The 88,228-nt window shown below is 65.7% G+C and carries 83 protein-coding genes, 1 tRNA gene, 1 other RNA gene, 2 pseudogenes and 2 riboswitches (1 of these 89 cut by a window edge); of the genes and pseudogenes, 46 read left to right on the top strand and 41 right to left on the bottom strand.

Features of this window, described 5'->3' with window-relative positions; all coding sequences use genetic code 11:
• Positions 1-15: 15 nt before the first annotated feature.
• From PY310_RS09540 to PY310_RS09530, 3 genes are all read right to left on the bottom strand, one after another.
• The gene (locus tag PY310_RS09540; RefSeq protein WP_275214136.1) at positions 16-1,089 is read right to left on the bottom strand and encodes a DDE-type integrase/transposase/recombinase; all 1,074 of its coding nucleotides are present in this window, start codon (positions 1,087-1,089) and stop codon (positions 16-18) included.
• 20 nt (positions 1,090-1,109) lie between these two features.
• The gene (locus PY310_RS09535; protein WP_275214135.1) at positions 1,110-1,514 is read right to left on the bottom strand and encodes a hypothetical protein; all 405 of its coding nucleotides are present in this window, start codon (positions 1,512-1,514) and stop codon (positions 1,110-1,112) included.
• A 251-nt stretch (positions 1,515-1,765) separates the two neighbouring features.
• Complete coding sequence (locus tag PY310_RS09530) at positions 1,766-3,160, bottom strand: MFS transporter (RefSeq protein WP_275214134.1); 1,395 nt, start codon at positions 3,158-3,160, stop codon at positions 1,766-1,768.
• A gap of 260 nt (positions 3,161-3,420) precedes the next feature.
• Between PY310_RS09530 and PY310_RS09525 the strand changes: the two genes are divergently transcribed.
• The 3 genes from PY310_RS09525 to PY310_RS09515 are packed head-to-tail and all read left to right on the top strand — an operon-like array spanning position 3,421 to position 6,540.
• Positions 3,421-4,089 (top strand): response regulator transcription factor, encoded by a 669-nt coding sequence (locus tag PY310_RS09525; RefSeq protein WP_275214133.1) that lies wholly within the window; start codon positions 3,421-3,423, stop codon positions 4,087-4,089.
• Entirely contained in the window at positions 4,086-5,534 is a 1,449-nt protein-coding gene (locus PY310_RS09520; RefSeq protein WP_275214132.1) for a sensor histidine kinase, read from the top strand. The genes PY310_RS09525 and PY310_RS09520 overlap by 4 nt, the downstream gene beginning before the upstream one ends.
• On the top strand, positions 5,527-6,540 hold the full coding sequence (locus PY310_RS09515) for a TAXI family TRAP transporter solute-binding subunit (protein WP_275214131.1): 1,014 nt from the start codon (positions 5,527-5,529) through the stop codon (positions 6,538-6,540). The genes PY310_RS09520 and PY310_RS09515 overlap by 8 nt, the downstream gene beginning before the upstream one ends.
• A gap of 127 nt (positions 6,541-6,667) precedes the next feature.
• Here PY310_RS09515 and PY310_RS09510 read toward each other — a convergent pair whose 3' ends face one another.
• Positions 6,668-8,182: an XRE family transcriptional regulator gene (locus tag PY310_RS09510; protein WP_275214130.1), complete on the bottom strand. Its 1,515-nt coding sequence runs from the start codon at positions 8,180-8,182 to the stop codon at positions 6,668-6,670.
• Between the two features lie 149 nt (positions 8,183-8,331).
• Here PY310_RS09510 and aceA point away from each other — a divergent pair, with 149 nt between their 5' ends.
• Both aceA and aceB read left to right on the top strand, forming a co-directional pair.
• Positions 8,332-9,675, top strand: coding sequence for an isocitrate lyase (aceA, locus tag PY310_RS09505; RefSeq protein ID WP_275214129.1), 1,344 nt, complete (start codon positions 8,332-8,334; stop codon positions 9,673-9,675).
• A gap of 94 nt (positions 9,676-9,769) precedes the next feature.
• Entirely contained in the window at positions 9,770-11,422 is a 1,653-nt protein-coding gene (gene aceB / locus PY310_RS09500) for a malate synthase A (RefSeq protein WP_275214128.1), read from the top strand.
• 320 nt (positions 11,423-11,742) lie between these two features.
• Here aceB and PY310_RS09495 read toward each other — a convergent pair whose 3' ends face one another.
• A complete protein-coding gene (locus tag PY310_RS09495) occupies positions 11,743-12,939 on the bottom strand; it encodes an MFS transporter (RefSeq protein WP_275214127.1) in 1,197 nt (398 codons plus the stop codon).
• A 160-nt stretch (positions 12,940-13,099) separates the two neighbouring features.
• On the opposite strand from PY310_RS09495, the gene PY310_RS09490 reads away from it, so the two are divergent.
• The gene (locus tag PY310_RS09490) at positions 13,100-14,059 is read left to right on the top strand and encodes a D-2-hydroxyacid dehydrogenase family protein (RefSeq protein WP_275214126.1); all 960 of its coding nucleotides are present in this window, start codon (positions 13,100-13,102) and stop codon (positions 14,057-14,059) included.
• A 1-nt stretch (position 14,060) separates the two neighbouring features.
• Here PY310_RS09490 and PY310_RS09485 read toward each other — a convergent pair whose 3' ends face one another.
• A complete protein-coding gene (locus PY310_RS09485; protein ID WP_275214125.1) occupies positions 14,061-15,290 on the bottom strand; it encodes an ROK family transcriptional regulator in 1,230 nt (409 codons plus the stop codon).
• Between the two features lie 171 nt (positions 15,291-15,461).
• Between PY310_RS09485 and PY310_RS09480 the strand changes: the two genes are divergently transcribed.
• The 12 genes and pseudogenes from PY310_RS09480 to PY310_RS09425 all read left to right on the top strand — a co-directional run bounded on the left by PY310_RS09480 (position 15,462) and on the right by PY310_RS09425 (position 26,452).
• Positions 15,462-16,253: a Gfo/Idh/MocA family protein gene (locus PY310_RS09480; RefSeq protein ID WP_275214124.1), complete on the top strand. Its 792-nt coding sequence runs from the start codon at positions 15,462-15,464 to the stop codon at positions 16,251-16,253.
• Positions 16,219-16,578 carry a hypothetical protein gene (locus PY310_RS09475; RefSeq protein WP_275214123.1) on the top strand — a complete coding sequence of 120 codons (360 nt, stop codon included), beginning with the start codon at positions 16,219-16,221 and terminating at the stop codon, positions 16,576-16,578. The genes PY310_RS09480 and PY310_RS09475 overlap by 35 nt, the downstream gene beginning before the upstream one ends.
• Positions 16,575-17,384: a hypothetical protein gene (locus PY310_RS09470; RefSeq protein ID WP_275214122.1), complete on the top strand. Its 810-nt coding sequence runs from the start codon at positions 16,575-16,577 to the stop codon at positions 17,382-17,384. The genes PY310_RS09475 and PY310_RS09470 overlap by 4 nt, the downstream gene beginning before the upstream one ends.
• Positions 17,385-17,484: 100 nt before the next feature.
• Positions 17,485-18,810 carry an ABC transporter substrate-binding protein gene (locus PY310_RS09465; RefSeq protein ID WP_275214121.1) on the top strand — a complete coding sequence of 442 codons (1,326 nt, stop codon included), beginning with the start codon at positions 17,485-17,487 and terminating at the stop codon, positions 18,808-18,810.
• A gap of 11 nt (positions 18,811-18,821) precedes the next feature.
• Entirely contained in the window at positions 18,822-19,778 is a 957-nt protein-coding gene (locus PY310_RS09460) for a carbohydrate ABC transporter permease (protein ID WP_275214120.1), read from the top strand.
• Positions 19,778-20,671: a carbohydrate ABC transporter permease gene (locus PY310_RS09455; protein ID WP_275214119.1), complete on the top strand. Its 894-nt coding sequence runs from the start codon at positions 19,778-19,780 to the stop codon at positions 20,669-20,671. Before PY310_RS09460 ends, PY310_RS09455 begins: the two co-directional genes overlap by 1 nt.
• A 43-nt stretch (positions 20,672-20,714) precedes the next feature.
• Positions 20,715-21,464: a sugar phosphate isomerase/epimerase family protein gene (locus tag PY310_RS09450; RefSeq protein WP_275214118.1), complete on the top strand. Its 750-nt coding sequence runs from the start codon at positions 20,715-20,717 to the stop codon at positions 21,462-21,464.
• Positions 21,461-22,582 (top strand): Gfo/Idh/MocA family protein, encoded by a 1,122-nt coding sequence (locus PY310_RS09445; protein WP_275214117.1) that lies wholly within the window; start codon positions 21,461-21,463, stop codon positions 22,580-22,582. The genes PY310_RS09450 and PY310_RS09445 overlap by 4 nt, the downstream gene beginning before the upstream one ends.
• A 10-nt stretch (positions 22,583-22,592) precedes the next feature.
• The gene (locus tag PY310_RS09440; RefSeq protein WP_275214116.1) at positions 22,593-23,789 is read left to right on the top strand and encodes a Gfo/Idh/MocA family protein; all 1,197 of its coding nucleotides are present in this window, start codon (positions 22,593-22,595) and stop codon (positions 23,787-23,789) included.
• 1 nt (position 23,790) lies between these two features.
• The gene (locus PY310_RS09435) at positions 23,791-24,807 is read left to right on the top strand and encodes a sugar phosphate isomerase/epimerase family protein (protein ID WP_275214115.1); all 1,017 of its coding nucleotides are present in this window, start codon (positions 23,791-23,793) and stop codon (positions 24,805-24,807) included.
• A 60-nt stretch (positions 24,808-24,867) separates the two neighbouring features.
• Positions 24,868-25,888 (top strand): annotated as a pseudogene (locus tag PY310_RS09430) (Gfo/Idh/MocA family protein).
• A gap of 30 nt (positions 25,889-25,918) precedes the next feature.
• A complete protein-coding gene (locus PY310_RS09425) occupies positions 25,919-26,452 on the top strand; it encodes a GNAT family N-acetyltransferase (RefSeq protein WP_275214114.1) in 534 nt (177 codons plus the stop codon).
• A 13-nt stretch (positions 26,453-26,465) separates the two neighbouring features.
• Here PY310_RS09425 and PY310_RS09420 read toward each other — a convergent pair whose 3' ends face one another.
• Both PY310_RS09420 and PY310_RS09415 read right to left on the bottom strand, forming a co-directional pair.
• Complete coding sequence (locus tag PY310_RS09420) at positions 26,466-28,613, bottom strand: amylo-alpha-1,6-glucosidase (protein ID WP_275214113.1); 2,148 nt, start codon at positions 28,611-28,613, stop codon at positions 26,466-26,468.
• A 24-nt stretch (positions 28,614-28,637) separates the two neighbouring features.
• The gene (locus tag PY310_RS09415; protein ID WP_275214112.1) at positions 28,638-29,759 is read right to left on the bottom strand and encodes a glycosyltransferase family 4 protein; all 1,122 of its coding nucleotides are present in this window, start codon (positions 29,757-29,759) and stop codon (positions 28,638-28,640) included.
• Between the two features lie 186 nt (positions 29,760-29,945).
• On the opposite strand from PY310_RS09415, the gene PY310_RS09410 reads away from it, so the two are divergent.
• Together PY310_RS09410 and PY310_RS09405 are read left to right on the top strand one after the other, a co-directional pair.
• Entirely contained in the window at positions 29,946-30,644 is a 699-nt protein-coding gene (locus PY310_RS09410; protein ID WP_275214111.1) for a DsbA family oxidoreductase, read from the top strand.
• 92 nt (positions 30,645-30,736) lie between these two features.
• On the top strand, positions 30,737-31,366 hold the full coding sequence (locus tag PY310_RS09405) for a TetR/AcrR family transcriptional regulator (protein WP_275214110.1): 630 nt from the start codon (positions 30,737-30,739) through the stop codon (positions 31,364-31,366).
• Here PY310_RS09405 and PY310_RS09400 read toward each other — a convergent pair.
• Together PY310_RS09400 and PY310_RS09395 are read right to left on the bottom strand one after the other, a co-directional pair.
• Complete coding sequence (locus PY310_RS09400) at positions 31,363-32,034, bottom strand: LytR C-terminal domain-containing protein (protein ID WP_275214109.1); 672 nt, start codon at positions 32,032-32,034, stop codon at positions 31,363-31,365. The genes PY310_RS09405 and PY310_RS09400 overlap by 4 nt on opposite strands.
• Positions 32,027-32,326: a type II toxin-antitoxin system VapB family antitoxin gene (locus PY310_RS09395; RefSeq protein ID WP_275214150.1), complete on the bottom strand. Its 300-nt coding sequence runs from the start codon at positions 32,324-32,326 to the stop codon at positions 32,027-32,029. The genes PY310_RS09400 and PY310_RS09395 overlap by 8 nt, the downstream gene beginning before the upstream one ends.
• A 162-nt stretch (positions 32,327-32,488) precedes the next feature.
• Here PY310_RS09395 and PY310_RS09390 point away from each other — a divergent pair, with 162 nt between their 5' ends.
• Together PY310_RS09390 and PY310_RS09385 are read left to right on the top strand one after the other, a co-directional pair.
• Positions 32,489-33,418, top strand: coding sequence for a Cof-type HAD-IIB family hydrolase (locus tag PY310_RS09390; RefSeq protein WP_275214108.1), 930 nt, complete (start codon positions 32,489-32,491; stop codon positions 33,416-33,418).
• A gap of 229 nt (positions 33,419-33,647) precedes the next feature.
• Positions 33,648-35,123 (top strand): stealth family protein, encoded by a 1,476-nt coding sequence (locus PY310_RS09385; RefSeq protein ID WP_320537402.1) that lies wholly within the window; start codon positions 33,648-33,650, stop codon positions 35,121-35,123.
• Positions 35,124-35,138: 15 nt separating this feature from the next.
• Here PY310_RS09385 and PY310_RS09380 read toward each other — a convergent pair whose 3' ends face one another.
• Together PY310_RS09380 and PY310_RS09375 are read right to left on the bottom strand one after the other, a co-directional pair.
• Positions 35,139-36,068, bottom strand: coding sequence for a phosphodiesterase (locus PY310_RS09380; protein ID WP_275214107.1), 930 nt, complete (start codon positions 36,066-36,068; stop codon positions 35,139-35,141).
• Between the two features lie 123 nt (positions 36,069-36,191).
• A complete protein-coding gene (locus tag PY310_RS09375; RefSeq protein ID WP_275214106.1) occupies positions 36,192-36,746 on the bottom strand; it encodes a glutathione peroxidase in 555 nt (184 codons plus the stop codon).
• Between the two features lie 86 nt (positions 36,747-36,832).
• Between PY310_RS09375 and PY310_RS09370 the strand changes: the two genes are divergently transcribed.
• The gene (locus tag PY310_RS09370) at positions 36,833-37,411 is read left to right on the top strand and encodes a hypothetical protein (RefSeq protein WP_275214151.1); all 579 of its coding nucleotides are present in this window, start codon (positions 36,833-36,835) and stop codon (positions 37,409-37,411) included.
• A gap of 257 nt (positions 37,412-37,668) precedes the next feature.
• On the opposite strand, the pseudogene PY310_RS09365 reads toward PY310_RS09370, so the two are convergent.
• A pseudogene (locus tag PY310_RS09365) lies at positions 37,669-37,965 on the bottom strand (M23 family metallopeptidase); the annotation flags it as partial.
• Positions 37,966-38,453: 488 nt separating this feature from the next.
• Here PY310_RS09365 and PY310_RS09360 point away from each other — a divergent pair.
• Positions 38,454-39,371, top strand: a complete 918-nt coding sequence (locus PY310_RS09360; protein ID WP_275214105.1) for an oxygenase MpaB family protein — start codon at positions 38,454-38,456, stop codon at positions 39,369-39,371.
• Between the two features lie 54 nt (positions 39,372-39,425).
• Here PY310_RS09360 and PY310_RS09355 read toward each other — a convergent pair.
• Positions 39,426-39,513: transfer RNA gene (locus tag PY310_RS09355), tRNA-Ser, on the bottom strand.
• Positions 39,514-39,803: 290 nt separating this feature from the next.
• On the opposite strand from PY310_RS09355, the gene PY310_RS09350 reads away from it, so the two are divergent.
• From PY310_RS09350 to recR, 4 genes are all read left to right on the top strand, one after another.
• Positions 39,804-40,130, top strand: a complete 327-nt coding sequence (locus PY310_RS09350) for a YqfO family protein (RefSeq protein WP_275214104.1) — start codon at positions 39,804-39,806, stop codon at positions 40,128-40,130.
• A 76-nt stretch (positions 40,131-40,206) separates the two neighbouring features.
• An RNA gene (gene ffs, locus PY310_RS09345) (signal recognition particle sRNA small type) lies at positions 40,207-40,303 on the top strand.
• Between the two features lie 65 nt (positions 40,304-40,368).
• Entirely contained in the window at positions 40,369-43,785 is a 3,417-nt protein-coding gene (locus PY310_RS09340) for a DNA polymerase III subunit gamma and tau (protein WP_419095463.1), read from the top strand.
• 93 nt (positions 43,786-43,878) lie between these two features.
• Positions 43,879-44,478 (top strand): recombination mediator RecR, encoded by a 600-nt coding sequence (recR, locus tag PY310_RS09335; RefSeq protein ID WP_164202505.1) that lies wholly within the window; start codon positions 43,879-43,881, stop codon positions 44,476-44,478.
• Positions 44,479-44,484: 6 nt separating this feature from the next.
• On the opposite strand, the gene PY310_RS09330 is transcribed toward recR, so the two are convergent.
• Both PY310_RS09330 and PY310_RS09325 read right to left on the bottom strand, forming a co-directional pair.
• Positions 44,485-45,636: an ABC transporter permease gene (locus PY310_RS09330; protein ID WP_275214103.1), complete on the bottom strand. Its 1,152-nt coding sequence runs from the start codon at positions 45,634-45,636 to the stop codon at positions 44,485-44,487.
• Positions 45,633-46,604, bottom strand: a complete 972-nt coding sequence (locus PY310_RS09325; protein WP_275214102.1) for an ABC transporter ATP-binding protein — start codon at positions 46,602-46,604, stop codon at positions 45,633-45,635. The genes PY310_RS09330 and PY310_RS09325 overlap by 4 nt, the downstream gene beginning before the upstream one ends.
• Before the next feature lie 216 nt (positions 46,605-46,820).
• Here PY310_RS09325 and PY310_RS09320 point away from each other — a divergent pair, with 216 nt between their 5' ends.
• Complete coding sequence (locus PY310_RS09320) at positions 46,821-48,179, top strand: aspartate kinase (protein WP_275214101.1); 1,359 nt, start codon at positions 46,821-46,823, stop codon at positions 48,177-48,179.
• Positions 48,180-48,307: 128 nt separating this feature from the next.
• On the opposite strand, the gene PY310_RS09315 is transcribed toward PY310_RS09320, so the two are convergent.
• Both PY310_RS09315 and PY310_RS09310 read right to left on the bottom strand, forming a co-directional pair.
• Positions 48,308-48,523: a hypothetical protein gene (locus tag PY310_RS09315; RefSeq protein WP_275214100.1), complete on the bottom strand. Its 216-nt coding sequence runs from the start codon at positions 48,521-48,523 to the stop codon at positions 48,308-48,310.
• Positions 48,524-48,652: 129 nt separating this feature from the next.
• Positions 48,653-48,895 (bottom strand): hypothetical protein, encoded by a 243-nt coding sequence (locus tag PY310_RS09310; protein WP_275214099.1) that lies wholly within the window; start codon positions 48,893-48,895, stop codon positions 48,653-48,655.
• Between the two features lie 79 nt (positions 48,896-48,974).
• On the opposite strand from PY310_RS09310, the gene PY310_RS09305 reads away from it, so the two are divergent.
• The 4 genes from PY310_RS09305 to PY310_RS09290 are packed head-to-tail and all read left to right on the top strand — an operon-like array spanning position 48,975 to position 51,344.
• Complete coding sequence (locus tag PY310_RS09305; RefSeq protein WP_275214098.1) at positions 48,975-49,472, top strand: MarR family winged helix-turn-helix transcriptional regulator; 498 nt, start codon at positions 48,975-48,977, stop codon at positions 49,470-49,472.
• 24 nt (positions 49,473-49,496) lie between these two features.
• Positions 49,497-50,057, top strand: coding sequence for an SSI family serine proteinase inhibitor (locus PY310_RS09300; RefSeq protein WP_275214097.1), 561 nt, complete (start codon positions 49,497-49,499; stop codon positions 50,055-50,057).
• On the top strand, positions 50,035-50,967 hold the full coding sequence (locus PY310_RS09295) for a 3-methyladenine DNA glycosylase (RefSeq protein WP_275214096.1): 933 nt from the start codon (positions 50,035-50,037) through the stop codon (positions 50,965-50,967). The genes PY310_RS09300 and PY310_RS09295 overlap by 23 nt, the downstream gene beginning before the upstream one ends.
• On the top strand, positions 50,964-51,344 hold the full coding sequence (locus PY310_RS09290; RefSeq protein ID WP_275214095.1) for a serine protease inhibitor: 381 nt from the start codon (positions 50,964-50,966) through the stop codon (positions 51,342-51,344). The genes PY310_RS09295 and PY310_RS09290 overlap by 4 nt, the downstream gene beginning before the upstream one ends.
• A 126-nt stretch (positions 51,345-51,470) precedes the next feature.
• Here PY310_RS09290 and PY310_RS09285 read toward each other — a convergent pair whose 3' ends face one another.
• Together PY310_RS09285 and PY310_RS09280 are read right to left on the bottom strand one after the other, a co-directional pair.
• On the bottom strand, positions 51,471-54,509 hold the full coding sequence (locus tag PY310_RS09285; RefSeq protein WP_419095464.1) for a S8 family serine peptidase: 3,039 nt from the start codon (positions 54,507-54,509) through the stop codon (positions 51,471-51,473).
• A gap of 590 nt (positions 54,510-55,099) precedes the next feature.
• On the bottom strand, positions 55,100-55,285 hold the full coding sequence (locus tag PY310_RS09280) for a hypothetical protein (protein WP_275214093.1): 186 nt from the start codon (positions 55,283-55,285) through the stop codon (positions 55,100-55,102).
• A 270-nt stretch (positions 55,286-55,555) separates the two neighbouring features.
• Here PY310_RS09280 and purS point away from each other — a divergent pair, with 270 nt between their 5' ends.
• From purS to purL, 3 genes are read left to right on the top strand one after another with little or no spacing between them, the layout of a single operon-like run.
• Positions 55,556-55,807: a phosphoribosylformylglycinamidine synthase subunit PurS gene (gene purS, locus PY310_RS09275; RefSeq protein ID WP_066287204.1), complete on the top strand. Its 252-nt coding sequence runs from the start codon at positions 55,556-55,558 to the stop codon at positions 55,805-55,807.
• Position 55,808: 1 nt separating this feature from the next.
• Positions 55,809-56,585, top strand: a complete 777-nt coding sequence (gene purQ, locus PY310_RS09270) for a phosphoribosylformylglycinamidine synthase subunit PurQ (protein WP_275214092.1) — start codon at positions 55,809-55,811, stop codon at positions 56,583-56,585.
• Positions 56,582-58,891 (top strand): phosphoribosylformylglycinamidine synthase subunit PurL, encoded by a 2,310-nt coding sequence (gene purL, locus PY310_RS09265; RefSeq protein ID WP_275214091.1) that lies wholly within the window; start codon positions 56,582-56,584, stop codon positions 58,889-58,891. The genes purQ and purL overlap by 4 nt, the downstream gene beginning before the upstream one ends.
• A gap of 76 nt (positions 58,892-58,967) precedes the next feature.
• On the opposite strand, the gene PY310_RS09260 is transcribed toward purL, so the two are convergent.
• The 12 genes from PY310_RS09260 to PY310_RS09205 all read right to left on the bottom strand — a co-directional run bounded on the left by PY310_RS09260 (position 58,968) and on the right by PY310_RS09205 (position 68,269).
• The gene (locus PY310_RS09260; protein WP_275214090.1) at positions 58,968-59,567 is read right to left on the bottom strand and encodes a hypothetical protein; all 600 of its coding nucleotides are present in this window, start codon (positions 59,565-59,567) and stop codon (positions 58,968-58,970) included.
• Positions 59,568-59,669: 102 nt separating this feature from the next.
• Entirely contained in the window at positions 59,670-60,272 is a 603-nt protein-coding gene (locus PY310_RS09255; protein WP_275214089.1) for a hypothetical protein, read from the bottom strand.
• A 457-nt stretch (positions 60,273-60,729) separates the two neighbouring features.
• Positions 60,730-61,023 (bottom strand): DUF503 domain-containing protein, encoded by a 294-nt coding sequence (locus tag PY310_RS09250; protein WP_275214088.1) that lies wholly within the window; start codon positions 61,021-61,023, stop codon positions 60,730-60,732.
• A gap of 76 nt (positions 61,024-61,099) precedes the next feature.
• Positions 61,100-61,417, bottom strand: coding sequence for a putative quinol monooxygenase (locus PY310_RS09245; protein ID WP_275214087.1), 318 nt, complete (start codon positions 61,415-61,417; stop codon positions 61,100-61,102).
• Positions 61,418-61,482: 65 nt separating this feature from the next.
• Positions 61,483-62,112 carry a tetratricopeptide repeat protein gene (locus tag PY310_RS09240; RefSeq protein ID WP_275214086.1) on the bottom strand — a complete coding sequence of 210 codons (630 nt, stop codon included), beginning with the start codon at positions 62,110-62,112 and terminating at the stop codon, positions 61,483-61,485.
• A 14-nt stretch (positions 62,113-62,126) separates the two neighbouring features.
• Complete coding sequence (locus tag PY310_RS09235) at positions 62,127-62,675, bottom strand: DUF1990 family protein (protein ID WP_275214085.1); 549 nt, start codon at positions 62,673-62,675, stop codon at positions 62,127-62,129.
• Positions 62,672-63,106: an MmcQ/YjbR family DNA-binding protein gene (locus PY310_RS09230; protein ID WP_275214084.1), complete on the bottom strand. Its 435-nt coding sequence runs from the start codon at positions 63,104-63,106 to the stop codon at positions 62,672-62,674. The genes PY310_RS09235 and PY310_RS09230 overlap by 4 nt, the downstream gene beginning before the upstream one ends.
• Before the next feature lie 28 nt (positions 63,107-63,134).
• Positions 63,135-64,373, bottom strand: coding sequence for an acyl-CoA dehydrogenase family protein (locus PY310_RS09225; RefSeq protein WP_275214083.1), 1,239 nt, complete (start codon positions 64,371-64,373; stop codon positions 63,135-63,137).
• 33 nt (positions 64,374-64,406) lie between these two features.
• On the bottom strand, positions 64,407-65,279 hold the full coding sequence (locus PY310_RS09220; protein ID WP_275214082.1) for a MetQ/NlpA family ABC transporter substrate-binding protein: 873 nt from the start codon (positions 65,277-65,279) through the stop codon (positions 64,407-64,409).
• Between the two features lie 48 nt (positions 65,280-65,327).
• Complete coding sequence (locus PY310_RS09215) at positions 65,328-66,764, bottom strand: LLM class flavin-dependent oxidoreductase (protein WP_275214081.1); 1,437 nt, start codon at positions 66,762-66,764, stop codon at positions 65,328-65,330.
• A 46-nt stretch (positions 66,765-66,810) separates the two neighbouring features.
• A complete protein-coding gene (locus tag PY310_RS09210) occupies positions 66,811-67,476 on the bottom strand; it encodes a methionine ABC transporter permease (RefSeq protein ID WP_275214080.1) in 666 nt (221 codons plus the stop codon).
• Positions 67,469-68,269 carry a methionine ABC transporter ATP-binding protein gene (locus tag PY310_RS09205; RefSeq protein WP_275214079.1) on the bottom strand — a complete coding sequence of 267 codons (801 nt, stop codon included), beginning with the start codon at positions 68,267-68,269 and terminating at the stop codon, positions 67,469-67,471. The genes PY310_RS09210 and PY310_RS09205 overlap by 8 nt, the downstream gene beginning before the upstream one ends.
• A gap of 136 nt (positions 68,270-68,405) precedes the next feature.
• Positions 68,406-68,497, bottom strand: a riboswitch (SAM riboswitch).
• A gap of 121 nt (positions 68,498-68,618) precedes the next feature.
• Here PY310_RS09205 and PY310_RS09200 point away from each other — a divergent pair.
• Positions 68,619-69,647 carry an isopenicillin N synthase family dioxygenase gene (locus PY310_RS09200; RefSeq protein ID WP_275214078.1) on the top strand — a complete coding sequence of 343 codons (1,029 nt, stop codon included), beginning with the start codon at positions 68,619-68,621 and terminating at the stop codon, positions 69,645-69,647.
• A 49-nt stretch (positions 69,648-69,696) separates the two neighbouring features.
• Here the strand turns inward: PY310_RS09200 and PY310_RS09195 are convergent, their stop codons facing one another.
• A complete protein-coding gene (locus tag PY310_RS09195) occupies positions 69,697-70,122 on the bottom strand; it encodes a CoA-binding protein (RefSeq protein ID WP_275214077.1) in 426 nt (141 codons plus the stop codon).
• 320 nt (positions 70,123-70,442) lie between these two features.
• On the opposite strand from PY310_RS09195, the gene PY310_RS09190 reads away from it, so the two are divergent.
• From PY310_RS09190 to PY310_RS09160, 7 genes are all read left to right on the top strand, one after another.
• Positions 70,443-71,258 carry an ABC transporter ATP-binding protein gene (locus tag PY310_RS09190; protein ID WP_275214076.1) on the top strand — a complete coding sequence of 272 codons (816 nt, stop codon included), beginning with the start codon at positions 70,443-70,445 and terminating at the stop codon, positions 71,256-71,258.
• 113 nt (positions 71,259-71,371) lie between these two features.
• On the top strand, positions 71,372-72,421 hold the full coding sequence (locus PY310_RS09185) for an aliphatic sulfonate ABC transporter substrate-binding protein (RefSeq protein ID WP_275214075.1): 1,050 nt from the start codon (positions 71,372-71,374) through the stop codon (positions 72,419-72,421).
• Entirely contained in the window at positions 72,421-73,323 is a 903-nt protein-coding gene (locus PY310_RS09180; protein WP_275214074.1) for an ABC transporter permease, read from the top strand. The genes PY310_RS09185 and PY310_RS09180 overlap by 1 nt, the downstream gene beginning before the upstream one ends.
• Entirely contained in the window at positions 73,299-75,290 is a 1,992-nt protein-coding gene (gene acs / locus PY310_RS09175; RefSeq protein WP_275214073.1) for an acetate--CoA ligase, read from the top strand. Before PY310_RS09180 ends, acs begins: the two co-directional genes overlap by 25 nt.
• Positions 75,287-76,471: a dimethylsulfone monooxygenase SfnG gene (sfnG, locus tag PY310_RS09170; RefSeq protein ID WP_275214072.1), complete on the top strand. Its 1,185-nt coding sequence runs from the start codon at positions 75,287-75,289 to the stop codon at positions 76,469-76,471. Before acs ends, sfnG begins: the two co-directional genes overlap by 4 nt.
• Positions 76,471-77,832: an O-acetylhomoserine aminocarboxypropyltransferase/cysteine synthase family protein gene (locus PY310_RS09165; protein ID WP_275214071.1), complete on the top strand. Its 1,362-nt coding sequence runs from the start codon at positions 76,471-76,473 to the stop codon at positions 77,830-77,832. The genes sfnG and PY310_RS09165 overlap by 1 nt, the downstream gene beginning before the upstream one ends.
• Complete coding sequence (locus tag PY310_RS09160; RefSeq protein WP_275214070.1) at positions 77,829-78,323, top strand: CoA-binding protein; 495 nt, start codon at positions 77,829-77,831, stop codon at positions 78,321-78,323. The genes PY310_RS09165 and PY310_RS09160 overlap by 4 nt, the downstream gene beginning before the upstream one ends.
• Before the next feature lie 10 nt (positions 78,324-78,333).
• On the opposite strand, the gene PY310_RS09155 is transcribed toward PY310_RS09160, so the two are convergent.
• From PY310_RS09155 to PY310_RS09140, 4 genes are all read right to left on the bottom strand, one after another.
• Positions 78,334-79,206, bottom strand: a complete 873-nt coding sequence (locus PY310_RS09155; protein WP_275214069.1) for a hypothetical protein — start codon at positions 79,204-79,206, stop codon at positions 78,334-78,336.
• Positions 79,203-79,754: an RNA polymerase sigma factor gene (locus tag PY310_RS09150; RefSeq protein ID WP_275214068.1), complete on the bottom strand. Its 552-nt coding sequence runs from the start codon at positions 79,752-79,754 to the stop codon at positions 79,203-79,205. The genes PY310_RS09155 and PY310_RS09150 overlap by 4 nt, the downstream gene beginning before the upstream one ends.
• A gap of 249 nt (positions 79,755-80,003) precedes the next feature.
• Positions 80,004-80,375, bottom strand: a complete 372-nt coding sequence (locus PY310_RS09145; protein ID WP_275214067.1) for a YegP family protein — start codon at positions 80,373-80,375, stop codon at positions 80,004-80,006.
• A gap of 236 nt (positions 80,376-80,611) precedes the next feature.
• Complete coding sequence (locus PY310_RS09140; protein WP_275214066.1) at positions 80,612-81,901, bottom strand: adenylosuccinate synthase; 1,290 nt, start codon at positions 81,899-81,901, stop codon at positions 80,612-80,614.
• Positions 81,902-82,159: 258 nt separating this feature from the next.
• Positions 82,160-82,261: riboswitch (SAM riboswitch) on the top strand.
• 10 nt (positions 82,262-82,271) lie between these two features.
• Between PY310_RS09140 and PY310_RS09135 the strand changes: the two genes are divergently transcribed.
• Both PY310_RS09135 and PY310_RS09130 read left to right on the top strand, forming a co-directional pair.
• Positions 82,272-83,480, top strand: a complete 1,209-nt coding sequence (locus PY310_RS09135; protein ID WP_275214065.1) for a cobalamin-independent methionine synthase II family protein — start codon at positions 82,272-82,274, stop codon at positions 83,478-83,480.
• A gap of 212 nt (positions 83,481-83,692) precedes the next feature.
• Entirely contained in the window at positions 83,693-84,328 is a 636-nt protein-coding gene (locus tag PY310_RS09130) for a uracil-DNA glycosylase family protein (RefSeq protein WP_275214064.1), read from the top strand.
• A gap of 85 nt (positions 84,329-84,413) precedes the next feature.
• Here PY310_RS09130 and PY310_RS09125 read toward each other — a convergent pair whose 3' ends face one another.
• The 4 genes from PY310_RS09125 to PY310_RS09110 all read right to left on the bottom strand — a co-directional run.
• Positions 84,414-85,736 carry an ISL3 family transposase gene (locus PY310_RS09125; protein ID WP_472925632.1) on the bottom strand — a complete coding sequence of 441 codons (1,323 nt, stop codon included), beginning with the start codon at positions 85,734-85,736 and terminating at the stop codon, positions 84,414-84,416.
• Positions 85,737-85,956: 220 nt separating this feature from the next.
• Complete coding sequence (locus tag PY310_RS09120; RefSeq protein WP_275214062.1) at positions 85,957-86,382, bottom strand: DUF3151 domain-containing protein; 426 nt, start codon at positions 86,380-86,382, stop codon at positions 85,957-85,959.
• 1 nt (position 86,383) lies between these two features.
• Positions 86,384-87,403, bottom strand: coding sequence for a class II fructose-bisphosphate aldolase (fbaA, locus tag PY310_RS09115; RefSeq protein ID WP_275214061.1), 1,020 nt, complete (start codon positions 87,401-87,403; stop codon positions 86,384-86,386).
• 159 nt (positions 87,404-87,562) lie between these two features.
• Positions 87,563-88,228: the 3' portion of an endonuclease domain-containing protein gene (locus PY310_RS09110; RefSeq protein ID WP_275214060.1), read on the bottom strand. It continues 294 nt past the right edge of the window; only the last 666 of its 960 coding nucleotides appear in the window; its start codon lies beyond the right edge, outside the window; its stop codon occupies positions 87,563-87,565.

Below are 88,228 nucleotides of genomic sequence, written 5' to 3'. Positions count from 1 at the left end.
CGTGCCCGGCTCCACTCAGCCATCGGCTACACCACACCCGTGGAACACGAACGACTCCTCACCACGGATAAACCTCAGCCGGCACAAGCCGCCTGATCGACTGTCCACGATTTGCGGGTAACCCCAGACGTGTGTGGCGGGGGCGGGTGTGTTGGGTCGTTGGCGGAACCGTCCTGGGTGTCGTTCGTAGTAGTCCTGGTGGACTTTGTCCCGCTGGTCCCAGAGCTCTTTCCACGAGCCGTTGTGAACTTGCGATGGTGAGAACAGTGCAATGCCGGAGTGTTTGTGCTCGGTGCTGTACCAGCGGACATAGCCGGTGAGGTAGGCCCTGGCGGCTTCGAGATCCTCAAAGATCCGGGGGTAGCCGGGCCGGTATTTCATCGTGCGAAACCCGGACTCCGAGAAGGGGTTGTCGTTGGAGACGTACGGGCGGTTGTGGCTGAGTTCCACGCTGTGGGCGGTGAGGGTGTCTCGGAGCAGGTTTGATTTCATGGCCGGCCCTGAATCGGCGTGCACGATAAGCGGGGCGCCGTGTCGGGCGATGGCTGTCTTGAACATCTCCGCGGCGAGGTGGTCGGACTCTCGTTCCTCTACCCGCCAGCCGACGATCTCCCGGGAGAAGATGTCCATGACGGAGTACACCTTGAAAACCTTTCCCTGCCATTTGGAATAGACATCAGTGATGTCCCAGGACCAGACCTGGGAAGGTCCGGTGGCCTTGAGGACCGGCGCCTCAGAGGAACGACGTTTGCTTCCACGCTTGCGCGGGATGGTTGGGCGGGCCTGCTGATCCTCGTACTCTGCCGCGATCCGCCACCACGTGCGGTTGGAGGCGAGCAGCACGCCGTTGTCCCAGGCTGTGGCGAAGGCATGGTCAACGGAGTTGCCCTTCTCCCAACCGGCCAGGATGAACCCCAGAATCCGGTCGTGATGGTCGGTACTGATCCGGCATTCGTAGGCACGGTCGGCCTGGTGGATCGGGTCCTGCACCGCCGGACGGGGATTGAACCGGTAATGCCAGCTTCCGCGCGACACGCCCGCCAGCTCGAGCGCTGCCCGCTGGGAGCCGATGACCACCTGCAGCTCCACGACGAGACAGTTCTCGGCCGCTATGAACCGTTCTGAGCGCTCGTCGGGGTTGTATCGGGCTCTGGCACGCTCAACTCGTGCAAGAGCCCGATAGCTTTTCCCAGTGCGGAATTCGTGTCCTCCAGCTCCTGCACCCGCTTCTGGAGTTTTTCGACTTCGGCGCGGTGGGCAGCTATTTCCCTCGCGCGTGCTTTTTCAAACGCGGAGAGCTCACGATTCGTCGGGACCATGCCTCCATGTTCCCGCGGAATCAGGCCACGGTCGATATCGCCCTGGACCATCAGAGTGCGCCACCTGCGGAACGTCCAGTCCGAAACGGACGTCGAGGCAAGCCACTCCTTCCTCGACCCATGCGGCTGCAAATAGTACTCATGCATGAACTCACGGATCTCTTCACGCGTAAAACCCTTGTTATCAACGGGCATCGCCGGCTCCTTCACTCAACAGGAAATGAATGACTCACAACCAGCCTGACGGAGAGGGACGCTCTCTCACTTTCCTGAAGAAAGTGAGAGAGCGTCAGGGGAAAACCCACATTAAGTGCGAGAGCGTCCGTGGGTGGCGGGGGCACCGGGTGGGGTGGGCGGACGACGGCGGGTGGGCACCCGCCGTCGTCCGTCACCTGAAACTCTCCCCGCCGAAGTCCGCCGGAGTGCACTGTGGACCCCAGGAGCCGCTAGGCGTTGACGGCGTCCTTGTCCTTGTCCCCGTCCGTGGCCGGTCGCTTCCAGGCGTGGCCCTGTTCGTGGTCCAGGTGCGTGGGCTTCTTGTTCTTCAGGGCGAAGATGTAGACCACCAGCGAAATGGCAATGGCAACGGTGACGTAGGTGAAGAACAGGTCCACCCGCTCGGCCTTCTGGAACGCCGCACCAATCAGCGGAACGGTGCCGCCGAACAGCGAGTTGGCAATCGCGTAACCCAGGCCAACACCCAGCGCACGGATCGAGGCCGGGAACAGCTCAGCCTTCACCAGGGCGTTGATGGAGGTGTAGCCGCCCACGATCAGCAGGCCGCCCATCATCAGCAGGAACGCGGTGAACGGATCCTTGGTGCCGGCCAGGGTGGACAGCAGAGGCCAGGTGAACAGCACGCCGGTGATGCCGAACCAGAGCAGGAGCGGCTTGCGTCCCACCTTGTCGGAAATGATGCCGTAGACGGGCTGGAGCAGCATGAAGATGAACAGGGCCCAGAAATTGATCACGGAGGTGTCGGTCTTGGCGATGCCGGAGGTATCGTTCATGAACTTCAGGATGAAGTTGGTGTAGGTGTAGAACGCCACGGTGCCGCCGAGGGTGACGCCGATGCAGATCAGCAGCGGCTTCCAGTAGCTCGTAAGCAGCAGGCGCATGGTGCCCGGCTGCGCTTCGCCGGCCGCAACCGGGGCCTTGGCGGCGAGGACCTGCTCTTCGGAAACGGTCTCTTCCATCGAGCGCCGCAGCCACAGGACCACCAGAGCAGCCACGCCGCCGATGGCGAACGGGATACGCCAGCCCCACTCGGTGAGGTCACTCTTAGGCATGAAGTTCTGGAGGATGACCAGCACCAGCAGTGCCAGCATCTGGCCGCCGATCAGGGTGACGTACTGGAAGCTGGAGAAGAAGCCGCGGCGCTTGGACGTGGCGGCCTCGGACATGTAGGTGGCGCTGGTGCCGTATTCGCCGCCCACGGAGAAGCCCTGGATAAGGCGGATCAGGACCAGCAACACCAGTGCCCAGACACCAACCTGCTGCGTGGTTGGCAGGATGGCGATGGCGAAGGAGCCCGCGGACATCAGCGTCACGCTGAGGGTCAGCGCCGCCTTGCGGCCCTTCCGGTCGGCGTAGCGGCCGAAGAACCAGGCACCGATGGGACGCATGAGGAACGACGTCGAGAACACGGCCATCGCCTCGAGGCCGGCCTGAAGGTCATCCTTGGAGTTGAAGAAGTGGGACTGGAAGTACGCGGCAAAGACCGTGTAAACGTAGAGGTCGTACCACTCCACGAGGTTGCCTGCTGAGCCCTTGAGGATGTTGCTCACTGCCCGGCGGGTCTGGGCTGCCTCACTCGGGACTTCGGTTTGCTGGGTGCTCATCGCTGAACCTTCCTAAGCTGCGGCGCCGCGGCTTCCTGGCTTAATTTCCTGCTGTCCATGGCAACATTGCCCATGGTTCCTCCTCGACATTGACGGTCCCCCGCACACGCCGAGGGCCTTATCCACGGTATGGGTGATGCACGGCACAACCTACGTGGCAGGCCATTTCCTAACACTTCCTTAGGTTTCGCCGGGGGCTGGGGGTAATCTCCAAAGCGGGCAGATTTCGGGTGCCCACCATCAGGAAGAGAGACCGTGCCATGGAATTGCTGATCGTCGAGGACGACGACGCCATGGCTTCCGCGCTCGCCGCCGCGGTGGTGTCCGCGGGCCACCATCCCACCCGTGTTGCCCGCGGGGCGGATGCCCTGCTGGTGCACCGGAAGTTCGGCGTGATCCTGCTGGACCTTGGGCTCCCGGACATGGACGGCCTGGAGGTGTTGCGGAAACTGCGCCAGGTCACCGCGGTGCCCATCCTGATCCTTACCGCGCGCGACGACGAACGCAGCGTGGTGCTTGGGCTGCGGTCCGGAGCGGACGACTACCTCGTCAAGCCGGTGAAACTCGTTGAGCTCCTTGCGCGCATCGAGGCGGTCACCCGCCGCGCCGGCCGCTACTCCGCCGCGACGCAAAAGAACATCGTGCTGGGTGACCTGGAGATCGACCTCGAACGGCGGGTGGCGGCCCGCGGTTCGGAAGAACTGCCGCTGACGGCCACCGAGTTCGACCTGCTCGCGCTTTTGGCCGGCCACGCGGGTTCGGTAGTGACCCGCGAACAGATCCTGGACGCCTTGTGGGGCGACGCGTTCGTGGCCTCCTCCCGCGCCCTGGACGTCCACCTGACGGGGCTGCGTTCCAAGCTCCAGCGGCCGGGCTTCATCATCAACGTCCGTGGCGTCGGCTACCGGATTGAGGCGGACCCCGCGTGAAGCTGCGCGTTCTGGCCATCCTGAGCGTGCTGTCCATCGTTATGGTCGTCTTTGGTTCCACCGCCATTCTGGCGTCCGTCAGCCGGGAACTGACCCAGGAACTCCAGATCAAGAGGGTGACGGCGCTCAACCGGTTCGCCCAAGTGGCTTTCGACGCCGCCACGGCCGGCGGGTCCGCGGGGCTCCAGACGGAGATGGACAGATACTCCGAACTCTACGGCGAAGGTGTCCTGATCCGCCTCCAGGGCGGGACGCTGCGCTCCGGCGGTCTCAGCGAGGAACGGGCCGATGCGGGTGAAGCGCTGGCCCGCGCAAACCTGAATCTCAGCGATACCACCCTTGCACCGCTCCAGCCGTTCGGACCCGGCTCTGAGGTGGTGTCACGGCCCTTCGGCAGCGCCAGCCAGGTGCTGGGCGCAGTGGTCCTGGAGGTTAATCTGGACCCCGCCCGGCAGAAACTGCGGGAGCGGTGGCTGCTGGTGGGTCTGGCAGCAGCAGCGCTCGCCGCCGTGCTGTTGCTGGTCGCAGCCAGGGTGACCGGCTGGGTGCTCCGGCCGGTCCATCGGTTGAACTCCGCGGTGACGGAACTCGAGGCCACGGGCCGGACCGCCCGGCTTCCGGAGGCCGGGCCGCCGGAACTGCGGGAGCTCAGCCGGTCCTTCAGCAGGATGGCCCGGACGGTCAGCAGCAGCCTGGAATCGCAGCGGCAACTGATCGCCGACACCTCCCACGAGCTGCGCAATCCCGTGGGCGCCCTCCGGCTGAGGATCGACCTGCTCCAGCTCGAACTGCAGACCGCCAGGCAGAAAGATGCGGCGGCCGGTGTCCTGGCGGAACTAGAGCACGTGGAGGGCCTCCTGGAGGGTGTGCTGAAGCTGGCGGCGGCGGAACACAGGGTGAGTGAAGACTCGTTCCGCGCATCGGCCGGTGAGTCCCGCAGCGTTTCGGGCGGGATGCAGGCACCCATCGATCCGTACCCGGCCCTCCAGGAGGAGGCCGAACGGGCCGGGCCGGCCGCCCGGCGCACCGGTGCCTCCATAACCGTGGACAGCCCGCCCGAACCGGCGGCGCACATCGTCTGCAACGCCGCCGAACTGGCCCAGATGGTTGCTGAACTGATCAATAATGCCCTCAAATACGCGCCGGGTGCCCACATCCGCATGGCCATCCGTCCGCTTCCGGGCGCGGTGGGCATTGAAGTGGCCGACGACGGTCCCGGGCTGTCCGCCGACGAACGGGCAGCAGCCACTGGCCGCTTCTGGCGCTCCCCCCGGAACCGTGGCACCCGCGGCACCGGCCTGGGCATGACCATCGTGGACAAGCTGGCGGCCGCCAACGGGGGCCGCCTGATGCTCTCCGACGCCACTCCGCACGGTCTGGTTGCGCGTCTCGAGTTTCCGCCTGTGGCCGCGGAGCCGGAGAAGCCGGAGAAGCCGGATGAATGATCCTCTCGCGTTCCCAATCGCTCTGCCGCGACGGGCGGTGCTTAATGCCGGTTTCGCCGCCGGGCTGGCCGGCCTCTTCCTGCCGGCTCTTAGCGGGTGCACGCGTGATGACCGGCCGGACGCCGTGACCGTCGCCGGCGGCGAACCGGGTGGGTTCTACCTGGAGTTCGCCGGGCTGCTGGCGGAGGCACTGCAACGCCATGGGGTGGCGGGCAAGGCCACGGCGCTGACAACGGGCGGCAGCCTGGATAACCTGGACTTCCTCCTCGCGGGCCGCGCCACGTTCGCCGTCGCACTCTCTGACTCGGCGGCCCAGCGGGCAGCGGCGGGCGACGCAACCGCCGTCGGGATTGCCGCCGTCGGGAAGGTCTATGAGAACTATGTCCACTGCGTTGTGCGGCGGGACAGCGGCATCGTGGACATTGCAGGGCTGGCCGGCCGGACCGTGGCCGTCGGGGAACCCGGTTCCGGGACGTCCCTGACCACGCCCCGGCTGATTGAGGCGGCCGGGTTGAGCTCTGCGCCCGGACCGGGACCCGCCGCCGGGGGTACCGTCACGGTCCTGAATCTGGGGCTCAACGAGGGACTTGCGGCGCTGCAAAAGGGCTCGGTTGAAGCGCTGTTTTGGTCCGGCGGCGTGCCCACTGCTGCCATCGCGGCTGCTCACAGCGCCACGGGCCTGAGGCTGCTGGACCTGGCCGCGCTCCTTCCGGCGCTGCGGGCCAAATACGGCCTGTTCTACGATCGTGTCCTGATCCCGGAAGGCGCTTACCCGGGCATTCCGGCGGTCTGGACGGTGGGGGTGGCCAATCTCCTGCTGTGCCGGAGCGATGCGGACGCCGGGACGGTGCGGAAGACAGTGGAAATCCTGGTGGGCCACGCTGAGGAACTCGTTCCGCGGTCCAGCCTGGGCGTCCAGTTCCTCAGCCCCGAATCGCTGATCAACACCCCGGGGCTGCCGCTCCACCCCGCGGCGGCCGCGGCGTACCGGGAGCTCCACGGCTGATGAAACGCTCTCTCACTTAATGCGGAAAAATCCCGGATCCTCTCTCACTTTCCTCAAGAAAGTGAGAGAGAATCCGGGAAAAACCCGCATTAAGTGAGAGAGCGTCCCGGGGGGTGTCCGGGGGGGGTCAGGTGCCTGAGTGGGCCTGCAGGAAGCTGTACACCTCGGTCTCGTCCACGCCGGGGAAGGCGCCGGGCGGCATCGCGGCCAGCAGGTGCGAGTGGGCGCGGGCCGAGGGCCAGGCGTTGCCGGCCCACTCAGAGGCCAGCGACGCCGGCGGCCGCTTGCAGCAGCTGGGGTCCGGGCAGGTGGACTTTTCACGGGCGGTGGTTTCCCTGCCGCGGAACCACTTCACGTGCTGGTACGGCACCCCGATCGACAACGAGAACTCGCCGTTGGCCGACCGCTCCGTCCGTGCCGTGCACCAGAACGTCCCGGACGGCGTGTCCGTGTACTGGCTGTAGGCGCTGAACTTGTCCGGCACATCAAAAACCGCCCGGGAGGTCCACGACTTGCACGACGGTTGGCCCTCAATGGCGCCGGTATGGTCCATGGGGAACGTCACGCCGTCGTTCTCGTAGGCCTTATAGATGATGCCGCTCTGGTGCGTTTTCTGGAAGTGCGTGGTGATGCCCAGGTGCTGCGTGGCCAGGTTGGTGAAGCGGTGTGCAGCGGTTTCGTAGGACACCGCGAACGCGTCCCGGATGTCCTCCACGGCGATCTCCTTGGCCGTCTTTGCTTTCTGCAGGAAGTCCACCGTGGCCTGCTCGGGCAGCAACAGCGCGGCAGCGAAATAGTTGGTGGCCACTCGCTGGGCCAAAAAGTCGCCGTAGCTTTTCGGGGTTTCATGCCCCAGGACGTAGTGCCCCAGGGCCTGCAGCAGCACCGAGCGGGGGTCATGATCCTGCCGCTGGCTCTGCGTCAGGTAAATTCTGCGGTTCTTCAAATCCGTCACTGACCGGGTTGAATGGGGCAGGTCACCCACATGATGGAGGGTGAAGCCGAGGTTCTCCGCGATATCGGCAATCACGTGCTGGCTCAGCGGCCCCGCGGTGTACCCGACGGCGGCGAGCACCTTCTGCGCCTCGGCCTCGTACTCCGGAAAATAGTTCCCCCGCTCCCGCATCATGGCACGCAGCTCACCGTTCGCGCGGCGGGCTTCCTCCGGCGTCGCCACCTGCTCGTTGAGCTTGCGTTCAAGCTCGTGCAGCAGCCCCACCTGGGCCTCCAGCACATCAAGCGGGAGCCGCGAGCTGATGCGGATCTTGGGCAGGTTCAGCGACTCGTAAAGCGGCCCGCGCTGGTAGCGTTCGAGCTCGATTTCCAGGGCCGCGCGACGGTTCGGCGGTTCGGCTCCGAGGAGCTGGTCGATGGTGACGTTCAGGGCTGCGGCCAACCCTTGGAGCAGGCTCAGCTTCGGCTCCCGCTTGCCGTTTTCGATCAGGCTCAGCTGGCTCGGCGCAGTACCGACGGCGGCGCTGAGGTCATCAAGCGTATAACCTGCCTGTTTGCGCAGGTGCCGGACGCGGCGGCCCAGGCTGATGACATCCAGCTCAGGACCGGCGGCGGACAAGGACGGCGAGGCCACTTCACGATTCCAGCTTCCAGGCGACATTTCTTGAGAATACGCGAAGAAGTGCATTTCTTTCCACCCTTTTCCCCTATTGAAGTGTTTGGAAGTGCGGAAAAGTAGTGATCACGGAAAGAAACACCGCACCGGGACAGCCGGCCGGAACTGCAACGACGCAGCCCGGCCGGCCACCATCCGGAGCTCAACCAAGGAGATCAACGATGACTGCAGCATTTGAGCCCACCCAGCAGCCGTCCGGCCAGGACGCAGAATCGCAGACCGCCGCCCTGGAGCTCGAGTGGACGGCCAACCCCCGCTGGGAAGGCGTGACCCGCGACTACAAGGCGGCCGACGTCGTCAAACTCCGCGGCCGTGTTTCCGAAGAACACACCCTCGCCCGCCGCGGTGCGGAGAAGCTCTGGAAGCAGCTCACCGAAGAGCACAAGACCGGCAAGTACACCAACGCCCTTGGCGCCCTCACCGGTAACCAGGCCGTGCAGCAGGTCAAGGCCGGCCTCCGTGCCATCTACCTTTCCGGCTGGCAGGTTGCGGCGGACGCCAACAACTCGGGCCACACCTACCCGGACCAGTCCCTGTACCCGGCCAACTCCGTCCCCACCGTGGTCCGCCGCATCAACAACGCGCTGCTCCGCGCCGACCAGATCGAGTTCTCCGAAGGCGTCCAGACCGTCGATGACTGGATGGTCCCGATCGTCGCCGACGCCGAGGCCGGTTTCGGTGGCCCGCTGAACGCCTACGAACTCATGAAATCCATGATCCAGGCCGGCGCCGCCGGTGTTCACTGGGAAGACCAGCTCGCCTCCGAAAAGAAGTGCGGCCACCTCGGTGGCAAGGTGCTCATCCCCACCCAGCAGCACGTCCGCACCCTGAACGCCGCCCGGCTGGCAGCCGACGTCGCCGGCACTCCGACGGTGGTCATCGCCCGCACCGATGCCGAGGCAGCCACCCTGATCACCTCCGACGTCGATCCCCGCGACCAGGAATTCGTCCTCCGCGAAGACGGACAGCCGGTTCGCACTCCGGAAGGCTTCTACAAGGTCCGCAACGGCATCGAACCCTGCATTGCCCGCGCCAAGGCCTACGCACCGTATTCGGACCTCATCTGGATGGAAACGGGCACCCCGGACCTCGAGCTCGCCAGGAAGTTCGCCGAAGCCGTCAAGGCCGAGTTCCCGGACCAGATGCTCTCCTACAACTGCTCGCCGTCGTTCAACTGGCGCAAGCACCTGGACGACGCCACCATCGCGAAATTCCAGCGTGAACTCGGCGCCATGGGCTTCACGTTCCAGTTCATCACCCTGGCCGGCTTCCACGCCCTGAACTACTCGATGTTCGACCTCGCCCACGGCTACGCCCGTGAAGGCATGAGCGCCTACGTCGAACTTCAGGAAAAGGAATTCGCCTCCGAATCCCGCGGCTACACCGCGACCAAGCACCAGCGCGAAGTCGGCACCGGCTACTTCGACGACATCGCTACCGCGCTCAACCCGAACGCATCCACCCTGGCTCTGGTGGGATCCACCGAAGAAGGCCAGTTCCACTAAAAATTTCCCCAAGTAAGTAGCAGTAAGTGTCGTTTTGGAGGCTCAAAACGACACTTACTGCTACCCAGATGGGCCCCTGCACAGGAGACCTGAAATGAACACCTTCACAGACAGCTTCACCATCAACGGAATCACCCTCACCGCGCAGCCGATTTGCCGGCAGAACGAGGTTCTTACTCCGGATGCTTTGGAGTTTGTCGCAAAGCTGCACCGGGCCACCGCGGAGCGCCGGCAGGAACTGCTGCAGGCACGCCGTACCCGCCGGGCCGAGATCGCCGCCGGTCAGGATCCCCGGTTCCTGCGGGAGACCGAGGACATCCGCAACGATCCGTCATGGCGCGTCGCTCCCCCGGCCCCGGGCCTGGAGGACCGCCGCGTGGAGATCACCGGCCCGGTGGACCAGAAGATGACCATCAACGCGCTGAACTCGGGCGCGAAGGTCTGGCTCGCGGACATGGAAGACTCCTCCACCCCCACCTGGCGCAACGTCATCAAGGGCCAGCTGAACCTCACGGACGCCTTGGAACGCCGGATCGACTTCACCAGTCCCGAGGGCAAGGAATACAAGCTCCGCCCCGCCGGTGAACTGCCCACCATCGTGGTCCGCCCCCGCGGCTGGCACCTGCCCGAGAAGCACATGATCATCGACGGCGCCCCGATCGCCGGCGGCATCGTGGACTTCGGCCTGTACTTCTTCCACAACGCCCGCCGCCTCCTGGCCCAGGGCAAGGGCCCGTACTTCTACCTGCCCAAGATCGAGAACCACCTCGAAGCCCGGCTCTGGAATGACATCTTCATCCTCGCCCAGGACCTCCTCGGCATCCCGCAGGGCACCATCCGTGCCACCGTGCTGATCGAGACCATCACCGCAGCGTTCGAAATGGAGGAGATCCTCTACGAACTGCGCGATCACGCCGCGGGCCTGAACGCCGGCCGCTGGGACTACATCTTCTCCCTGATCAAGAACTTCCGCACCCGCGGCCCCCGGTTCGTCCTGCCGGACCGCGCCCAGGTGACCATGACCCAGCCGTTCATGCGCGCCTACACCGAACAGTTGGTCCGGGCCTGCCACAAGCGCGGGGCCATGGCCATCGGCGGCATGGCAGCAGCTGTCCCCAACCGCAAGGACGAAGCCGCCAACACCAATGCCTTCGAAAAAGTCCGTGCAGACAAGACCCGCGAGGCCAACGACGGCTTCGACGGCTCATGGGTCGCCCACCCGGACCTGGTGCCGGTCTGCCGTGAAGTGTTCGATTCCATCCTCGGCGACCGTCCCAACCAGCTGGACCGCACCCGCGAGGACGTCACTCCCGATGACCGCGCCCTGATCAACGTGGCCGCCACCGAAGGCACCATCACCGAACAGGGCATCCGGAACAACATCGAGGTGGGGATCCGCTACATCGAATCCTGGCTGCGCGGAAACGGCGCCGTCGCCATCCACAACCTCATGGAAGACGCCGCCACCGCCGAAATCTCCCGCTCCCAGCTCTGGCAGTGGATGTTCGCTTCCGCCATCACCGACCACGGCGAAATCATCACCCACCACTGGATCGAGGAACTGCTGGACGAAGAGTTCGCACGGCTGGAACGCTTCGACGGCGACCGCTTCGAAGACGCCCGCGACATCTTCGAAGAAGTGACCCTCAGCCAGGACTTCCCGTCCTTCCTGACCCTCCCCGCCTACGCCCGGTACCTCACCGAAGCACGGGAACGGGCCACCGAGGCCGAAATGGCTGCAGCCTAGCAGCCGCCCAGATTTCCGTCCGCCGGGCAGGCACGCCCTTCGCAACAGGCATCCCCGAGATCCGGGGAGCCGGCCCGGCGACGGAACACCCCGCAGCAGGTCCAGCGCGGCGCCAGCGTACCCCGGCGCTTCGCCCGGACGCTCTCTCACTTAATGCAGGAAAACGACGGATGCTCTCTCACTATCTTGAAGAAAGTGAGAGAGCATCCGTGGTTAAGCCACATTAAGTGAGAGAGCGTCCCGGGGGTGTGGGAACGGTGAGGGGTTCGGGAGGGGCGCGGGGAAGGGCAGTCGGAGTACGACGGCGGGGCGCGGCCGGGTCAGCGGCCCTTCGGCACCAACCGTACGGAGGACGTGGTGCCGACGAAGAACATCAGGGTGGATGCCAGGACCAGGAGCAGGGCCGGGGTCCAGGATCCTGTGGAGTTGTGGACGAAGCCCACCAGCGGCGGTGCCACGGCAGCAAAGCAGTATCCGAGGCCCTGGACCGTGGCGGACATGCGGCCCGCGGAGGCCTGGTCCTTGGCGAGTTTGATGATCGCAATGAAGATCAGGGTGATGCCGCCGCCCTGCGCAACGCCGCCGGAAGTGGACCATAGCCACCACAGGTCCGGGGCCAGCATCAGCCCGGCAGGCACGGCGATCCACATGAGTCCCAGGGCGACCGAGACCGTCGTCGTACTGAAGTATTTGGCGGCGAACGGAACACCGAGGCCGCCCACGATGGCAAAGATCTGGAACAACGAGGACCCGGCCCCGGCCGCGGAAGCGGACATGCCCAGTTCGTCGTTAAGGTAGCTCGGCAGCCAGGCAGTCACAGCGTAGTAGGAGAACGCCTGACCGGTGAAGCCGGCGGTCAAACCGGCGGTGATCCAGCCGGATCCTTTGACTGCCGGGTGCACTTCGCCGCCGTTCACGGCGGCGTCCGAGGGAACAAAGGCCGCGCGCGGCCCCACCGCCAGGGTCCAGAAAACTATGGCCACCACGGCCAGGATGCCCACGGACGCCAGGGCCACCCGCCAGCCCGCCAACTCGGCCAGCGGAGCCGTCACCATGGACGTCAGGAACGAACCGATGTTCAACGCCGCCGTGTAGACGCCCATGGCCGTGCCCTGCCGCTTCGGCGAAAAGTCCCGGCGGACTATCAGCGGCACGGCGATATTGCCGACCGTAATCGCCAGGCCGATGACCACCGTTCCCGCAATCACCAGCGCCGCGCCGCCAGCCGAACGCACAATCACGCCGGCCAGCACGCCGAGGATGGTCAGGGTGACGGCGAACTCCGCACCGAATTTCCGGGCGGTCAGGGAAGCCAGCGAGGCTGCCACGGCGAAGCACAGGACCGGGATGCTCGTCAGCAGCCCCAGGACCACCGGTGAGAACCCCAGTTCCGCCTGGATCACGCCCACCACCGGCGGGACGGCCACAAACGGTCCGCGCAAGTTCAGCGCGAGCAACCCGATGCACGCGAGCAGGATCCATGCCTTGGGAACCTTGGCCAACAACTGTCCGCTCACAGGATGGCGCCAGGGTATAAAAATGATTTCATCACCCCCATTGCTATCACGACTCACCGGCGGGGAGCCTTTGCCCGGACAAGGCGTCCTAGAATGACGGGAACCGGCATCATCTGGACACAAACCCGCGCAGCCCGCCTCCCGGACGAAGGAACCTCACATGCAGCAACGGCTTGCCATCCTTGACGACTACCAGGACGTGGCCCACGGTTTCGCGGACTGGTCCGCCCTGCAAAAGTCCGGTGTCACCACCTCTGTCTTCCGGGAGCCGTTCCAATCAGAGGATGCGGTTGCCGCGGCCCTGGCGGATTTCCAGATAGTTGTGGCCATGCGGGAGCGGACCCCTTTTCCGCGTGCGGTGCTGGAGCGGCTGCCCGGGCTCAAACTCCTGGTGACCACCGGCATGGCCAACGCCGCCATCGACGTTGCCGCGGCAGAGGACCTCGGCATCACCGTCTGCGGCACCCCCGGCTCCCCCACGGCGGCCCCCGAGCTGACATGGGCGTTGCTGCTGGCGCTGGCCCGGAACCTGCCCGCGGAGGAACGCTCGCTGCGGGCCGGCACCTGGCAAACCTCTGTGGGGATGGAACTGTCCGGCAAGACCCTGGGTGTTGTGGGCTTGGGCAACATCGGGCGCCGGGTCGCTGCGTTCGGGCAGGCATTCGGCATGGACGTGCTGGCGTGGAGCGAAAACCTGACCGAGGAGACCGCCGCCGACGTCGGAGCCCGGAAGGTAAGCAAGGAGGACCTTTTCAGGAATTCCGACGTCGTCACCCTCCATTTGCGGCTCTCTCCCCGTTCCGAGGGGATCGTGGGGGAACGCGAGTTGAAGCTCCTCGGCCCCGAAGGCCTCCTGGTGAACACCTCCCGCGGCCCGCTGGTTGAGCAGGACGCCCTGGTGCGCGCACTCAATGACGGCTGGATCCGGGGAGCAGCCTTGGATGTGTTCGATACTGAACCCATCCCGCCGGCCCACCCGCTCCTCAGCACCCCCAACACGGTACTGTCCCCGCACCTGGGCTACGTCACGCAGGAGAGCTACCGGCAGTTCTACGGCGGCGCGTTTGAGGACGTCAAAGCCTGGCTGGCAGGATCACCGGTGCGGGTGATCCTGCCCTAGCTCAGCCCGTGGCCTGAAGCGTGGCTTCGATAACCGCAGGCGACAGGACGTGCTGCGTCACCATCCGGCTTGCCCCCAGGATGGCCGCCTTGTCCCCGGCCACGGACAGCGCAATACGCAGATGGGTGGTGGCCAGCGGCAGGGAGCGCCGGTACACCACTTCGCGCACGCCCGCCATCAGGTGCTCCCCGGCCTGACCCAGGCTTCCGCCGATCACGATCACGGAGGGATTAAGCAGATTCACCGCCATCGCCAGCACATCTCCCAGGTCCCGCCCCGCCTGGCGCAGAGCCTGGATGGCCTGGAGGTTGCCATCGCTGACCAGCTTCAGGACGTCGCTGCCCTTGCGCGCGGGCACACCGTGGCGTTCCAGTTCCGCAGCCACGGCCGGCCCTGATGCAAGGGCCTCGAGGCAGCCGTAGTTCCCGCACCGGCACAGCACGTCATCGCCGCGGGGCACCCGGACGTGGCCCAGGTCGCCCGCTGTTCCGTTGGCGCCGCGCTGCAGTTCACCGCTGCTGATGATTCCGGCGCCGATGCCGGTGGCCACCTTGATAAAAAGGAAGTTCTCGTGCTCCGGCCAATGCGCTGTACGCTCACCGAGCGCCATGATGTTCACATCGTTGTCCACCAGGACCGGGACGGGAAGGGATCGCTGGACGTAGCGGACAACGTCAAAACCGTCCCAGCCGGGCATGATGGGCGGCTTCACGGGGCGGCCCGTGGCATGTTCAACAGGGCCCGGCAACCCGATTCCCACGCCGGCCAGGTCCTTCAGGGTCCGTCCGGCCTCGGCCAGGACCGCCAGTCCCTCTGCGGCCACGGTATCCAGGACAGTCTCCGGACCGGCAGCGACATCCTGCGCCAGCCGCCGTTCGGAAAGGACGTTCCCGCCCAGGTCCGTGACGGCGACGATCACGTGCGTCGCGCCAACATCCACCGCCAGCACTGAGCGCGCGGCAGGGTTGAAGGCAAAGCGCGACGGCGGCCTGCCCCCGCTGGAGCTCGCCTCGCCGGCCGGGCCCACCAGGCCGGAAGAGATCAGCGCGTCAATGCGTGACGCCACCGTGGACCGGGCCAGGCCCGTGGTCAGTGCCAGTTCGGCGCGCGTGCGTGCCTTGCCGTCACGGAGCAGCTGGAAAAGATCACCCGCCCGGGAAAGACTCCCTGCACCCTCGGGGACGGCATCTGCTCCGGCTTCTGTGCCGGATACTCCAGGCGTGGGATTCATGAATCAGTGATAGCACGAAGCACTTACGCCTGTCACACCCACGAAAGAATGACGGCTACATTTCAACTTTTGCTTGACGCCCGGCAAAAGTCCTTCTACCTTGATTGTGAGCGGTGTCACTTCAAAGGCACCCACGCCACACGTTCCAGCTAATACAACGAGGTAGATGACTTGTCGAGCCAAGCAGCGGGATCACCGGCAGTGATCGGCGTCGGAATCCTCGGCGCGGGCCCTGTCACCCAGGCGATCCACCTGCCGTCCCTCGCACGGTTGGGCCACCTCCTGGAAGTCCGGCACATCATGGACGTGGACGCCGGTGTAGCCGAAGCGGTCGCCGGCAGGGTGGGCGCGAACTTCAGCACCAGCATGGACCAGCTCCTCGCGGACCCCGCAGTGGACGTGGTGGCCATCTGCAGCCCGCATCAATTCCATGCGGCACAGGTGATCGCCGCCTGCCGGGCCGGCAAGAAGGCCGTCCTGTGTGAAAAGCCCTTCGCCATGAGCGGTGAGGAAGCCGCCAGCATTTCCGCCGTTTCGGCCGAGACGGGCGTGCCCATCATCGTCGGCGCCATGCACACCTTTGATCCGGGCTGGCTCGCCGCAGAGCAGGCCTGGGGCGACCTGCCCGAGCAGGTCCACACCGTCCGGTCCACCATTGTCCTGCCGCCCAACCCCCGCTTCGAAGACTTTGCCACCGAGATTGTGGGCCGGGCGCCCGTGCCGGCCCGCGACTTCAATGACCCGGAGGTCATAAAGGCCATGCTTACCGGCGGAGTGATGGGCCTGGCCATCCATGACCTGGCCCCTGGTGCGGCGCTTCACTCCCGCATTCGCCGACGTCGAGGTCCTGCATGCCGAAGTTGTCCGCCCGTTTGGCTACGTCATCTCACTGCGGGCCGGGAACGTGGGCATCGAGCTTCGTGCGGCGATGAACGGGACGTGGGAACCTTCCTGGGAATTTGAGGCAATCGGGGACGATGCCGCCCTGAAGATCGATTTCACTCCTTCCTATGTCCACGCCGGCTCCGCAACAGCCCGGATCAGGACGTCCGGGAAGGCCACCGTCCTGGGCCCCTTCGGCCACAACGGCTATGAGGGAGAGTGGCGCAAACTCGCCGAACTTGCGGCGGGGAAAGGCACGCCGCCGTCCGCCGACACCGTGATCCACGACCTCGAGTTTGCGCTGGCCATCGCCGAAGCTGCCGCAGCCCGGATCGGGACAGACCGCATCGAAACAGGCACTAATGATTCCGAACCGCTCAATGACGAGCAGGAGGTCAACGCATGAGTACCCAACTATCTGTGTCGGCGGATCCCGGGGCTGACGCAGCGGGTACCGTGTCCGCCGTCGTCGCTTCCCTTCCGGTCTCGTTCGCTCCGGCGGCGGAGTCACCCGACGTCGTCGCTGTTGCCGGCCATGCCGGTTGGACGGTCCGGGCCATGGACGCGATCCGCGGCGGAGCCAAGGGGGTTGTGGTGTCCTGCCCCGCAGCCGAGGATCCCGCCGCGCTCAGCGCCGCGGCGAGCGCTGCCGAAGCCGTTGTGGTGCTGGACCGCCGGTGGGCCGGGAACGTGGCACTGGACGCCGCGAACACTACGGTGCGCGGCGTCATTAACGGGGCCCTTGGTAACGCGGTCCTGGTGGACTCTGTGGCGATGGCCGCTCCCGGCACCGAGCCGCTCCATCTGCTCGCGGACCAGTTCGCCGTGCTGGTGCAGTGCGGGATCGAGGTCCGCAACGTGCGGATGGTCCAATACAACAGGAACGGCTACACCGTGGCCGCCGTCCTCGGCGACGGGATCCCCGTGGCTCTGCAGGGCATCCTCACGTCAGTCCTCCCCGCCACCGCCAGCCTCACCATCCTGACGGCCGCCGGCCGTGCGGATCTTGTCCTGCCGGACCCGGCAGCCGCGTGGCCGGCTGAAGTCCGCGCCGTCACCGCGGAAGGGTCGACGACGCTTCCCACACTTTACGAATCGTCCCACCGGAGCACCTGGTCGAGGGTCCATGCGCACCTCACTGCAGGGACGGCCCCTGACGACCTCGCCCAGCTCGCCACTGTCCTGTCCCTTCTCAGCCAACTCAACCGCTAAGCCGCACTACCCGCAGTTCCAGTACCGCAAGTCAACATCCGCTCACTGTCGAGAGGGGCCCGGGCATTCAGTCCGCTCCGGGCCCTGAAAGGAAACCATCGTGTTTAACAAGTCCTCCATCGCATCCTCCCCCCTCTCCCGGAGGGGATTCCTGGGCCTCACCGCAGCAGCGGCGTCCGTTCCCCTTTTGGCTGCCTGCGGCGGCGGTTCCGCATCACAGGGCGGCAGTGGCGGTGCGGGCGGGACCATCAAGTTCTGGGATATGCCGTGGGCCACCCCGGCCTACAACGACGCCGCCAAGAAGATTGCTGAGGGCTTCTCCGGAGCCAACAGCAAGGCGAGCTACCAGATCATCCAGTGGAATAACTTCTACCAGACGTTCTCCTCGGCCATCGCGTCAAAGACCGGCCCGGCAGTGTCCACCGGCGGCGGCTTCCAGGCCTTCCAGTTCGAACAGCAGGGCCAGATCGCGTACGCCGACAAGGTCATCGACAAGCTGAAGAGCGATGGCAAGTTCGATGACTTCCTGCCCGGTGTACTGGACCCGTTCAAGACCGACAAGGGCTACGTAGCCGTCCCGTGGCAGCTGGACATGCGGGTGTTCTGGTACCGCAAGTCACTGTTCGAGAAGGCCAACGTGGCACTTCCCACCGACTGGCCGTCCCTCCTCGAAGCCGGCAAGGCACTCAAAAAGGTGGGGGCCTTTGGTTTCACCACCGGTGCCGGGTCAGGAAACAACTACGCCAACCACTCCATGATCATGATGATGGTCAACAACGGCGGCGGCGTCTTCACCAAGGACGGCCAGCTTGACCTGATGAACGACCGCAACGTCGAAGCCATGGAGTTCGTCCTGGAGCTCGTCTCCAACGGCATTGTGGACCCTGCCGCCGTCAGCTACACCACGGACAACATGTCCGCCCAGTGGAAGGACGGCAAGGCCGGCTATGGCCTCTTCCAGGTCAATGTTCCGCAGCGGGTGGGCGATACCTCCGGCGACCTGCTCGTGGCGGACCCCATCAAGGGCCCGCACGGGGACAAGGCAACCATCGTCTTCCCCAACAACATTATGATGTACAACAACACCCCCTCCCAGGCGGCATCCGAGGAATTCCTGGTGTACTACCTGGGCCAGATCAAGGAACTGTGGCGCCAGAAGCTGATGTCCGCCCTGCCGGTGTTCAAGTCCATCACCGAGCTCCCCGAGTTTGCCTCCGACCCCAACAACGTCAAGATCGTCAAGGACTGGCAGCCCATCGCCAAGACGTTCGCGTCCCAGGGCAACACGCTCAATGCCAACCTCGCGGCCCTGGACGGCGGCCAGGCCCTGAACCAGTTCAGCCAGACGATCATTACTGGTAAGTCTGATGCCAAGACCGCGCTGCAGACCTTCCAGTCCGCTCTCGAATCGGTCCTGAAAAAGTAGAGCGCCACACCATGACTACCTCCACAGCGCCGGCGGGATTGAGCCGGGCCCGCAAGGGAATTGCTCCCGGCGGGGGCGGCACCGTCAATCGCAAGAGCAAACTGTCCGCCCAAACCACCAGGACATTCTTCTGGCTCCTGCTCCCTTCCGTGGTCCTGCTCGTCCTGATCCACGGCTATCCCCTGATCTACGCGGCCATCCAGGCCACCCATGACGGCGACCTGCTCCAGACCGGAAACTTCATCGGCGGGGACAACTTCGCCAGGGTCCTGTCTTCGCCGGCGTTCTGGAAGGCCGCGCAGTTCACCCTGATGTTCACCATTGTGGGTGTCTTTGGATCCTGGCTTGTGGGGTTGGGGCTCGCGCTGCTGCTCCGCACCAGGATTCCTGCCGGCGGCACCTTCAAGGTCCTGCTCCTGCTGCCCTGGGTGGTTCCCATTGTGGTGTCCTCCACGGCATGGAACTGGCTGGTGGCCACCCCCGACAGCCTGGTTCCGTCGCTGTTCCGCAACCTGGGGCTGGGTACTCCCCTCTTTCTGGCTGATCCCAATCTCGCGGCCATCACAGTCATGGTCTTCAAGGTCTGGGTCAGTTTCCCGTTCATGATGATGATGATCTCGGCGGCGCTTGCCTCCGTGGACACCACCGTTTATGAGGCGGCGAGCATGGACGGTGCCACGCGCTGGCAGCAGTTCACCCAGATCACGCTTCCCCTGATCGCCCGGTCCACGTACATCTCCTGGATCCTGATGACCATCTTCTGCGTCAACGACTTCCCCACCATCTACCTGCTCACCGGCGGCGGACCGGTCAGCGCCACCACCTCCCTGGTGGTCCTCGCCTACCGCACGGTTTTCCAGGACTTCGCCACCGGCCCCGGCGTCGCCATCGCGTTCCTCATGACCATGACCCTGGTGGTCATCTCCGTCGTCCTGTACCGCCAGATCCGAAAGTCGAGTGTTGAATAATGAGCGCTGCAGTCCACGCCCATCCCCAATCCGGCCCGGCTCTGGGAGTCGCTGACTCCGGCCAGAAACGCCGTGTACTCTCCGACGCGGGCGATCGCGGCCGCTGGTGGCGGTTCACTGCCATCCTGGTCATCACCGCGATCGTGCTGGTGCCCATCATGGTCACGGTGGTTCTCGCGTTCACGCCCGGGCCTAACAGCACCGCAACCGGCCTGACCTTTGAGAACCTCGCCAACGTCTTCTCGGGCACCCTCGCCGCCACCTGGCTTCAGAACAGCCTGATTACCACCTTGTCCACGGTGGTGGTTGCCGTGGCTGTGGCCGCCCCCGCCGGTTACGTTCTCTCCCGCGGCCGCAGCAAGGCGGTGTCCGGCTACTCGCTGCTGCTTTTTGTGATGCAGTCCCTGCCCATCATCACCTCGGTGGTGCCGCTGTTCATCCTCTTCGCCGGCATGGGACTGGTGGATAACCTGCTGGGGATCACCATCATTTATGTAGGGTCCACCATGACGGTGGCCACGTGGATGATGGCGGCCTACTTCGACTCGATCCCCATCAGCCTCGAGGAGGCCTCCTGGATTGACGGCTGTTCCGTGTTTGGATCCTTCACGAAGGTAGTCCTGCGCAACTCGCTTCCCGGCATCCTCTCCACGGCCATTTTCGCCTTCCTGCTGGCGTGGAACGACTACCTGGTGGCCATCGTGTTCCTGCGCTCGAACGAAATCTTCACCCTTCCCATGGGCGTGCAGTCCTTCTTCCAGCAGAACGCCACCGACTGGACCTCGGTCATGGCCCTCGCCGTGGTCATGATGCTCCCGCCCATCATCGTCTTCGCCACGCTGAACAAGTATTTCAGCGTGGGCGGCATCGGCGGATCCCTCGCCGGCCGCTAGCCCCTCAAACCGTTTCCTGAACACTCCGCAAAAGGATTACAAAATGTCATACTCCCTGCAGCTGTACACCCTCCGCAACGCAATCCAGGACGACCTGCCCGGCACCATCCGCAAGGTCGCGGAGATCGGTTTCACCCAGGTTGAGCCCTACAACTTTGTGGCCACGGCGGAGGAACTCGGTAAGGCACTGAAGGAAAACGGCCTCACCGCGCCCTCCGGCCATGCACCGCTCGTGAGCCAGGACCAGGACGAAATCTTCGCCGCAGCCAAGGCCCTGGGCATCAGCACCGTCATCGACCCGTACCTGCCGGCCGAGCACTGGCAGAAGGCCGAAGACATCCAGGCCACGGCGGCGAAGCTCAACGAAGCCGCAAAGAAGGGTGCCGAACACGGGATCCGCGTTGGCTACCACAACCACGCCTGGGAGCTGGAGTCCAGCATCGAGGGCCGGACGGCGCTTGAATACTTCGCGGATCTGCTGGATCCCGCAGTGGTGCTCGAAGTGGATACCTACTGGGTTGCGGTGGGCGGCCAGGATCCCGTGGAGGTCCTGGACCGGCTGGGCGACAAGGTGAAGTTCATCCACATCAAGGACGGCCCGCTGAATACGGATACGAAGGCGCAGCTGCCTGCAGGCCAGGGGAAGGTTGCAGTCCTGGATGTCATCGCTGCCGCCAAGTCCCTTGAAGTGGGCGTGGTGGAGTTTGACGACTACGCCGGCGACATCTTCGAAGGCATCGCCGAGAGCCTCGCCTACCTGAACGCCAACACCGCCGAAGGGGCAAACGCATGAGCCGCGAAGCAGCAGCCGGCAAAGGCCCGGTGGGCGTCGCCGTCATCGGCGCCGGAAACATCAGCAAGCAGTACCTGGACAACCTCACGGTCTTCCCCGACCTGAAAGTCCACGTCATCGCGGACATTTTCGAAGACGCAGCAGCCGCCCGCGCCAAGGAGTACGGCATCCCCGAGTGGGGGCCGCCGGAGCTGGCACTGAACCACCCCGACGTCGAAATCATCGTCAACCTGACCATCCCGGCGGCGCACGTGGAGGTGGCCACGGCCGCCGTCAACGCCGGCAAGCACGTCTGGACGGAGAAGCCGTTCTCCCTGGACCGCGAATCCGGCCTCGGGTTGCTCAAGGCCGCCGACGCTGCCGGCATCCGGCTCGGCACCGCCCCGGACACCTTCCTTGGCGCCGGAATCCAGACAGCGCTGCGCCTGATCCAGCGCGGGGACATCGGCACGCCCCTGACGGCCATGACCACGTTCCAGACACCGGGGCCGGAGTCCTGGCACCCCAACCCCGCCTTCCTCTTCCAGCACGGCGCCGGCCCGCTCTTCGACATGGGCCCGTATTACCTCACCGCCCTGGTGCAGACCTTCGGCTCCATCCGCAAGGTGGCGGCTGTCGGTTCCAAGGCCAAGGACGTGCGCGTGATCGGTTCCGGACCCAAGGCCGGCGAAAAGTTCACCGTCGAGGTCCCCACCCATGTTTCCGCGATGGCGCAGTTCGAATCCGGCGCCTCCTCGCACAGCGTGTTCTCCTTCGAGTCCCCCCGCACCCGCATGGGGTTCGTGGAAATCACCGGTACCGAGGCCACCATCTCCCTGCCTGACCCCAACTACTTCACCGGCGACATCAAGCTCTGGCGCGCCGGCGACGAGGACTGGACCACCGTCCCGGCCACCGGCCCGGCGAACGGCCGCGGCATGGGTGTCCTGGACATGGCACGCGCCCTCCGGGCCGGCGTGCCGCACCGGGCGACCGGCAACCTCGCCTACCACGTGCTGGACACCATGGTCTCGATTTCGGAGTCCGTGGAGTCGGGCACCTTCATCGACGTCGAAAGCTCCGCCCCGACGTCCCCGGCCCTCCCCGAGGACTGGAACCCCACAGCAGCCACTCTCTAGGATCCACGCCATGAACTCCCCTGACAGCAAGAATGGCACCACCCGGGACGGTCCGCCCTTAGGCGTGGCGATGATCGGATACGCCTTTATGGGCAAGGCCCACTCCAACGCCTGGCGGAACGTCGCAGCCTTCTTCGACGTCCCGGCCTTCGAGCAAAAAGTGCTCGTGGGCCGGGACGCCGGGCAGGTAGCGGCGGCAGCCTCGAAATACGGCTGGACTGAATCCGCGACGGACTGGCGCTCAGTCCTGGAACGGGACGACATCCACATCGTGGACATCTGCGCACCGGGCTGGATGCACGCCGAGATCGCCATCGCGGCGCTCGAGGCCGGCAAACACGTCCTCGTGGAGAAGCCCCTGGCCAACACGCTGGCCGAGGCTGAAGCGATGGCCGATGCCGCCCGGTCCGCCCGGGAACGCGGCGTCCAGTCCATGATCGGCTTCAACTACCGGCGCGTCCCGGCCCTGGCCCTGGCCCGGGAATTCATTGCTGAAGGGCGGCTGGGTACGGTGCGGCACGTCCGCGCCGCCTACCTGCAGGACTGGCTGGTGGACGCCGACTCCCCCATGACATGGCGGCTGAACAAGGAAACCGCCGGTTCCGGCGCGCTGGGCGACATCGCTTCCCATGCGATCGACCAGGTCATGTTCCTCCTCGGCGGCTCCGTCACCGAAGTTTCGGGCCGGCTGCACACCTTCGTTTCCAGCCGCCCCGGGGCGGAGGGCCCCGAGGAGGTAACGGTCGACGACGCCGCCTGGGCCACGCTGACCCTGGACACCGGGACCATCGCCTCCGTGGAGGTATCCCGGATGGCCACCGGGCAGAAGAACTCCCTGAAGCTGGAAATTTACGGGGACAAAGGTTCCCTCCTGTTCGATCTGGAAACCATCAACGAACTCGGCTTCCTGGATGCCACTGTTCCCATCCGGGAACAGGGTTTCCGGCGGATCCTGGTGAATGAACCGGAACATCCCTACATGGACGCCTGGTGGCCGCAGGGCCACGTGATCGGATGGGAACACACCTTCACCCACGAGATCCGGGACTTCCTCACCGCCATCCACGGCGGCGCCGCGCCGTCGCCGTCGTTCGAAGAGGGCCTGGCCGTGCAGCGGGTACTGGCCGCGATCGAAGAGTCCGCCAACGCCAAATCCTCCATCATCCAACTCACCACCGCAGCCGTCCCCGCCACCGAAGGAGCCTGACATGCCCCGCCCGTACACCCTGTTCACCGGCCAGTGGGCCGACCTCCCCTTTGAGGAAGTGGCCAAACTGGCGTCCGGCTGGGGCTACGACGGCCTTGAAATCGCCGTCTCCGGTGACCATCTGGACGCCTGGCGCTGGGACGAGCCCGGCTACGTCGAGTCCAAACTCGCCGTCCTGGAGAAGTACAACCTGAAGGTCTGGGCCATCTCCAACCACCTCAAGGGCCAGGCCGTGTGCGATGACCCCATTGACTTCCGCCACGAGGCAATCGTGGGGTCCAAGGTCTGGGGCGACGGCGATCCCGAAGGCGTCCGCCAGCGCGCCGCCGAGGAAATGAAACACACCGCGCGGCTCGCCAAAGCCCTCGGCGTGGACACCGTGGTCGGCTTCACCGGTTCCTCGATCTGGCAGTACGTGGCCATGTTCCCGCCCGTCCCGGAAAAAGTCATCGACGCCGGCTACCAGGACTTCGCCGACCGCTGGAACCCCATCCTGGACGTCTTTGACGAGTGCGGCGTGAAGTTCGCCCACGAGGTCCACCCCTCCGAAATCGCCTACGACTACTGGACCACCGTCCGCACCCTCGAAGCGATCGGCCACCGCGAAGCGTTCGGCCTGAACTGGGACCCCTCCCACATGATGTGGCAGGGCATGGATCCCGTCTCGTTCATCTGGGACTTCAAGGACCGGATCTACCACGTGGACTGCAAGGACACCAAGCTCCGGCAGACCGGACGCAACACCGTGCTGGGCTCCCACCTGGCCTGGGGCGACCCGCGCCGCGGCTGGGACTTCGTGTCCGCGGGCCGCGGGGACGTCCCCTGGGAATCCTCGTTCCGGGCTCTCGCGGCGATCGGCTATGACGGGCCGATCTCCATCGAATGGGAGGACGCAGGCATGGACCGTCTCCACGGGGCGCCCGAAGCTCTTGCCGCGCTGAAGAAGTTCGACTTCCCGGCGTCGAACACGTCCTTCGACGCCGCCTTCAGCTCCAAGGACCAGGCCCCCGCCACGTGAACCGCACCCTGCAGGCCGGCCGGCGGCTGTGGGTCAATGACCCATCAAAGGACTGAACGCATGACCCAAGGCAACGGCACGTCGGACGGAACAATCCGCTGGGGAATCCTCGGCACCGGCTTCATCGCCGCCCTGCAAACCCGTGACCTGAACGAACATGGTTTCACCGTGCAGGCTGTTGGCTCCCGTTCACTGGATTCGGCCAGGGCGTTCGCGGAACAGCACGGTGTGCCTGCCGCGCATGGCAGCTACGAGGCCCTGGTTGCAGACCCCGCCGTGGATGTTGTCTACATCGCCACCCCGCACCCGTTTCACCACGCCAACGCCCTGCTGGCTCTCAATGCCGGGAAGCACGTGTTGGTGGAGAAGGCCTTCACCATGAATGCCCGCGAAGCTCGGGAGGTTTTCGACCTGGCCGCGTCCAGAGGCCTGGTGGCCCTGGAGGCCATGTGGAGCCGTTTCCTCCCGCATATGATCCGCCTGCGTGAAGTCATCGCGGACGGCACCATCGGTGAGGTCCGGAAAATCATTGCCAGCCACAACCAGGATCTCCCCAAGGATCCCGGGCACCGGCTCAACGATCCTGCCCTGGGCGGCGGAGCGTTGCTGGATCTGGGCGTCTATCCTGTCTCCTTCGCCATCGACATCCTCGGAACTCCGGACACTATCCGGGCCGGCGCGTCCATGACGGCAACCGGTGTGGACCGCCAAACCGCGGCAATCTTCGGGTACGGAACGGGGCAGCAGGCCATCATTGACTGCGAGCTTGACGCGGCCGGGCCCAACCGCGCCGTGGTGCTCGGGACGGACGGATGGATCGACGTCGAACCCACCTGGTACAACCCCACGCCCTTCACCGTTTTTGATGGACAAGGCAACGTCCTCGAGCGGTTCGACCTGCCGGTGAGCGGCCGGCATGCAGTACCAGGCAGCCGAACTGGAACGGCTGATCCGGTCCGGTTCCGCTGCCGGAACAATTCTGCCGCCGGATCAGAGCGTCGCGGTGATGGCCGCGATGGACGAGATCCGCCGCCAGATCGGGCTGCGCTACCAGACGGACGCCGTGGCGGATAAACACTGAGCGTCCCGGCGGGCGGTTAGAGTTTTCTGCATGACCCACACCATCCGAAACGCTGTAGCGGACGACGCCGGTGCGCTCGCCGAACTCGCCGCGGTCACGTTCCCGCTGGCGTGCCCGCCGTCGTCCTCACCGGAGGATATCGCCGCGCACCTGGCCAATACGCTCAGCGAGGAGCACTTCCGGAGCTACCTCGCGGACCCGGACATCACGGTTCTAGTGATCGACGCCGGCGGCAGCCTGCGCGGTTACAGCCTCCTTGTGAACCGTCCCGCTGCGGATGCGGACGTGGCGGCGGCATTGACGCTCCTGCCGTCCATGGAGCTCAGCAAATGCTATGTCCACCCCGGGCACCACGGCCTGGGCGCGGCGGCGGAACTCATGCACGCCAGCCTCCAGGCGGCCGCCGCGGCGGGCGCAGCCGGCGTCTGGCTGGGCGTCAACAACCAGAATGCCCGGGCCGTGCGCTTCTACGAGAAGTCCGGCTTCCGGAAGGTGGGCAGCAAATCCTTCAGGCTGGGAAGCACCGTGGAACACGACTTCGTGATGGAACGCGCCGTCTCCTAGCCGCCTGCCCTGCCTAGCCGCCCGCCCTGCCGCCCAGGCCCTCGTCCAGCGGCGGACGCGGCTCCTTCAGCAACTTCAGCTCCGGCGGGAGGCCCTCGATGTTTCCCTCGGTGCGGTTGGCGGTGATGGAGATCCTGGCATGGCCCAGACGAACGTTGTCGGCCCTGAAGTCGCCCTTGTCCTGGGCGAGGAACGGGGCCAGATGGACAACGCCGCGGGTGAAGTCCGGATCAAAACGCAGCAGGATACGGGCCAGCTGGATAGGCGCCGCGGCCGCCCAGGCCTGCGGGGAGCACGCCGTCGGATAGGGCACCGGCCCGGAATATTCGCTGCGGTCAAAACCGCAGAACAGCTCCGGAAGCTGCCCGTCGAAGTAGGCCGCGGCATCAAAGATCCCCCGCGCCACCCGCTTGGCCTCGGCCACGAAGCCGTAGCGCATCAGGCCGGTGGCCACTAGCGCCGAGTCGTGCGGCCATACCGAACCGTTGTGGTAGCTCACCGGATTGTAGGCGGCCATGTCCGAGGCAAGCGTCCGGATGCCCCAGCCGGTGAACATCATTGGTGACATGAGCCGCTCCACCACCTGCGGCGCTTTGTCCTCATCCACGATGCCAACCCACAGGCACTGGCCCATGTTCGATGTGCACGAGTCCACCGGCTTCTTGTCCTTGTCCAGGGCAAGGGCGAAGTAGCCTTTGTCAGGCAACCAGAACGTCTCGTTGAAGGCCTTCTTCAGCGTTGCTGCGCGCTCCGCCCAGCGGTGCTCGGTTTCGGTGTCACCCAGGGAGCGTGCCAGCAGGGAGCGGGCCACGTACGCGGCGTAGACGTAGCCCTGGACCTCGCACAGGGCAATGGGCGGCTCAGCCATCCGGCCGTCCGCGAAATTGACCCCGTCCCAGGAATCTTTCCAGCCCTGGTTCACCAGCCCGTGGGTGTTGGGCCGCAGGTACTCCACAAACCCGTCACCGTCGCGGTCCCCGTACTTCTCGATCCATTCCAGGGCACGGTCTGCATGCGGCAGGAGGGAGTCCACGATGTCATCGGACAATCCCCACCGGCTGAGTTCGCCCAGGACGCTGACGAACAACGGCGTGGCGTCAGCAGTTCCGTAATAAGCCGTCCCGCCCAGGGACAGGCCTGCGGTCACACCCAGGCGGACCTCGTGCGGAATGCGGCCGGGCTGTTCCTCGGAATCGTTATCCACCTTCGTGCCCTGGAGGGCGGCGAGGGTCTGCAGGGTTCCGGCGGCCAAGCTGGAATCCACCAGCATGGCCATGTAGGAAGACAGCAGCGAGTCCCGGCCGAAGAGTGCCATAAACCAGGGCGCTCCGGCGGCCACGGCAACACGGTCCGGATGCTCGGCGTCGAAAATCCGGAGCAGGCCCAGATCCGTCTGGCTCCTCTCCAGCGTGGACTCGATGCTGCTGTCCGCCAGGGAGAGCCGCGGTACGTTCTCTTCCCACGCCCGTTGCCGCTGGACCCCGAGCCGGAGCCGGGGCAGGCCCGCCTCCGTGAACGGGTCAGCCGGAGCCGCACCGTTGATCAGGGGAACCACAATAACGCTGGTGGACCACTTGCCGCGTGCCGGAATGTGGGCGCGGAACCGAAGGGCATCGGTGCTGACCTCGGCGCCGGCGGCCCGGATGGCGGTGCCCCGGCGCTGGCCGTTGCGGACCGCATCGATGAGGAGCTCGCCGTCGGAACTGCGCCGGATCACCTCGGCGCCCTGCGACGGGCGGCCGCCCTTGACGTCGAAAAGGTCGGCCTGATCGGCGTCCACCAGAAGTTCAATCTCGCAGCTGACGGCCTCGGACGAATAATTCTCCAGGGTGATATCGTCCTGCATTCCCGGGCCCACGTGGCGTTCCTGGCGGACAACAAGGGGGCTGTCGAAGCGTCCATCCGGCCATTTGGCGCGCCCCACGAAGGTGGCCTCATAGGCGTCCGGCCGGTGCGCCACCAGCGGTTCGCGGAGGGCGCCGTTGATTCGAAGGATCCACCGCGACACAATCCGGGTGTCCTGGTAGAACGCGCCGCTTGTGCCGCCGTCGTTGTTCATGTCCCCGCTCGGGGCGGAGATGCAGAACGATGACCCTTCCACCAGGGTTACCGCTTCGGAGCCGCCGATATCAGCTTCCGTGTCGGCGTTCCATGCAGTCATGACGGCCCTCCTTGCCTCGGTGCCTCACTGCCGCCGGGGGGCCATCGATTCTCCGCCCAGGGCCTGGACAACTGTTCCCCCTCCTCGATTCTGCTGCACGAAGGAACGGTCAGGAACCCCTGCAGCCTGACTCTTTTCAACGAGTTTTGCGTACAGGTCCAGGTGGTTCCGGACCATCCGTTCGGTGCTGAACAGCTTGAGCGCCCGCTCCCGGCAATGGGACCTGTCCAGCGATGCCGCAAGGGGCAACATGGTGTGCAGTTCCTCGGTCACGGCCAGGTAGCCGGTCTTGCCGTCGTCCACGATTTCAGGGGCCGACCCAATGGGGGTTCCAACCACCGGAGTGCCGGTGGACAGCGATTCGATCATGACCAGGCCAAAGGGTTCGTGCCACTGGATGGGGTTCAGGAAGGCGATCGCCTCACCCATGAGCCGATATTTTTCCGCATCCCCGATCTCGCCCAGGAACTCCTCATTGGGGCCGAGCAGCGGCTCCACCACGCTGTGGAAGTACTCCACTTCCGCCCGCTCCCGGATCTTTGCCGCGATCCGCAGCGGAATTCCGGCGCGCCGGGCAATCTGGATGGCTTCCACCACTCCTTTGTCAGGGCACATTCTGCCCACAAAACAGGCATAACCGCCCTGGCCCGAACCAACCGGGACAGCGGCAACGTCCATTCCGTGATGGATCACGCGCGTGATGGGCACGTCCGGCACAAGGGAAGCCTGGTCCCGTGAAATGGCGATAATGGCCGTGTCCGCGGCCATGGCCCGGTACAGGTCAGCGGAGGACGGGATGAGGGGGCCGTGGATGGTGGTCACCACCGGTGCCCCCGACGCCCGCCGGGCCAGCAGAGGCCCCGCCAGGGTGTGGTCGTGAATGATGTCCACATCATCGCCCAGGCCTTCATAAGCCCTGATGACGTGGCTCAGTTCTGAGAGCGAAAGCCCCATTTCCGTCGGTTCGGAGGGTCTCATGCCCGGCGCCAAAGGCACCGGACAGGTGCTGTCCGAAGCCGCGGCCAGCACCACTTCGTGCCCGGCCGCCGTGAATCCCCGGGCGAGGAGGTCAACAACCCTTTCTATGCCGCCGTATCCCGAGGGCGGGATGGGAATCCAAGGTGCTGCAATCAGTCCAATACGCATGCTTTCCTCCGCAAAGGATCACATGCCACGCCCCCAGACCTGGCGTGTGAGCTATCAGTCGAAGGCCTTTGCTTGACCTTTTGTTCTGACTATTACCCCGGCCGGGGTGCGTTTTCAACCCCCAGCTGTGACAGGTCCAACACCCTGCAGGGGAATGGCCGCGGGAGCTGCGCCGTTGTGTCAGGCATGAAGATAGAGATCTGGTCAGACGTTGCGTGCCCGTGGTGCTACATCGGCAAACGCCGGTTCGAAGCTGCCTTGTCCGAGTTCCCGCACCGCGATTCGGTTGATGTCACATGGCGCAGCTACCAGCTGGATTCCAGCCTCCCGGAGCATTACGAAGGCACCGAACTTGAATACCTGAGCAGGATCAAGGGCATGCCGCACGCGCAGGTTTCGCAGATGTTTGAGCACGTTTCGGAGCAGGCAAAGGGCGAAGGCCTTAATTACCGTTTCGACCAGGTGGTGGTGGCCAACAGTTTCACGGCCCACCGCCTGATCCACCTGGCTGCCGAACATGGCCGGCAGGATGCTGCCAAGGAACGGCTCCTGAGCGACCACTTTGAGCACGGCAAGGACATCGGCAGCCGGGAGTACCTGACGGAGCTGGGCCTTTCGCTGGGCCTGGACGCCGGCGCGGTGGAGGAGTTGTTCACCACGGAGAAGTACTCCGACGACGTCCGCTTCGACTTTGAGGAAGCCCGCGCCCTGGGCATCACCGGGGTGCCGTTCTTCGTCATCGACCGCAAATACGGGCTCTCCGGCGCACAGCCCGCCGAAACCTTCACTGCAGCGCTGACCCAGGCGTGGCAGGAGACCAACCCGCTGGTGCTGGTCAACGCGGCGGACGGTGAAGCCTGCGGCCCTGACGGCTGCGCCGTCTAAGGTCCCGCTGCTCCCGGGCGGCGGGGCGCCACGGACCCCGCCCCGGGTCTGCGATGCCCGATTTTACTGACACATCACGATAAAGTGTCTGCATGCCCAGGATTTCGGCGGCCACCAACGCCGCGCAACGAGCCGACACGCAGCGCCGGATCCTGACCGCCTTTGGTGAACTCCTCTTCACCCACGGCCTGCCCGGCCTGACCATGACGGACGTCGCCCGGCACGCCGGGGTGGGACGGACCGCGGTCTACAACTATTACGCGGACATTGAAGAGCTGCTGATCTCCTACGCTTTGGATGAGACCGAGCGGTTTCTCGCCGAACTGCGGGACGCCCTGGCCGCCGTGGACAACCCGGTCGAACGGCTGGCGCTCTACGTTCGCACCCAGGTGGAGGACCTCAGCCGCCGCCACCTCCCGCCCGGACCTGCGATGGCAGCGGTGCTCTCGCCGTCGTCCTTTGCCAAACTGGCGGACCACGTGGGTGAACTGAGCGTCATGCTGCAGGGCATCCTGCGTGACGGCATGGCGCAGGGCTACCTGCCGGAGACGGACATCGGCCAGCTTGCGCAACTGATCCACGGGACGCTGTCCTCCAGTGCCGCGCGCGGCAGCAACGAACCCGCCGAGCTGGAGGCGCGTATCGCCAGGACGGTCCGGTTCATCCAGTTGGGTGCCGGAGCCAGGTTCGACGCCGGGAGCGCGCCGCTGCGCGTTCGCTAAGGGGAGGGTGTCGCCGTCGGAAGTACGGGCCACTTGGCGTCGTCAGCGATCCTGCGGCTTTCCCGCGGACAGCTGAGCTTCCCGGGAGTCTGATCCACCCGGTCCGCCGCGGCAAGCTCTTTGTAGTCCCCGGAAAGAATCACGTCCACGCTCGCATCCGACCGGCCGTCCTGGAAGTAGTCGGAGCCCGGCACGTTCCGCTGGACGGTGAAGGCCGCGGACTGCCCGGCCGCACCGGAGACCACCGCGGCCACGCCACGGTAACCCGCTTCGGTGTTTGCCACGTTACCCACCACAAACTTCCGAGCGAGGAGTTCGTCCGCCACCGTGCGGGCCAGCCCGGGGCGGCTGGTGGAGTTGAAGACGTTGACGTTCACTTTCTCGGGCGGCACATAATCATAGGTGGCCGCCGGACAGGCACTCTGCGGCGCTTCACTGGCGGCCGGCGCGGGCAGCTTAAGGTGGCCGTTGATGATGGCGAACGCGGTGATGACGCCCCCGGCGATCAAACCCAGCAGCAGGACCAGCACCACGCCGTGAATTACCCTGCGCCGCACGCGGACGGGGTCGTCCGGATCATCGGCGGCTTCAAAAGTTGCCCGCAGTTCCGGCCCTGTCACCACCCGATGGCCGTGCAGGATCCGGGCGTCCTTGGGTTTCCTAGCCATCTATCACCAGCACGCGGGCATGGATTGCGGTGCGCTGGTGCAGCGCCGTCCGGACGGCGCGGTGCAGGCCATCCTCCAGGTAGAGGGTTCCCTGATACTGCACCACGTGCGGGAAAAGGTCGCCAAAGAACGTCGAGTCCTCCGCCAGCAGCGCTTCAAGGTCCAAGGTCCGTTTAGTGGTTACCAATTCGTCCAGGCGCACCGGGCGCGGGGGCAGCGACGCCCACTGTTTGGGCGTGCTGAAACCATGGTCAGGGTACGGGCGTCCCTCGCCCACAGCTTTGAAGATCACCATGCAACCCTAGGCACCCGGGCGGCACAAGAGAAGAGTCACGCCCGCGCCGTTCCAAGGTTGTAGCCAAACAGTGACCAACCGTTACTGGAGCCAGGCCCCGCGGCCTGCCACACCGGGCAACACACCCGGACCCAGGCCCTTGGCTGACACAATGGAGGCATGACCGCATCCGATTTTCCGGCCAGCCCCGCCCCCGGCGTGCGCCTGCTGTCCACCCCGCCACTCGCCCTTCTGCTCGACGTTGACGGCCCCGTGGCGAGCCCGGTCACCCGCGACGTGCAGCCGGGCATCATCGCTGACATGGTTGCCCTGGCCAGCGCCGGCATTCCCGTTATTTTCAACACCGGCCGCTCCGATGCCTTTATCCGCGAACAGGTTATGGAACCCATGATCGCCGCAGGCATGCCGGCGGGAACCGTCATCCACGCCATCTGCGAAAAGGGTGCGGTCTGGTTCAGTTACACCGCAGCCGGCGCGGGCCCCGTCCACGTTGATCAGGAACTGGCCGTTCCCAAGGCCTACGGCGATGACGTCCGCCGGCTGGTGGCCGAGGACTATTCGGCCCATATGTTCTTCGACGAGACGAAGCGTGCCATGGTTTCGGTTGAGCAGCACATCGAAGTACCCTCCGCCGAGTACCTCGCCGAACAGGCGCTCTTCGACACCGACGCGATGGACCTGATGGCGCGCCATGGCCTGGGGGTGGTCCGGCTGGACCACCACGCGCCGAATTCCGACGACGCCGTGGACTACCGCGTGGACCCCACCATTATTTCCACCGACATTGAGTCCGTGCGGCTGGGCAAGGACCTGGGCGCCAGCCGCGCCGTCGAGATGCTCGCAGCGCGGGGCATCACGCCGCTGGCGTGGCGGACCATGGGCGACTCCCGCACGGACTACGCCATGGCCGACTGGCTGCACCACAACGACCATCCGGTGAAGCACATCGACGTCCGTCCCGCAGACGGCGTCCCGGTCAAACCCTACGATGTTCTCACCGCCGCGGACCTGGGGCTTGGCAGCAATGTGATCCACGACGACGCCGGCGCGGCTTTCCTCCGGAAGTGGCGGGAGGCGGTGGGCAGCTGAGCCGCGTTCCGCCTCCTGTAAACGGTCCCGTTTTGAGGCTACCGCTATCATTTCAAGTAAGAACGCTTACCAGTTAACCGCGACGGAGACAACCATTACAGAAGCACCCGTTACAGAAGCAGCTGTCCAGGATGAGATCTACTACGGCGGACAGGCGTCGGTAGAACCGCGAACGCATGCGGAGGTCACCTCTCCCGCTGCTGAAGCCAGGCTCAAGCACCGCGAGGACGTGGTCCGGCACAAGGGACGGTATGCCCTCATCAACCACAACCGGACGCCGTACCAGGCCATGGTTGAGGATCTGCTCTTCCTGCGCAACGTCCTGGCCGGCGCCGGGCTGGACTACCTCCTGGTCCGCGGCAACAATGACCGCCCGGTCATCGCCCTGGACTGGAAGAACCGCAAAAAGCTGCGGGCAGCCCTGGTTGCCGCCTGCCGTAACGAGCCCGTTTACTCCATGACGGTTGACGCGAAGAAGAAATCCTCTGTCCTGGTGGCCGACGGCGAACTTTCCCGCAACAGGCAGGCACGCATCTTCCGGATTTACCGTCCCCGGGTGGAGCCCGACGGCGGCTTCGAGTTCGGCTCCTCCGCCGGCGTCCAGATTGAGCTCTGGAGCTTCGACGGTAACGAGATCACCCTGCCCATCGAGAACTCCCTCACCCGGCGCACCATGCTGGCACAGGATGCCGTCCGCGGGACGGTGGAGCGTTACGGCCACTCCTGGCCCACCATCGAGAACATGTTCGCGGACCACGCCAGCGACATCAGCTTCGATATTGATCTGGTGTTCTCCTGGGTGGACGGCAGTTCTCCCGAATACATCGCAGCCCGCCGGGCCCAGCAGAAGGACGTGGTCCTCGGCGAGGGCGACGACCATGAAGCCCGGTTCCGGCAGATCAACGAACTCAAGTACGCCCTGCGCTCGGTGTACATGTTTGCACCGTGGATCCGCCGCATTTTCATCGCCACGGACTCGCCTGCGCCGGAGTGGCTGGCCGAGCACCCGTCCGTGACCATCGTCCGCAGTGAGGAGTTCTTTTCGGATCCGTCCGTGCTGCCGACGCACAATTCCCAGGCAGTGGAATGCCAGCTGCACAACATCGAGGGGCTCTCGGAGCACTTCCTCTATTCGAACGATGACATGTTCTTCGGCCGGCCGGTGGGTCCCGATCTGTTCTTCACACCGGGCGGGATCACCAAATTCATTGAGGCCGAGACGCGGATCGGGCTGGGCGACAACGACGCCGAACGCAGCGGTTTCGAAAACGCCGCCCGGGTGAACCGCAAGCTCCTCTGGGACCGCTTCGGGCGCATCACCACCCGGCACCTTGAGCACACTGCGGCGCCCCTGCGGCGCAGCGTGGTGGCCACCATGGAACAGGAGTTTCCGGAGGAATTCCGGAAGACCGCCGCCAGCCGGTTCCGTGCTGCGGACAACATCTCGGTGACCAATTCGTTCTACCACTACTACGCGCTGCTGACCGGCCGTGCCGTCACCCAGACGGCGGCCAAGGTGCGCTATGTGGATACCACCATGCGGGCCGGGCTGAACTACCTGCCCAAACTTCTGGCCAAACGAAACATGGACTTCTTCTGCCTCAACGACGGCAGCTTCCCGGAAGTCCCGGCGGACGAGCGGGCCGAACTGGTGACCGACTTCCTGGAGAAGTACTACCCCATCAAGGCGCCCTGGGAACTCTGACCGGGGCGGGTGCCGCTACGTGGCGTAGGGCAACGCAACCTTCGTGGGCGATGCGACTTTGGCTTTCTCCGGTATGGTGACTCCGGCTGCGGCCAGGCGCCTGGCGCTCATTTCCGCGGTAACGTGCTCGCCCACGGTGGGCATGCTCCCCACCGGGACCACGGAGTGAACAATGGTGTGCTCGTACACGTGGACCAGGTTGAACGCCTGGCCGCCGTCCTGGCCACGGGTGCCGCCGACACCGACGTTAAGATCCTGCGTGTAACAGGTGGCTGAGGCCACGGACACCGGAATGCCCGCAAAGGTGGCGGTGGTTGAATAATGCAGGTGCCCCGCGAGAATGCTCCGGACGTCCGAGTTGCGGACCACTGCGGCCAGGTTCGCCTGGTCGCGCAGTTCCACCAGGACGGCCAGATCCAGGACGGACGGAACCGGCGGGTGGTGGAGTGCAAGGATGGTGCCGTCGGGCGCCGGCGTCTCCAGCTCACGGGCCAGCCACTCCAGCTGTGAGGTACTCAGCTCACCGTGGTGGTAGCCCGGGACTGAGGTGTCCAACGTGATGACGCGCAAACCGTTGACGAAGTAGCTGTGGTCCACGGGTAAATCGCTGGCCGGCTGATCCAGCAAGCCGGTGCGGAAGTTGGCGCGGTTGTCGTGGTTGCCCATGGCCCAAATGACCTGAGCACCCAGGTCCTTGCACGCGGGGTCCACGATTGCCCGCAGCTTTGAATACGCCTCGGGATGGCCCTGGTCGGCAAGGTCGCCGGTGAAGATCACGGCCTCGGGCCGTGCCCCGGACGCCCGGACTTCGTCGAAAAGCTGTATGAGCTTGGCTTCGCTATCAACTGCGCCGTAGAGGGGATCCGGACCTCCCATCAGGTGGGGGTCGCTCAGGTGAAGAAGGAAGTGGCGCGGCCGGGGGTGTTCGGCCTCGATGTGCTTCATTGCTGCCTCTGTGGTCGGTGGGAAACGGCGCTTCCCTTCTACCCTTCAGTAACTATTATCCAACCAGACATTGGGGAAATTTGAAGTTAATTTCCCCCGGCAAGTTGGAAAATGCCAAAAGAATTAGGCTTTTGAATGAGATGAGGTGCTCTTCGGTTCATCAAATTCGGCCAGCGCCTGCTGAATTGCTTCGAGGATCTCCGGAGAGTCGGGAACTACGGTGGGGGCGAAGCGTCCCACCACCTCACCCGTGCGGCTAATCAGGAACTTCTCAAAGTTCCACTTGACCAGGCCCGGCAGCACGCTGGTCTTGAACTTGGTCAGTTCCGCGTAGAGCGGATGCTGGTCCTTGCCCCGCACATTGGCCTTGGCGGTCAGCGGGAACGTCACGCCGAAGTTCCGCTCGCAGAACTCGGCGATCTCGCCGTCCGTGCCCGGTTCCTGGCCCGCGAACTGGTTGCACGGCACGCCGAGGATCTCAAACCCCTGGTCCCGGAACTTCTCATAGAGAGTCTCGAGGCCGGCGTATTGCGGTGTCAGGCCGCACTGCGACGCCACGTTGACCACCATCACCACGTTTCCCTTGAACCGGCCGAAGTCAGTCGGGGTGCCGTCGTTGAGCATCAGCGGGATGGTGTACAGAGAGGTCACAGCGCCGTCCTTGGTGAGGTTGGTCATGCAGGTGATTCGTTGCCAACCATCAACAGTACGGGCGGACGCTGGGAGTTTTCTGTCAGTGCTTCGCCGGCGCGGTCGCCGGGGACGTGGTTGGCGTTTCCCCCGGCTGCTCCGACTGCTCCGACTCGGAGGGAGACCGCCGTGCCGGCGACGATGTGGCGCCGGGGACGGCGGCCGTTGGCGCCACCGGGGCGGTTGTCGCTGTGGGTGATGCCGGCCGGGTCGCCGGAGGGGCGGTGGCGGTACGGGAAGCAGACGCGGTGGGCGTCGCAGACGCAGTTGCCGTAACCGTCGGCGTCGGAGTCACGCTCTGCGTTCCGGTGGCCGTACCCGTTGGCGAAGGCGTCGCAGTTGCCGTTCCCGTTGCTGTCCCCGTTGGCGACGGCGTCGAAGTTGCCGTACCTGTTGCTGTCCCCGTTGGCGACGGCGTCCCCGTTGCCGTACCCGTCGGCGACGGCGTCGAAGTTGCCGTCCCTGTTGCTGTTCCCGTTGGTGACGGCGTCCCGGTCGGCGTGCCCGTCGGCGACGGCGTCCCGGTCGGCGTGCCCGTCGGCGACGGCGTCCCGGTCGGCGTACCCGTCGGCGACGGCGTCGCAGTTGCCGTCCCCGGCGGCGGGGGTGACGGAGTTGCCGTTGGCGTGGCGGAAGGGGTCGGCGTCGGCTGAGCCTGGGCGGCGGGCGGCGGCGCAGGCAGTTCGTTATCACCGTGGAGAACCGTGTGGCTGTTGTCTGCGGCAACGGGGATCGCCCACGGCAAAGCGGTTCCGGCATCCGCGGCCTTGCCTTCGTAGCTGACCATCGCAATGTCCGCCAGCATGTCCACCTGGTGGATGGGCAGGAGCGTCCAGTTCAGAGGACTGGTATGGATCCCGTGGAGGATGGTCTCAAAATGCAGGTGGCAGCCCGTGGACCACCCGGTGGTGCCCACGCGTGCAATGATCTGGCCCACCTGCACGGTATCCCCCGTCCGGACGGCAATCGCCTGCAGGTGGTTGTAGGTGGTGATCAGCCCGTTGCCGTGGTCAATCTCCACGCGGTTTCCGCCGCCCCATGGGTGCCAGCCAGCGGCGCGGACCACGCCCGTGTCGGCCGCATAGACCCTGGTGCCGCACCCGGCGGCAAAATCCTGGCCCAGGTGGAAGTCCCCGAGGTGGCCCGTGATGGGACTGATGCGGAACCCGAAGGGTGAACTCGCCGTGAGTTCTTCAAGGGGGGCCATCAGGGAGCCTTCCGGCGGTCGCTGCAACTGGGCGGAGGCCACATTCAGCGGAGCCTTACCGTCCCTTGCGATCGTTCTGACAAGGGTGCGGCCAAAGGGAACAAGCGCCCTTCCGTCCGTCAGGAAGGCTGGAGTCAAGGCCGGCGCAGAAACGTAACCGGTGGCAGCCTCCGGCAAAGCGCCCGCGTGTTGGAGCGGCGGGAGGGCGGGAAGCCCTAGAGCGAAAGAAGCCGTGACCATGGCGGCGCAGGCCGCCAAGGCGCGTACCGCCGTCGCGCAGGCGCCTGGAGATTCAGTGTCCCGGCCGGAACCCCAATGATTTCCCACTCGCTGACTCCCGGTTGGCCCGTCGGACCCCAATCCGGACGGACTTTCCATCCCATGGGACCACACGCGCCCCATGCCTGTGAACCCCGTAAACGTCATTCGTGGGCTATTTGTGGCTCTGCGGAAACCCACCTCCGCACGGTCATCGGCAAGAATGGGATATGCACAATTTCCTCAGGGAATGGCAGGGCGAACTGAAGCGTGTCTTCACAGGGAGCGCGGACGCCCTGCCTGAGTGGGTTCCTCGGCTGGCGGACGGGAACGACGCCGGATATCACCTTCCGGGTTCAGCTGTCTGGGCGGTGCACGGGTCCATGACCCCGATCGTCGCCGGCATCCGCGCGCTGCTTATGCAGTCGCTGCACCCCGCCGCGTTGGCCGGCATCCACGAGCATTCCGATTTCCGCGCAGATCCGCTCAGAAGGCTCGCCCGGACCATCCAGTGGATCTTTACCGTCACGTACGGCTCCACAGCCGCCGCCGAGCAGGCTTCGGCCAGGGTACGGCGCCTGCACGTGCCGGTCCAGGGCAGCTATAGCGACCGGCACGGTGTCCGGCACACCTATTCGGCCAACGATCCCGACCTGGCCCGCTGGGTACACCTCGCGTTTGTGGACGCATTCCTTGCAGCCCACAAAATCTGGGGCGGCAGTATCCCCGGTGGTCCTGACGCGTACGTCCGTGAATGGGCCCAGGCGGGACGGCTGATGGGAGTGGAGGATCCGCCGCTGAGCGAAGCTGAGATGAAGCTGCAGCTGGACAGCTACTACAGCAACGGCGAACTGCTGGCGGACAGCCGGGTGGCCGAGACCGTCGGCTTCATCCGCAACCCGCCACTGCACCCCATGCTCCGGCCGGGGTACCGGATTGTCTTCGCCGGCGCCGTCTACAGCCTGGAACCTCGCTTCCGCCAGATGCTGGGGCTCAAGGTTCCACGGCTGGGGCCCTTCCCGCTCCCGGTCAGGCTGGCCACCAAGGTGACCCTCGGCGTCGTACGCTTTGCCCTGGGACGGGGCCCCGGACCAAGCGAGCAGGCCGCCCGGCGGCGGCTCCGCCGGCTCGGCTATCAGGCCGGGTAGCGGGTCCGGTACAGCAAAAACCCGGCCCTGACAGGTCAGGACCGGGTTTTCGTTTGGCGGAGAATGGGGGATTTGAACCCCCGAGGGCGTTAACCCAACACGCGTTCCAGGCGTGCGCCATAGGCCGCTAGGCGAATTCTCCAGCTGCTTCTGAATCAAAAGCAGGTACTAGACTACCTGAACTTTCCAGCATCGCCCAATCGGGCTCTTTCCGGCCTCCTCGAATGGCCGTTAACGTCAAAATGGACGCCCCCAATGCGCCCATTCCCACGGAACACCGTTGAGCTGCCGGGTCCAGCCCTCCAGCCAGGCCCCGCAGCTCACAACCTTGAGATTGCCCCAATCGGTGTACATACCCATGATCGGCCCTGCCCGCCGGATAAGCAATGAAAATGGCTCCCCTTTACCTGGGTGCTTTGGCAGGATGAAGCCATGACACAGCTGCACGCCAAGGTGGCTTACGTTCCGGAGTCCCACGCTGAGTCGCTCCTCCAGGCAATTGGCGAGGCCGGCGCAGGGCGGATCGGAAACTATTCGCATTGCTCCTTTGTAGCGCCGGGGACAGGCCGGTTCACGCCGCTGGATGGCGCCCAGCCTTATATCGGCTCCGTGGGATCGGGCGAACGGGTGCCTGAGGTCCGGGTTGAGTGCGTTGTGGAGGAAGAGATGCTCGACGCCGTTGTGCTGGCACTGCGCGCCGCCCACCCCTACGAGGAACCGGCATTCATGACCTGGCCCGTCGACGGCTGGCGACGGTAAGGCGCGAAAGGGAAGCAGCTGCCAGGCCTGCCGTGGCGCCGGTTCGAGCCGCAGCAAAAGTTCGGGTAAAGTTGTCTGCGGCCCCTCATGTGGCGTCATCCTGTTGAACTCCCCCAGGACCGGAAGGTAGCAAGGGTAAACGGGCTCTGGCGGGTGCATGAGGGGTCTTTACTATTCCCCCACAGGGCGACCGCCAGCGGGGGATCTGATTGTCTGCCCGGATTGGTAGGGTTTTTACGTGACTGTTACAACCACCGCCCTGTACCGCAGATACCGTCCGGACTCCTTCGCTGACGTTATCGGGCAGGAACACGTCACGGAGCCGCTGATGACGGCCCTGCGCAAAAACAGGGTGAATCACGCCTATCTCTTTTCCGGTCCGCGCGGCTGCGGCAAGACCACCTCCGCCCGCATCCTGGCCCGCTGCCTGAACTGCGCCCAGGGCCCCACGGACACGCCCTGCGGAACCTGCCCCAGCTGTGTTGAACTGGCCCGTGGCGGCCCGGGGTCCCTCGACGTCATTGAGATCGATGCCGCCAGCCATGGCGGCGTGGACGATGCCCGCGATCTTCGCGAACGCGCAACCTATGCCCCGGTCCGTGACCGCTACAAGATCTTCATCATCGATGAGGCCCACATGGTCACGCCGGCCGGCTTCAACGCGCTCCTCAAGATCGTCGAAGAACCGCCGGAGCACATCAAGTTCATCTTCGCCACCACGGAGCCGGACAAAGTCATCGGCACCATCCGCTCGCGCACCCACCACTACCCCTTCCGGCTGGTGCCGCCTGAGCCGCTGATGGCGTATCTGGAACTGTTGTGCAACCGGGAAAACGTACCGGTGGCGCCGGGCGTGCTGTCCCTGGTGGTCCGGGCCGGCGGCGGATCCGTCCGCGACTCACTGTCCGTGTTGGACCAGCTCATGGCTGGCGCCGGAGCCGACGGCCTTGACTATGAGCTCGCCGTGGCCCTCCTCGGCTACACCCACGCATCGCTGCTCGACGACGTAGTTGAGGCCGTTGCCGCTTCCGATGCCGCCACGGTCTTCAAAGCAGTGGACCGGGTCATCCAGACCGGCCACGATCCGCGACGGTTCGTCGAGGACCTACTGGAACGCTTCCGCGACCTCATCATCGTCCAGGCCATGCCCGAAAGCGCCCAGGTCATTCTGCGCGGCATGCCGGCGGACCAGATCGCCCGCCTCCAGAACCAGGCGCATAACCTCGGTGCCGCCGAACTCTCACGTGCCGCGGATGTCACCAACACTGCGCTGACCGAGATGACCGGTGCCACCTCGCCCCGGCTACACCTTGAACTTCTCTGTGCCCGTATCCTGCTGCCAAGCTCGGAACAGACCGAACGCGGAATCGCTGCGCGGATCGACCGTGTGGAGCGCCGGCTGAACTACGCCGGGGGCGAGGACGCCGCGCCGCCGGCAGGTGCCCCGGGTTCAGCCGTACGCGTCCCGGCAGCGCCGGGTTCAGCGCCAGCCGCCCGGGTGCACGCTGCGCCCGTTCCGCCTGCCCCCGCGCCCGCAGTGCCGCTTCAGCCCGCGCCGCTGCAGGCAGCGCCGGTACAGGCAGCGCCAGTACAGGCAGCGGCCGCTCCGGGAGTGCCTGCGCAAGCGACACCGGTTCCAGAGAGAGCCGCCGCCTCGGCGCCCGCCACCTCCCCCGGCCCGGACCCTGTCCGGCAGCCGGAAATTAGCGCCGCGGACGCAAGGACACCGCTGACGCCGCCGCGGGTCAGCACCAGCGACTGGCCCGTGGACGAGAACTCGGGTGCCCGGCCGCAGGCTGAGGCCCGCACCCGGCAGCCAGAGGCCCGTCCCCCCGCTGAGGCCCGGACCCAGCAGGCCGAGGCGCGGCCCGAGACAGCTGTACAGCAGCGGCCCGGTTCATCCGCGCCTTCGGCTCCCGCTGGCCCCGCTGCGACAGGTGACGTTGAGGTCCTGCGCCGCGCGTGGCCCGAGATCCTCCAGACACTGTCCAAGATCAAGCGCAGCACCTGGGCCCTGGTGGAACCGAACGCCCAAGTGGGCGCCTTCGACGGTCAGGTCCTGACCCTTGCTTTCACCACCACTGGTTTGGCCGGCGCCTTCGGCCGGGCTGACCATTCGGAGAACCTCCGGCAGGCGATCCACAAGACGGTGGGCATCGACTGCCAGATCACGGCCATCGCCGGGGGCGCCAACAGCTCAGCGAGCTCTGAGCCAAACCCAAAAGCACCCGTTAGCGCGCAGGCCCCGCCAAGCTCCGCAATCGCACCAAGCTCGGCAGATGTCGCCTGGGGGCTGGCCCCCGCAGGCGTTGCTGCTGCGGCCCCCGGCCAGGCCGCGCCACCAGCCCAAGCCCCGGCACCGGCACCGGCACCCAGTCAACCCCAAGTCGCGGCAGCCACCCCGGCCGCCGGCCAAGACTCTTCGGCTGTCCCGGCCCCGTCCCAGGTCCCGGCCCCGGCTGCGACAACAGCTTCAACGGCTCCCGAACCCGCCGCATCAAGCACGGCCGCCGTCGAGCCTGCAGCAGAGACGCCGCACGGAAGGAACGGGCTGGAGCAGCAGGTCCAGCAGCCTCCCGTCGAGCCTGAGGCCGGCTCTTACGCCTACTCCGATGACGACTGGGGTCCCCCGCGGGACGAGGATGCGCCTCCTCTCGACGAGGAACCGCCCCTGGACTGGGATCCTTCTACTCCGCCCGAACCGCGGCGCGTCACGCCACAAGCCCGGCCGGCTGCGGCGAAAGACGGTAAACGGCCACCCCGGCCCGGTAGCGTGGGGTCCGTCTCCGGCAGTGTGCCAAAGACCGCCGCTGCGGCCGTCGTCGCGCCCTCACCCGATACCTCCCATGACCCCTGGGGCCGCGCCGTGGAGCAGGCGCCGGGCGTTTGGGTGGTGGGCACCGAGCCCAACGTTGGGAAGAGCCCGGCAGCATCCGTCCCTGACGAAGCCGCTGCAACGCCCGCACCTGACTACGAGCCCGCCGCCGCTCAGATCCCCGCAGCTTCGGCCCGCACACAGTCGGCAGCAGACGCCAGCTGGGGCCTGCCGCCCGCGTCATCCAGCCCTTCTTCGGATCATTCCGCGGCCGCCGTCCGTTCAGCGGATACCGGCGCGTCCGGAATCAGCGGAGGCGAGGTCCCCCCGGCCCGCGTGGCTACGGCCGAGCCCCCCGCATCTCCGGCGGGGTTCCCGCCGGCTCGCGTTCCTTCAGCGGACGCCGGGACGCCGCAAAGCCCCGCGGCCGGGCATACCGCCGCCGGGGCAGGAGCACCGGGAAGCCCGTCCCCGGACGGGGGCGCGGTTGCCCCCGCACCGGCCAAGGCCCGCGAGTACGCCATGGCGTCGACGGCGCCCGTGGCATCAGCTGCGGCGCCGGCACCCTTGCAGCCGGCACCGGCCACATCTGCTTCGGCTGCCCAGGCCCGGCAAAGCCTCTACCAGCGGCTCTCCAATAGTCCCGAGGCCGAGGCCGGGCGTGCCAAGGCTCCTGCCCGTGCGGCGGCAGCGACGTACGTTCAGGACATCCCGAGCGCGGACGACGAGACCATCGAGGAATCGGGCGTCTTCGGACGTGCCGCCGTCGAGCGTATTCTGGGCGGGAAGCTGATCGAGGAGCGCTCCCCGGACGGAACCCCGATCGTTCCCCGTTTCTAGGCACAGTGTTTCCAGGCACAGTGTTTCCAGGCCCCGGCGCCGCCGGGGCACCCCGCTCCATTCATCATCCGAGCCAAACCAAAAGAGGAAAACGTGTACGAAGGCGCAGTCCAAGAGCTGATCGACGAGCTCGGACGCCTTCCCGGCGTAGGTCCAAAGTCGGCCCAGCGGCTGGCGTTCCACATTCTCGAAGCCGACCCGCAGGATATGAAACGCCTCGTGGAGGCGATCACCACGGTCAAGGAACGGGTGAAGTTCTGCACGGTCTGCGGGAACGTCACCGAGCAGGAACTGTGCAACATCTGCCGGGACCCCCGGCGTGACCCCTCCGTCATCTGCGTGGTGGAGGAATCCAAGGACGTCCTGGCGGTGGAGCGCACCCGGTCCTTCCGGGGCCGGTATCACGTGCTGGGCGGGGCCATCAATCCGATCGCCGGTGTGGGACCGGAACAGTTGCGGATCCGTGAACTCCTGACGCGGCTGAACGATGGCGCCATCCAGGAAGTCATCATTGCCACCGACCCCAACCTCGAGGGTGAAGCGACGGCGACTTACCTCGCCCGGATGCTGAAGACCATCGGCATCGCCGTCACCCGCCTTGCCTCCGGGCTGCCCGTCGGCGGCGACCTTGAGTACGCGGACGAGGTCACCCTTGGCCGGGCCTTCGAGGGCCGCCGCAACGCCCTGACCTAGGCAGGCTCAGGCGATGCGCGTTCCCCGCGCAAGCCGGTGGGCGGGGGTGCGCAGTTCACGCCATCCCAACCACAGCAGCAGCCCGGCAAACACACACTGCAGGCCCAGCCCGAGCGGCCACAGAGGCGAGGACTGCGCCAGGTACCTTGGCTTGGCTTCCCCGTTGGCGCACGGGTAGGTGCCGTCCGGCCCTGCCATGGCGTAGCGGGCACCCTGGCTTATGGTCTCAATGGCGCCCACCGGTGATGACATGCCGTAGGCATTGGAGGTCCGTACCGGGTAGGGAATGGCGTCGGCCACCACCACGTAGGGGTTCATGGCAAGCATCCACGCCACCCGCTCAGTGTGCACTGCCGGCTGTTCGCGCAGTGGACCGGAGCACGTGTATTCGGGGTCCGCCGGGGCGGGTTGCTCCTCCATCGGCACATATGGAGAGTAGCTGCGGTACTGCGCCTGGTTGGCCATGATGGTGCCCTGCGAGAGCCCCGTTCCCAGCCCGAAGGCGATCAGGGAGCCGAAAACCAGCCCGGCCACGGCAAGGTAGGTGACCACAATGGAGAACAGCGGGCGTCCTGCGAGCGCGGAGATTCCGACGCCGACGGCACACACCACGCCCACTTCCACGGCGAGCATCAGCAGTGCCACCAACACGTGCCCCGGCGTCATGCCGCCAAGGGCGACGCCCGTAATCAGGAACGGCGCACTGGCTACCAGGAACGCGAGGGCGGCCGCCCAGGCGGCGAAGAATTTGCCCCACAGGATCTGCCCGGGCCGGAGCAGTGTCACCTGCAGGATGGCAAGGGTGCCGCCCGCCCGGTCGCCGTTGACGGCATTCGCAGACAGCGCAGGGGCCACCAGCAGCGCGAAGAGGAGGACAAACGCGAGCACCACTTCGAAGATCATGGACCCGGGCCCCGTCGCCGCCGCCGCACCGCCCGGATAGGACCGCTGCGCTTCCTGCTGGGCGTTCCAGGCGGCCCACGTCAGCCAGGTCACGAGCCCGGTCAGGAGGAACCAGATTCCCAACATGATGTACCAGCCGCGAGACCGGAGCCGCTGCTTGAGTTCAAGGACCACCACATCCCAAATACCGCCAAAGTAGCCGCCCCCACGTCCCTGCACGGGCGGCGGCTGCGTTGTTTCCGTCCGCTGGCTCATCGCCGCTCCCCCTCCAGGTTCATGTATGTCTCTTCCAGGGCACCCGAGGCGGGCGCGAACGAGCTGACGGGGACGCCCGCCAGCACCAGGTCGCGCAGAAGGCGCGCGGCGTCGTCGTCGTTCATCAGCAGCAGGCTGACGGCCGGCCGGCGGCCGTCCTCCACCCGGAACGTCAATCCCAGTTCGTTGAGTTTCGCGGCGAGCGCGGCGCCGTCCGTTGCCGAGATGGCGTAGCGCCGGCCTGCTGCGGCCGCCTCGTCGGTGGTCTGGTGCCGAATGGACCGTCCGCGGTCAACGAACACGGCGGCGTCGGCAATTTCGTCAAGCTCGCTGAGCACGTGCGAGGAGACCACAACGGCCTTTCCCTCCGCCGCCAGCTGCCGCAGCATCACGCGCAGTTCAACCCGTGATCCCGGGTCCAGTCCGGACGCCGGCTCGTCAAGGAGCAGGACGGAGGGATCGTGGATCAGGGCGCGGGCGAGGCTGAGCCGCTGCTGCTGCCCGCGGGAGAGGACCCGGGCCGGCTGGTCGGCGAGATCGCCCAGGCGGACCCGGTCCAGCATGTCCGTGACCCTCGTCGGAATGCCGGCTTTGGGCAGCCGGTAAAAGCGGGCCATTTGTGTGAGGATCTCGCGGGCGGTCAGCGACTCCCATACGCCCAGGGTGTCCGGCATCCAGCCGATCCGCCGGCGCACCTCGGCCCGGTGGTGCTGCGGGTCAAGCCCCTCCACGGTGACGGTACCGGAATCCGGCGCCAGCAGTGAGGCGAGCATCAGCAAGAGGGTGGTTTTTCCGGCGCCGTTAGGCCCGATCAGGGCGGTGACTTTGCCGGCCGGAGCATGGAAGTCCATATGCTCGACGGCGTGCACCTGCCCGAAGCTGCGGCTCACCGCCGTCGCAGTAATGCCGCCCGTCCCAACGCCCGCGGGCTGCCGCGATCCATCCGGTTCGTCCCGATTTGCTGTCATTCCCCGTGCACCTGTCCCCCAAGCCATTGCATGCATACCAATCATCCGAGACTACGCGTGCGGCGGCGGCGCCGGCTCAACCGGAAGGCTGAGATTCGGTCACAATTCCCCGCCTGCGGCCCGCGGCGATAAACTGGCGTGAACACGTCACGCCGTCCAGCCGCATATGGCCGTGCCTGACCCCCGAACTCCGATTGATCCAGTGAAGGTACGCGCATGAGTACGCCCACTTCCGAAGTGAACGCAGCCAGCCAGCAGCAGATGCTGCCCGAAAGTGCTGCCGTCACCAAACAGCTGATCGTGCAGAAGTTCGGCGGTTCGTCCGTTTCGGATGCCGACGGCGTCAAGCGCGTCGCCAAGCGCGTGGTGGACGCCCAGCGCGCCGGCAACGAAGTGGTGGTAGTGGTCTCAGCGATGGGTGACACCACCGACGAACTGCTGGACCTCGCCAGCCAGGTCACCGATTCCGCCCCCGCCCGTGAGATGGACATGCTGCTCTCCGCGGGCGAGCGCATCTCCATGGCGCTGCTTGCCATGGCCATCAACAAACTTGGCGCCTCCGCCCAGTCCTTCACCGGCTCCCAGGCCGGCATGATCACGGACGGCATCCACGGAAAGGCGCGCATCATCGACGTCGATCCGCACCGGATCCGCACATCCCTGGACAAGGGGCACATCGCCATCGTGGCCGGATTCCAGGGCATGAGCCGCACCACCCATGAGATCACCACGCTGGGCCGCGGCGGCTCAGACACCACCGCCGTCGCGTTGGCTGCCGCACTGGAGGCAGACGTCTGCGAAATCTACACCGACGTGGACGGCATCTACACCGCCGACCCCCGGGTGGTTCATTCCGCCCGGAAGATCGATACGATCTCCAGCGAGGAAATGTTGGAGCTTGCCGCGTCCGGCGCGAAGATCCTGCACCTGCGCTGCGTCGAATATGCCCGCCGTTTCGGCGTGCCTCTGCATGTCAGGTCCTCATTCAGCCAGAACGAAGGCACCTGGGTCATTCCCAGCGCCGAAGACAAGATCACCACTCAAGAGGGAGTTGCCTTGGAGCAGCCAATCATCTCCGGCGTCGCACACGACCGTTCCGAAGCGAAGGTCACCGTTGTGGGGGTGCCGGACATTCCGGGCAAGGCCGCCGCGATCTTCCAGGTCATTGCCGACGCCCACTCGAACATTGACATGATCGTGCAGAACGTTTCCACGCACGGTACGGGCAAGACGGACATTTCCTTCACCCTTCCCATCGTGGAAGGCGCCGAAGCTTTGGCCGCACTCAGGGCTGCCCAGCCGGACATCGGCTTCGAAAACATCGAGTACAACGAGAAGATCGGCAAACTGTCGCTTATCGGTGCGGGCATGCGCTCCCACCCCGGCGTCTCCGCAACGTTCTTCAAGGCCCTGTCCGATGCAGGGATCAACATCAACATGATTTCCACGTCAGAGATCCGGATTTCCGTGGTCACCCACGCGGACCTCCTTGATGACGCCGTCCGGGCCATCCACAAGGCCTTCGACCTGGACAGCGAAGTCGAAGCCACGGTCTACGGCGGCACCGGCCGCTAGGCGCACCCCGCCCGATCAACGCGACTCAACGCAACGCGGGGTCACTCCCGGCCCGATAACTATGGTTTATCAGGCCGGGAGTGACCCCGCGTTTTTCTGTCGAGAGCGGGCAGGGGACCCTAGACGGGTCAGGTCAGCTTGTCCAGGTCTTCGCGGCGAATCGCGTAATGATGCCCCTCGGTATCCGTCTCTACAACAAAGTGCGAGAGATCCTCGTCAGAGGCCTGTTCGAACTCGTCATGCTTGTGGACCACGGGTGCATCCGAGTCAAGACGCGTTGCCGGTCCAAAGACAAAACGGAGCCTGTCGGTCACGTTCATAAAGCCAGTGAGCGCGTGTCCCATTATTTCCACCCCCTTCCCGCGTTACGGGCGAAAGAGCTACTGACCCCTCCTGGAGCCAGTGCCCTTATTTTACGCCCGCATCCCAAAAAAGGATCCGCAGGTGGCGTCGGCGGGGCAGGCGCAGGGAGCTTAGCGCAGGGACTGGTCCTCGGGGTTCCGGGGCACCACGTAGGTGCTCCCGTCGGCGCGCGTGACCGTTTCCCACTGCTGGGTTTCCCGCTCACGCTGGACGAGGAGGGCCCGGTTCTCTTCGGTCATGTCATGCACCAACGAACTGCGGTTGGCCGGTCCGAAGATGACCCGTAGCTTGCCGGTGGCCCGCATGAACCGCTGGGACGCGTTGCCCTTGCCGGCTGAATTGCCTTTGCCCATTGACGTCAACCCTTCGCTAAACCAATGACTCGTTCCAGTGTACGCTAACAATTAGTGCACTAACCTTTGGAGGATTGTGATGACGGCCCTATACAACGCCGCCGAGCTTCAGGACAACGATCTCCTGCTGGAACAGCAGCTCTGCTTTGCTCTCACTGTGGCATCCCGAAGCGTAGTGGGCGCCTACAAACCGGTCCTGGACACTTTGGGGCTGACCCACCCGCAGTATCTGGTGATGCTCTGCCTGTGGGAGTCGGCTCCCCGGACGCTGCGGAACATCAGCGAAGCCCTCGCCCAGGCGCCGGCCACCATCTCACCGCTTCTTCGGCGGCTCGAGGAAGCTGGGTTCGTCACGCGCCAGCGGGTGGACGGGAATGAACGCACCCTGGCAGTGGGCCTGACTCCCGCCGGCGCCGCGCTTCGTCAGCAGGCCTTGGCAGTTCCGGGCATCATGATGGACCGGCTGGGCCTGACCCGCGAACAGGTCAGCGAACTGCACAGTTCAATGATGGCGCTCATCGCCGCGACGACGGCCGAACAAGCGGCGGCAGACCACGCGGACGCAGGCAGCGCGTAAAATGGCAGCAATCTAGGAGGGTACATGTCTTTGCGAACCGTACGGCCGTTCCTGGCGATTCTTGCCGTGGCCGGGCTCGCTGCGTGCACGGCCACGCCCGGTCCGGCCCCGTCATCGGGAGGCCCGACGGCCAGTTCCTCCGCCACGGAAAGCGCCTCGGCCACCCCGGCTCCGGACACCGAGACCACCGTTCCCGCGCCGTCGCCGTCCGCACCGCCGGGCCCTACAGCGGGCCCGGGCGCCGGCAACGCCGAGCTTGCCATCATGGTCAAACCGTCCCCTACCGAACCGGCCCTGAATTACACCCTCGTCTGCCGGGACGGAGTCCCCGCTCCCGAAAGCAAACACCCTAAGGCTGACGCCGCCTGCGCCGCCCTCAAGAGCAATGCAGCCCTCCTTAGCCCTGCTCCAAAGAACACCAACCGGGTCTGCACCGAGCAGTACGGCGGCCCCGAGACCGCCACGGTGACCGGCATCGTGGACGACACCCCCGTGGACACCTCCTTCGCCCGGACCAACGGCTGCGAAATTGGGGCTTGGACAGCAGCCGAAGACGTTCTGGGTGCCACCGGTGGAGCCTCTTAGCCTCCTGGCGGGCGATGAGTGGCGCACCCGCGAGGAAGCGCACCAGCAACGCGTCCGCCGGTACGCCGATCCTTACCTTGCCCGCCGCTCCGCCGGCCGGAAGCACCCCGTGGAGGACTTCCTCTTCACCTACTACACCCAGAAGCCCGGCCAGCTGCTGCGCTGGCACCCGGGCTCCGGCGTCGTACTCACCGGCGAAGCTGCGGCCGCCCGCAGCGGGTGGAAGCATTACAGAACGCTCGACGACGGCGAACTCGCCGCAGCCGGGCTGCCTCCGGGGACCACGGCGGTCACCTTTGACCGCGGCGCCTTCCTGGCGGACCGGCGTGAGGCTGTGGCATTCGCAGACATCATTCTCCGCGGCACCGCCGCCCGGGCCGCGCAGTTCGGCTGCTTCGGCCTGCACGAGTGGGCCATGGTCTACCGCCAGGACAAATTCGACCTGCGTCACGAGTACCTCCGGCTGAGGCTGGGTTCGGAGGGTACGGACAAGGTGGTGGAGGACAACCGGATCCGGTGCTCACACTTCGACGCCTTCCGGTTCTACACCCCCGACGCCGCGGGGCTCAACGAACTGACGCCCAGCCGCGAAAACCAGCGGCACATGGAGCAGCCGGGGTGCCTGCACGCCAATATGGACCTTTACAAGTGGGCCTACAAGCTGCTGCCGGCGCTGCCCAGCGAACTGGTCATGGACTGTTTCGAACTGTCCTGGCGGATCCGGGCCATGGACATGCAGGCCTCGCCCTACGACCTGGCCGAGTGGGGCTACCCGCCCATCCAGATCGAGACCCCCGAAGGTAAGGCCGCCTACGTGGAGCACCAGCGCGCCTTCGCGGCGGAGGCAGCTGCCCTCCGCTCGCTCCTCGCAGAGTCGCTGGCCCCACTCTCTGCAACGGTCCTGCCGTGACCGGACCGGCCGGTGAGAACACGGACGGCGTGGACCTGACCATCAGGCTCCGGGAGGATCCCGCCGCCGGCGAGTACGTGTTCCGCCTGGTGGCAGCGGGCGGCAGGGTCCTGGACGGCTCCACGCTCCCGGCGCCGGTTGCGGCACTGGAGGCGGTGGAGCGCTTCGGACAGGACACGTTCTTCCCGAAACCGGGCCCGCCGAGGCTCTGCACACAGCAGTATGGCGGACCGCAGGTGGCCGAAGTGACCGGGACTTTTCACGGGCGCCGTGTGCGGATGGTTTTCCGGCGCACGGACGGCTGCGAGATCGCCCGCTGGAACGCTATGTCCGCACTGCTCGGCGGAACACCCGGGGCAGGGAAGCCCGCCCCCTAGAGGGTCCGCCGCCTGCGGGGTGCAAAACCGAAAGCGCCCCGGCCGCAACTTCACGGACCGGGACGCTTTCATTCCTGCACTTGGAGCAGTCGGTACTTATGTGGTGCCCTGTTTCAACCGGCGAACCTAGCCGGCCGGGATCCTGTCCGCCGGCACCATCTGCGGCGCGCCCGCCGGGGCCGGGGTACCGGCGCCCACCTGGACGTTGACCAGAGTTTTAATGCCGTTGGTCCCCAGCTTGAGGCGGGACAGGTAGGAGCCCTCCGTGAGCCCCTTCCAGTTCAGCGTCGCTGCCGTGGCTGTGCCGTTCGGCGCCACGATCGGGTTGGGGGTGACCGTGAGGTTCGCGGCGTCTCCCGAGAGGGCGGCCGCCTGGACGGTGGCCTTGGCGGCGCCGTTGTCCGGCGTCGAGTAGAGGTTGGCCACAATGAAGTAGGTGCCCGCCCGCGGCGACTCGAGTTCAAGGAACTCACTGGCGGACGCCGTCGCTACCTGGGTGGGAACCAGCCCACCGGCACCATTCGGGACATAAACCACCATGTCCCAGTCGACGTCGTTCCGTTCCGACTGGACCCCGATGCGGGCGAAGGTGGCACCCGCAGGAACCGTCACGCTCAGCAACGCATTGTGCGCATCATTGGTTGCTGCGTACGCACCCGGCGTCTTGGAAATGGCAGTCTGGCTTACCGGGGCGAGTCCCTCGACCGCTACGGCGAGCGGAGCGTCGGAGCCGGACACGAGGTCCATTGTTCCGCTGCCGGTCCCTGTGGGGGAACTGAAGGAGAAGGACGGCGCGATCCTTGCATCAACGGGCCGCACGGCCATGGGGGACGTGACGGTCCGCGGACCCTTCCAGGTCAGCGTGCCGGTGGTGAATTTACCGACCGGCGCGCTGACGTTGCGGATGGTGAGCGTCACCTCGCGGGTCTGGCCCGCCTTGGCGAAGTTCAGCGCCTGCGGCTCCACTGCGACGCTGAATCCGGGCAGGTCCACCTGCGGCCGGTACATGCCCGGAACCAGCGCTGTCAGCCGGCGTTTGACCTGTACTTCTCCCACCAGGCTGCCGACGGCGATGGACGGCAGGTTCAGGTCCTGGGCAGCGACCGTCCCGGCCTCGGGTGCGCCCGTCGCAACACCCTGGCTGTTCAGGAAGCCCAGCCAGTCCTTGACGCCGGAGTCATAGACCAGGCCGGGATCGAGGACACGGAGGGAATCGATGTGCCCGGCGCCGCCGTCGAACGGATTTTTGTTGGGCGTGCCGTCGGCGTTGACCAGCGGGTAGGCGGTGGTCATCATGGCGGACTTGACCGTGGCAGGGCTCCAGCGCGGCTGCGCGCTGAGCACCAGGGCGCCGAAACCGGCGATGTGCGGTGCTGCCATGGACGTGCCGGACATAAACCCGAACTGGGCACCCTTGTTGCCGATGGTTGAAACACCGGCGAGCACGTTAACGCCGGGGGCGGAGATGTCCGGCTTCAGAAGGTCGCCGCCGGACGCGAGCGTGGGGCCGCGGGAGGAGAACCCTGCCACCTGTGGTGCGGGAGGGAGCGGTTCTCCGGTGAGGTCTCCCTTGAGGAGGCTCACCGTCAGCGCCGTGTTGCCGGCGAGCTTGGACTTCAGTTCCAGGCTCTTGGGAGCATTGACGTGGACCGTGGGGATGACGTGGTTATCGGCGTCTTCCGAGCTATTGGTGAGGTTGACCAGGATCATCCCCACACCGCCCTTGGTCTGGACCTCGAGGCTCTTGGCCGTCCGGTCCACCACACCGCGGTCACAGACCACAACTTTGCCGGTCACCTTGGCCGCATCGAGGGTTCCGGGGCCGCACAGGTTGGGGTTGGCCGCACCGGCGGCTGCAGCGTCAGCGGCAACAATCGCGGGTTTGTCCGTGACTTCGGCCTTCATGATGGACGCCCCGCGGTACACGCTTCCGTCTGACAGCTTGACTGTGCCAAGGAGTTCACTGGGGAACGTGGAGGCCGCTACGGTGGTCAACCAAGGTGAGGCATGGTTGACGGTGGATGCGCCCGGCCCGGAGTTGCCGGCGGAAGCAGCGACGAACACTCCGGCCGCGGCAGCATTGAGGAAGGCGAGCGCCACGGGATCACTGGTGCTGTCCGTGTTGCCTGAAATGGAGTAGTTCAGGACGTCAACGCCGTCCTGAACGGCGGCGTCAATGGCTTCGATGGACGCCGAGGTGTAGCAGCCGCCGGTGGCCGGGTTGTCATCCTCCCAGCAGATCTTGTAGACGGAAACCTTGGCGGCCGGTGCCACTCCGGAACTCTTGCCGAAGCTCATGCCGTCGAGCACCTGTTCAACGTTGGCGTTGCCGGCCGCGGTGGTGGCCGTGTGCGTGCCGTGGCTCCCAACGTCCACGGGAGAGATCAGTTCCTGCGGTGCACGGTTTCCCGGCTTGACGGACTGCAGGAAGGCGTCAGCAAAGTAGCGGGCGCTGACCACTTTGGAGTTGCACAGGGTTCCGTCGAATGCTGCTCCGGTGTCCACACCCTTCTGGCATTCGCCTTTGAACATGGTGCCGTCAGCCTTGAGCATGGCGATGCGTCCGTCGGTATCGCGGTAGGGCTGGCCCATCTGGGCGGGGCCGCTGAGCGGCTGGACCGGCTCACCCTTCAGGAAAGGGTTGTCCGGGGCATAGCCGGAGTCAATGACGCCCACCACGACCCCCTTGCCTGCGTTCGCTTCGCCGCCGAAGCGGGTCGCCCAGGCACCCTCTGCGCCGGTGAGCTTCAGGAAGTCCGTGGTGGTGTAGTCGGGCGCATTCTCGACGTCGGGTTGAACCGTCAGCACCCTGGCATCTTTGGAAAGCTCGGCGGCCTGCGCTGCCGTCAGCTCTGCCGCGAACCCGTTCAGGGCCGCCGTGAACTGTTTCGACGGCGTCACTCCCTGCCGGGCGGCGACGTCCTGCTGCGTCTTGCGGAGGTGGGCATCGTATGCCTTGAAGTTAGGGCTGCCTGCGTCGAGCTTGCGGCCGTTCTGCGGCTTGGTGGCCAGCAGGCCCGGCGTCTCCCCCTCATAGGCGGCCGCGGCCTTGGCCGCGAGGACCACAATGTAGCGGCCATCCTTGAAGTCACTCGCGGCAGACTTCTGTGCGGTTACTGCCGTATTCAGGCCGGCGGGCGCCGCGGTAGCGGGGCTCATCGCCATCGAGGTGAGGAGCAGCGGCAAGCCCACGGCAAATGCCGTAGCTTTCCGGAGTCCCCTGCCCCGGACAGGGCGTTTTGCAGTTGATTTCACGAGCGACTACACCTTTCACGAAGAACGCCGGCCAGGTCGCCGGTCTGGAGCAGCTGGAGCGGCAAATCGCATTACAGGTTTTGTAATGCTGTGACCAGCCGCTACAAACAGTACAGACTGAGAGCTCAATATGACATAGAACACATCCATGTTTTGTGCTCAATCATCCAACTTTCAGGCTGGCACCGGAAGACCGGCCGGGGCCGCGCCGGATCCCCGGACTATGAGGGCCGTTGGCAGGGTCAGCGATCAACCCCACAACGCCGTGCTCCGCGGGCGACGGCGTGTCAACAGCTTGACAGGGAAGTCACTTCAATTACCCGGGGGACGTGGGCGGGACCGGCGCACCGTCGAGCCCGCGGAAGCTCTCTGTGGCCGGGGCTGGTGGTCCGCGGTGACGGGTCGCCTCCCGGCCCTGACACAGACACAGACACACAAAAGCGGGCGCCCCGACGAGGGACGCCCGCTTCACGACTTAGTGGTTCTTGGTGCCGGCTAGCCTACTGCCTCGGAGTGCGCACCACGTCACTGATCCACTGCCGGGTCTTCTCGTCCACGGGTCCGGCTACCCGGGTTTCCCGGGCCGCCCTGTCGGCCTTGATCTTTTGCATGACCATCCGGCCCAGCCCGGCGAATACGGCAACGGCCATGAGCGGCAACAGCAGGGACTTCGATTTTTCAGCCATGACGCCATCCTAGTGACGCCGCCTCCACGGGGCCAGAGCCGCCGTCGTTCATCACCTCCGAGAACCCGGAGCCCGCCTGATGAAGTGACGGGGCCCACCGAATACGGGGTGGGGCGTTCCGGCCGGTAGAATGGGCTGGCAAGCTCGCGGAGCGCCCGTCCTCACTGTAAAGGCACTGTTGAAAAGCAGGCCCCCACAACTTCTGGAACGGCGTAAGACGGCACCACTCCGCTGCGCCCTTACCCAAAGCTCACGCACAGGAGTTGCCGGATGCCCCGGATCGTTGTTGACGTCATGCCCAAGCCCGAGATTCTGGACCCGCAGGGGAAGGCCATCGTGGGTGCACTCCCCCGGCTGGGTTTCACCGGCTTTAGCTCTGTCCGTCAGGGCAAGCGCTTTGAACTGACGGTTGACGGCGAGGTGACGGACGCAATCCTGGCCCAGGCCCGCGAAGCGGCCGAGACCCTGTTGTCCAACCCCGTGATCGAAGACGTGGTCAACGTCGAGGTCGTCGAGGCCTGAGATGAGTGAACTTCCCCTGATCGGCGAGGCGGCCGCCGTCGACCCCGATGCCCGCAGGCTCGCCGGGGCCCGGATCGGTGTTGTCACCTTCCCCGGCACCCTTGACGACCGCGACGCCGCCCGTGCAGTCCGGCTTGCCGGTGGCACCGCGGTGCCGCTCTGGCATGCAGACACCACCTTGGGCGACGTTGACGCCGTGGTGATTCCCGGCGGTTTCTCCTACGGTGATTACCTCCGCGCCGGCGCCATCGCCCGTTTCGCGCCGCTGATGTCCAAGATCATCGACGCGGCCAACTCCGACGCCAAGCTGCCCGTCCTGGGCATCTGCAACGGCTTCCAGATCCTGACCGAGTCGCACCTGCTGCCCGGCTCCATGATCAAGAACGACCACCTGAAGTTCCTGTGCCGCGACCAGGTCCTGCGCGTGGAGAACAGCAACACCGCGTGGACCCTCGACTACGAGGCCGGCCAGGAAATCACGGTGCCGCTGAAGAACCAGGACGGCCAGTACATCGCCGACGAAAAGACCCTGGACGCCCTCGAGGCTGAGGGCCGCGTGGCCTTCCGGTACGTCGGCTTCAACCCGAACGGCTCGCGCCGCGACATTGCCGGCATCTCCAACGCCGCCGGCAACGTGGTGGGCCTCATGCCCCACCCGGAACACGCTACCGAGGTTGGCTTCGGCCCGGAATCGCTGGATGGGATCGGCGGCACGGACACCGACGGCCTCGGCTTCTTCACGTCCGTCCTGAACAAGATTGTGGGAGGCGCCAAGTGACCACGGAAACCACCAAGAAGTTCAACATCGACACCGTCGAGAACGCCGCCAAGACCCCGGACACCGAACTGCCCTGGGCCGAACTGGGCCTGAAGCAGAACGAGTTCGACGAGGTAGTCAAGGTCCTGGGCCGCCGCCCCACCGGCGCCGAACTGGCCATGTACTCCGTCATGTGGAGCGAGCACTGCTCCTACAAATCCTCCAAGAACCACCTGCGCCAGTTCGGCGACAAGGTGACCGAGGAAATGAAGAAGGACATGCTGGTGGGCATCGGCGAAAACGCCGGTGTGACCAACCTCGGGGACGGCTGGGCCGTAACCTTCAAGATCGAGTCCCACAACTCGCCGTCGTTCGTGGAGCCCTATCAGGGTGCTGCCACGGGCATCGGCGGCATTGTCCGCGACATCATCTCCATGGGCGCCCGCCCCGTGGCCGTCATGGATCCGCTGCGGTTTGGCGCCATCGACCACCCGGATACCGCCCGCGTGATGCACGGCGCAGTGGCCGGCATCGGAGGCTACGGCAACTCGCTGGGCCTGCCGAACATCGGCGGCGAAATGGTGTTCGACCCCATCTACCAGGGCAACCCGCTGGTTAACGCCCTCGCTGTTGGCGTCATGCGCCACGAGGACATCCGCCTCGCCAACGCTTCGGGCAAGGGCAACAAGGTGGTCCTGTTCGGTGCACGCACCGGCGGCGACGGCATTGGCGGCGCGTCCGTGCTGGCCTCGGAGTCCTTCGATGACACCAAGCCCTCCAAGCGCCCCGCAGTGCAGGTGGGCGACCCCTTCGCGGAGAAGGTCCTCATCGAGTGCTGCCTGGAACTGTTCAAGGGCTCACTGGTTGAAGGCATCCAGGACCTCGGCGCGGCAGGCATTTCCTGCGCCACATCCGAGCTGGCATCGAACGGCGACGGCGGCATGCAGGTTGAGCTGACCTCCGTCCTGTTGCGCGATCCCACCCTGACCCCGGGCGAGATCCTGATGTCCGAGTCGCAGGAACGCATGATGGCCGTGGTCACCCCGGAAAACATCAAAGCCTTCGAAGCCGTGATGGACAAGTGGGCCGTGGAGTACTCCTGGCTCGGCGAAGTCACCGACACCGGCCGCCTGATCATCACCTGGGACGGCGTGGTCATCGTGGACGTTGACCCGCGCACCGTGGCACACGACGGCCCGGTCTACGATCGCCCGTATGCCCGCCCCTCATGGCAGGACTCGGTCCAGGCCGATTCCTTCACCGGTTCCGTGCAGGACGCCGGCCGTCCCGCCGCCCCCGCGGAACTGGCTGCCGCTGTCACCGAGCTCATCGCCTCGCCGAACATGTGCTCCAAGGCCTGGATCACCAACCAGTACGACCGCTACGTGGGCGGCAACACCGCCATGGCGTTCCCGGACGATGCCGGCGTGGTCCGTGTTGATGAGGAAACCGGCCTGGGCGTCGCCCTGGCCACCGACGCCAACGGCCGCTACACCTACCTTGACCCGTACCACGGCGCACAGCTGGCCCTGGCCGAGGCCTACCGCAACGTGGCCACCTCCGGCGCCGTGCCGATGGCAGTCAGCGACTGCCTGAACTTCGGCTCCCCCGAGGACCCGGACGTGATGTGGCAGCTCGCCGAAGCCATCCGCGGCCTGTCGGACGCCTGCATGGAACTGGGCATCCCGGTCACCGGCGGCAACGTCTCGCTGTACAACCAGACGGGCACCATCCCCATCCACCCCTCCCCCGTGGTGGCGGTACTGGGCAAGCTCGACGACGTTGCCCGCCGCACGCCGTCGGGCTGGCGGGAGGATGGCATGGCCATCTACCTGCTGGGTACCACGGGCGCCGAGCTGGACGGTTCCGAATGGGCCAACATGCGCGGCCACCTCGGCGGACAGCCGCCCAAGGTTGACCTCGCCGCCGAGCGCGCACTGGGCGAGATCCTGATCAACGCCTCCCGCGACGGCATGGTGGACTCCGCACACGACCTCTCCGAAGGCGGCCTCGCGGCAGCCCTGGTGGAGTCCTCGCTGCGCTACGGCGTGGGTGCCCGGATTGCCCTGCAGGACGTCATGGACCGCGACGGCGTCGACCTGTTCACCGCGCTGTTCTCCGAGTCCCAGGGCCGCGCCATTGTAGGCGTGCCCCGCTCCGAGGAAGTCCGCTTCCAGGACATGTGCACCGCCCGCGGCTTCGCCCACCTCCGCATCGGTGTGGTGGACGCGGCAAGCGGCCAGCTGGAGATCAACGGCGTCGACACCCTGTCGCTGGATGCCCTCCGCGAGGCGCACGAAGGGACCCTGCCGAAGTACTTCGGCTAACCCCCGCCTCCCCCATCGATTGCTCCGTAACGGCCCTTTTGAACCCTCAAAACGGCAGTTGCGGAGCAATCGATTTTTAAGCCGCCATCTCGCCGCCGGCCCGGGCAACGAAATTCATCAGGACCAGCCGGTGGTTTGAGTCCAGGACGCGTTGGGGCAGTGCTTGGCCGAGGTCTGCCCACAAGATGCCAAGGCTGCCCCGCATCTGAAGCTGACCAATCGGGCGGCCCATAAACCAGAAGTGCAGGTGCGCCCCTCCGTCGCCCCACCGGTTGACGTGTGCCCTGCCCACAAATTCCTGCGCCTCGATGGCCGCGGTGAGGTGGTTCATCAGAACGCCGAGTTCGGCAGCCAGCTCGTCCGGAAGTTCCCCGGCGTCGTAATGGTCGACGGGTTGGAGCATCAGCCCCACGGGCATGAGCGTCGGGTTCAGTTGATGTATACGCCAACGTCCGTTCTGCCACAGGCTGCTCGCTTTGCCCTCGCAATCAGTACACTCTTCGCCATTCTCGCCACGTCGGGGCGGCTCCGGCATTTCCGGGGCAGTAAGCGCTTTGGTGGTCAGTGGCCCGGCGAACGGGAAAGTAGGCCACTCGGCAAACTCCGTTGCCGGGTCTTCGTCATTGGGCTGAGAGGCAAATTTGAAGTACTCGTCCGGGGTCATCATCTGCGTCATGGCATCAGACTAATGCCTGGCCGTGGCCGCCTCCGCCTCCATCCGTTGCTCCGTGAGCGCCCTTTTGAGCCCTCAGAACGGCAGTTGCGGAGCAATCGATGCTTAATAGCCCTTGCGCCACCCTGCCTGTATCAGGGCCGCTCGGATCTTGGCGACCGCGGGCTTGGCGTCGTTGAGCATGTGCCGCTTGGAAATGCGCACTTCCGCCCAGCCCACGGCGTGATAGTTTTCGGAGCGGGCAATGTCCCGGACGATCTGCCCTCCGTCGCCGTGGTGTTCGCCTTCGTACTCGATCCCGATCCGGTACTTTCGGTACGAGAGGTCCGGCTCGTGATGACGCAGGCCGTCCTCGCCGATGATCGGGACGTTCAGCTCGGGTTCCGGCAGTCCGGCCCTGACCATGGCCAGCCGAAGCAGCGTCTCCTGCGGCGAGTCGGAGCCGACCCGGATGAGTTTAATGGCTTCCCTGGCCTTACGAAGCCCGCGCTTTCCCTTGTGCCGATCGATCATCCGTTGAAGGTCAGCCAGGCTGCATAGCGGCATGTCCCTATCCTCGAAGTCCGGCCGCGGCACCCGTACACAGCTGTCCCCCATGGCCACCAACTCATCCACCGTGAGCATTTCCGCCATGTCCAGCCAAGTTCGCTCAGGAGTGGTCACGGGCACACCGTCAACTGTGGTGACCTCGTCGCTGTAGAGCTTCATGCGGTGCACAATGACATGCGGTCTGTTCAGGTGTGCCGAGCCCTCAGGCCTGATGACGTGATACATCTCTGGTGTCCCCTTCTGCTGACGTCGCGGCAGCACAAGGAGTTCAGCCGCGGTGAGGTGCGACGCGGCGCATCGCTCATTGACCTCGATGAACGGTCGCACTCTGGCACTCAAGGTGAGCTCCGCCGTCGGCCCTTCCGACCGGATCCCTTTCCCCAGGCGATGCAAGCTGCGGTGCCGCAGCCGCTTGTGCGACACTCCGGCCCGCGCCGCTTCGACAACCGTAAACGGGCGGTCCCGTAGTTCCTCTGGTAGCGGGCGCGGGATCTTCATGGATTCATCAGAGCAGAATAAGGCGAGCGCTGCAGAAGTTATCCACAGGCTTCATCGATTGCTCCGCAAACGCCGTTTTGATCGCTCAGAAGGTCGCTTGCGGAGCAACCGATGGGGGTCAGTCCTCGCTGTGGAACTCCCGCTGCCGGGCGCTGAGCAGCTCGATTTCCGGCCTCGCAGCCACAAAGCGTTCGACGGCGGTGAGCACCTCCACGAGGTGCGTCCGGTCAGCTGCCACCAGGCCCGCGCCAAGCTGCGAGCGACGGTACTGATCGTGGTCCCCCACCTCGGCCACCGACACATCAAAGCGGCGCTTGACCTCGGCGAGCATAGGCCTGATGACGGAGCGCTTTTCTTTCAGGCTCTGGACATCGCCCAGGAGAATGTCGAATTCAATCCAGCCGATCCACATGCCGTAATCGTATCGACTGCTCCGTAACCGCCGCTTTGGGGGCTCAAAACGGCCGTTACGGAGCAATCGATGGGGATTAGATGGTGAGTTCGCCCATCCGGTCCCAGCCGTCGCCGTCGAGTTGGCGGCTGATGATCCGGGGTGTTTCCGCCAGGGCCTGCGGCATGTCCGCCATGGCCTGCTTGAAGTGCGCGCTGTTGACGTGGTCCCCTGCGGCGTCGTCCTTGAAGGCTTCCACCAGGACAAACTCGTTGGGGTCATCCACGCTGCGGGACCAGTCGAACCAGAGGTTGCCTGGCTCCTCCCGGGTCGCTTTGGTGAAGCTGTCCACGAGGCCGAGCCAGCGCTCGGACCAGTCGGGCTTTACCTTGAATTTGACCACAATGAAGATCATGGTTGTTCCTTTCCGTTTGGTGATGATTGAACTACTCGGACGTCCCGGAATGCTCCGCCGTTGAACTACCCGGCCGCAGTCATGTCCAGCTCACAGGCGAGGATGGCCTCGCGGGCATCCTGCTGCTGGGACGGGGTGCCGGCCTGCTCGGCCCACTGCTCAGCCAGCTGGAACTCCACCAGGGCCTGGGTGAACCGGCCCGCAGCGTGCAGCATCCAGCCGAGGTTATTGTGCAGCCCGGCCATCCAGCGCCGGGTGTGCGGGTCATGCGCGGTGGAGGCGTACTCGAGCGCGCTCCTGGCCCAGGATTCAGCATGGGCGGAGTCCGCCACGGCGAGCATCTGCAGGGCGTCCACTGCCAGGAATTCCTCGCCAAGGTGGTCCCCCAGTTCGGCGGCCTGCTCAAACAGCGGCACCGCCATGGCCGCGTGGCCGCTGGAGTTCAGGAGCCGCCCGCGCTCCAGCAGGATGCGGACCCCGACGGTGGGCTCCTCCTCGCCGTCAATTGAATCCAGCAGGGCGTCGGCTTCCTCGTAGCGGCCCTGCAGGCCGATGGCGCGGCCCAGTTGGGTGGCAAGTTCGGCTTTTTCGTCCGTGTTGTAGGCCGGATCGTCGAGGGCATCCCGGAAACGCTGTTCGGACAGCTTGGGATCCTCGAAGTTCCAGAGGCGGTCAAGGGTAGCTTGGTCCAGCATGTACCTTCTCCTGATCAGCTTTCACCTGCGGCGAGTTGGCGTGCCCCTTCAACGTATCGCGAAGTGACGTACCTCTGCGCCGCCCGGGTGACCACTCCGCCTGCCCGGTAGAACCAGTTGGCCGGTTTGCTGAAGGCCGTGATCTTCAAAAACACCTGCCCGGTGGCGTCCATCTCCACTTCGAAGGCCTCCTCGCCGCGGGCAGGGTGGCCCGGAAGTGTCCCGTACCCGAAACCCGCAGACTGCGGCCCGTCACCGGGTCCCGGCCGCCGGACCCACACCACTTCACAGGGCGCGTTGACGCGGAAAGGCCCGACGCCGAAACCGCTCACCACACGTGTTCCCGGCCGGACAACGCTGGACTCCGCCCGGACCCGCAGCCCGGACCTGCGCTGCAGTTCCCAGCTCAGGATTCCCTGCGCCACGCGGCGGTAGAGCTCCGGTCCGTCACCAAGGTAGACCTGGGACATCTGGGACGGGTACCCGGCCGGCGGCCTGCCGTTTTCCGTCGCGCCGACACCGGGGTAGTCGAGCCGGCCGCCCACCAGGCGCTTCTCCGTCATGCCCGTTCTCCCGGCCGAGTGGGGCCCGAAACGGAGGCGGAGAGCCGGGCCCATCCGAGCTGTTCCTGCTGCTTGCGGCTTAGCGTGGCCACCACCAGGTCATAGGAATCCTCCACCATGTCACGGACCATGGCATCCGGGAGCGCTCCGTCCAGCCGCACCCCGTTCCAGTGTGTCTTGTTCATGTGCCAGGCACCGGTGATTTCGGGGTGCGCGGCGCGCAGCTGCTCCGCCAGGGCAGGTTCACATTTCAGGCTTACCGACAGGTCCCGGGCATCCAGGGCGGACGCTGCAAACATTTTCGCTTCGTGCCGGGCTCCCCCCGGGACTGCGGCGCGCACTTTGAACAGGGAAGTCTCCGGGCCAAAGGGAAAGTCCTCGAAGGCGCCGGGGAAACTCAGGCAGATCTCCCGGAGTGCAGCAGCATCCATGGGATGAGCCTATCCGGCCGGGCCGCGTCTAGCGTCGGGCGGGCACATCCCCGATGCTGTGCAGTCCTTCCGGGATGGTGCCGTTGACCTCGTAGTCGCCCACAATCCTGGCTTTGAACACCGCCGGGTTGTGCGTGGAGACGGTGCGGGCATTCCGCCAGTGCCGGTCCAGGGACTTCGCTTTGGACGTGGACGAGGCTCCGGTGACGTCGAAAAGCTGCTGGGCGGCCGCCTGCACCAGCTCGGGAACCAGCAGCTGGGCCTTTTCCACCGCTACCTCGCCCCGGACGTAGCGCTGTACCGGGGTGAGGTTCAGCACCGGATCCGCGGCGGCGTCAAGCTCCCGGGCAGCGGCCAGCACCACGGACTCGGCCGCGAAGGCCTTGGCCGAAAGATGGCCCACCAGCTGCAGGATCAGCGGGTCGTGCCGGAACAGTTCGCCGGACCCGGTGTTGAAGGTGCGCTTCCGGTCGCGGACCAGCGCCCGCGCATCAGCCAGCGCCGCCCGGCCAATGCCCGCAAGGACCGCGAGCAGGACCAGCTGGAAAAACGCGGGTTCGTGAGTTGTGGACACCGAACGCTGAACAATGTTTGCGGCGGGCACGACGGCGTCGCGGAAGATGGTGGTGCCCGTCCCCGTCAGTTGCTGGCCGAAGCCGTCCCAGTCGTCGAGGATTTCCACGCCCGGCTGGGTGGTGCTCACCACGGCGTACTGGCGGCCTTCGATGCCCTCAGTGCTGGCGGTGACCGCAATCCACTCGGCGAAGATGGTGCCGGTGGTGTAGAACTTTTTGCCGTTCAGCAGCCAGTTCTCACCCTCCCGGGTCAGGCTGGTGCCGGTGGCGCCAAGGACGTTCCCGGACTGCTCAGTGGCCGCGTTCCCGAAGATCTCCCCGGCCACCACCCGCGGATACCAGCGGTTCTGGAAGTCCGCGGGCTCCAATCCCACCGTTTCCACGAAGGCGAAGTGTGACCGGTAGAGGTGTGCCACGGACGAATCAGCTTCCGCCAGTTCGATGAGCAGGCGGAAGAACGGTTCGAAGCCAATCCCGTCACCGCCGTGCTCCGCGGGAACGCGCAAGCGTCCGAAACCGGCATCGTTCAGCCAGCGGACCTGCTCGAACGGCAGGACGCGGTCCTGTTCCCGGGCCAGCGCCCCTTCGGCTATCCGCGCAAAGACGGGCCTGAACCGGCCCGCCAGCTTCTCGTAGCCGGCTTCGCCCGATCCTGCCTCCGCGGGCGCTGCGGCCTCCGGTGCGTACGTCATATCTTCTCCCCCTTCATGAGCTGCGATGCCTGGTTAGAGCTTGGTAATGTCAGCGGCCGGATCCTGGTCCCACGGAGTGGGAAGTATCCCGTTCTGGTAGCTGGCGAACCAGGCCTTGACCTCGGGCGACTGGAACGCTTCCCTAAGGGCGGATGCCTTCTCCGAACCGGCGAAGTCCTTCCGGCCTGCGACGACGATCCGGAACGGAACCTGGTCTGCGTCGGATTCGAAAGCGAGCGCATCCGCCCTGGTGTGCTTGGCGTCGGCCGCCATGCGGGCCACGAGGAATCCGGCGTCGACATCAGGCAGGGTCTTGGCAAGGGACTGCTGGTCCACCTCCACGAACTGCAGCTTCTTCGGGTTGGCAGTGATGTTCTTCTGCGAGGTGTGGATCACCGTGGCCTCCGAGAGTTCCAGCAGGCCGGCGTCGCGGAGCATAAACAGGGCGCGGCCGTTGTTGGCCGGGTCCACGGGAATCCCGATCTTGGCGCCGTCCGGAAGCTCGGCGAGGGACTTGTACTTGTCAGACCAAATGCCGCCCGGGGCGCTGTAGACGTAGAACAGGCCCACGTTCTCCAGGCCCTTGTCCTGGTTGAACTGCCTCAGGTAGGCGTTGTGCTGGAAGAAGTTGGCATCGAACTCGCCGTTGGCCACGGCAAGGTTGGGCTGGATGATGTCCGTGACGTACGTGGGTTCCAGGGTCCAGCCCTTGGCTGCGAGGAGCTTCTGGGCAATCTTGGTGGGTTCCTGGTACGGAGCCGACTCGGTCACGATGATCTTGATGGTCTTGCCGTCGCCGGCCGCGCTGGCGCCGCCCGGGTTGACAAGGCCGCAGCCCGTGAGGGCCGAAACCGAGACTGCACCGGCGCCTGCGAGGGCATACTTGAGGAAACTTCTACGCTGCATTGTTCGGGGTCCTTTGAGGGTCAGGGTGTGGCGGGGAGGTGGAGTGAGCTAAACGGTGATGGTGGCTGGCTTGTTCTCAGCGGCCGCTGAGAACTCGGTGAAGGCTCCCCGAAAAGCTGAGGCCGGGTGCCGGTCGTTGAGGCGCGGTCCGGCGCCGAAGAGCTTCTCGCGCAGGGTGCCCGGCGCATAGTCCGCCTGAGCCAGCCCACGCCTCCGCAGTTCCGGCAGCACACCCTCGATGAAGTCGGTGTACGAGCCCGGGAGGGTCTGGTTGATGATGTTGATGCCGTCGATTCCGGCGTCCTGCCACTCTTCAACCCGGTCGGCGATCTGTTCCGGCGTACCCACCACGCGGTTGGCGCGGCTGCGGTAGAGGGCAATGTCCCGGAGCGTGGGGTTGCCGCCCCGGACGGAGGCCCGGATCGCAGTCAGGTGGCCCTGGCTGCCTTCGGTCTCAAGGTCGCCGAGCGGGGTGTCCAGCGGCAGTCCGCCGAGATCGACGCCGAAGCCGCCGCCCACATGGGCCAGCAGGGCTTCGATATCCAGAGTCTCCTCCAGTTCGGCAGCCTTGCGGTTGGCCTCCGCTTCGGTGCCGCCCACCACGAAGTGCATGCCCTGCAGGAATTTCACGTCATCCGGGTGGCGCCCTGCGGCGGCGGCCTGTTCACGGACGGCCGCCGTGTACTTCGCTGCCACGTCCGTGTTCGGGGCCAGGGTGAAGGTGGCCTCAGCGTTGGCGGCGCAGAACTGCTGGCCGCGGCCCGAGCTGCCGGCCTGGAAAAGCACCGGGGTCCGCTGCCTTGACGGCGCGGAGAGGTGCGGCCCGTCAATGGAGTACCGGGGCCCGCGGTGGTAGATCTTGCTGACCTTTTCCGGGTCGGCATGGACGCCGGTTTCCTTGTCCAACAGCAGGGCGTCGTCCTCCCATGAGCCCTCCCACAGCTTGTAGGCCGCCTCGACATATTCGTCCGCCCAGTCATAGCGCTCGTCATGCTTGGTCAGTTCGGTGGCGTTGAAGTTCCGGTGGGCGTTCTCCAGCACACTGGTGACAATGTTCCAGGCCACGCGTCCGTTGCTGATGTGGTCCAGCGTGGACATCTGCCGGGCGAACTGGAACGGATGGCTCTGGATGACGGACGAGGTGGCAGCCAGTCCAATCTCCTGCGTCCCGGTGGCGAGTGCGGACAGCAGGATCAGGGGATCGTTGGAGGGCACCTGGATGCCCTTTTTCAGCAGCGACGCCCACCCGCCGTCGTAATCGCCGTACAGGCCCACGACGTCGGCGAAGAAGATCGCATCAAACTTGGCGTCTTCGAGCTGGCGGGCCAGGTCGAGCCACAGCGGCAGCTCGTTGAACCGGTGCTGCTGCGCCTCCGGGCGCCGCCACTGGCCGCCCATGATGTGGCTGGTCGTGTTCATCACGAACGCGCTGATCAGCAGGCGTGGGCGGGGTCCGTCGAAGCGGGTACTGGGTGTTGAAGTCATGGGGGGTGCCTTCCGGAAGAAGTGGGTGTGCGGACGCCGGGCAGGATCAGAGCCGCTTGTCCAGGCGCCGTGCAATGTAGGAGCCGCCCAGCTGGACGATGGTGACCAGCAGGATCATCAGCACAATGGCGGTGATCATCAGCGGTGTTTCGTAGCGGTAGTACCCGTAGCGGATAGCGAAATCGCCGATCCCGCCGCCGCCCACCAGGCCGGCCATTGCCGAGTAGGAGATGAAGCTGACGGTCATGATGGTGATGGAGCTGACCAGCCCGGGCTTGGCCTCCACAATGAGGACATCCCGGACGATCTGGGACCGGCTGGCGCCCATCGACCGGGCCGCCTCCACCACGCCGCTGCCCAGCTGGCTGAGGTTTTGTTCCACAAAACGGGCGAAGTAGGGAATGGCGTTGATGGTCAGCGGGACAATGACGGCGGCCGTGCCGATGGTGGTGCCCACGATGAACCTGGTGACGGGGATGATGGCAATCAGCAGGATCAGGAACGGAAAGGACCGGATCAGGTTGACCAGCCCGTCCAGGATGCGGTGCAGCCTGGGGCGGTGCTTCAGCCCGTTGGGCCCGATGGTGTAAAGCAGCACGCCCAGGGGTGTGCCGAGGAGCACCGCCAGCGGAATGGCCACCAGGAGCATGGTGAGGGTCTGGCCCATGGCCACACCGATTTCGGGCAGGACTTCAAGGATGCGGTCAAACATTGAGCAGGCCTTCCGAGGCGGCGGTCGCGTGGGCGGAACGGTCGAGCTGGATCTCGTCAGAGATCAGGTACCGGCCGCTCTGGGTGGCCGGGTGGAAACCCGGGCGCTGCAGCTCGCTAAGGTCGAACTGCTCCACAACCCGGCCCTCTTCCATCACGGCAACGTTGTCCGCGATGGCCTTGATGACGTTCATTTCGTGGGTGACCACCACAATCGTGATGCCGAATTCGGCATTTACATCAGCGAGGTACTGCAGGACAGAGGCCGTTGTACGAGGGTCAACTGCCGACGTCGGCTCATCGCAGAGCAGCACCTTGGGTTCGGTGGCAAGGGCGCGGGCAATGGCCACGCGCTGCTTCTGGCCGCCGGACAGTTTGGCCGGGTACGTTCCGGCCTTGTCGCTAAGGTCCACGATCTCCAGGGTTTCGGCAGCCCGACGGCGGCGCTCGGACTTTCCGATGCCGGCGAACTTCAGGGAAAGCTCAACGTTCTCCTGCGCAGTGAGGTTGTTGAGCAGGTTGAAGTGCTGGAAGATCATCCCGATGTGGTGCCGCTTGGTGCGCAGCTCGGCATCGGACAAGGTCAGGAGGTCAACGCCGTCCACCAGGACGCGGCCTGACGTGGGGCGCTCCAGGAGGTTGATGTTCCTGAGCAGCGTGGACTTTCCCGCCCCGGAGAACCCGATGATGCCCTGGATGGTGCCCCGCTGGATGTGGAGGCTGACATCATCAACGGCGGTGAAACGTCCGTTGGGAGAGTCAAAGGAGGTGCTGACGTTCTGGATCTCAATCACAGGTCATCACCTGATGGGGCTGCCGCGCGGCTGCCGGTCTGTACGTTCATGAATTCCTCCGGGATAACCCGAGGAAACCTTCGCAGCCCGGAACCCGGGGTCGCTTGCGCAGCCCAAGGGCCGGGAACACGGAGGTTCTCCATCGGTCCTGGCAGTAGCACCGTCTTCAAATGAAGGGGGTTGCTGCGGCGTCACAGAGCCAGGTCTCTCAGCCGCTCGAGATGGTTACAGCAACGAATCTGGCACACGCGGCACCGGATGAAAAACTAAATGTCACAAGGCGTAAGGCGACGACACCCAACTCAATGTGGGGTGCCCACGGGGAGCCGGCCGGTGCTAGTCTGCGAAGATGTCACCCGATCAGGCAACCATCCCCGTTCTGGACATGAGCGCCGCCCGCCAGCCGTACGGTTCGTTCAGTCCGGAGTTCATTGACCAGTTGCGGGATGCTGCCCACAACGTGGGGTTCTTCCAAATCACCGGATACGGAGCCGCGCCCGGCCAGGCCGAGGAGCTCCTGGCCCTCATCAAGCGCTTCTTCGACCTGCCCCTCGAGGAACGGATGAAGCTGGATAACAGGCTCTCCCCACATTTCCGGGGCTACACCAGGATGGGCACCGAAGTCACCCAGGGCAGGGCGGACGCCCGCGAGCAGATCGACTACTCCCCCGAGCGGGAACCCGTCCACGACTACCCTGCAGACCAGCCCTACTGGCTGCTGCAGGGCCACAATCTGTGGCCGGATGAGGCAATGCCGGAGCTTAAGCCGGCAGCCATGGCCTGGGCCGAGCTGATGTCCGAGGTGGGCATGGAGCTCCTGCGCGGCATCGCCGTGGCCCTCGGCTTGCCCGAGGACCACTTCGATGAGCCCTTCGGTGACGAACCCGCCTGGATGGGCAAGCTGGTGCACTACGTTGGCGGTGTGGTGGAAGCGGCCGGCGATCAGGGTGTGGGCTCCCACGCCGACTACGGTTTTGTCACCCTCCTGCTCCAGGACGACGTGGGCGGGCTCGAAGTACTCCCGCCGGGAACCACCGAATGGGCGCCCGTTGAGCCTATTCCGGGCGCGCTGGTGGTGAACCTGGGTGAGATGCTCGAGGTGGCCACCGAAGGGTACCTGGCCGCCACCATCCACCGGGTGCAGGCGCCGCCGCCGGGGGTGGACCGCTACTCCGTCCCGTTCTTCTGGTCCCCGCGGCTGGACGCCGTGATCGACCCGGTGCCGCTGCCACCCGAACTGAAGGCACAGGCACGCGGAGTCTCAGACGATCCGAACAACCCGCTGCTCGCCTCGTTCGGCCTGAACATGCTCAAGGGCCGGATGCGCGCGCACCCGGACGTGACCGAGCGGCACTACCCGGAACTGATGCAGCGCTGACCGCTGGTGATGCAGGAGTGACCGCTGGCCGCGCCCTCCCCGGGGCCGGTCAGAGGTTGTATTTCCACGCCTGCTGCGCCGGGCAGACGTTCATCACCACATCGAGGCCGGCGGCTTTCGCCCGCTCGGCGGCGGCCTCGTCTATGACGCCCAGCTGAAGCCACACGGCCTTCGCCCCCACGGCGATGGCCTGGTCAACCACCGCGCCCACTTTCTGCGAATTCACAAAGCAGTCCACGACGTCGATGGGCTGCTTTTCCGCCGGGATGTCAGCGAGGGTGCGGTACCCGGTTTCGCCGTGCACCGGGTCTCCGGGCAGGTTCACGGGGATGATCTCCATCCCCAGGCGGTCGCGGATGAACAGCGAGGTGTCGTACGCGGCGCGCCATTCATTGGTGGTCAGCCCAACAATGGCCCACCGCCCTTTGTTTCGCATGAGGCGTTCTATGACTGCAGGATCGTTGGTGTGGCCCATGCCCCCAGCCTACGCCGCTTTCCCAGGCTCCCTGTTGCCGAATTTATGAATGATGGTGCAGGTCCGCAGGAGATGTGAACGAACATTACGTGCGGCGAGCCGCGGATTTGGATTGTTTGTTCATCTCAGGTCTAGTGGGTAGTGACCATCCCGAGCGGCCGAGAGACCTGGATCGATGAAGCCGCAGCAACCCTGGTCAGCGTGAGCCCCCACGGCACACGCTGATAGCAAGGAACGAGCCTTGGGTACGCGGAACTGACCATTCCGCTAAGAGGCTTGACTCCGTAGGGTGCTACTGCCAGGACCGATGGAGTGATCCCATGACTGCAGTCCTGTCTTCCGAGCGTGCCGCCGACCATGCCGGCACGTCCTCCGCACTTCCCGTGTCCTTCCGGGGGCTGCGGCGCACCTTCGGGACCGGGGAGGCCGCCCACACCGTGCTGCAGGACGTCACTTTCGACGTTGCAGCAGGTGAGGTGCTGGCCATCCTGGGACCGTCCGGCTGCGGCAAATCAACCCTGCTGCGCGCCGCCGCCGGCCTGGACTCGCCGAGCGCCGGTTCCGTTGTCATCCAGGACACCCCCGTCCAGGGCATTGATCCGCGCTGCGCCTTTGCCTTCCAGGAACCCCGGCTGCTGCCCTGGCACACGCTGCAGGCGAACGTGGCGATCGGCCTGCCCACCGGCTGCAGCGCCAAAGAAGGCAAGGCCAAGGTGTCCAGGCTGCTCGAACTCGTGGGCCTGGACAGCTTCGCCAAGCACCGTCCCCGCGAAGTCTCCGGCGGGATGGCCCAGCGGGCCTCGCTTGCCCGGGCCCTGGCACGAAACCCCGGTGTCCTGCTGCTGGACGAGCCCTTCGGCGCCCTGGATGCACTGACCCGGATCAAAATGCAGGACCTGCTCCTGGACGTTCACCGGGCGGAACCCACCACCGTGCTCCTGGTCACCCATGATGTTGATGAGGCACTGCAACTGGCAGACCGCATCATCGTCCTGGGCGCAGCCACCCACGGCCCGGGCGCCACGATCGTCCGGACCGTCGAGGTCCCCGGCAGCCGCCCCCGCAACCGCGCCTCGGCAGAACTCGCCGCCCTGCGCGCCTCCCTCCTCGCCAGCCTGGGCGTGGACGGGCACTGACTCCCCGCGGCACCGCCGGCAAGCCGATTCACGCACGCAGGCTCCGCCGTCGGGCATTAACCCGCCAGGGCCGAACTCTTCATCACTCCGCATCACCAGCGCAAAGGAAAACAATGCAGCACGCACGCCCCCTCACCCGCCGTTCCCTCCTCGGGGCGGCAGCCGTAGCAGCCGTTTCGGCCCTCGCGCTGACCGGCTGCGTTGCAGGCGAGGGCTCTTCCGGCCAGGCGGCGGCCGCCGGCAGCACCTCGGGCAGCACGCTGAACATCGACTTCGCCACCTATAACCCGCTCAGCCTGGTCATCAAGGACCAGGGCTGGCTGGAAGCCAGCCTCAAGGACCAGGGCGTCACCGTCAACTGGGTCCAGTCGGCTGGTTCCAACAAGGCGAACGAGGCACTCCGCGCCGGTGCCATCGACGTCGGATCAACCGCGGGCTCCGCCGCCCTCCTGGCCCGCTCCAACGGTTCGCCCATCCGCACCATCAGCATCTTTTCCCAGCCGGAATGGGCGGCGCTGGTTGCCCCCGCCGGTTCGTCCATCACGTCCGTGGCCGACCTCAAGGGCAAGTCCGTAGCCGCCACCAAGGGCACGGACCCGTACTTCTTCCTCCTCCAGGCCCTCGAAGCGGCCGGCCTGAAGCCTGGCGACGTCACGGTCCAGAACCTGCAGCACGCCGACGGTCGCACCGCACTGGAGAACGGCTCGGTCCAGGCCTGGTCCGGCCTGGACCCCATCATGGCCGGCGCCGAACAGAAAGGCGCCAAGCTCTTCTACCGGAACCTGGACTTCAACACCTACGGCTTCCTCAACGCCACCGAGTCCTTCCTCAAGGACAAGCCCGAACTGGCCCAGGCCGTAGTGAACGCGTACGAAAAGGCCCGCGCCTGGGCCGCCGCCAACCCTGACCAGACGGCCCGGATCCTGGCCAAGGTGGCCGGCCTTGACCTGTCCGTGGCCAAGACGGTGGTGCTGGAACGCAGCAACCTGAACGTAGACGCCGCGCCCGGAGAGGCGCAGCGCAAAGTACTGGAGAAGATCGGCCCCACCTTCGTGGAAACCGGCGACGTCAAGACCCAGCAGCAGATCGACGACGCCGTGGCCTCCCTTCTCGACGACTCGCTGGTGAAGAAGGCTGATCCGTCAGCCATTAAGGGTTCCTGATGAGCACTCCCGGAAGCCCCTACCTCACCGGCAATAGTGTTGCGGATGAGCGCGCTGCAGCCGCTCCCGCAGCAACGGCAGACGCCGCCCGGACGGGCGCCCCCAAGGCATCCGCTCCGGCAACGGGATGGTCTCCCGCCGGAGTCCGTTCACGGAACTGGGCGCGTCTGCCCCTTGGCCTGATCATCCCGGCAATCCTGCTGGCAGCCTGGCAGGTGGCCTCCTCCACCGGCCTGTTCAGCGTGGTGCAGCTTCCTCCCCCGGCAATGGTGCTGGGGGCGGCCGGTGAACTGCTGGGCCGCGGCGAACTGGGCACCCACATTGCCATCTCCACACAGCGGGTGCTGATCGGGTTCCTGATCGGCGCCGCGCTGGGCCTCATCCTGGGTGCCACCGTGGGCCTGTCCAGGGTTGCCGATGCCCTGCTTGCCCCCACCATCGGCGCCCTGCGCGCCGTCCCCTCACTGGCATGGGTTCCGCTGCTGATCCTCTGGCTGAAGATTGGCGAGGATTCCAAGGTCACGCTGATCATCATCGGCGCCTTCTTCCCGGTGTTCACCACCGTTTCGCTGGCGCTGCGGCATGTGGACCGCAACCTCGTGGAAGCCGCCCGTGCGTTCGGGCTCAAAGGGGTCCGGTTGCTGACCACGGTCCAGTTGCCCGCCGTGGTTCCCGCAGTGTTCTCCGGACTCCGGCTGGCACTGGCGCAGGCGTGGCTGTTCCTGGTGGCCGCAGAACTGATTGCCTCCTCCATGGGGCTCGGCTTCCTGCTGATCGATTCACAGAACAACGGCCGCACGGACAGGCTCTTCCTCGCCATTGTCCTGCTGGCCGTGATTGGAAAACTGACTGACGCCCTGCTGGGCCTGGCAGAGAAATGGGCGGTAAAACGATGGGCCTGAGCACGTTGGAAACAGCACACCCCGGCACCGAGGCGGAACGGATCGCCTTCTGGGAGGACGCCGCCCGGCGCCTCGAATGGGCCGAACCCTGGCACACCGCCCACACCTTCGAAAAGGCGGTGCGCCTCAGCGGCCCGGACGTCCCGGCCGACGAGGCGGAATACTCCGTTCCGCGGATCGAGTGGTTTGCCGGCGGACGCCTGAACGTGGCCTACAACTGCGTGGACCGCCATGTTGAGGCCGGCCGCGGCGACAAGGTGGCGCTTTTCTTCGAAGGCGAGCCGGGTGACCGCCGCGCCATCACGTACGCCGAACTCCAGCGCGAAGTCGCCAAGGCCGCCAACGCGCTCCTGGACCTCGGCATCACCAAGGGCGACCGCGTGGTCATCTACCTCCCGGTCATCCCTGAGACCATCATCATCACCCTTGCCGTGGCGCGGATCGGTGCCATCCACTCGCTGGTGTTCGGCGGTTTCTCGGCCGAAGCCCTGAAGTTCCGTGTTGAGGACACCCGGGCCAAGCTGCTGGTCACCACCGACGGCCAGTTCCGCCGCGGTGTGGCCGTGCCGGTCAAGGACAACGCGGACGCGGCCGTCGCCGGGGACAACGCCATCGAGCACGTCCTCGTGGTCAACCGCACCACCGCCGCCGGGGACCTGGACAGCGTCGCCATGACGGAAGGCCGCGACGTCTGGTGGCATGACGTCGTCGGAAACGCCCCGGACGTCCACGAACCGGAAGCGTTCGACGCCGAAACTCCCCTGTTCATCATGTACACCTCCGGGACCACCGGGAAGCCCAAGGGCCTGGTGCACACTTCGGGCGGCTACCTTACCCAGGCGTCCTGGAGCTACGAGCACCTGTTCAGCAACCCCGATCCGGCCCTCCGCGAGCAGGATGTGCACTGGTGCACGGCAGACCTTGCGTGGGTCACCGCGCACACTTATGAGATCTACGGGCCGCTCTCCAACGGCGTCACCCAGGTGATCTTCGAAGGCACCCCGAACACCCCGCACCCGGGCCGGCATTTCGAGATCATCGAACGCTACGGCGTGACGCAGTACTACACCGCACCCACCCTGGTCCGCTCCCTCATGGGCTGGTTCCCGGACGGCGTGCCGGACACCTACGACCTGTCCTCCATCCGGATGCTCGGCACCGTGGGCGAGGCCGTCAACCCCGAGGCGTGGCGCTGGCTGCGGCAGAACGTGGGCGCCGGCACCGCCCCGGTGGTGGACACGTGGTGGCAGTCCGAAACCGGGGCCACCATCCTCTCCCCCGCCCCCACGGACACCGAGTTCAAACCCGGCTGCGCGGCCCGCCCGCTGCCCGGGGTCAGTACCAGGATCGTGGACGACGCCGGCAATACCGTTCCGCCGGGCGTCCAGGGCTTCATTGTGGTTGACGCTTTCGGGCCGTCCATTGCGCGGACCGTCTGGGGCAACCCCCAGCGCTACCTCGACTCCTACTGGCGGCAGTACGCCGACCAGGGCTGGTTCCTGGCCGGCGACGGCGCCAAATATGACAAGGATGGCGATATCTGGATCCTGGGCCGCGTGGACGACACCCTTAACGTGTCGGGCCACCTGCTGTCCACCATCGAGATCGAGTCGGCCCTGGTGTCCCACCCGGACGTGGTGGAGGCCGGCGTCTGTCCGGTGGCTGACGCCAAGACCGGGCACGCGATTGTCGCGTTTGTTGTCCTGCGGGGCGACGCTCCGCAGGACTGCGCCAACGACCTCCGCAACCACGTCGCGAAGGCAATCGGCCCCATCGCCAAGCCGCGCGACGTCGTCGTGGTTCCCGATGTTCCCAAAACCCGCAGCGGCAAGATCATGCGCCGGCTGCTGACCCAACTTTTTGAGGGGACCGCCCTGGGCGACACCACCTCACTCCAGAACGAGCCGGCGATAGCCGGAATCCAGGACGTCCTGCGCGAGCGGACCCTAGCAAAGGAAAATTCATGAATGACATCAGCAACGTTGCCCGTCTTTCCGAGCCGCTGAAGTTCGCCTACTGGGTGCCGAATGTTTCCGGCGGCCTGGTGGTCTCCACCATCGAACAGCGGACCGGCTGGGACTTCAACTACAACAAGAAGCTGGCACAGATCGCCGAGAACTCCGGCTTCGAGTACGCCCTCACCCAGACCCGGTACGCCGCGTCCTACGGTGCGGACAAGCAGCACGAGGCCACGTCCTTCAGCCTCGCCCTGCTGGCAGCCACCGAGCGGCTCAAGGTCATCTCCGCGGTTCACCCGGGCATGTGGCACCCCGGCGTGCTGGCCAAGTACATCATCACCGCGGACCACATCTCCAACGGCCGCGCCGCCGTCAACATCGTCTCCGGCTGGCTCAAGAACGAGTTCACCAACTTTGGCCTCGAGTGGCTCGAACACGACGAACGCTACGTCCGCACCGAGGAGTTCATCCGGGTCCTGCGGGGCCTGTGGACCGAGCAGGAGTACAGCCAGTCCGGCAAGTACTACAACATCACCGATTTCACGCTGAACCCGGCCCCGGTGGATGTCCCCGGCCGTGCGCACCCGGAGATCTTCTTCGGCGGCAACTCCACCGCGGCCCAGGCCACCGCCGGCCGTGTGGCGGACTGGTACTTTTCCAACGGCAAGGACCTGGAAGGCTTCAAGGAGAACATTGCCGGCGTTGTTGCTGCTGCCGGTGAAACGAAGCGCGGCACCGACGGCGCCCTGCCCGCACCCCGCTTCGGACTCAACGGGTTCGTCATCTCCCGTGACTCGGAGAAGGAAGCCCGCGACACCCTCCGCGAGATCGTGGCGAAGGCACACAAACCCGCAGTCCAGGGCTTCCGCGACGCCGTGCAGGAAGCCGGCGCGTCCACCAAGGACGGCAAGGGCATGTGGGCCGACTCCAGCTTCGAGGACCTGGTCCAGTACAACGACGGCTTCAAAACCCAGCTGATCGGCACCCCGGAGCAGATCGCCGAACGGATCGTCGAATACAAGAAGATCGGCGTGAACCTGATGCTGACCTGCTACCTGCACTTCCAGGAGGAAGTGGCCGCATTCGGCCAGGACATCCTTCCGATCGTCCGCGAACTCGAAGCCGACCTCGCCCGCAGGAACGGCACCGAACTGGACCTCTCCGCTACTCCTGAAAAGGTGGCCGTCTAATGTCTGACCGCAAATTTGGTTTCCGCACCCGCGCCCTTCACGCCGGCGGAACCCCCGACGCCGAGCACGGCGCCCGCGCGGTGCCCATCTACCAGACCACGTCCTTCGTGTTCAAGGACACCCAGGATGCGGCCAACCTCTTCGCGCTGCAGAAGTACGGCAACATCTACTCCCGCATCGGCAACCCCACCGTCGCCGCGTTCGAAGAGCGCATCGCCTCGCTGGAGGGCGGCATCGGCGCGGTGGCCACGTCCTCCGGCATGGCGGCGGAGTTCATCACCTTCGCCGCGCTGACCCAGGCCGGGGACCACATCGTGGCCGCCTCCCAGCTGTACGGGGGAACGGTCACCCAGCTCGATGTCACCCTTCGCCGCTTCGGCGTGGACACCACCTTCGTACCCGGCACGGACCCCGCGGACTATGCCGCGGCGATCCGGGAAAACACCAAGGCCATCTTCGTCGAGGTGGTGGCCAACCCGTCGTCGGAAGTCCAGGACCTTGCGGGGCTGGCAAAGATAGCGCACGACGCCGGCATCCCCCTCGTGGTCGACGCCACCTTGAGCACGCCGTACCTTGTGCGCCCGATCGAGCACGGCGCCGACATCGTGATCCACTCCGCCACCAAGTTCCTCGGCGGTCACGGCACCACCCTGGGCGGCGTGATCGTCGAAAGCGGCCGGTTCAACTGGGGCAACGGCAAGTTCCCCACCATGACCGAGCCCGTGGCCTCCTACGGCAACGTCTCCTGGTGGGGAAACTTCGGCGAATACGGCTTCCTCACGAAACTGCGCTGCGAACAGCTGCGCGACATCGGGCCGGCACTTTCGCCGCTCTCGGCCTTCCAGCTGCTGCAGGGCGTGGAAACCCTCCCGCAGCGGCTGGACGAGCACCTGAAGAACGCCCAGGCCGTGGCGGAATGGCTCGAAGCCGATCCCCGCGTGGCCTACGTCAACTTCTCCGGCCTGCCCTCACACCCGCATTTCGAGCGGGCCAAAAAGTACCTGCCGCTGGGCCCCGGCTCGGTGTTCTCCTTCGGTGTGAAGGGCGGCCGCGCCGCCGGGCAGAAGTTCATCGAAGCCCTGCAGCTGGCCTCCCACCTGGCCAACGTGGGCGACTCGCGCACCCTGGTCATCCACCCGGGTTCCACCACCCACCAGCAGCTGAGCCCGGAACAGCTCCAGTCCGCGGGCGTTCCCGAGGACCTGGTGCGCATCTCCGTGGGCCTGGAGGACATTGACGATATCCTGTGGGACCTGGACCAGGCATTGGCTGAGGCCTCCGCAGCCGCCGCCTCGACTGGCTCAACCGCTGAAGGCTTCGCCCCCGAAGCCGAGTCCTGCACGATCGGAGCACGCGCATGAGCATCGAAACCCGCACCTGGGAGGGCCCTTCCGCCCCGGAACGGCTGAACCTCCTTCGCTCGGCCAAGTCGATCGCCATTGTGGGTGCCTCCGACAAGCCCTCACGTGCCAGCTACTTTGTTGCCACCTACCTGCAGTCGTCCACGCGGTACAAGGTCTACTTTGTAAATCCCGTGGTCAAGGAGATCCTGGGCCAGCCCACCTACGCCTCGCTTGCCGATCTGCCCGAAAGCCCGGACATTGTGGATGTCTTCCGTAAGCACGATGACCTCCCCGGCGTGTTGGATGAAGCCATCGCCGCCGGCGCCAAGACGCTCTGGCTGCAGCTGGGTTCCTGGCACGAGGCCGTGGCCGCTGACGCCGAGGCAGCCGGCCTCAACGTGGTGATGGACCGTTGCGTGAAGATCGAGCACGCCCGGTTCCACGGCGGCCTGCACCTGGCCGGCTTCGATACCGGCGTCATCTCCTCCCGCCGGCAGCTTCTGTCCTGACCGCAGGCGGTTAGTGGTTGAACTTCTTCAGCCAGATCGAACCGGGGCCGGCATCGCCGGCTCCGGTTTTTTCCTTCCCTCCCGGGGCGCGGACGGCCGCCTTCGCGGTGTCCGAGGGTGCGTTGGTCATGAGCTTCCCGGTTCCTGCGAGCCCGTCAGCAGGAGTGCCGCCGGGAACGCCGGGCGCTTCTGCCGGGCGAGTCTGGTTCTGTGCCGGGCCGGCACCGTTTGTGCGGGGCGCCTTCGGTGACGCGCTGTCGCCAGCCGGGGTGCGGACTGCCTCGGCATCCGCCGCCGGGTTATCCGTGCCCCGGTCCGCGGCATCGTGCTTGTCGCCCCGTCCGGAGTTGGCCGTTTCCGCCTCTGCGGATGTTTCGGCATCAGACCCCGACTGCTCCTGCCCGGCAACGCTACGTTCGGCAGGTTCCGAATCCGATTGTCCGGGGCCGGCAGGCGCCGCATCCCCGGCGCCGGACTCCTGCGCGGCCGTCCCGGTCTGACTATCTGCGGGACCGCCGGCGGCCAGAGTTCCCGCAATGGTCCATTCAGGGGCCCAGTCCTGCAACATCTGCTGGATGGAGGCGCTGGCATGCACTTTCGGCGTGGACACCGTCGCTGCCACTCCGCTGACACCCAACCCCATACCGGCGATCACGGCAAGGCCCACGGCAGCCGTACGGTGCCTGCGGCGCAGCCGGTGGCGGACCAGCAGGGTGGTCTGTGCCGAGAGGAGCGCAGCCAGGTCAGGGCGCGGCTCAGGGACCGGCAGGGACCCGAGGGCTCCGAACGAGACCAGGGCGGCACGGAGCGCCGGGTCGGTTTCGCCGGCGTCGTGCAGCATTTCGTCCACGGTATCGAGCAGGCTGCTGGTGTTGGCCATCATGGCGTTACGTACTCCTTCACTGCGGCCTGCTCGCGCAGCCGGATCAGTGCGCGGCGCTGCAGCTGTTTGACGGCGCCGTTGCTTTTTCCCATCACTTCCGCTGACTGTTCGACAGTCAGGCCCGCCACCAGGCGGAGGGTCAGGACCTCCCGTTGCTCATCCGGGAGGACGCTGAGGAGGTCCTGTACCTCCTGCGGGGCGATGCGCTCCATCACCGTGTCTTCGGCTGATGTCTCTTCCCGCCCGTCCAGGTCGGGTTCGAACGGAAGCTCAAGGGGCGCCCGCCGCCGGCGCCGGTGGTCGTCCACCATCCGGGCGTGGGCCACCGAGAAGACGAAGGTCCGCAGCCCGGCCACGCCACCGGTGACCGTTTCCAGCCGCGGCAGGACGGCGAGGAACACTTCCTGCATAACAGCCTCCGGATCTTCTACCCCGCGGGCTGTGAGGTAGCCCAGGACCTGCCCTGCGTAGGTTCGGTACACAACGTTGAAAAGTTCCGGATCCCGGGCACGCGCACGCAAGGCAGCGTCTGTCAGCGCATCGATCACGGACGTAGGGCCTTCGTTGGGGGGACGGTGTTCCCGCTAACTTTACCCTCCGGTAACCGCATGGCCCCGGAACAACGTGTGTACCCGCGAGGAACAAAAGAGCCAGTCTGAAACCTGATGGGGGACAAGTTTCAGACCGGCGCTTCATAGGGGTAATCGTTCCGGACCTGCCGGGGGTTACGCGCTCTCGGAAAAAGATTTGGAAACTTTCGGAGCTGCCCCGGCCCGGGGACCCGGAGCCGTGCCTATCTAGACGGCGCCCGTCCAGCGGGCCCCGGAAATCCGTCCCCGCACCGCGTTGAAGTGGGCGAAGGCGCGGACCCGGCTGACCGGCACAAACTGCTCGTCGCAGGCCTGCTGGGCAGCGTCCTGAGTCATGGCGGCCGGTGCGGTGACGTGCAGCACCGGAACCGGGGCGTGGACCGGCGTCTGCCCGGGCGCGGCGGAGAGGTCGGTGACGAGCCCCGTTCCTGCGCATTCCCGGACGGCGGCAATGCCGGCCGCCACCGCAGGCCGGTCCTGGAAAGCTCCGGACACGGCCATCACCGTACCGTCCGGAGCCTTGAGCCTGAACCGGAATTGTGAGTCCGCATCGAGAAAAACCTCAAACATGCCGGCCATGACAACATCCTTCCGGTTCGTGCTGATTGGGTCATTCCGTGTTAAAAAGTCTGCTGGCCGCGGCTGCACCCTCACAAGACCGGCACCGTTAACCCTGTGTAAATTGCATCCATCCACACACAACGACGGCGGCGGACCACCCCTCAGGGTGACCCGCCGCCGTCGAACGTTCTCCCCGCTACCTCCCCAATCCCGCAAGCTCGATTGGGGCCCCCTCGGTAGCGTGGGCCCACGTGTCAGTCGTTGATGAGGTCGTGGACCACGATGGTCTGGTCACGGTCCGGGCCAACGCCGATTGCGGAGAAGCGGGTGCCGGAGAGCTTTTCCAGGGCCAGCACGTAGTTGCGGGCGTTCTCCGGGAGGTCCTCCAGGGTCCGGGCGCCGGTGATGTCCTCGGTCCAGCCGTCGAAGTACTCGAAGATCGGCACAGCATGGTGGAACTCGGTCTGGGTCATGGGCATTTCGTCGTGGCGGATGCCGTCAACGTCATACGCCACGCAGACCGGGATTTGCTCAATGCCGGTGAGGACGTCCAGCTTGGTGACGAAGTAGTCCGTGAAGCCGTTGACGCGGGATGCGTGGCGGGCCAGCACGGCGTCGTACCAGCCGCAGCGGCGCGGCCGTCCGGTGTTCACGCCGAACTCACCGCCGGTTTTCTGCAGGTACATCCCCATCTCGTCGAAGAGCTCCGTGGGGAACGGACCGGCACCGACGCGGGTGGTGTAGGCCTTGATGATGCCGATGGACCGCGAAATGCGGGTGGGGCCGATGCCCGAGCCAACGGACGCGCCGCCGGCAGTCGGGTTGGAGGAGGTGACAAAGGGGTAGGTGCCGTGGTCCACGTCCAGGAAGGTTGCCTGGCCGCCTTCCATCAGAACCACCTTGCCCTCGTCCAGGGCGTTGTTGAGGACCAGGGTGCTGTCGATGACCAGGGGACGCAGGCGCTCGGCAAAGGAGAGGAAGTAGCTGACGATCTCTTCCACCTCGATGTCGCGGCGGTTGTAGACCTTGACCAGGAGTTCATTCTTCTGGCGCAGTGAGCCTTCCACCTTCTGGCGGAGGATCGACTCGTCAAAGACGTCCTGGACCCGGATGCCCAGGCGGGCCACCTTGTCCATGTAGGCCGGGCCGATGCCGCGGCCGGTGGTGCCGATGGCGCGGCTGCCCAGGAAACGCTCGGTCACCTTGTCCAGCACCTGGTGATAGGGCGCGACCAGGTGGGCGTTGGCGGAAACCCGGAGCTTGGAGGTGTCCGCACCCCGGGCCTCCAGGCCGTCGATTTCCTGGAAGAGGGCCTCAAGGTTCACCACGCAGCCGTTGCCGATGATCGGAACCGCGTTGGGGCTCAGGATACCGGCCGGAAGGAGCTTGAGCTCGTACTTCTCACCGCCTACGACGACGGTGTGCCCGGCGTTGTTGCCGCCGTTCGGCTTCACGACGTAGTCAACACGCCCGCCCAGAAGGTCGGTTGCTTTGCCTTTTCCTTCGTCGCCCCACTGGGCTCCTACGATCACGATTGCTGGCATGGGATCCTCCCCCATTCTTTCGGGCCGGTCCCGGAGGGATTACCAGGGCTCAGCGCCGTACATGAGAATGCCCCGAAGTATCAGGTGCTGTCCGCCGGGAGGCGACGCAAACGCAAGAGTTCCGGGGCCCTTACCACCCAAGTTTAGCCGATGACGGACTTTGTCCCCCCGTCCGGCCCGGCGGGACCGGCAGGGAGACACAATCGACATATAGCCGGGACGACTTGCCGAGGGCCGTCAGATCGAATTAAGTGGGAGAACCCATCCGGAGCGGCCGAGAGACCTGGCTCGTTGACACCGCAGCAACCTCGGGGGCAGCGTTGCTGTCCGCGGAGGTGCTACTGCCAAAACCGATGGAAAGGAAGCTTCCATGCCCCTGAACACTGACCACGTCCGCGTGACCCATGCAGGTTCTTTGCCCCGCACCCCTGAGCTGATTGCGGCAAATGAGGCCAAGGAATCCAGCGGGGTCACGCCGGAATTCCTGGAGCTCCTGAAATCCTCGGTCGTGGACGTGGTCCAGCGGCAGAAGGGCCTCGGCATTGATATCCCGAACGACGGGGAATACGGGCATGCCATGTCCAGCACGGTGGACTACGGCGCCTGGTGGAATTACTCGTTCTCCCGCTTGGGGGGCCTGGAGCCGACCAACGTGGACCGCTGGGCTGACGCCGAGGTTCACCGGTCCTCGCCCGGCAATATTGTGCTCACGTCCTTCCCGGACCGGCGCGACCGGAAGAAGTTCAACGATGCCTACAACGACCCCTCCTCAGGCATCCTGTCCCACCGCAAGAGCGTCGCACAGCCCAAGATAGTTGCTCCGTTGACGTACACCGGCCAGGACCTGGTGGCCTCGGACGTCGCCAACCTGAAGGCGGGGCTTGCTGCCGCAGGCCTTTCTGACGGTTTTGTGGCGTCGCTCTCTCCGGGCTCCTGCGCCCGGGTGTCCAACGAGTACTACAAGACCGACGAGGAACTGGTCTACGCGTGCGCGGACGCGATGCGGGAAGAGTACAAGGCGATCATCGATGCGGGCCTCACGGTCCAGCTGGATGACCCGTCGTTGGCCGAGAGCTGGGACCAGATCAACCCTGAACCGTCGCTGGAGGATTACCTCAAATTCATCCAACTGCGCGTCGAGGCCACCAACTGGGCCCTCCGCGGCCTGCCCGAGGAACAGATCCGGCTGCACGTCTGCTGGGGTTCGTGGCACGGACCGCACACTACCGACATTCCTTTTGCGGACATCATCGGCTCGGTGCTGCAGGTGAACGCCGGAGCGTACTCTTTCGAAGCAGCCAATGTCCGCCACGAACACGAATGGCGCATCTGGGAGGACACCAAGCTCCCGGAAGGCAAGGCCATCATTCCCGGCGTGGTGTCCCACGCCACCAACGTCGTGGAGCACCCTGACCTCGTGGCCGACCGGATTGTCCGTTTCGCCGAACTGGTCGGCCGGGAAAGCGTCATCGCGTCCACCGACTGCGGGCTGGGCGGCCGGGTCCATCCGCAGATCGCCGTGGCCAAGCTGGAAGCCCTTGGGGAGGGCGCCCGCCGCGCCACCAAACGGCTCTGGTAGGTTCCTGACCGCTCACCACCCGCCGGGCGCCGTCCACTTGCAAGTTAGTGGAGGGCGCCCGGCGTTTCGTTTCGCCGGGCTTGATAGACTGGTGTAGATCGACTAGGAATCGGTCCACACCACATTTCAAACCATCCCGGAATGGTCGCGTCCCCCTGCGCCCATTTTCCGGATTGGCGCAGCACCGAGCCCCGCAGGAGATTTTGCACTATATGACAGCCCTGGCCCCCGAATCCCTCCGTGAACAACTCATGAGCCGCCGTTACGAGCCCAATGTCGCGGCCGTCAACGAGCTGTGCGATTCCCTGCAGAGCGTCAAGCCCCACACCGAAGTTCCGTATGTCGACCCCATGCACGACATCGATGAGTGCCGCATCATCAGCCTGTACTCCAACATCGGGGAAGCGGACCCGTCCGGCTTCATCACCGCCGGCGACGACGACGCCGCCACCCGAATGCTCGGCATCCAGTGGAAGCTGGGCCTGCGCCCGGAGTTCGTGATGCCGTGGAACGTCCACCCGTGGCACACCCCCGGCGAGGTCAACGGCAAGTTCACGCCGGACCAGATCTCCTCGGGCCTCAAGCCGCTGCTCAAGTTCCTGGCCCTGGTCCCCCGCGCCTCGGTGATCGTGGCCCATGGCACCGAAGCCAACCGCCTCGCCAACCTGCTGCTGAAGACCGAGGTGCCCATGATCTGGCGCCGCGGCCTGAAGACCTACAAGGTCCGGTCCCTCAGCGGCCGTGCATTCGCCGGAACCCCTGCCCGGCAGGAACAGTACCTCGAGGAAATGCGCGTCGTTTACGCTGACGCCATGGCCCGCACCGGCCTGGCAAAGGCCGCCAGCTAGAGGCGCCATAAGACAAACGACGGCGGGCGGTCGCCTTTTTCTGAAAGGTAACCGCCCGCCGTCGGACTTTAACGGCCCTTCGCATTTAGGCATGGTTTGTCTTTTTGATCCGGTAGGGCCGATGGCCTCCGGCGGCGAGTAGGCATCTGAGTCTGTAGTTGGGGAAGTTGCGGAAGCCGCGGGCGATTCTGCGTGTTGTTTCGATGACGCCGTTGATCGCTTCGGTGGGTCCATTCGAGGCGCCGTTCGTTTCGAAGTACGCCAGGATGGCGGTCTTCCATTGTTTGAGTGTCCTGCCCAGTCGCGCGACTTCGGGGATCGGGCACGTCGGGAATGATGAGATCACGTCGTTGACGAGTTCCCTGCCGCGTTCTGGCCGGGCGTGGTAGATGTTCCGGAGCTTCTGGTAGCACTGCCAGGCGAGGGTGACTTCGTGGTCAGGGTCTCCGGCAGTGAGTTTCGCGTCGAGGCGTGCAGACTGTTTCTCGCTTAGGTGTTCGGCTCCGATCTGCAGGGTCCGGCGGATACCGTAGAGCGGATCGCCCTTGCGTCCGCGGTGGCCAAGAGTGCCCTGCTGGACCCGGCGGCGGACCTCATCGACCATGGCCGACCCGAGTTTCACGACGTGGAAAGCATCCAGGACCGTGATGGCCTCGGGAAGTTCGTCACGGATCGCGTTGGCGTAGCCGCGGAATGGATCCAGCGCGGCGGTTTTGATGCCGGCGGTGAACCCGTTCCCGCGGTCGTTGAGCCAGTCGGCGTAGGCCTTCCCGGATCGTCCCGGCACGAGGTCAAGCAGCCGGGCATGAACGGTGCCGTCCGCGTCGCGGGTGTGATCCACGATCCCGGTGACCATCCCGGTGCCGGGCGGACCAGTGTGGGCCCAGACATGTTCGTCGACGCCGAGCGCATTCACCCCCTTCAGTCGTCCCGTGTCAGCGATCCGCCGTGCGGCCTCGGCCCGGATCCCGTGCCACACGGTGTGCCAGGAGACGCCGAGCTGATGGGCCAGTGCCGATACCGAGGTGTCGAAATGCTGCAGCGCGTCGGTTGCCCAGTGCACGGCACGGTCGGTGAGTTTCGCCCGTGGCCCGGCCAGCGGGTGCTCCTCGGTGAACGTGGCCCTCGGGCAATCCGGATCCGGGCAGCGCCAGACACGCTTGGCCCACAGCAGCCGCACCGGCCGGCCGAAACACGGAATGTCATGGAGCCGGACCTGGCGGCGGCCGTGGCCGACCGCAACGACGCCGCAATCGGGGCAGCCAGTAACGTCCTCGCCGGTCTCGACGCCCAGAATCAGTCCGCCTGGGGTTGCCGTGACGGAGCTGACGTGGACGCCCTCGACATCGAGCAGCGCATCCGCGCGCGTGCACCAGCGGCCGCCAGAACAAGACATAGAGTTATTCATGTCAGGGCCTCTTTTGGTATTGGTTTGCTTGGTCGCTACCAATTCAAAGAGGCCCTGACCTCTTTCCCGCTGCACCACGCCGCACCGAAATCGCGGCGGAGTCTCACACCGCCCTAACCACGCTCATCTGCGAAGGGCCACTTTAACCAACAACGCGGGGTCACTTTCTGCCCAATAACAATGGGTTATCGGGCGTAAAATGACCCCGCCTTGCTTTGTTCTAAGCGCCGGCTTCGATGGCTGCCTTCGCGGTGGGGTCCGAGTCGTTCAGGAATTTCTCGATCCGCTCGGGCTCCTCGGCCTCACCGATGGCTGCAGAGGCCCGGCCCAGCGAGTAGAGCGCCCGCAGGAAGCCCTGGTTGGGTTCGTGCTCCCACGGGATGGGCCCCACGCCGCGCCAGCCGTTGCGCCGCAGCGAGTCCAGGCCCCGGTGATAGCCCACGCGGGAGTAGGCGTAGGAGTCGATGGTGCGGCCCTCGGCCCACGCCTCCTCCGCCAGGACGGCCCACAGCAGGGACGATGTGGGGTGCTTCTCCACCAGGTCCAGGGCTTCCGCGCCGGCATCCAGCTGCTGGTAGACCTCCGTCTCGGCTGGCAGGAGCGTCGGCTCCGGGCCCATCAGGTTCCTGCGGAACTCGTCGGACATCCTAGAACGTCTTTCCGGCGGAGCCGAGCTGCTTGGTGGCCTCAACCACGCGGGCTGCCAGCCCTGCCTCGGCGGAGGCGCCCCAGACGCGGGGGTCGTAGGTCTTCTTGTTGCCCACTTCGCCGTCGACCTTCAGCACACCGTCGTAGTTCTTGAACATGTGGTCCGCCACCGGACGCGTGTAGGCGTACTGGGTGTCGGTGTCGATGTTCATCTTGATCACACCGTAGGAGACGGCGTCGGCGATTTCCTGATCGGAGGAGCCGGAGCCGCCGTGGAACACGAGGTCGAACGGGTTGTCCTTGCCGATTTTCGCGCCCACCTGGGCCTGGATGTCCTTGAGGATCTCCGGGCGCAGCTTGACGCCGCCGGGCTTGTAGACGCCGTGCACGTTGCCGAAGGTCAGGGCGGTGATGTAGCGGCCGTTTTCGCCGGCGCCAAGGGCCTCGATGGTGGCCAGGGCATCCTCCACCGTGGTGTAGAGCTTGTCGTTGATGGCGTTCTCCACGCCGTCCTCCTCGCCGCCGACGGTGCCGATCTCCACCTCGAGGATCATCTTGGCGGCAGCGGTGCGGGCCAGCAGGTCGCGGGCGATCTTCAGGTTCTCCTGCAGGGTCTCGGCGGAACCGTCCCACATGTGCGAGCTGAACAGTGGGTTGCGGCCGGCCTTGACCTCAGCCTCCGAGGCCGCCAGCAGCGGCAGGACAAAGCCGTCCAGCTTGTCCTTCGGGCAATGGTCCGTGTGCAGGGCGATGTTCACACCGTAGTTCTTGGCCACTTCGCGGGCGAACGCCGCGAAGCCGAGCGAGCCGGCCACCATGTCCTTGGTGGTAGCGCCGGACCAGTAGGCCGCACCGCCGGTGGAGACCTGGACAATACCATCGGACTCCGCCTCGGCGAAGCCACGCAGTGCCGCGTTCAGCGTCTGCGAAGAGGTGACGTTGACGGCCGGGAACGCATAGCCGCCGGCCTTGGCGCGGTCGATCATTTCGGAGTAGATCTCTGGGGTTGCAATGGGCATGCTGACTCCTATGGTGAATTTTCGTCTATGGGTTGTGACCCTGGAGTAGACCTCTTACGGCTAGCCACCATCCTAGCCATTTCTCTGCAGCGGCAGTGTTTCCGGTCACGCGGGCGGGTAACACTTGCGTACACGCCTGCGCCGAGAGCGCACTTCGCGCTAGTGTCCGGCGCCGCGACCAGCACGAAGTGCACTCTGGGCGCGATAGGCAAGGGCACTGCGGACCTTGCCAACGACGCCTTGCCGGTCACCCCGAAGATCGTTCTTCGAAATCCGGACCTCGTGCCATCCATAGCGGGCGGCCACCTCGGCCCGGACTATGTCCCTTTGATACTGGTCCTCGCGGGCATGGTGTTCACCGTCATATTGCAGGGAGATCCGATGATCGGGGTAAGCCGCATCGGGCCAGAGAACCGGCAGCCCGGAATCACCGCGGACGACGAAGTTCAGAACCGGTTCGGGCAATCCTGCCGTTATAAGGGCTAGACGCATCCTGCTTTCGGGGACGGAGTCAGCACCCACACGGATCAGTTCCAGCGCCTCGCGTGCCTTCCGGATCCCCCGCAACCCAGGATGCCGATCAATCATGTCTCGCAACTCCTGAATTCTGCATATGGACTCGCGCGGGAACGGAAAATCCTCCCCGTGACTGTTCACCAGGTAGTCCCCCGCGACTACGAGATCGTCCACGGAGTTTCGCATGGAGGCCAGGTCGAGCCACGTCCTGGCCGGTGTGGTGAGGCGGGCGCCGTCGTACTCCATGACCTCATCCGGTGTCAGCGTCAGGCGGTGCCCCGCTACGTTGGTCCTGCGTGGGGCGGCGAA

Source organism: Pseudarthrobacter naphthalenicus (genome assembly GCF_029076445.1).
GTDB classification, from domain to species: Bacteria; Actinomycetota; Actinomycetes; order Actinomycetales; family Micrococcaceae; genus Arthrobacter; species Arthrobacter naphthalenicus.
The sequence above is the reverse complement of the archived record's forward strand: the minus strand, read 5'-3'. Positions and strand labels throughout refer to the sequence as shown.

Excerpts from the sequence above, each read along its gene's own strand:
- PY310_RS09195 (WP_275214077.1), bottom strand. The coding sequence starts at position 70,122 with ATGGGCCACACCAACGATCCTGCAGTCATAGAACGCCTCATGCGAAAC.
- PY310_RS09320 (WP_275214101.1), top strand. The coding sequence starts at position 46,821 with ATGAGTACGCCCACTTCCGAAGTGAACGCAGCCAGCCAGCAGCAGATG.
- PY310_RS09470 (WP_275214122.1), top strand. The coding sequence starts at position 16,575 with ATGAGTACCCAACTATCTGTGTCGGCGGATCCCGGGGCTGACGCAGCG.
- PY310_RS09225 (WP_275214083.1), bottom strand. The coding sequence starts at position 64,373 with ATGACGTACGCACCGGAGGCCGCAGCGCCCGCGGAGGCAGGATCGGGC.
- PY310_RS09425 (WP_275214114.1), top strand. The coding sequence starts at position 25,919 with ATGACCCACACCATCCGAAACGCTGTAGCGGACGACGCCGGTGCGCTC.
- PY310_RS09210 (WP_275214080.1), bottom strand. The coding sequence starts at position 67,476 with ATGTTTGACCGCATCCTTGAAGTCCTGCCCGAAATCGGTGTGGCCATG.
- PY310_RS09400 (WP_275214109.1), bottom strand. The coding sequence starts at position 32,034 with ATGGCTAGGAAACCCAAGGACGCCCGGATCCTGCACGGCCATCGGGTG.
- PY310_RS09160 (WP_275214070.1), top strand. The coding sequence starts at position 77,829 with ATGAGCATCGAAACCCGCACCTGGGAGGGCCCTTCCGCCCCGGAACGG.
- PY310_RS09280 (WP_275214093.1), bottom strand. The coding sequence starts at position 55,285 with ATGGCTGAAAAATCGAAGTCCCTGCTGTTGCCGCTCATGGCCGTTGCC.
- PY310_RS09240 (WP_275214086.1), bottom strand. The coding sequence starts at position 62,112 with ATGCTGGACCAAGCTACCCTTGACCGCCTCTGGAACTTCGAGGATCCC.
- PY310_RS09305 (WP_275214098.1), top strand. The coding sequence starts at position 48,975 with ATGACGGCCCTATACAACGCCGCCGAGCTTCAGGACAACGATCTCCTG.
- PY310_RS09145 (WP_275214067.1), bottom strand. The coding sequence starts at position 80,375 with ATGGCCGGCATGTTTGAGGTTTTTCTCGATGCGGACTCACAATTCCGG.
- PY310_RS09125 (WP_472925632.1), bottom strand. The coding sequence starts at position 85,736 with ATGAATAACTCTATGTCTTGTTCTGGCGGCCGCTGGTGCACGCGCGCG.
- PY310_RS09185 (WP_275214075.1), top strand. The coding sequence starts at position 71,372 with ATGCAGCACGCACGCCCCCTCACCCGCCGTTCCCTCCTCGGGGCGGCA.
- PY310_RS09300 (WP_275214097.1), top strand. The coding sequence starts at position 49,497 with ATGTCTTTGCGAACCGTACGGCCGTTCCTGGCGATTCTTGCCGTGGCC.
- PY310_RS09390 (WP_275214108.1), top strand. The coding sequence starts at position 32,489 with ATGACCGCATCCGATTTTCCGGCCAGCCCCGCCCCCGGCGTGCGCCTG.
- sfnG (WP_275214072.1), top strand. The coding sequence starts at position 75,287 with ATGAATGACATCAGCAACGTTGCCCGTCTTTCCGAGCCGCTGAAGTTC.
- PY310_RS09220 (WP_275214082.1), bottom strand. The coding sequence starts at position 65,279 with ATGCAGCGTAGAAGTTTCCTCAAGTATGCCCTCGCAGGCGCCGGTGCA.
- PY310_RS09410 (WP_275214111.1), top strand. The coding sequence starts at position 29,946 with ATGAAGATAGAGATCTGGTCAGACGTTGCGTGCCCGTGGTGCTACATC.
- PY310_RS09215 (WP_275214081.1), bottom strand. The coding sequence starts at position 66,764 with ATGACTTCAACACCCAGTACCCGCTTCGACGGACCCCGCCCACGCCTG.
- acs (WP_275214073.1), top strand. The coding sequence starts at position 73,299 with ATGGGCGGTAAAACGATGGGCCTGAGCACGTTGGAAACAGCACACCCC.
- aceA (WP_275214129.1), top strand. The coding sequence starts at position 8,332 with ATGACTGCAGCATTTGAGCCCACCCAGCAGCCGTCCGGCCAGGACGCA.
- PY310_RS09475 (WP_275214123.1), top strand. The coding sequence starts at position 16,219 with ATGAACGGGACGTGGGAACCTTCCTGGGAATTTGAGGCAATCGGGGAC.
- PY310_RS09260 (WP_275214090.1), bottom strand. The coding sequence starts at position 59,567 with ATGACGCAGATGATGACCCCGGACGAGTACTTCAAATTTGCCTCTCAG.
- PY310_RS09455 (WP_275214119.1), top strand. The coding sequence starts at position 19,778 with ATGAGCGCTGCAGTCCACGCCCATCCCCAATCCGGCCCGGCTCTGGGA.
- PY310_RS09420 (WP_275214113.1), bottom strand. The coding sequence starts at position 28,613 with ATGACTGCATGGAACGCCGACACGGAAGCTGATATCGGCGGCTCCGAA.
- PY310_RS09130 (WP_275214064.1), top strand. The coding sequence starts at position 83,693 with ATGACAGCCCTGGCCCCCGAATCCCTCCGTGAACAACTCATGAGCCGC.
- PY310_RS09450 (WP_275214118.1), top strand. The coding sequence starts at position 20,715 with ATGTCATACTCCCTGCAGCTGTACACCCTCCGCAACGCAATCCAGGAC.
- PY310_RS09360 (WP_275214105.1), top strand. The coding sequence starts at position 38,454 with ATGCACAATTTCCTCAGGGAATGGCAGGGCGAACTGAAGCGTGTCTTC.
- purQ (WP_275214092.1), top strand. The coding sequence starts at position 55,809 with ATGAGTGAACTTCCCCTGATCGGCGAGGCGGCCGCCGTCGACCCCGAT.
- PY310_RS09165 (WP_275214071.1), top strand. The coding sequence starts at position 76,471 with ATGTCTGACCGCAAATTTGGTTTCCGCACCCGCGCCCTTCACGCCGGC.
- PY310_RS09285 (WP_419095464.1), bottom strand. The coding sequence starts at position 54,509 with ATGGCGATGAGCCCCGCTACCGCGGCGCCCGCCGGCCTGAATACGGCA.
- PY310_RS09380 (WP_275214107.1), bottom strand. The coding sequence starts at position 36,068 with ATGAAGCACATCGAGGCCGAACACCCCCGGCCGCGCCACTTCCTTCTT.
- PY310_RS09515 (WP_275214131.1), top strand. The coding sequence starts at position 5,527 with ATGAATGATCCTCTCGCGTTCCCAATCGCTCTGCCGCGACGGGCGGTG.
- PY310_RS09525 (WP_275214133.1), top strand. The coding sequence starts at position 3,421 with ATGGAATTGCTGATCGTCGAGGACGACGACGCCATGGCTTCCGCGCTC.
- fbaA (WP_275214061.1), bottom strand. The coding sequence starts at position 87,403 with ATGCCCATTGCAACCCCAGAGATCTACTCCGAAATGATCGACCGCGCC.
- PY310_RS09485 (WP_275214125.1), bottom strand. The coding sequence starts at position 15,290 with ATGAATCCCACGCCTGGAGTATCCGGCACAGAAGCCGGAGCAGATGCC.
- PY310_RS09235 (WP_275214085.1), bottom strand. The coding sequence starts at position 62,675 with ATGACGGAGAAGCGCCTGGTGGGCGGCCGGCTCGACTACCCCGGTGTC.
- PY310_RS09375 (WP_275214106.1), bottom strand. The coding sequence starts at position 36,746 with ATGACCAACCTCACCAAGGACGGCGCTGTGACCTCTCTGTACACCATC.
- PY310_RS09330 (WP_275214103.1), bottom strand. The coding sequence starts at position 45,636 with ATGAGCCAGCGGACGGAAACAACGCAGCCGCCGCCCGTGCAGGGACGT.
- PY310_RS09415 (WP_275214112.1), bottom strand. The coding sequence starts at position 29,759 with ATGCGTATTGGACTGATTGCAGCACCTTGGATTCCCATCCCGCCCTCG.
- PY310_RS09460 (WP_275214120.1), top strand. The coding sequence starts at position 18,822 with ATGACTACCTCCACAGCGCCGGCGGGATTGAGCCGGGCCCGCAAGGGA.
- PY310_RS09310 (WP_275214099.1), bottom strand. The coding sequence starts at position 48,895 with ATGGGCAAAGGCAATTCAGCCGGCAAGGGCAACGCGTCCCAGCGGTTC.
- PY310_RS09190 (WP_275214076.1), top strand. The coding sequence starts at position 70,443 with ATGACTGCAGTCCTGTCTTCCGAGCGTGCCGCCGACCATGCCGGCACG.
- PY310_RS09435 (WP_275214115.1), top strand. The coding sequence starts at position 23,791 with ATGCCCCGCCCGTACACCCTGTTCACCGGCCAGTGGGCCGACCTCCCC.
- PY310_RS09490 (WP_275214126.1), top strand. The coding sequence starts at position 13,100 with ATGCAGCAACGGCTTGCCATCCTTGACGACTACCAGGACGTGGCCCAC.
- PY310_RS09230 (WP_275214084.1), bottom strand. The coding sequence starts at position 63,106 with ATGGATGCTGCTGCACTCCGGGAGATCTGCCTGAGTTTCCCCGGCGCC.
- PY310_RS09200 (WP_275214078.1), top strand. The coding sequence starts at position 68,619 with ATGTCACCCGATCAGGCAACCATCCCCGTTCTGGACATGAGCGCCGCC.
- PY310_RS09350 (WP_275214104.1), top strand. The coding sequence starts at position 39,804 with ATGACACAGCTGCACGCCAAGGTGGCTTACGTTCCGGAGTCCCACGCT.
- PY310_RS09440 (WP_275214116.1), top strand. The coding sequence starts at position 22,593 with ATGAACTCCCCTGACAGCAAGAATGGCACCACCCGGGACGGTCCGCCC.
- PY310_RS09535 (WP_275214135.1), bottom strand. The coding sequence starts at position 1,514 with ATGCCCGTTGATAACAAGGGTTTTACGCGTGAAGAGATCCGTGAGTTC.
- PY310_RS09135 (WP_275214065.1), top strand. The coding sequence starts at position 82,272 with ATGCCCCTGAACACTGACCACGTCCGCGTGACCCATGCAGGTTCTTTG.
- PY310_RS09155 (WP_275214069.1), bottom strand. The coding sequence starts at position 79,206 with ATGATGGCCAACACCAGCAGCCTGCTCGATACCGTGGACGAAATGCTG.
- PY310_RS09315 (WP_275214100.1), bottom strand. The coding sequence starts at position 48,523 with ATGGGACACGCGCTCACTGGCTTTATGAACGTGACCGACAGGCTCCGT.
- PY310_RS09180 (WP_275214074.1), top strand. The coding sequence starts at position 72,421 with ATGAGCACTCCCGGAAGCCCCTACCTCACCGGCAATAGTGTTGCGGAT.
- purS (WP_066287204.1), top strand. The coding sequence starts at position 55,556 with ATGCCCCGGATCGTTGTTGACGTCATGCCCAAGCCCGAGATTCTGGAC.
- PY310_RS09530 (WP_275214134.1), bottom strand. The coding sequence starts at position 3,160 with ATGAGCACCCAGCAAACCGAAGTCCCGAGTGAGGCAGCCCAGACCCGC.
- PY310_RS09255 (WP_275214089.1), bottom strand. The coding sequence starts at position 60,272 with ATGAAGCTCTACAGCGACGAGGTCACCACAGTTGACGGTGTGCCCGTG.
- PY310_RS09140 (WP_275214066.1), bottom strand. The coding sequence starts at position 81,901 with ATGCCAGCAATCGTGATCGTAGGAGCCCAGTGGGGCGACGAAGGAAAA.
- PY310_RS09510 (WP_275214130.1), bottom strand. The coding sequence starts at position 8,182 with ATGCACTTCTTCGCGTATTCTCAAGAAATGTCGCCTGGAAGCTGGAAT.
- PY310_RS09120 (WP_275214062.1), bottom strand. The coding sequence starts at position 86,382 with ATGTCCGACGAGTTCCGCAGGAACCTGATGGGCCCGGAGCCGACGCTC.
- aceB (WP_275214128.1), top strand. The coding sequence starts at position 9,770 with ATGAACACCTTCACAGACAGCTTCACCATCAACGGAATCACCCTCACC.
- PY310_RS09445 (WP_275214117.1), top strand. The coding sequence starts at position 21,461 with ATGAGCCGCGAAGCAGCAGCCGGCAAAGGCCCGGTGGGCGTCGCCGTC.
- PY310_RS09405 (WP_275214110.1), top strand. The coding sequence starts at position 30,737 with ATGCCCAGGATTTCGGCGGCCACCAACGCCGCGCAACGAGCCGACACG.
- PY310_RS09245 (WP_275214087.1), bottom strand. The coding sequence starts at position 61,417 with ATGATCTTCATTGTGGTCAAATTCAAGGTAAAGCCCGACTGGTCCGAG.
- PY310_RS09250 (WP_275214088.1), bottom strand. The coding sequence starts at position 61,023 with ATGTGGATCGGCTGGATTGAATTCGACATTCTCCTGGGCGATGTCCAG.
- PY310_RS09325 (WP_275214102.1), bottom strand. The coding sequence starts at position 46,604 with ATGACAGCAAATCGGGACGAACCGGATGGATCGCGGCAGCCCGCGGGC.